Origin of the sequence: Scytonema hofmannii PCC 7110 (genome assembly GCF_000346485.2) — a bacterium.
GTDB classification, from domain to species: domain Bacteria; phylum Cyanobacteriota; class Cyanobacteriia; order Cyanobacteriales; family Nostocaceae; genus Scytonema; species Scytonema hofmannii.
On record NZ_KQ976354.1, the window covers coordinates 5,788,350 to 5,903,692 of the forward strand.

The 115,343-nt window shown below is 42.4% G+C and carries 112 protein-coding genes, 8 pseudogenes, 1 CRISPR repeat array and 1 other annotated feature (2 of these 122 cut by a window edge); of the genes and pseudogenes, 81 read left to right on the plus strand and 39 right to left on the minus strand.

The genetic code is table 11. The features are described from left to right. Positions 1-837: the end of a GmrSD restriction endonuclease domain-containing protein gene (locus WA1_RS24040; protein WP_272819211.1), read on the plus strand. It extends 1,008 nt beyond the left edge of the window; 837 of the gene's 1,845 nt are visible here — the last part of the coding sequence; the start codon falls outside the window, past its left edge; its stop codon occupies positions 835-837. Between the two features lie 57 nt (positions 838-894). Here WA1_RS24040 and WA1_RS24045 read toward each other — a convergent pair whose 3' ends face one another. Both WA1_RS24045 and WA1_RS24050 read right to left on the minus strand, forming a co-directional pair. Further along, complete coding sequence (locus WA1_RS24045; RefSeq protein ID WP_419183594.1) at positions 895-1,287, minus strand: hypothetical protein; 393 nt, start codon at positions 1,285-1,287, stop codon at positions 895-897. 77 nt (positions 1,288-1,364) lie between these two features. After that, positions 1,365-1,673 carry a hypothetical protein gene (locus WA1_RS24050; protein ID WP_017739989.1) on the minus strand — a complete coding sequence of 103 codons (309 nt, stop codon included), beginning with the start codon at positions 1,671-1,673 and terminating at the stop codon, positions 1,365-1,367. Positions 1,674-1,718: 45 nt separating this feature from the next. Between WA1_RS24050 and WA1_RS55280 the strand changes: the two genes are divergently transcribed. The 4 genes from WA1_RS55280 (at position 1,719) to WA1_RS24065 (ending at position 5,533) form a co-directional block, all read left to right on the plus strand. Further along, the gene (locus tag WA1_RS55280; RefSeq protein WP_148662753.1) at positions 1,719-1,898 is read left to right on the plus strand and encodes a hypothetical protein; all 180 of its coding nucleotides are present in this window, start codon (positions 1,719-1,721) and stop codon (positions 1,896-1,898) included. Between the two features lie 328 nt (positions 1,899-2,226). Further along, positions 2,227-2,667, plus strand: coding sequence for a hypothetical protein (locus WA1_RS24055; protein WP_017739988.1), 441 nt, complete (start codon positions 2,227-2,229; stop codon positions 2,665-2,667). Further along, positions 2,668-5,244, plus strand: a complete 2,577-nt coding sequence (locus WA1_RS24060; RefSeq protein ID WP_017739987.1) for a tetratricopeptide repeat protein — start codon at positions 2,668-2,670, stop codon at positions 5,242-5,244. 55 nt (positions 5,245-5,299) lie between these two features. Beyond that, entirely contained in the window at positions 5,300-5,533 is a 234-nt protein-coding gene (locus WA1_RS24065; RefSeq protein WP_017739986.1) for an NACHT C-terminal helical domain 2-containing protein, read from the plus strand. Between the two features lie 27 nt (positions 5,534-5,560). Here WA1_RS24065 and WA1_RS24070 read toward each other — a convergent pair whose 3' ends face one another. The 3 genes from WA1_RS24070 to WA1_RS24080 form a co-directional block, all read right to left on the minus strand. Continuing rightward, a complete protein-coding gene (locus tag WA1_RS24070) occupies positions 5,561-6,403 on the minus strand; it encodes a hypothetical protein (protein ID WP_148662754.1) in 843 nt (280 codons plus the stop codon). Positions 6,404-6,844: 441 nt separating this feature from the next. Continuing rightward, complete coding sequence (locus WA1_RS24075) at positions 6,845-7,060, minus strand: hypothetical protein (RefSeq protein WP_017739984.1); 216 nt, start codon at positions 7,058-7,060, stop codon at positions 6,845-6,847. Positions 7,061-7,243: 183 nt separating this feature from the next. Further along, positions 7,244-7,501, minus strand: a complete 258-nt coding sequence (locus WA1_RS24080) for a hypothetical protein (RefSeq protein ID WP_017739983.1) — start codon at positions 7,499-7,501, stop codon at positions 7,244-7,246. A gap of 208 nt (positions 7,502-7,709) precedes the next feature. On the opposite strand from WA1_RS24080, the gene WA1_RS24085 reads away from it, so the two are divergent. Together WA1_RS24085 and WA1_RS24090 are read left to right on the plus strand one after the other, a co-directional pair. After that, the gene (locus WA1_RS24085; RefSeq protein ID WP_017739982.1) at positions 7,710-9,086 is read left to right on the plus strand and encodes a hypothetical protein; all 1,377 of its coding nucleotides are present in this window, start codon (positions 7,710-7,712) and stop codon (positions 9,084-9,086) included. 76 nt (positions 9,087-9,162) lie between these two features. After that, positions 9,163-9,420 carry a hypothetical protein gene (locus WA1_RS24090; protein WP_017739981.1) on the plus strand — a complete coding sequence of 86 codons (258 nt, stop codon included), beginning with the start codon at positions 9,163-9,165 and terminating at the stop codon, positions 9,418-9,420. Positions 9,421-9,574: 154 nt separating this feature from the next. Here the strand turns inward: WA1_RS24090 and WA1_RS58195 are convergent, their stop codons facing one another. After that, positions 9,575-9,748, minus strand: coding sequence for a hypothetical protein (locus WA1_RS58195; protein ID WP_017739980.1), 174 nt, complete (start codon positions 9,746-9,748; stop codon positions 9,575-9,577). A 216-nt stretch (positions 9,749-9,964) separates the two neighbouring features. On the opposite strand from WA1_RS58195, the gene cas12k reads away from it, so the two are divergent. Next, the gene (gene cas12k / locus WA1_RS24095) at positions 9,965-11,902 is read left to right on the plus strand and encodes a type V CRISPR-associated protein Cas12k (RefSeq protein ID WP_017739979.1); all 1,938 of its coding nucleotides are present in this window, start codon (positions 9,965-9,967) and stop codon (positions 11,900-11,902) included. 671 nt (positions 11,903-12,573) lie between these two features. Then, positions 12,574-13,708: a CRISPR direct-repeat array (repeat unit 37 nt; unit sequence GTTTCAACAACCATCCCGGCTAGGGGTGGGTTGAAAG). 1,251 nt (positions 13,709-14,959) lie between these two features. Here cas12k and WA1_RS24105 read toward each other — a convergent pair. The 10 genes from WA1_RS24105 to WA1_RS24150 form a co-directional block, all read right to left on the minus strand. Then, on the minus strand, positions 14,960-15,814 hold the full coding sequence (locus WA1_RS24105; protein ID WP_017739977.1) for a DUF4007 family protein: 855 nt from the start codon (positions 15,812-15,814) through the stop codon (positions 14,960-14,962). 124 nt (positions 15,815-15,938) lie between these two features. Beyond that, complete coding sequence (locus tag WA1_RS24110) at positions 15,939-16,139, minus strand: type II toxin-antitoxin system VapB family antitoxin (RefSeq protein ID WP_017739976.1); 201 nt, start codon at positions 16,137-16,139, stop codon at positions 15,939-15,941. Positions 16,140-16,194: 55 nt separating this feature from the next. Beyond that, complete coding sequence (locus WA1_RS24115) at positions 16,195-17,361, minus strand: cysteine desulfurase family protein (protein WP_201789117.1); 1,167 nt, start codon at positions 17,359-17,361, stop codon at positions 16,195-16,197. Positions 17,362-17,592: 231 nt separating this feature from the next. After that, positions 17,593-19,857 (minus strand): DUF262 domain-containing protein, encoded by a 2,265-nt coding sequence (locus tag WA1_RS24120; RefSeq protein ID WP_017739974.1) that lies wholly within the window; start codon positions 19,855-19,857, stop codon positions 17,593-17,595. Between the two features lie 281 nt (positions 19,858-20,138). Continuing rightward, a complete protein-coding gene (locus tag WA1_RS24125) occupies positions 20,139-22,442 on the minus strand; it encodes a ParB N-terminal domain-containing protein (RefSeq protein WP_017739973.1) in 2,304 nt (767 codons plus the stop codon). Positions 22,443-22,445: 3 nt separating this feature from the next. Next, entirely contained in the window at positions 22,446-23,129 is a 684-nt protein-coding gene (locus WA1_RS24130) for a hypothetical protein (protein ID WP_017739972.1), read from the minus strand. A 112-nt stretch (positions 23,130-23,241) separates the two neighbouring features. Continuing rightward, positions 23,242-24,039, minus strand: a complete 798-nt coding sequence (locus tag WA1_RS24135) for a phosphoadenosine phosphosulfate reductase family protein (protein ID WP_017739971.1) — start codon at positions 24,037-24,039, stop codon at positions 23,242-23,244. A gap of 22 nt (positions 24,040-24,061) precedes the next feature. After that, positions 24,062-27,574, minus strand: coding sequence for a hypothetical protein (locus WA1_RS24140; RefSeq protein ID WP_017739970.1), 3,513 nt, complete (start codon positions 27,572-27,574; stop codon positions 24,062-24,064). A 16-nt stretch (positions 27,575-27,590) separates the two neighbouring features. Then, positions 27,591-28,514, minus strand: a complete 924-nt coding sequence (locus tag WA1_RS24145; RefSeq protein WP_017739969.1) for a DUF4007 family protein — start codon at positions 28,512-28,514, stop codon at positions 27,591-27,593. 588 nt (positions 28,515-29,102) lie between these two features. Continuing rightward, positions 29,103-29,672, minus strand: coding sequence for a Uma2 family endonuclease (locus WA1_RS24150; protein ID WP_017739967.1), 570 nt, complete (start codon positions 29,670-29,672; stop codon positions 29,103-29,105). Between the two features lie 131 nt (positions 29,673-29,803). Between WA1_RS24150 and WA1_RS24155 the strand changes: the two genes are divergently transcribed. The 3 genes from WA1_RS24155 to WA1_RS24165 all read left to right on the plus strand — a co-directional run bounded on the left by WA1_RS24155 (position 29,804) and on the right by WA1_RS24165 (position 33,561). Continuing rightward, positions 29,804-31,984 carry a DNA phosphorothioation-associated putative methyltransferase gene (locus WA1_RS24155; RefSeq protein ID WP_017739966.1) on the plus strand — a complete coding sequence of 727 codons (2,181 nt, stop codon included), beginning with the start codon at positions 29,804-29,806 and terminating at the stop codon, positions 31,982-31,984. 157 nt (positions 31,985-32,141) lie between these two features. Next, positions 32,142-32,777 carry a Uma2 family endonuclease gene (locus WA1_RS24160; RefSeq protein ID WP_017739965.1) on the plus strand — a complete coding sequence of 212 codons (636 nt, stop codon included), beginning with the start codon at positions 32,142-32,144 and terminating at the stop codon, positions 32,775-32,777. A gap of 580 nt (positions 32,778-33,357) precedes the next feature. Next, positions 33,358-33,561 (plus strand): hypothetical protein, encoded by a 204-nt coding sequence (locus WA1_RS24165; RefSeq protein ID WP_017739964.1) that lies wholly within the window; start codon positions 33,358-33,360, stop codon positions 33,559-33,561. A 16-nt stretch (positions 33,562-33,577) separates the two neighbouring features. On the opposite strand, the gene WA1_RS24170 is transcribed toward WA1_RS24165, so the two are convergent. Then, entirely contained in the window at positions 33,578-34,153 is a 576-nt protein-coding gene (locus tag WA1_RS24170; protein ID WP_017739963.1) for a Uma2 family endonuclease, read from the minus strand. A gap of 236 nt (positions 34,154-34,389) precedes the next feature. Here WA1_RS24170 and WA1_RS24175 point away from each other — a divergent pair, with 236 nt between their 5' ends. Both WA1_RS24175 and WA1_RS24180 read left to right on the plus strand, forming a co-directional pair. Then, positions 34,390-34,707 (plus strand): hypothetical protein, encoded by a 318-nt coding sequence (locus WA1_RS24175; protein ID WP_017739962.1) that lies wholly within the window; start codon positions 34,390-34,392, stop codon positions 34,705-34,707. Then, positions 34,704-35,072 (plus strand): annotated as a pseudogene (locus tag WA1_RS24180) (aspartyl protease). Before WA1_RS24175 ends, WA1_RS24180 begins: the two are co-directional and overlap by 4 nt. A gap of 231 nt (positions 35,073-35,303) precedes the next feature. On the opposite strand, the gene WA1_RS24185 reads toward WA1_RS24180, so the two are convergent. Together WA1_RS24185 and WA1_RS24190 are read right to left on the minus strand one after the other, a co-directional pair. Then, on the minus strand, positions 35,304-36,074 hold the full coding sequence (locus tag WA1_RS24185) for an SDR family oxidoreductase (RefSeq protein WP_017739960.1): 771 nt from the start codon (positions 36,072-36,074) through the stop codon (positions 35,304-35,306). Positions 36,075-36,131: 57 nt separating this feature from the next. Continuing rightward, a pseudogene (locus tag WA1_RS24190) lies at positions 36,132-36,845 on the minus strand (enoyl-CoA hydratase/isomerase family protein). A 131-nt stretch (positions 36,846-36,976) separates the two neighbouring features. Between WA1_RS24190 and WA1_RS53155 the strand changes: the two are divergent. The 6 genes and pseudogenes from WA1_RS53155 to WA1_RS24210 form a co-directional block, all read left to right on the plus strand. Further along, positions 36,977-37,066, plus strand: a pseudogene (locus WA1_RS53155) (leucine-rich repeat domain-containing protein); the annotation flags it as partial. Positions 37,067-37,440: 374 nt separating this feature from the next. Further along, the gene (locus WA1_RS24195; RefSeq protein ID WP_017739957.1) at positions 37,441-40,338 is read left to right on the plus strand and encodes a COR domain-containing protein; all 2,898 of its coding nucleotides are present in this window, start codon (positions 37,441-37,443) and stop codon (positions 40,336-40,338) included. Between the two features lie 51 nt (positions 40,339-40,389). Continuing rightward, positions 40,390-40,686 (plus strand): GNAT family N-acetyltransferase, encoded by a 297-nt coding sequence (locus tag WA1_RS60155; protein ID WP_272819212.1) that lies wholly within the window; start codon positions 40,390-40,392, stop codon positions 40,684-40,686. An 89-nt stretch (positions 40,687-40,775) separates the two neighbouring features. Next, positions 40,776-41,030 (plus strand): hypothetical protein, encoded by a 255-nt coding sequence (locus WA1_RS24200; RefSeq protein WP_017739956.1) that lies wholly within the window; start codon positions 40,776-40,778, stop codon positions 41,028-41,030. A gap of 24 nt (positions 41,031-41,054) precedes the next feature. Continuing rightward, on the plus strand, positions 41,055-41,327 hold the full coding sequence (locus tag WA1_RS24205) for a hypothetical protein (RefSeq protein ID WP_017739955.1): 273 nt from the start codon (positions 41,055-41,057) through the stop codon (positions 41,325-41,327). Next, on the plus strand, positions 41,324-41,746 hold the full coding sequence (locus tag WA1_RS24210; RefSeq protein WP_017739954.1) for a type II toxin-antitoxin system VapC family toxin: 423 nt from the start codon (positions 41,324-41,326) through the stop codon (positions 41,744-41,746). Before WA1_RS24205 ends, WA1_RS24210 begins: the two co-directional genes overlap by 4 nt. A 77-nt stretch (positions 41,747-41,823) precedes the next feature. Here WA1_RS24210 and WA1_RS24215 read toward each other — a convergent pair whose 3' ends face one another. Further along, positions 41,824-42,201, minus strand: coding sequence for a nuclear transport factor 2 family protein (locus tag WA1_RS24215; RefSeq protein ID WP_017739953.1), 378 nt, complete (start codon positions 42,199-42,201; stop codon positions 41,824-41,826). A 798-nt stretch (positions 42,202-42,999) separates the two neighbouring features. Between WA1_RS24215 and WA1_RS24220 the strand changes: the two genes are divergently transcribed. From WA1_RS24220 to WA1_RS24245, 7 genes and pseudogenes are all read left to right on the plus strand, one after another. Next, entirely contained in the window at positions 43,000-44,052 is a 1,053-nt protein-coding gene (locus tag WA1_RS24220) for an IS701 family transposase (RefSeq protein ID WP_066613377.1), read from the plus strand. A 278-nt stretch (positions 44,053-44,330) separates the two neighbouring features. Next, positions 44,331-44,771: a hypothetical protein gene (locus WA1_RS24225; RefSeq protein ID WP_017739952.1), complete on the plus strand. Its 441-nt coding sequence runs from the start codon at positions 44,331-44,333 to the stop codon at positions 44,769-44,771. 35 nt (positions 44,772-44,806) lie between these two features. Then, on the plus strand, positions 44,807-46,117 hold the full coding sequence (locus WA1_RS24230) for a hypothetical protein (protein WP_017739951.1): 1,311 nt from the start codon (positions 44,807-44,809) through the stop codon (positions 46,115-46,117). 46 nt (positions 46,118-46,163) lie between these two features. Beyond that, positions 46,164-47,600 carry a Dyp-type peroxidase gene (locus WA1_RS24235; protein ID WP_017739950.1) on the plus strand — a complete coding sequence of 479 codons (1,437 nt, stop codon included), beginning with the start codon at positions 46,164-46,166 and terminating at the stop codon, positions 47,598-47,600. A 40-nt stretch (positions 47,601-47,640) separates the two neighbouring features. Then, on the plus strand, positions 47,641-48,834 hold the full coding sequence (locus tag WA1_RS24240) for a catalase family protein (protein ID WP_017739949.1): 1,194 nt from the start codon (positions 47,641-47,643) through the stop codon (positions 48,832-48,834). Further along, positions 48,831-48,983 (plus strand): ATP-binding protein, encoded by a 153-nt coding sequence (locus WA1_RS60160; protein ID WP_017739948.1) that lies wholly within the window; start codon positions 48,831-48,833, stop codon positions 48,981-48,983. The genes WA1_RS24240 and WA1_RS60160 overlap by 4 nt, the downstream gene beginning before the upstream one ends. 11 nt (positions 48,984-48,994) lie before the next feature. Then, positions 48,995-49,174: pseudogene (locus tag WA1_RS24245) on the plus strand (response regulator transcription factor); the annotation flags it as partial. Between the two features lie 87 nt (positions 49,175-49,261). Here WA1_RS24245 and WA1_RS57220 read toward each other — a convergent pair. Next, on the minus strand, positions 49,262-49,408 hold the full coding sequence (locus WA1_RS57220) for a hypothetical protein (RefSeq protein WP_158516684.1): 147 nt from the start codon (positions 49,406-49,408) through the stop codon (positions 49,262-49,264). A gap of 467 nt (positions 49,409-49,875) precedes the next feature. On the opposite strand from WA1_RS57220, the gene WA1_RS57225 reads away from it, so the two are divergent. Beyond that, on the plus strand, positions 49,876-50,025 hold the full coding sequence (locus WA1_RS57225) for a hypothetical protein (protein WP_017739946.1): 150 nt from the start codon (positions 49,876-49,878) through the stop codon (positions 50,023-50,025). A 553-nt stretch (positions 50,026-50,578) separates the two neighbouring features. Here WA1_RS57225 and WA1_RS60165 read toward each other — a convergent pair. Beyond that, positions 50,579-50,707, minus strand: coding sequence for a hypothetical protein (locus WA1_RS60165; protein WP_272819213.1), 129 nt, complete (start codon positions 50,705-50,707; stop codon positions 50,579-50,581). 123 nt (positions 50,708-50,830) lie between these two features. Here WA1_RS60165 and WA1_RS24250 point away from each other — a divergent pair, with 123 nt between their 5' ends. The 5 genes from WA1_RS24250 (at position 50,831) to WA1_RS24270 (ending at position 55,048) form a co-directional block, all read left to right on the plus strand. Further along, positions 50,831-51,295, plus strand: coding sequence for a cupin domain-containing protein (locus WA1_RS24250; protein WP_017739945.1), 465 nt, complete (start codon positions 50,831-50,833; stop codon positions 51,293-51,295). 47 nt (positions 51,296-51,342) lie between these two features. After that, positions 51,343-52,497 (plus strand): FAD-dependent oxidoreductase, encoded by a 1,155-nt coding sequence (locus tag WA1_RS24255; protein WP_017739944.1) that lies wholly within the window; start codon positions 51,343-51,345, stop codon positions 52,495-52,497. A 163-nt stretch (positions 52,498-52,660) separates the two neighbouring features. Beyond that, the gene (locus WA1_RS24260) at positions 52,661-52,882 is read left to right on the plus strand and encodes a hypothetical protein (protein WP_017739943.1); all 222 of its coding nucleotides are present in this window, start codon (positions 52,661-52,663) and stop codon (positions 52,880-52,882) included. Then, on the plus strand, positions 52,872-54,230 hold the full coding sequence (locus WA1_RS24265) for a ScyD/ScyE family protein (protein ID WP_017739942.1): 1,359 nt from the start codon (positions 52,872-52,874) through the stop codon (positions 54,228-54,230). Before WA1_RS24260 ends, WA1_RS24265 begins: the two co-directional genes overlap by 11 nt. A gap of 146 nt (positions 54,231-54,376) precedes the next feature. After that, complete coding sequence (locus WA1_RS24270) at positions 54,377-55,048, plus strand: glutathione S-transferase (protein ID WP_017739941.1); 672 nt, start codon at positions 54,377-54,379, stop codon at positions 55,046-55,048. A 103-nt stretch (positions 55,049-55,151) separates the two neighbouring features. On the opposite strand, the gene WA1_RS24275 is transcribed toward WA1_RS24270, so the two are convergent. After that, positions 55,152-55,286 (minus strand): hypothetical protein, encoded by a 135-nt coding sequence (locus WA1_RS24275; RefSeq protein WP_017739940.1) that lies wholly within the window; start codon positions 55,284-55,286, stop codon positions 55,152-55,154. A gap of 61 nt (positions 55,287-55,347) precedes the next feature. On the opposite strand from WA1_RS24275, the gene WA1_RS24280 reads away from it, so the two are divergent. From WA1_RS24280 to WA1_RS24360, 19 genes and pseudogenes are all read left to right on the plus strand, one after another. After that, the gene (locus tag WA1_RS24280) at positions 55,348-56,670 is read left to right on the plus strand and encodes a hypothetical protein (RefSeq protein WP_017739939.1); all 1,323 of its coding nucleotides are present in this window, start codon (positions 55,348-55,350) and stop codon (positions 56,668-56,670) included. After that, the gene (locus WA1_RS24285) at positions 56,555-57,049 is read left to right on the plus strand and encodes a DUF5915 domain-containing protein (protein WP_272819215.1); all 495 of its coding nucleotides are present in this window, start codon (positions 56,555-56,557) and stop codon (positions 57,047-57,049) included. Before WA1_RS24280 ends, WA1_RS24285 begins: the two co-directional genes overlap by 116 nt. A 200-nt stretch (positions 57,050-57,249) precedes the next feature. Beyond that, positions 57,250-63,960, plus strand: coding sequence for a PAS domain S-box protein (locus WA1_RS24290; protein WP_066613004.1), 6,711 nt, complete (start codon positions 57,250-57,252; stop codon positions 63,958-63,960). A gap of 8 nt (positions 63,961-63,968) precedes the next feature. Beyond that, positions 63,969-64,626, plus strand: a pseudogene (locus WA1_RS24295) (response regulator). 223 nt (positions 64,627-64,849) lie between these two features. Beyond that, on the plus strand, positions 64,850-65,407 hold the full coding sequence (locus tag WA1_RS24300) for a DsbA family protein (protein WP_017739935.1): 558 nt from the start codon (positions 64,850-64,852) through the stop codon (positions 65,405-65,407). A gap of 35 nt (positions 65,408-65,442) precedes the next feature. Further along, positions 65,443-66,213, plus strand: coding sequence for a nuclear transport factor 2 family protein (locus WA1_RS24305; protein ID WP_017739934.1), 771 nt, complete (start codon positions 65,443-65,445; stop codon positions 66,211-66,213). Between the two features lie 183 nt (positions 66,214-66,396). Next, on the plus strand, positions 66,397-66,852 hold the full coding sequence (locus tag WA1_RS24310; RefSeq protein ID WP_017739932.1) for a nuclear transport factor 2 family protein: 456 nt from the start codon (positions 66,397-66,399) through the stop codon (positions 66,850-66,852). Positions 66,853-66,871: 19 nt separating this feature from the next. Continuing rightward, positions 66,872-67,756, plus strand: coding sequence for an NmrA family NAD(P)-binding protein (locus tag WA1_RS24315; RefSeq protein WP_033334475.1), 885 nt, complete (start codon positions 66,872-66,874; stop codon positions 67,754-67,756). Positions 67,757-67,792: 36 nt separating this feature from the next. Continuing rightward, positions 67,793-68,062 carry a hypothetical protein gene (locus tag WA1_RS55300; RefSeq protein WP_148662755.1) on the plus strand — a complete coding sequence of 90 codons (270 nt, stop codon included), beginning with the start codon at positions 67,793-67,795 and terminating at the stop codon, positions 68,060-68,062. A 41-nt stretch (positions 68,063-68,103) separates the two neighbouring features. Further along, positions 68,104-68,529 carry a dioxygenase gene (locus WA1_RS24320; protein WP_081403141.1) on the plus strand — a complete coding sequence of 142 codons (426 nt, stop codon included), beginning with the start codon at positions 68,104-68,106 and terminating at the stop codon, positions 68,527-68,529. Next, positions 68,516-68,704, plus strand: a complete 189-nt coding sequence (locus WA1_RS60170) for a hypothetical protein (protein ID WP_272819216.1) — start codon at positions 68,516-68,518, stop codon at positions 68,702-68,704. Before WA1_RS24320 ends, WA1_RS60170 begins: the two co-directional genes overlap by 14 nt. After that, on the plus strand, positions 68,658-69,197 hold the full coding sequence (locus tag WA1_RS24325) for an SDR family oxidoreductase (protein WP_272819217.1): 540 nt from the start codon (positions 68,658-68,660) through the stop codon (positions 69,195-69,197). Before WA1_RS60170 ends, WA1_RS24325 begins: the two co-directional genes overlap by 47 nt. Before the next feature lie 59 nt (positions 69,198-69,256). Further along, complete coding sequence (locus WA1_RS24330) at positions 69,257-70,273, plus strand: NADP-dependent oxidoreductase (protein ID WP_017739928.1); 1,017 nt, start codon at positions 69,257-69,259, stop codon at positions 70,271-70,273. 84 nt (positions 70,274-70,357) lie between these two features. Continuing rightward, complete coding sequence (locus tag WA1_RS24335; RefSeq protein ID WP_017739927.1) at positions 70,358-70,951, plus strand: ester cyclase; 594 nt, start codon at positions 70,358-70,360, stop codon at positions 70,949-70,951. A 239-nt stretch (positions 70,952-71,190) separates the two neighbouring features. Continuing rightward, positions 71,191-71,574 carry an SDR family NAD(P)-dependent oxidoreductase gene (locus WA1_RS24340; protein ID WP_066613006.1) on the plus strand — a complete coding sequence of 128 codons (384 nt, stop codon included), beginning with the start codon at positions 71,191-71,193 and terminating at the stop codon, positions 71,572-71,574. A 170-nt stretch (positions 71,575-71,744) separates the two neighbouring features. Continuing rightward, a complete protein-coding gene (locus tag WA1_RS24345; protein ID WP_017739925.1) occupies positions 71,745-72,470 on the plus strand; it encodes an alpha/beta fold hydrolase in 726 nt (241 codons plus the stop codon). A gap of 108 nt (positions 72,471-72,578) precedes the next feature. After that, a pseudogene (locus WA1_RS53165) lies at positions 72,579-74,942 on the plus strand (AAA family ATPase); the annotation flags it as partial. Positions 74,943-75,367: 425 nt separating this feature from the next. Further along, positions 75,368-75,829, plus strand: coding sequence for a cupin domain-containing protein (locus WA1_RS24355; RefSeq protein ID WP_017739923.1), 462 nt, complete (start codon positions 75,368-75,370; stop codon positions 75,827-75,829). A gap of 256 nt (positions 75,830-76,085) precedes the next feature. Beyond that, complete coding sequence (locus tag WA1_RS24360) at positions 76,086-76,871, plus strand: DUF3598 family protein (protein WP_017739922.1); 786 nt, start codon at positions 76,086-76,088, stop codon at positions 76,869-76,871. 151 nt (positions 76,872-77,022) lie between these two features. On the opposite strand, the pseudogene WA1_RS24365 reads toward WA1_RS24360, so the two are convergent. Further along, positions 77,023-77,283 (minus strand): annotated as a pseudogene (locus WA1_RS24365) (2Fe-2S iron-sulfur cluster-binding protein). Between the two features lie 445 nt (positions 77,284-77,728). Between WA1_RS24365 and WA1_RS60180 the strand changes: the two are divergent. The 3 genes from WA1_RS60180 (at position 77,729) to WA1_RS24375 (ending at position 82,150) form a co-directional block, all read left to right on the plus strand. Next, entirely contained in the window at positions 77,729-77,860 is a 132-nt protein-coding gene (locus WA1_RS60180) for a hypothetical protein (protein ID WP_017739921.1), read from the plus strand. A 79-nt stretch (positions 77,861-77,939) separates the two neighbouring features. After that, positions 77,940-78,239 (plus strand) — a binding site (T-box leader). Between the two features lie 95 nt (positions 78,240-78,334). Next, the gene (gene ileS / locus WA1_RS24370) at positions 78,335-81,715 is read left to right on the plus strand and encodes an isoleucine--tRNA ligase (RefSeq protein WP_017739920.1); all 3,381 of its coding nucleotides are present in this window, start codon (positions 78,335-78,337) and stop codon (positions 81,713-81,715) included. 39 nt (positions 81,716-81,754) lie between these two features. After that, positions 81,755-82,150 (plus strand): VOC family protein, encoded by a 396-nt coding sequence (locus WA1_RS24375; protein ID WP_017739919.1) that lies wholly within the window; start codon positions 81,755-81,757, stop codon positions 82,148-82,150. A gap of 338 nt (positions 82,151-82,488) precedes the next feature. On the opposite strand, the gene WA1_RS24380 is transcribed toward WA1_RS24375, so the two are convergent. The 3 genes from WA1_RS24380 to WA1_RS24390 form a co-directional block, all read right to left on the minus strand. After that, positions 82,489-82,872 (minus strand): hypothetical protein, encoded by a 384-nt coding sequence (locus WA1_RS24380; protein ID WP_017739918.1) that lies wholly within the window; start codon positions 82,870-82,872, stop codon positions 82,489-82,491. Between the two features lie 206 nt (positions 82,873-83,078). Next, the gene (locus tag WA1_RS24385; protein ID WP_017739917.1) at positions 83,079-83,702 is read right to left on the minus strand and encodes an HPF/RaiA family ribosome-associated protein; all 624 of its coding nucleotides are present in this window, start codon (positions 83,700-83,702) and stop codon (positions 83,079-83,081) included. A gap of 24 nt (positions 83,703-83,726) precedes the next feature. Continuing rightward, entirely contained in the window at positions 83,727-84,389 is a 663-nt protein-coding gene (locus WA1_RS24390; RefSeq protein WP_017739916.1) for a phosphoribosyltransferase, read from the minus strand. A 386-nt stretch (positions 84,390-84,775) separates the two neighbouring features. On the opposite strand from WA1_RS24390, the gene WA1_RS24395 reads away from it, so the two are divergent. Beyond that, on the plus strand, positions 84,776-86,044 hold the full coding sequence (locus tag WA1_RS24395) for a flavin monoamine oxidase family protein (protein WP_017739915.1): 1,269 nt from the start codon (positions 84,776-84,778) through the stop codon (positions 86,042-86,044). Between the two features lie 102 nt (positions 86,045-86,146). On the opposite strand, the gene recR is transcribed toward WA1_RS24395, so the two are convergent. Both recR and WA1_RS24405 read right to left on the minus strand, forming a co-directional pair. Continuing rightward, a complete protein-coding gene (gene recR / locus WA1_RS24400; RefSeq protein WP_081402932.1) occupies positions 86,147-86,758 on the minus strand; it encodes a recombination mediator RecR in 612 nt (203 codons plus the stop codon). Between the two features lie 104 nt (positions 86,759-86,862). Then, positions 86,863-87,213, minus strand: coding sequence for a histidine triad nucleotide-binding protein (locus WA1_RS24405; RefSeq protein ID WP_017739913.1), 351 nt, complete (start codon positions 87,211-87,213; stop codon positions 86,863-86,865). A gap of 76 nt (positions 87,214-87,289) precedes the next feature. Here WA1_RS24405 and WA1_RS24410 point away from each other — a divergent pair, with 76 nt between their 5' ends. Further along, positions 87,290-87,736, plus strand: coding sequence for an isochorismatase family protein (locus tag WA1_RS24410; RefSeq protein WP_017739912.1), 447 nt, complete (start codon positions 87,290-87,292; stop codon positions 87,734-87,736). Positions 87,737-88,154: 418 nt separating this feature from the next. On the opposite strand, the gene WA1_RS24420 is transcribed toward WA1_RS24410, so the two are convergent. Next, positions 88,155-88,367: a hypothetical protein gene (locus WA1_RS24420; protein WP_017739910.1), complete on the minus strand. Its 213-nt coding sequence runs from the start codon at positions 88,365-88,367 to the stop codon at positions 88,155-88,157. 291 nt (positions 88,368-88,658) lie between these two features. Here WA1_RS24420 and WA1_RS24425 point away from each other — a divergent pair, with 291 nt between their 5' ends. From WA1_RS24425 to WA1_RS24435, 4 genes and pseudogenes are all read left to right on the plus strand, one after another. After that, a complete protein-coding gene (locus WA1_RS24425; protein ID WP_033334412.1) occupies positions 88,659-89,741 on the plus strand; it encodes a hypothetical protein in 1,083 nt (360 codons plus the stop codon). Positions 89,742-89,791: 50 nt separating this feature from the next. Then, positions 89,792-89,983, plus strand: coding sequence for a hypothetical protein (locus tag WA1_RS55305; protein WP_148662756.1), 192 nt, complete (start codon positions 89,792-89,794; stop codon positions 89,981-89,983). A 4-nt stretch (positions 89,984-89,987) separates the two neighbouring features. Then, positions 89,988-90,194 (plus strand): annotated as a pseudogene (locus WA1_RS24430) (serine protease); the annotation flags it as partial. A 61-nt stretch (positions 90,195-90,255) separates the two neighbouring features. Beyond that, a complete protein-coding gene (locus WA1_RS24435; protein WP_017739907.1) occupies positions 90,256-91,782 on the plus strand; it encodes a tetratricopeptide repeat-containing S1 family peptidase in 1,527 nt (508 codons plus the stop codon). Between the two features lie 66 nt (positions 91,783-91,848). On the opposite strand, the gene WA1_RS24440 is transcribed toward WA1_RS24435, so the two are convergent. Beyond that, complete coding sequence (locus WA1_RS24440; protein WP_017739906.1) at positions 91,849-92,613, minus strand: hypothetical protein; 765 nt, start codon at positions 92,611-92,613, stop codon at positions 91,849-91,851. A 314-nt stretch (positions 92,614-92,927) separates the two neighbouring features. Here WA1_RS24440 and WA1_RS24445 point away from each other — a divergent pair, with 314 nt between their 5' ends. Continuing rightward, positions 92,928-93,236, plus strand: coding sequence for a DUF433 domain-containing protein (locus WA1_RS24445; RefSeq protein ID WP_017739905.1), 309 nt, complete (start codon positions 92,928-92,930; stop codon positions 93,234-93,236). Positions 93,237-93,435: 199 nt separating this feature from the next. Next, complete coding sequence (locus tag WA1_RS24450; protein ID WP_017739904.1) at positions 93,436-93,678, plus strand: hypothetical protein; 243 nt, start codon at positions 93,436-93,438, stop codon at positions 93,676-93,678. 107 nt (positions 93,679-93,785) lie between these two features. On the opposite strand, the gene WA1_RS55310 is transcribed toward WA1_RS24450, so the two are convergent. After that, entirely contained in the window at positions 93,786-94,118 is a 333-nt protein-coding gene (locus WA1_RS55310; RefSeq protein WP_148662758.1) for a hypothetical protein, read from the minus strand. Between the two features lie 87 nt (positions 94,119-94,205). Between WA1_RS55310 and WA1_RS24455 the strand changes: the two genes are divergently transcribed. Both WA1_RS24455 and WA1_RS24460 read left to right on the plus strand, forming a co-directional pair. Continuing rightward, positions 94,206-94,475: a type II toxin-antitoxin system ParD family antitoxin gene (locus WA1_RS24455; RefSeq protein WP_017739902.1), complete on the plus strand. Its 270-nt coding sequence runs from the start codon at positions 94,206-94,208 to the stop codon at positions 94,473-94,475. Continuing rightward, positions 94,450-94,740: a type II toxin-antitoxin system RelE/ParE family toxin gene (locus tag WA1_RS24460; RefSeq protein ID WP_017739901.1), complete on the plus strand. Its 291-nt coding sequence runs from the start codon at positions 94,450-94,452 to the stop codon at positions 94,738-94,740. The genes WA1_RS24455 and WA1_RS24460 overlap by 26 nt, the downstream gene beginning before the upstream one ends. Before the next feature lie 611 nt (positions 94,741-95,351). Here WA1_RS24460 and WA1_RS53170 read toward each other — a convergent pair. Next, positions 95,352-95,486, minus strand: a complete 135-nt coding sequence (locus tag WA1_RS53170) for an FHA domain-containing protein (RefSeq protein WP_419183595.1) — start codon at positions 95,484-95,486, stop codon at positions 95,352-95,354. Positions 95,487-95,611: 125 nt separating this feature from the next. On the opposite strand from WA1_RS53170, the gene WA1_RS24465 reads away from it, so the two are divergent. The 3 genes from WA1_RS24465 to WA1_RS24475 all read left to right on the plus strand — a co-directional run bounded on the left by WA1_RS24465 (position 95,612) and on the right by WA1_RS24475 (position 97,001). Continuing rightward, a complete protein-coding gene (locus WA1_RS24465; RefSeq protein WP_017739900.1) occupies positions 95,612-95,806 on the plus strand; it encodes a hypothetical protein in 195 nt (64 codons plus the stop codon). An 85-nt stretch (positions 95,807-95,891) separates the two neighbouring features. Beyond that, entirely contained in the window at positions 95,892-96,509 is a 618-nt protein-coding gene (locus tag WA1_RS24470) for a site-2 protease family protein (protein WP_017739899.1), read from the plus strand. A gap of 3 nt (positions 96,510-96,512) precedes the next feature. Further along, positions 96,513-97,001, plus strand: coding sequence for a glycine-rich domain-containing protein (locus tag WA1_RS24475; RefSeq protein WP_017739898.1), 489 nt, complete (start codon positions 96,513-96,515; stop codon positions 96,999-97,001). A 309-nt stretch (positions 97,002-97,310) separates the two neighbouring features. Here the strand turns inward: WA1_RS24475 and WA1_RS24480 are convergent, their stop codons facing one another. Next, a complete protein-coding gene (locus WA1_RS24480; RefSeq protein WP_017739897.1) occupies positions 97,311-99,110 on the minus strand; it encodes an ATP-binding protein in 1,800 nt (599 codons plus the stop codon). 806 nt (positions 99,111-99,916) lie between these two features. On the opposite strand from WA1_RS24480, the gene WA1_RS24485 reads away from it, so the two are divergent. The 10 genes from WA1_RS24485 to WA1_RS24525 all read left to right on the plus strand — a co-directional run bounded on the left by WA1_RS24485 (position 99,917) and on the right by WA1_RS24525 (position 109,393). Continuing rightward, a complete protein-coding gene (locus tag WA1_RS24485; RefSeq protein ID WP_017739896.1) occupies positions 99,917-100,234 on the plus strand; it encodes a hypothetical protein in 318 nt (105 codons plus the stop codon). A 223-nt stretch (positions 100,235-100,457) separates the two neighbouring features. Beyond that, positions 100,458-100,685 carry a hypothetical protein gene (locus WA1_RS24490; protein ID WP_017739895.1) on the plus strand — a complete coding sequence of 76 codons (228 nt, stop codon included), beginning with the start codon at positions 100,458-100,460 and terminating at the stop codon, positions 100,683-100,685. 102 nt (positions 100,686-100,787) lie between these two features. Continuing rightward, complete coding sequence (locus WA1_RS61795; RefSeq protein WP_419183621.1) at positions 100,788-100,946, plus strand: type II toxin-antitoxin system RelE family toxin; 159 nt, start codon at positions 100,788-100,790, stop codon at positions 100,944-100,946. A 116-nt stretch (positions 100,947-101,062) separates the two neighbouring features. Next, positions 101,063-101,494, plus strand: coding sequence for a hypothetical protein (locus WA1_RS24495; RefSeq protein WP_158516686.1), 432 nt, complete (start codon positions 101,063-101,065; stop codon positions 101,492-101,494). A 158-nt stretch (positions 101,495-101,652) separates the two neighbouring features. Then, positions 101,653-102,045 carry a hypothetical protein gene (locus WA1_RS24500; protein WP_017739893.1) on the plus strand — a complete coding sequence of 131 codons (393 nt, stop codon included), beginning with the start codon at positions 101,653-101,655 and terminating at the stop codon, positions 102,043-102,045. A gap of 210 nt (positions 102,046-102,255) precedes the next feature. After that, positions 102,256-103,785, plus strand: coding sequence for a YifB family Mg chelatase-like AAA ATPase (locus WA1_RS24505; protein ID WP_026134308.1), 1,530 nt, complete (start codon positions 102,256-102,258; stop codon positions 103,783-103,785). Between the two features lie 313 nt (positions 103,786-104,098). Continuing rightward, on the plus strand, positions 104,099-107,596 hold the full coding sequence (locus WA1_RS24510; RefSeq protein WP_017739891.1) for a DUF7379 domain-containing protein: 3,498 nt from the start codon (positions 104,099-104,101) through the stop codon (positions 107,594-107,596). Positions 107,597-107,828: 232 nt separating this feature from the next. Continuing rightward, positions 107,829-108,593 carry a Uma2 family endonuclease gene (locus WA1_RS24515; RefSeq protein WP_017739890.1) on the plus strand — a complete coding sequence of 255 codons (765 nt, stop codon included), beginning with the start codon at positions 107,829-107,831 and terminating at the stop codon, positions 108,591-108,593. Positions 108,594-108,840: 247 nt separating this feature from the next. Further along, entirely contained in the window at positions 108,841-109,095 is a 255-nt protein-coding gene (locus tag WA1_RS24520; protein WP_017739889.1) for a MoaD/ThiS family protein, read from the plus strand. 25 nt (positions 109,096-109,120) lie between these two features. Continuing rightward, on the plus strand, positions 109,121-109,393 hold the full coding sequence (locus WA1_RS24525; RefSeq protein ID WP_017739888.1) for a hypothetical protein: 273 nt from the start codon (positions 109,121-109,123) through the stop codon (positions 109,391-109,393). A gap of 69 nt (positions 109,394-109,462) precedes the next feature. Here WA1_RS24525 and WA1_RS24530 read toward each other — a convergent pair whose 3' ends face one another. Both WA1_RS24530 and WA1_RS24535 read right to left on the minus strand, forming a co-directional pair. Then, the gene (locus tag WA1_RS24530) at positions 109,463-109,837 is read right to left on the minus strand and encodes a type II toxin-antitoxin system RelE/ParE family toxin (protein WP_017739887.1); all 375 of its coding nucleotides are present in this window, start codon (positions 109,835-109,837) and stop codon (positions 109,463-109,465) included. After that, complete coding sequence (locus tag WA1_RS24535; RefSeq protein ID WP_017739886.1) at positions 109,830-110,084, minus strand: hypothetical protein; 255 nt, start codon at positions 110,082-110,084, stop codon at positions 109,830-109,832. Before WA1_RS24535 ends, WA1_RS24530 begins: the two co-directional genes overlap by 8 nt. Positions 110,085-110,215: 131 nt before the next feature. Between WA1_RS24535 and WA1_RS24540 the strand changes: the two genes are divergently transcribed. The 3 genes from WA1_RS24540 (at position 110,216) to WA1_RS24550 (ending at position 113,197) form a co-directional block, all read left to right on the plus strand. Beyond that, a complete protein-coding gene (locus WA1_RS24540) occupies positions 110,216-110,344 on the plus strand; it encodes a hypothetical protein (protein ID WP_017739885.1) in 129 nt (42 codons plus the stop codon). An 88-nt stretch (positions 110,345-110,432) separates the two neighbouring features. Beyond that, a complete protein-coding gene (locus WA1_RS24545) occupies positions 110,433-111,485 on the plus strand; it encodes a hypothetical protein (protein ID WP_017739884.1) in 1,053 nt (350 codons plus the stop codon). Next, entirely contained in the window at positions 111,482-113,197 is a 1,716-nt protein-coding gene (locus WA1_RS24550; protein WP_017739883.1) for an ATP-binding protein, read from the plus strand. The genes WA1_RS24545 and WA1_RS24550 overlap by 4 nt, the downstream gene beginning before the upstream one ends. Positions 113,198-113,404: 207 nt before the next feature. Here the strand turns inward: WA1_RS24550 and WA1_RS24555 are convergent, their stop codons facing one another. The 3 genes from WA1_RS24555 to WA1_RS24565 all read right to left on the minus strand — a co-directional run bounded on the left by WA1_RS24555 (position 113,405) and on the right by WA1_RS24565 (position 114,871). Next, complete coding sequence (locus WA1_RS24555) at positions 113,405-113,851, minus strand: type II toxin-antitoxin system VapC family toxin (RefSeq protein ID WP_017739882.1); 447 nt, start codon at positions 113,849-113,851, stop codon at positions 113,405-113,407. Beyond that, the gene (locus WA1_RS24560) at positions 113,839-114,090 is read right to left on the minus strand and encodes a hypothetical protein (protein WP_017739881.1); all 252 of its coding nucleotides are present in this window, start codon (positions 114,088-114,090) and stop codon (positions 113,839-113,841) included. The genes WA1_RS24555 and WA1_RS24560 overlap by 13 nt, the downstream gene beginning before the upstream one ends. A 505-nt stretch (positions 114,091-114,595) precedes the next feature. Further along, positions 114,596-114,871, minus strand: a complete 276-nt coding sequence (locus WA1_RS24565) for a hypothetical protein (RefSeq protein WP_017739880.1) — start codon at positions 114,869-114,871, stop codon at positions 114,596-114,598. 118 nt (positions 114,872-114,989) lie between these two features. Here WA1_RS24565 and WA1_RS24570 point away from each other — a divergent pair, with 118 nt between their 5' ends. Next, positions 114,990-115,343: the 5' portion of a GNAT family N-acetyltransferase gene (locus WA1_RS24570; RefSeq protein ID WP_017739879.1), read on the plus strand. The gene runs 222 nt beyond the window's last position; 354 of the gene's 576 nt are visible here — the first part of the coding sequence; its start codon is at positions 114,990-114,992; its stop codon lies beyond the right edge, outside the window.

Sequence of the window (115,343 nt, forward strand, 5' to 3'; positions counted from 1 at the left end):
GCTGACCCCATTAGCAAAGGCTTTGAGGAAGCGTCGCGTTTTTTACACGGGCAAAAAATTTTTGATGCTGACGATCTGGCTTACCCCATCCAACTGGTGGCTTTGAGTGCCATTTTTACAGTATTGAGGGAGCGTTCCCATTCTTCGGAAATGCGCTCCATACTCGAACGTTGGTTGTGGTCGGGAATGCTTGGTGAAATTTATACCCGTTGGCACGAAATGCAGGCAGGGCGAGATGTCATAGAAGTGCCGGATTGGCTGGGGGGCGGTTCTCTACCTTCTACCATTACTCAAGCCAGTTTTTCTGTCGAACGGCTTCTGGGTGCGAGGAAGCGATACGGGGCATTTTACCAGGGTTTATCGGCTTTATTGCGGCGGGAGGGGGCAATTGATTGGAGTACTGGCGAGGCCATCAATGATGTGGTTTATTTTGAAGAACAAATTGATTCCCATCACATATTTCCCGTTGCGTGGTGTAAAAAGCAAGGTATCGATCCCAAAAAGTATAACTGCTTGGTCAACCACACCCCTTTAAGTGCAAAAACGAATAAGAAGATTGGCTCTAAAGCACCTTCAGAGTATCTCAAGCAGTTTGAATTAGGAGGAACATCAGCAGCGAAACTCGATGAAATGCTGCGCTCGCATTTAATTGAACCAGCCACTTTACGGCGAAATGACTTTGAAGGATTTTTCCAAGCGCGGACAAAGGCGTTGCTGGAGTTGATTGGAAAAGCCATGGGTAAGCCTGTCAGCTTGGAATTGTTTGGGGAATTGACCGGGAATGAGGTCAACGGCAATTTGAACGGCAGATTGCATCCAGATATTGTAACCGGGTGAGCGGTTGACTTTAATTCTCACTTTGCAGTTTGGGCATTAAACAGCAGTTGCTATCAATTACTCACAAGGAAAGTCGGGCGGTAAGGTAATGATTCCATTAACAACGAGTTGTTTGAATTGATTGATCAAGTCAGCTTGACGCAGCATACGGGTAACGTATTTTGGTCGTCGATGAAAGTTTGTCCCCCAGTCTTTAATGGTTTTCGGGCTGATACCCGTAACTTCTGCCAAAGCATTGATACAAACTTTGCGATAGTTCTTACCTGGTTGTGGAATCACCCAACGACGGCAGTACTCCATTGGTTCTAGGGGTAACTGGCGAATGGCGTCAAGTCGATGATTGTTTATTTGGGAATGGCTCCCGGCGTGCATCCTTAGCGATCGTGAGTTGTGACAGACAGCAGCAGGAAGTCTCAAAAGATTGCGAACACCTCCAGTTGTACTTCCCAATTAGTGCCCGGTTTAGAAACCAAGTTAAAAAATTTTGGTCTTTAGTACAAGAGTTTTAGTCACAAATCGCGACTAAATTATTTTTGAGGAAAGTCAGGAGGTAAGACAATTTGTCGGATTTGGTTGAGCATATCGGCCATGCGTAGTATGTGGGCTACGTAGTCGGGTCTCCTCTCAAAATTCTGTCCCCAATTGCCAATAGTTCTGGGGCTAAGCCCTGTTGCCTCAGCTAAGGCAGCAATGCAAGCTTTTCTGTAGCCCCGTTCGTCAGGGGACATATCAATCCATTTTCTGCAATATTCCAATGGCTCCAAGGGCAGCTTACCGAGCGCGTCGATTCTATATTGAGTTGTCTGGGGACTCGTGTCCATCACCCCATCTGTCATTTCTCCTAGCTTTAGTCACGCTTCGTGACTTTTGATAAGACGTGAATGATGAGCGTTTGTGCGATCGCATGGGGTGTTCTGCCCCCGGTGCGCTACCGCTCATCGGGCAAGTTTCTCTGGAAGCTACGGGCGATCGCGTTCCTTAACTCCTTTTTCGCTGAAGATCGACACCGCCACTCCCTATCCTTAAGTTCGGGTAAAGAACTAGCCATTCGATTGACTTGAAACTGACTGTAAGACTAGTACAATTCGTTAGAAGTACGGAGGCAGAGGCAGAAGGCGCAAATGCTTTTATTGTAAGCTTTTTGTCTGTTAAGAATAGTTGCCTTATTTTTGACTCAAAGTTGGTAAAATACTCCTAGTTGGTGAAGCCACTCCACGAGAAATTAAGACTCTTCGCCATGTATTCCACCTAAATGCCCTTTCGTGTAATGCTGCATTACTTATCAGTCGAAACTTAAGCTATAAGTTTTTACCTCAATTACGGAATTGAGAACTAAAATCATGTGGTAGTAAGTAAAGTAAATAAGATGCCATTTTTATGAGGTAGCACATGGAACCACTAACTGCTGGGGCGATCGCTGTTGGTACTATAGTTGCCACTAAAGTTTTAGAAAAAACAACAGAAAAGGGAACAGAAATCTTATTGGACAAAGCTGGTAAGTTCTTAGTTACCCTGAAGAAACACTCTCCCAATACTGTAGTTGCGATAGAGAAAGCACCCTCTCAACCACTCGATTACGGCAAAGCGCTACTGGAAGTAGAATCTGCGGCTAAGGCTAATCCTGAAGTGGCTGAAGCTGCACGGGAATTAGCAACAGCAGCAGAAATTAATCCACCATCAAACCTGGCTGAAATTCTAAGGCAGATAAAAGAAGCTGTGTCCAAGTCTCAAAAATCATATCCTTCAAGTTTTATTCAAAACATCGAAAAAGCTATTAATGCGGCTCAAAACCAAACCATTGACCAAAGCGGCAGTACTTTCAATATTTGAGTGGAGTCGCCTGAATGGGAACGGGTAAAGTTAAATCCCCCAAATAATCTTCAGTTTTCAGGAACAGCCAACTTTGTAGGGCGAGCACATGAACTGACTATCTTGCATGAAAAGTTTCAAAGAACGGGTGCTGTAGCTATTTCATCTGTTGCTGGTATGGGCGGAGTTGGTAAAACTGAACTGGCGGTTCAATATATAAAACAGCATGAAGCCGACTATGCTGGTGGTATTTGCTGGTTATCAGCTAGAGAATCAGATGTAGCAGCGAGTATTGTGCAGTTCGCACAGCTACATATGAAATTGGAAGTCCCACAGCAGGATTTTCGTGGAAAGGTGCTGAGTCTGACTGAACAAGTAGAATGGTGCTGGCAGCATTGGCAACCACCAGAGGGAATCGCATTAATCATATTAGATGATGTTACTTCTGTGGGTAATTATCGGCATCTACTACCAAAAAGTAACCGTTTCCGTATATTAATGACAACACGGGTGCGAAATTTAGACCCGAATATTGACGAGATTTCCTTGGATATGCTGTCTCCACAAGAGGCGTTGCAATTATTGATAGCAATCTTTGGAAATAAGCGGGTAGAAAAGGCAATTGATGTAGCACAACAACTGTGTGAATGGTTGGGATACTTGCCCTTGGGTTTGGAATTGGTAGGAAGGTATGTGGCGAAAAAACCGCCTAACTGGACTTTAGCAAAAATGTTGCAACAGTTGAAACAGCAGTCGCTCACTAATACTGCCATAAATCAGGAGTTGCAACGAACTTTGAGTACAGCACAGCGTAGTGTGTTAGCCGCTTTTGAATTAAGCTGGCAGGAACTTTCACTTCCAACACAGCTTTTAGCTGCATTATTAAGCTTGTATGCACCAAATATCATTGCCTGGGAATGGGTGGAGTCTACAGGTGAATTGCTCAATTGGAGTTCGACTGATATCGAAACAGCAAACGAGCAACTGTATACACTTCATTTGATTCAATCAGTAGAGGATACATCTGGTGAGTATAAAATTAGACTTCATTCCTTAATTCGCGAGTTCCTGAAACTGAAGCTAGCAGCATCACAACAAGCTGATGATTTAAAACGGGGTTTTGTAGAGGCAATGGTGGCGATCGCTCAAGAAATTCCCGATTATCCAACTAAGGAGTTCATTAAGTCGGTGAAAGATGCTATCCCACATTTAGCAGAGGTAGCACAAAATCTGAGTGATATAGTCAGTGATGAAAATTTAATTTCAGTTTTTAATGGATTGGGTAGATTTTATGAAGGACAGGGTTTATATGTGCTGGCTCAACCATGGTTAGAGCAATTTGTATCAGTAGTCCAATCCCGTTTGGGAGAGGAGCATTCGGATGTCGCTACCAGTTTCAACAACCTAGCTCATCTTTACTCAGACCAAGGAAGGTACGCAGAAGCTGAACCACTCTACATCAAAGCTTTGAAACTATGGCAACGCCTGTTGGGAGAGGAGCATCCCGATGTCGCCAGCGGTTTCAACAACCTGGCTTCTATCTACGAATCCCAAGGAAGGTACACAGAAGCCGAACCACTCTACGTCAAAGCTTTGGAACTAAGGCAACGCCTGCTGGGAGAGGAGCATTCCGATGTCGCCCAAAGTTTCAACAACTTGGCTTCTATCTACGAATCCCAAGGAAGGTACACAGAAGCCGAACCGCTCTACATCAAAGCTTTGGAACTAAGGCAACGCCTGCTGGGAGAGGAGCATCCTCTTGTCGCCACCAGTTTCAACAACCTAGCTAATCTCTACGCAACCCAAGGAAGGTACGCAGAAGCCGAACGACTCTACATCAAAGCTTTGGAACTAAGGCAACGCCTGCTGGGAGAGGAGCATCCTTTTGTCGCCCAAAGTTTCAACAACCTGGCTTTACTCTACTCAGACCTTGGAAAGTACACAGAAGCTGAACCACTCTACATCAAAGCTTTGGAACTGTTGCAACGCTTGCTGGGAGAGGAGCATCCTCTTGTCGCCAAAAGTTCCAACGACCTGGCTTTACTCTACTCAGACCTTGGAAAGTACACAGAAGCCGAATCACTCTTCACGAAAGCTTTGGAACTAAGGCAACGCCTGCTGGGAGAGAAGCATCCCGATGTCGCCCAAAGTTTCAACAACCTGGCTTATCTCTACAATTTCCAAGGAAAGTACACAGAAGCCGAATCACTCTTCACGAAAGCTTTGGAACTCAGGCAACGCTTGCTGGGAGAGGAGCATCTAGATGTCTCCATCAGTTTCAATAACCTGGCTTCTCTCTACTCATCTCAAGGAAGGTACACGGAAGCCGAACCACTCTACATCAAAGCTTTGGAACTGTTGCAACGCTTGCTGGGAGAGGAGCATCCTCTTGTCGCTCAAAGTTTCAACAACCTGGCAGGACTATACAAATCCACTGGACGTTACACTGAAGCAGAACTGTTGCACAGTAAAGCATTGAAAATTTGTGAGCAACAGTTAGGTGTGGGTAGTTCAATAACAATAGCAGTCAGAAAAAATTATGCAGTTTTTTTGCATGAGTATGCAGAGTTTTTGAGAAACAAACTAAGTGCCAGTTGAGTATTCCACGAAGGAGCCAAAAGGTAGAATAAGTGGCTCAAAGTATTAATTTCTCGTGAAGTGGCGTCATCAATATGGAGCATATTACCATGGAAATAATCGTGAATTGGAGCGCTCGCTACGACCACTTCAAAACCAACTTCCCGATCCCAAAAATCAAAAAGCTTACAAACAATGGTGGCTCTCAAACGGTCAAGCTTGGACTGAGCAACCTAGGAGTGTGACGATCTCTCATCGCAACATCGGTCACGATTGGCAGTTTACCGACTCTCAGAAAGATCGCTCTTAGCCTCAACTTCCCACAAGCCTACCGCAATCAAGGTCTCGTGTGTTGCTTGCACAAATGCTCCATCTCAAGAGCAATCGCATCCCACGGAGCAAAACGGCTGCGTACCAGCAACCAAACGTCCTCATCAAAGCACCTTTCATAAGAGCGCGATCGCCTGTTCCACCCGATGCGTCCAAAAAACTTAACGTCGTAGGGCTGTGGTTTCCACAGTCCTTTGTAACGGTTCCAAGTTGTTTCCAGGCAAGTTGGCTGCAGCACGCTTGAAACTTGTTCAAAGTCTTTTCTCCTGAATGCTGCAACACCCTTAAATGCATGGTTAAACAACAGCACCATATTCAATCCCAAATGCTTGGGCAAACACTGTTCTAACTCCTCTCTAGAGTGAGGCTCGCGACCGTCGGGCAAATACATCCTGTTGCACAGTTCGCTCTCAACCGCTTCATAGGCGAGCAGCATCCTTGGAAAGTCAATCGCTCTCAGTTCTGGGGGTTGAGTCGTAGTCCCTTCTATCTGTGGCACAAAATTAAACAACCGCAAGGTATCGCGCATAAATTCCCGACATCGGCGGATGGAACGAGGGCTGAAATAAGCTCCTTGCCAGTGCGTTTGGAGGTAGTCTGACAAATACAATACCGCGCCCGTAATCGTTAGCTCTCCGGCGGCTGAGAGTGCTACTAAATTCTCAAATTTGGCAGCGTCTATAACTAACTTACCGTCTACTTTGTCAGCCGCTGCATAATGTCTAACAATGCAGTAGGCATAGAAATTTAACATCCCTGCTAGCTGCAAAAGTTTGGGGGTTGAAAGGGCAAAAATTGCGTTTCCTACCTCGATCCGAATGTCCTGAATCTCTTGTGGTAATAACATCATGATTGCTTGATTAAATGATGTGACCCACAAAAGACAACTTTCATATCTACTCCCACGAGTGAATAAATTTTGGTTGTTGGTTCTCTTTTTTTAAAAAATTCTTGACTGGAAATTATTTAAGAGAGAGATAGTTAAGAATTGTCTTTTGTGGATCTGTCCGGTTTGATACAGAAAAATCTCAAAAATCAAAATTGACAAACTTTTATTAAAATTGAGGAATTACGTCGTTTGTATTGACGAACAAAATCGAACCCCATGCACAGCAAGCGGAGATTTGAGCTTTTTAACGCGATCGTATGAGTTTGAAGTGAATAACTAGCCCCCACTGAAGCTTGAGATACTATAGCAGTGGGGGTTTTGATTGACTGCTCTCTGTTTTCTAGGCGCTCTAAACGCTCTAGAATGCGTCGGTTTTGCTGGGAATACAGAGCGCGATTGCTCTTACCTAAGATTTTTTAGTTCGTAGGTGCGAGTTTGGCATGCCAACACCGAATCGCGCCAAGGTTTTAGATTGATTGCTTGCCTGATGTACAAAATTTTTCCTTCTTTGGAAATGGAAAAGTACACGACTGGTATGTCTGATAACTTACCCCTGCTTGCCAGTGGGAGTGATGGCAAGTCCAAGAGGTTGATTTGTTCGATTGCGATCGCGTTCATCTGATAAACTCAACTTGTCTTGTATTGATATTACAATACTTTTTCAATACAAGCGAATTTTCACTAAAAACAGTTAACCCGCCGAATCACTGGCGGGTTTTTCTTGGTTAAGCAGTTTTAACAACTGAGCGTGAACTTGCCTGAGAGATTCAATTTCTTGCTTAAGCTCCAAATTTTCTTCTCTCAGGCTGACGTTTCCCCCACTAGTCGAGCATTCTCAATACCTACCTTTCTTTCCACTATCTCCAATCGCTTAATCACTTCTCCCAAATCCCATTTTTTGACCTCCTCTGTCTCAGCTTTCAAGTAATCGTCAATGAATTGCTTAAGAACTGCTGTTACTGTTTTTCCTTCTCGTTCCAGTTTCTCACTGAACGCTGTTTTCGTTTCAGGGTCAATCTCAATCGATATAAAAGTTCTTTGCCTCTTAGTCTTTGTCATGCATTTTCCTCAAGTGCTATCCCCAATCTAGTCTTTGCCAAACGTGTATTGCAAGGTATTGAAACTTTGTATCGTTATGTATTGACTATGTATCGTAATATAGGGATAATGGACATACAAAACAAAAGGCGCTGCCCCCGTCCTGGAAAAACGAAGCAACGCCTCTTGTGAAATCCTAAATCCCAAATAAGGACTCAGTAAATTAATTATGACTCACCCAATTTATAACGAACAACAACTTTCTGTTAAGTGCCTTTCCGAACTAAGAGATCTCTATACCGAACTCGGTTGCACTCGCGCTGTAGAGGACAAGAGAGCCAAGCAGTCTTGGGCTACAGCCATCCTCTGCTTTCAGGAAGAACGAGTCGCTAAACTCGAGCTTCAACTGGAAGAAAAAACTTGTGCAACTTGCTCAAAATTCGATGCAGTTCGCGGTTGCTGCAAGTTGTTCGAGATGGCTGCCAAGCCCCACTGGGCAATGACTTCCGACTGCGTAAACGCGATTTCAACCGAGCAAATAGAGGTGGCTGAAACTCTTCCCCAACCCTCTGTACAACCAACCGAAGTGAGGGAAGTTGAGGCAGTTGAAAGCGTTCTTGAAGTCCCATCCACTGAAGTTCAAACTGAACCCGCACCCGGTTACAAATTTGCACTTGGCAATGGCTTCACCTTCTACCAAAAGCAGTGCGATGTTCCGTGTTGGATTGCTTGCAAAAACAGCTACCGTACCATCGCTTACCCAGAATTGGCTGATGCCGTTTGTGAAGCGTTGCGGCGGTTGGTGAAAGAGGGTATTGTTGGCGCTGGTGAACTTTTGCAAATCCATACCGAAGCGAAGAAAATCAAAACACAACTTACCTCAGTTTCATCTGGTGACTTGACCTTCAAACAAATTTCTTCTTTCACCTATCAAGTCTTTAACGGGTTACTGGATATTGGCTTAATTCATTTCACAAACAATAGGCGCTGGATGACTGACCTCGTTTGCGATCGCACCGAATACAGTACGCCCTACGAAGCGGCAGCAGCACTCGCACAATCCGGATTGGGGTTAGTTGAAGAAGGCAGGAGGCAGAGGCTTGATGGCAGAAGGTTCTTAAAGGCTGCGGATTCAACTCTATCTGAATTAAGCAACGCCAAAGTCGTTGGGATATTGGATTCTTGTTCGCTTGAGCCACGGGTTTCAGGCAAAGATATCCCTTCTGCCTTCTGCCATCAAGCCTCTGCCTTGTTTAATAACGATTTGCTAGATAAACCATTTACCGAACTCACGACCGTTGAATGGGATTCCATAAAGCAAAGGGTTTCGGCTGAAGTCTCTGAACGGATAGAAGAACTGTTGGAGTTGGTTGAGATAGAAGGAGATCCCGATGAAGACTTTGGCACTCTCTATAAGCTGTGGCACGGGATGAAATTGCTGGGCACTTTTTACCGGACTGTTTTTAGTGGTAAGTGGGTCGCCCGACCAGCGCAGACTAACGACGTTTTCCTTGACTGCAAAAGCGATGAAGATGCGAAGTACTGGATTCTTTATCACGAAGTGACTGGCTCGCTCGGCAGTGACGTAGTTATTGCTGCCAAATAAATAATTCCCACTAACACATGGGATGCGGACTATCCGCATCTCTCTCGATCCCCAAACAAATAACTTCAGGTGAACTATGTTGACCCAAAATTTTGTCTCCAGTAACGACGATCCAAATACAGCCGAATCGGCATCTCAAGTCACTACCGAAATAGCTTCAAATCGAGAACCCATAAAACACATGCTCATTGGTTCTCCCAAGACTGTCACCAGCACAATTCACGCCTTACAAGTCCTTGGCTATGCCGAAGTTGGGGCGTGGAGTCCTTTGCTACCAACGACCAACCCCGGTGAGGTGATGAGTCTTTTAATTCGTTATATTTTGGTGCAGTAGTTTTTTTGACTGTAACACATCAGTCACTTATACCCCCAAAACCATTGGGGGTTATTTTTCTACGTCCTCTTAAAGAAAAGACCGTGGTGCGATCGCGACAATTCTTCGTCCCAAACCAAGACGGGGAATCTCCTTGCAATGTCAAAACCCATCCTCAATCTTCCAAATACTTTTCACCAGTCTCAGACTCTTTTTTTTTCAACCAGTCTCTAATTGCCTCCTCTAAAGCCGCTGTTTGGGTGACTTCCAAACGAGCACAAGCCACTTCAAAGACAATTTTTAAATTTTTGGGTATTCTGCCGCGAACTTCTCTTGTCTCTTCTGCCATTTAAACACGAAACCTTATTTCGGGCTTAATTGTTGCACAGTATATGAACAAAAATTAAGTTGCGCTAAAAAGCTCTTGCGCTATTGCGCGTTTGCGCTCATAATAAAAGCGATAGTTAAAATCATCTGTTTGTAGAGTCTGCTTCGTCACTACAAAAAATTTTCCTACTCAGACATTTAAATTTCGTGCCCGTTCAATTGGTGCTAAATAACCCTTATGAGCACAATCACGATTCAATGCCGCCTAGTTGCAGAAGAAGCGACCCTGCGCTACTTTTGGGAACTTATGGCTGAGAAGAATACGCCACTCATTAATGAATTGTTGGAGCAGTTAGGACAACATCCAGATTTTGATACTTGGGTACAAGCAGGCAAGATGCCTGAAAAGACAGTTGAGAACTTGTGCAAGTCCCTAGAAGATCGAGAACCTTTTGCAAATCAGCCCGGTCGTTTTCGTACTTCGGCAGTTGCTCTGGTAAAGTACATTTACAAATCCTGGTTTGCGTTACAAAAACGACGGGCGGACAGACTAGAAGGTAAAGAGCGCTGGTTAAAGATGCTCAAAAGTGATGTGGAACTGGAACGAGAAAGCAATTGTAGTTTGGATATTATTCGAGCTAAAGCTGGGGAAATTCTTGCTAAAGTTACTGAGGGGTGCGCTCCGAGCAATCAAACATCCTCTAAGAGAAAAAAGAAGAAGACTAAAAAAAGCCAAGCGACAAAAGATCTCCCTACGCTTTTCGAGATTATATTAAAAGCTTACGAACAAGCTGAAGAAAGCCTGACACGAGCTGCCCTTGCTTATCTCCTTAAAAATGACTGTGAAGTCAGTGAAGTTGATGAAGATTCAGAGAAATTTAAAAAGCGACGGCGAAAAAAGGAAATAGAAATTGAACGTTTAAGAAATCAACTGAAAAGTCGGATACCTAAAGGTCGCGATTTAACCGGAGATAAGTGGTTGAAAACGCTAGAAGAAGCCACCCGAAATGTTCCTGAAAATGAGGATGAGGCAAAAGCTTGGCAAGCCCAACTCTTAAGAGAAGCTAGTTCTGTTCCTTTTCCTGTAGCTTATGAAACTAGTGAAGATATGACTTGGTTTACCAACGAGCAAGGTCGAATCTTTGTTTACTTTAATGGTTCAGCCAAACATAAATTTCAAGTTTATTGCGATCGCCGTCAACTTCATTGGTTTCAACGTTTTGTAGAAGACTTTCAAATCAAGAAAAATGGTGATAAAAAAGGTAGCGAAAAGGAGTACCCTGCTGGGTTATTGACGCTTTGTTCCACTCGTCTGAGATGGAAAGAAAGCGCGGAAAAAGGAGATCCTTGGAATGTTCATCGCCTAATTCTTTCTTGCACTATCGATACACGCTTATGGACACTTGAAGGAACGGAACAGGTGCGAGCTGAAAAGATCGCTCAGGTTGAAAAAACTATTAGCAAGCGGGAGCAAGAAGTTAATCTGAGTAAGACTCAACTTGAGCGTTTACAAGCCAAGCACAGTGAGAGGGAGAGATTGAACAATATTTTTCCCAACCGCCCTAGCAAGCCCAGTTACCGGGGTAAATCTCATATTGCGATCGGTGTAAGCTTCAGTTTGGAAAACCCAGCCACTGTTGCCGTCGTAGATGTTGCAACCAAGAAAGTCCTTACTTACCGCAGTTTCAAACAATTACTCGGAGATAACTACAACCTTGCAAACCGGCTGCGGCAACAAAAGCAACGTCTTTCTCACGAACGTCACAAAGCTCAGAAACAAGGCGCACCAAATTCATTTGGAGACTCAGAGTTAGGGCAGTATGTAGACAGATTGCTAGCAAAATCGATTGTCGCGATCGCAAAAACTTATCAAGCTAGTAGTATTGTCTTGCCTAAACTTCGCTATATGAGGGAAATCATACATAATGAAGTTCAAGCTAAAGCCGAAAAAAAGATTCCAGGATATAAAGAAGGTCAAAAACAATATGCCAAACAGTATCGGATAAGCGTTCATCAATGGAGTTATAATAGATTATCACAGATTCTTGAAAGCCAAGCTACAAAAGCTGGAATTTCAATTGAACGTGGATCGCAAGTAATCCAAGGTAGCTCCCAAGAACAAGCACGAGATTTAGCTTTATTTGCCTATAACGAACGCCAACTTAGTCTGGGTTAGTTATTAAAATACCGTACCTTGAAAATATCATAAGCTAATAAAGAATCAATACTTTACTACATTGTTTGACAGGCTCCCAAATCCCCAAATTCTTATAAGTTGTTGGGGATTTGGTCAACCTCACCTAATATGGTAGAGTACTAATAGCGCCGCAGTTCATGCTCTTTAAGAGTCTCTGTACTGTGGAAAATCTGGGTTAGTTTGACGGTTGGAAAACCGTTTTGCTTTCTGACCCTGGTAGCTGCCCGCTTCTCATGCTCTGACTTTTCACGTTATGTGGAAAAAGTAACGTAATTTCGTTAGTTAAGACTTACCGTAAAAAGTCAGTTCTGATGCTGCTGTCGCAAGACAGGATAGGTGCGCTCCCAGCAAAAGGAGTATGTCTTGAAAAAGACTAGCCGTTCTAGTAACGGTGCGGATTACCGCAGTGGTGGCTACTGAATCACCCCCTTCGTCGGGGGAACCCTCCCAAATATTTTTTTGGCAAAGCCAAGCGGGGGCAAAAACCCTGAGGTCCTGCCAAAACACGGAAGCCCTTGTTATATCTTGATTTCAAAATCTAGGTTGTTAATTAATTTAGTTTTTTGGTTTTAAGATAGAGCTACTTTTACGCAGCCTTGCCAAATATGCTTGTGTAACGCTCTAAATAATAAGGGTTTTAGACGGGTAGAGTTTCAACAACCATCCCGGCTAGGGGTGGGTTGAAAGTTGTTCCTATGGATCTAGAGTCAAACACGACTTACGCGTTTCAACAACCATCCCGGCTAGGGGTGGGTTGAAAGGTAAAAATTGAGTCTCTTGAAAGCCATCAAGCGCGTTTCAACAACCATCCCGGCTAGGGGTGGGTTGAAAGAGTGCGGGTGTAAAGATCGTGACGTGCAGAGGCGAGCGAGTTTCAACAACCATCCCGGCTAGGGGTGGGTTGAAAGTTCCACGGTGAAAATTTTTCGCTTACAACCCGCACCAGTTTCAACAACCATCCCGGCTAGGGGTGGGTTGAAAGCAAATGGCACCGAGTCAAGCGCATGGGGAGATTTGTGTTTCAACAACCATCCCGGCTAGGGGTGGGTTGAAAGGCTAATAACTGTGCTAGAGCAAAAAATAAGTAACATGTTTCAACAACCATCCCGGCTAGGGGTGGGTTGAAAGCGAAATGAGCTTGGTAGATTTTTTAGCAAAATGGGACGTTTCAACAACCATCCCGGCTAGGGGTGGGTTGAAAGAGGCAATTGCCCTCAGCTGCACAAATTGCCCAAGGGTTTCAACAACCATCCCGGCTAGGGGTGGGTTGAAAGATTCATTTGGATCGCAATCCCCTCAACTTCAAAAAGTTTCAACAACCATCCCGGCTAGGGGTGGGTTGAAAGAAGTCGGTTTCTTCCGCCGCCTTGCGTGGGAGTTTCAACAACCATCCCGGCTAGGGGTGGGTTGAAAGCGGAGGATGCGAGTTATCGCCTGATGCGATCGCACGTTTCAACAACTATCCCGGCTAGGGGTGGGTTGAAAGCCGATCCTTTGGAGTGGGCAGAAGATCTGAGAGTGCGAGTTTTAACAAGTATCCCGGCTAGAGGTGGGTTGAAAGAATTAACTCCTCCTAATGCGTATCTTCTGGCGTTTTTGGTTTCAACAACCATTCCGGCTAGGGGTAAGTTGAAAGGAGTGCCACTGTTGGTGGAATCCTGGTTGCGGCTGGAGTTTTAACAAGTATCCCGGCTAGAGGTGGGTTGAAAGATTGATGATGTACCGGGGTAGACCAATCCCTCCGGAATGTTTCAACAACCATCCGTACTAAAGATGGATTGAAAGATTTGGTGCAAAATAGGGTCAAGTTATTTTTCAAAAATTTCAACAATTATCTGGCTATAGAATCAGTTCAGTAGAAGATAGTAACAAAAAATTCACTTGTGTGAAGGCTAAAGAGAGGAGAACACGATATCAGGAGTGCGATTGAAATGCGTCCGTTAGTCACTGAATTCTCCTGCCGAACTATCAACTAAAGAGCAAAAAGTTGCATATAGCAATCCTACCTGATTTGTGAAAAAATCTCAGTACTGTAGGGTGGGCTATGCCGCACACATGATATTACTGGTGGACAATGCCCACTCTACCTGTATTTCAAAAATCAAATAGGAGTCCTATATACACTATATACACTTACGCAAAGCTAAACTATTCGTATTTTTGAAGCAGATACGTCAGGAATTATTTGACTGTGAATTTCAAACAGAACTAGCAACAGTTTTCAAGGATAGTAGCGTCAGGTTGTGTCCAATACCACTTTGGCTTAGGAAAGAGTAATCACACACAACTAAAATACAAAAGTAAGCCTAAAATAGAGGTAAGTCTGGGGTGTTGACTCTGTGCCTTTTTTGGAGTGTTGTTCATGCAAAATTTGAGAATCTTGACTAGAACTGAAACTCTTGCTAAGTAACGCTTTCAACGAAAATAAAGCCATATAGTACAAATTTACTAAAAATCAACAAAATCAACACCCTAGGGTAAGTCTGTCAATTAGTCCAGTAGCAAGACATTATGTTAGACGACATTAATTTGTTAACGTTAGTTGGAACTAATTCGACGACATTAATTCGTTAACAGCGACATTAATTTGTTAATCGACACTAAATGGAGAAACAGGACGACATTAATTTGCGAAAAGTTCCTATAATTGAATTGATGAGACAAACTATTCTAAACGACATTAATTTGCGAAAAACGACACAAATTTGCGAATTACGACATTTAATTTGCGAATGTACATTTGCGGTTCATTTAAGTAGGTAGTCTTTGGGCGGGAAAGGAGTAGAAAACACTATAAACTACTTAAAAGAACATAATTTAAACCGCAGCAACTGATATGCTAGGGAGATTATAGCGCTCGCTTTCCAACCCCACAAAACGAGGGATATTAGTTTTGCCAATTGTGATTTTTTCTGAGTTCTAATTTGAAAGGACAGGTTTTGCAATATTTTTAAAATCAGATTGTGGTTGCTAGCGATAAGCCGGGTACGGCTTGCGCTTCGCGAACGCACTGATTATACCTCACACAATTTTCAATCAGCCATCAGCATATGCTTTTTCCAACAAAGCTAAGGGGTCAGTCCAACGGCGAATTATCTGGGCTGGGGAGACAGTACGCCTCTGTTCGATGATTGCCAAGGTTTCTAACTGATTGAGACACTCCTGTAATGCTTCTGTTTCTATACCAAGAATAGGCGCTAATCCCATTTTCTGCTGTAGGAGATCGTCGGTTAAAACAGAGGTTGTATCGCCAAAATCCCGTTCCCACAATTTGGCTAGAAAGTATCCAATTAGATAAGGATTGGGTAAAGTAGCATTTCTAGTAGTATATGTATCTTCGTCTAATGTAAGAAATTGGCAATACTTTAGAGGAGATTCTTCCTTGGTATTTTTATTAGGTGACAACGCATATGCTTTCAAAACAATCGTAAAGTTTTCCATGAGTCTCTTTTCAGAGTCCTGCTCAAAAATAACAGCGCTACATTGTACTAACTCATTTAGTGTGAAAGTAGGGAGTTCGGGTAAAAAACTATAAACGAAGTAAGACCAACCACCCCAATCAGAAGGGTTGTCGGGTGGTTTTGCTAGTCCTTTGTCACCAAAGCTGAGGTAGAAGTGCATCAACCAGTCCGTGATGGTTGATTTTAGATAAGGGTCTTTTTCAAGAACAATCTTTCCTTCCGGGCTAAGGTAGTTGTCACGAACTAATCCTGCCCTCATCGCCCAACTTTTCATCGGAGCAACTTTCTTATTTCCTAAACTTGTTCTCTCCATTAAGTTTTCTATAGTATCTTTTAAACCTTGTTCCTCAGCAGCTGTGCAAAGGATTTTAAGCAGGTCTTCTTTCTTAAGAGCAAATGTAGTGTGAAAACTAAGTTGTAACCTAGGCATGAATGTTTTGTGGTAGAGAATAAAAATAGTATCTAGAGTTAATTAAGCCCTTACTTAGGATGCCCAAAAAATTCCAAAGTGATACATCAAGACAGATTAAGTTTTTGATGTTCAACTCCAACTCTCATGGCTCCCGTCTCGGCGGTTTGTAGTTGTAATCTTCGTAGTAGTCAATTGTCCCAAACAACTCCAACACCTTAGACTGTTTGCGACGTTGTACATATTTGCCCAAGGCAACTTTGACCACATCACGCTCCGTTTGTTGATTGCCAAGGGCTAGGGCGTCTTGGATGAATGCTTTTTCTATTTGAATATTGATTGCCATCCACTTACTTTTTGGGCAAACTACTATGTAATTAAGATTTTACATAAACCTTGCTTTAAAAACACATAGCTTGACGGATTAGATGAACGGCAGACGACAGAATTTCAGCCGCCTGTTCGATTTCTGCACTCGTTGTAAATTTGCCAATCCCAATCCTTAGCGCTCCTTCAATTAAGTTGGAGGGTAAGCCCAAGGCTTGCAGAACATGAGAAGGTGTTTCTACACCTGATGAGCAAGCAGCACCTGTAGAAATAGCTAGCTGATGCCGAACTCTGGCTATAACTGCACTATTGGGAACATCAGGTATGGAAATATGGAGATTTCCTGATAAACGAGAGGATAAATCGCCGTTGACCGCTAAATCGGGAATTTTCTTTAGCAGTAATTTTTGTAATCTATCTCTTTTGATAGCGATCGCTTGTTCATCTTCTGCCATTTCCAACTGACGCAGGCGACAAGCTTCTCCCAAGCCAACAATACCGGGAACATTGAGAGTTCCAGAACGCAAGCCCTTCTGATGACCACCACCGAATAATATTGGCTTTAAATGATACCCTTTACGGATAACTAAAGCACCAGACCCTTTGGGACCGTAGAGTTTGTGAGCGGAGATTGCTAGATAAGTAATTCCCCACTCTTCAAAATTGATAGGAATTTTGCCTACAGCCTGGGAAGCATCGCATAGAAAAGGGACACCATACTTTTGAGCAATTTGCCCAACAGCTTGAATGGGGTAAACGTTCCCAATTTCGTTATTAGCTGCCATAACGCAAAGTAAAGATAGCCCTGATGCACAAACTTGCTCAAGATATTCCAAGTCAAGCCTCCCTTCGGAATCAACTTTCAAGTAAACAATCTCAGCAAGTCCCCGTTTAGCTAAAGCGTGGCAAGTGTCTAAAACTGCTTTGTGTTCAACAGGTAGAACAGCAATTCGGTGCTTTTTGTTCGCTTGAGAAAGCAGACTGCCTTGAATAACTATATTTATGCTTTCAGTTGCACCAGAAGTAAAAATGACTTGCTTTGGCGATACGCTTACTAGTTTACCAACGTGAGAAGCTGATTTTGAAACGGCTTGTTCTGCCTCATTCCCATATTCATGATCTATGCTGCTTGCATTACCAAATGCTGTGGTCATGTAATGCAGTATCAATGGTGCGACTCTGAGGTCTACAGGAGTCGTCGCATGATAGTCTAAGTAGATGATGTTACCTTTTCTAGTCACTGGATATTAATATAAATTTCTCTACCGGATTTTTGGAATTCATCCATTTTTATCAGAAATTTTGACCTATATATCTATGTGCTTTCTGCTTGATTGCTTCAATAACTGCATAACGCCCTGCACTGCTATTGATGTCTTCTTTCTAAAAGAGCTTTTAAGAAAATTCCTCTTAATTTTGTTGACCGATACTGATTGGGAAATGATTGCTAGAGCAGCAAATTCAACATCTGATTAAGTGAGCCAATCATACATACGATCCCAAAGAATATCACATATACGCTCTGTTCTTTTTTCTACAAAAGCTTTATCCCATTTACCAGATGCTCCTAACTGCACAATAGGCACAATATGATGCTTGTGGGATGTCTTTTGCAGTAATTTGATTGTATCTTCGCATAGATTTACTCCATGCTTTTCCGCTTCTTTCTTTAATTTTTTTAAAATATCAGGATCTGTTTCTGCTAAATGTCGATAGTAAATCCATTTTTCAATCCAACCTTTATTACTAGCAGAACTGTTAATTTCTTTAGGAAGAAGAGTCAAATTTCCAATTTGTTCATAATCATCATTTTCATATAACGCTTTATCCCAAATACTATTTCTTGTTTGAGATTTAGGCGCTACGTGCTCTATATGCTTAAAATTTTCATCATCCCATTTACTTGGTTCTAAGTACGGGGAAGAGTGTAACATCCCATTTTTCATTAACCCTAAAGCACTTGGATCTGGAATAGTATCATGTGATGTCACAAAAAGTACAAATCGACAAACTTGTTTAGCATTATCATATCTCAAATATTGAACTGCTTTTTTCTTCCAGTCATCTTTATTTCCTATTCCTTTATCATCTAGCTTCTTCCTAAAATATTTCCGCAAATTTTCCACCGTTAACTCAGCATTACCTTTTTTCCATGACATTTTTTCGTGAAGCAAGTCTCGATATACATCATCAAGACCCGTATTTGGTAATGCTGACCTCCAAATAGTAAAAAAAGCTGCAACTGTTTTACAAGTGAAAACAAATTCTCGTTCTGAATTGGGTTCGTTGCGTAAAATAAGAGCATAGAAGCGACTCAGAATTGTATTTGCCATCTTATGTCCTGCATCCTGAAGGTAAAGTAGACAAAGAATAGCTTCCTTTCTCTCTGGTTCTGCTACATTCTGTATTTCAGTTAAAGCACTATAAAGGTTTTTCTTATTGGAGGAATAAATTAACTTACTACAGTAGTTAGCAGTATCACTCATCCGGCGGACAAATTCTTCTCTAAAGCTGATTTTGTCTTCTTTAATATATTCATCTATTAACCAATTTCTCTGGGCGCTAAACTGCTTTGATAACTTTTTTCCATCATATGCTAGTGCAAAAAGGTTGAGATATTCATTTGTTCGTTTGTTTTTACTAGAAGCACTTCGCAAGGTACTCATTAGTTTTTCTACTTGTGTGAAGTATTCTTCTGATTTTGAACCCTGAAATCCATTCCCCTTTGAGTCAACATAATTAACAACCAATGGTTTGAAGGTTTCTAGAGCTGTAAGGGGAGTCCCCGTTGCATTTAGGGACTGAAACATATCAAATGCCCGAACTTGGGACACTGGTTGGATTAAGGTGAGGCAGCATCGTTCAAGTAAGAAATAACAAAAGGCAAAAAGCTGTACAAGTGAGCAGACTTTTTCTTGTTCATCAGTCATTGGAGTGTTACGATGCTGAATTAAATTAACTAGATCTGGTCGCTGATAACTCCATAAGTCTACTTGATTTACCTTTTCCAGTATGTCCCAAGCTGGAGGAAAGTCTTCTGTACTTAATTTATGTGCGTTTTCAATTTTATCGAGCCAGAATTTCATGGCTTTCAAATTATCCGCAACGAGCGAGTTTTTTCTCGGATCCGGATATTGATTTGGATTAAGATAAATAGCACATATAAAGCTTGCTAGAAATGAAGAAACATCGGATTTATAGTGCTTATTATCATCTCCACTTAATGTCCATCCATCAATTGAACCTCTAATAAGAATTGGCTTACGATTAGGTTTACCACGCATAAGGTCAACAGAAAATACATCTAAGAGAGTATTTAAATAAGTATTACTTGCTTCCTGTAATTCTTCCATTTCATCTCTTTCTGGCAATTGTTTTGTAATTTCGCATATTCTTCTGTATAAACAGCAGGCAAGTAAAGTAATAGTTGATAGCCGTTGTTGTCCATCGATAACATTATCTATACGAGTAGGAAGAGCACGAGGATCTTGTGGCTTTACATTGTTTTCAACATCATTTTCGGTCACTAGAATGATAGTTCCCATAAAGTGAAGCGTATCCGCAGAGTCAAGTAGGTCTTTAACACCCGAACAGATATCATCCATCAATTGTTCAATGTTTTCTTCATCCCAGCTATATTCTCGTTGGTATAGAGGAATATAATATCCAATTCCTGGTCTTCTAAAAAAATATGATACTGATTCACTAACCGTGCTAAACGCTCTTGATATTTCCATTACACCCTCCTATTAAAGAAATGTCTAATTCATATTTAATGATGTCAATTTGTTAATTATTTATTAGATGAATAACAAGTTATTGAAAATAATAGGCTAAACAACACAAACTCAGATTTGAGTGAGTTATCAATTCAGTTAAAAATCGATTAGACATAAAATTATTTTCCTTGAGTTTTCTTAAATTCCCCATAATTAATTCATGTGTCAAATTTTAATTTCTAACTTTTCCTTTCTGTATTCATACGTTCTACTTGAAGTCATTTTTCTTATAATAAACCCTACGTTTCTTCAACCGTAATACTTAGCAAACGATTCACGATTTTCTCCGCTTTTGCGAATTCTCCTAAACTCGCATAAATATTTTGCTTGCTCTTTTCGCGTACCTCTGACTCTACAATATCTTGTCTTTGCTGAACAGTTTTCTCAATTTCATTTGCGTCTTTACCTTCACCAGTTAACCTAGCATACAGCATTTGAATTTCTTGTTTATATTCATTTGAGTTCAGAGTTTTTTTGACAGCGGCCTCTATATAATCTGCTCGCAATTTTAAAATGCTATCTATTATATTTGGTAAAGAATTTTTATAGGCTTCTGCTAGCGAAGGAGCGCTATCTGTGTTTAATTGATTTAATACTGTCTTATAAGCATATTTTGAGTGAATTATTTCTAAAATTGCATATCGGAAGAATATCCATTGTTCTTCATTAAGTTCTGATATGCTTTGTGAAAGAAGTCCTCGAAGACTCAAGTGATTAGGATCGAATATTCTAGTTCTATCTTCATTTACAAAACCTGTTAAAGTACGATGCTCAACATCGGAATTAGAAGAAAAATAGGTATTGAGTGCAGCAATATATAGATTAGTTATAAATTCAATAACTTGGAATCGTCTGTTGTAAGATATTCCCGGTTCTATTAACAATTCAACAATTGAATGAACAGCCATTAAAAATCCTAGCTGGAAAGCTTGGGTAGACACTGTATCAAAAATCCACTTAGCACGGATAAGCAACTCTTTTTGATCAGATTCGCTACCTTCTATCGAAAAAAACTTGTCATAATCAATACTAAAAAGCCTTGCTGCTCTTCGACGTTTTATCTCTTCTTGCCTCATAGTAAGAGCAGAAGCCGTTGAGAGAGCATCATCCAGTTGATTGGTGATGTAATCATTACCAGCGCTTTCCTCATTCTGTTGCCTTTCTCGTAGACGCTTGATATGCTCATCAAAAACGTTTCTTACATTACTGCCTTCAAACAATAAGCTGTAGCATTTGTGTTGAATAGGATTTCCTTTCAATGCTGGGTCTGATAAACGAGTGCGTAAAGCTCTCATTTCATAGTTATGTACAGCGAAGGGATGGAATTTGTCAAAAAGTGGAAGTATGACGGCATCTGTTACATCTGCCAAAAGCTTAACAGCTTCTTGAACTTCATCAGGAGAGTGATATTTACCAGAACGACGAGAAAGTGAAGACCATTTTTGAAGTGTTGTTCCTATTAGAATAGAGGCTGAACGTTCTGAGTTTTGTGTCTTTCTACCATCCGTAATATCTTGTGTCTGCTCTAAATTAAAAGCTGCAGGCATACCGAAAGATGCTGCTGCATGCATTTTATGTAGAGCCACAGCAGATGTGTATTCAAGCTGACCTACAACAACTTCGGTTTTCCTATGTTGTGCTTCTGAGACTGCATCACCAAATGCAAAAGAATAGATTCGGGCAATTGATGCTTCTGACTCGCCACGACCTTTAAGCTTTGACAATGTTTCTCGCATCATCCTTGCTGCCAAGTCTTCGTCATCTAATAAAAGTTCTCGTGATTTACTAACTGGCTTAGCATTTTTGTTAACAACTAAAAATATTTCTCGACATATTGTTTTTAAATCAATACCCTTATGTTTATATTTCTCGTTATTTTCATATAAATCGGGGAAGAAAACTATGCATATTGGTAGTTCTATATTTCTGATTTGAGCTTCTTTTAATGAAAGATGATTGTAAAAAGCAGCATAACTATTTCCTGCCCAGCTATCATTAATCTGACGGTGCAAGGCTAAAACTGCCATAGCCCGATGTTGTCCATCCACAATAATGAAAGCTGTTTGCTGTCTGTTATATCTAATTACACCAAGAGGACTAATTTGTTCTCCAATTTTTGCTATTTCAAAATCAAATAAATCACCAAAGCTAATTGAAACTTCACTTTGATTAGGTGGATTAGGATAATAAGATTTAATGCCAGTTTTATCGGTTCTTTTAGGAACTAAAACTGCTAGAATTGGTGGAAAAAATCTAGCAAATGCACCTGAAGCTCCTAGTAAGTAAGGTATGAGGTCGTGAGCAACACGAGAGTCATCAAGATCGCGTTGTAGAAGTTCATCAAAGGTTAATTCCTCAATATTGAACACTTCACGCCAAGGAACCATCTGAGAGGCTAAAGCATTCTCCCAGCTACCTTCAGAACCAGGTTTCATCTTTGTTAATAAAAATTGAGCACGTACCTTATTATCATCAGAGCCAATAGTAAATTCACCGTAAGTTCCGTAAATTGGATCTTTCTGGACTCCAAAACTGAATGACATAAATTAGCGCCTCCCGCATATTGGATCTGAGACAAGTTGTAAAAGCTTTTCTAAAGCACGTCTAGAAGTAGTATCAAATTCGGTATCATCATTATCTTCACCAATTTCAGCCGGAAGAGAATTAGTAGGAAATATATGTACCATTAAGTCTCTTGGAGCTATTCTTCTAACTCTTGCTTCAAGAGGAAATGAATGAGGTATATTTAGCTGCTTCATAGTGGATTTAACACTTGCATTAGGAAAGATATTCAGGTGTTTACTGATTGAGGAAGTATCATTCCACATCTCATCTAAAGATATATAGTGTTGTAAATAAGCTCTTCGATATAAATTCTTTGCTATACCTATATAAATGGGTCTAGTAAAAAAATACAAGGCATTAGATTTAAACAAGTCAATTAGAAAATTTTCAGCGCAAGCTACAACTTCATCAAGTACTTCTGACGCTATCTGTCTTTGAGATCCATACACAAATTTCAAGGTAGATTTTGATACTAAATGTACACCATAACGCATTTCGATCTCTGTCAGCATTTCACTTGGAGTTTCAAGAAAAGATGCAATAGTCTGACTGACAACAAGAGTATCTACCACAAGTGGTCTATAATACCAAGCGTATAAACCTGATACAGGAGGAATTCGTGCAATCTGCACTCCACCTTGGAACTGCCTTTGCTCTTTTTGCATCTATTCACCTAAATAATCTCGTAAAATGATTTGATTTTTTATATTTTGGTTCTTCAGTACTTGTTATGCTAAATTAACAGATACTGAAGAGCCTATATTTTTAGCGTTTAATTCATAAATGACAAGCAAAGCAAGGCTGTTCATCATCTTCCTCCTCTAGTATAGAATTTAGCGCTTCTGCTAACGATCTACCGGGAGCAAGTATTTTCTCCCTAGCCATTGCTTTCTCATGCTCAATAATAATTTCTTCTTTTCTTTCGAGAAGTTCTAATAACGTTTCTCCTTCAGTCCATGTGTAACTCCTACCGTCTTTATGTTCCTGTTCGTATTTTACAGCTTCAGCGAATAAGTCTGGATGCTCCTCTGCCAACTTTACCCATTCATACTTCCGTTGGAAAAAGCAGAAGAAACAACCAGATCGACTGCGCCAACGATAGTAATCTGGCATCCCAATTCCGCTTTCTTCAAGCAAACGAATAATATCTGCCTTTACGAGTCCTCGTTCTTTAAAGGGAAAGATAGGTTTGATATTAGGTTTGGTGGAGATATAACCCTCTCGATTTTCGTCAGCCCGAATGCCAATGTAACTTTTAGCCTCATCATCACCTACAAACTTTTCTAGCGGCTCTATTTTCATTTTTTTGGTACACCATCGCATTTTAGGAGAGGGCAAAAATCCACCATAAATGTCAAGCCAGTGGTCAAATCCACGCTCAGCGCTGAGGTATTCAATTTTTATTCCCAGCCTAGCTTTGATACGGTCTAGATACTCGTAGGTTTCCTCTAGTTCCTTGTGCGTGTCGCAGAAGAAATATTCCATGTCCGGAATTTCCTTGTGTAGCAAAACAGCCAAGGCCGTGCTATCTTTGCCTCCGGATAAACCTAAAATATGTCTTTCTTTCTTACCCATACTCTTCTTGCTTTTGCCCTGGTCAATGATCGCTGTTTACTTTTAATTGGTCACTATTAAGTTTATCTCTCCTTGGAGAAAGGTTATCGATTCTTGTTGAGCCTAACACACGTTCAGTCAATTTGGCTACAACAGCTTGGTGAAATTGCGGGTTGTCAAATTTATTGATAATATCCCACAATTTATCTACCACATCATCAATTTGCGCTTGGTTTTCGTGGTCAAACCAAACCAAAGAGTGAGTTTCTTGCCCGTCTGGGCGAGTTACTGTAATTTTACGTGCTTCAAATCCCTCATTGCTACGAGTTTGAGCATCTTTCTGTAATGCCTCAAGGTTTTTGAACCGTCTTGCAATGTCTGACAGCTTAATTTCAAAATTTGTTACATCTTCATCTGTCCAAGAAGTAGCGGGTTTATCAGCAATAATCATCACTATTGACTCTAGCCATTCGGAGTCCGTTGCTGTTTCATCAGCAGCCGCCGCAGCGAAACTCTTTAATCGGCGTTCTATCACGTGACCTGTTAAGTAACTTGCTCTTACCCGCAAATCTTCCCTCAGTTTCTCCTCATTGCTCCGCACGGAAAAAGCGCTGTAAAGAAGGGCATGACAATCACTGAGTAAGCAATCGTATGTAGTTTGAATTTCATGCAGTGCTGAAACAAGTTTTTTTCGCAATGTTTTTGCTACTGTGCCATCATCTTCTTGACTCGCAACAATGGGACGTAAGCCACAAGCTTGTGGTAAAGCAGTGAATAGCAGTACATCAGGTTCCTGTGCCTGCTGTAACGTTTGCAACACAGCTAGTCCTTCTTTACTTAAACGCTTGGTTTTGAGGGTGTAGACTGGTAATTTCTTAACAAATTGAAATAAAGGCTTCACCACCATTAATAAGGTAGTGTTTCTTATTTTGGGGGAAACTGCTGCATCTTTTTTACGTAAAATCGCCTCGAGTTCTTTGAAGACTTGCGATCGCAATCCCACCACTTCAAAGTACTTCACAGAGAACCGAGAAGGATCTTTCACAAGTAACTCAAAATGCTCTCCTCCCAAAACAGGAATAAATGTACCATCTTTATAAACACCGACATCATCTACGTGGTACAACAAAACTGCTGCAAGTAATACCGGAATAACACCACCTTTAACACCATAAGGAGGTGCTTCAAAGAGTTTATAGAGATTATCCAACGTCTCTGATTTATCCGTAGCTTGCAAACAAAAATCATCTATTGCCTCCCAAACTGTCCAAACACCTGACTGTTTGTTTGGTGGGTTGAATCCCCATTCACCGTTTTCCTGACGATGGATTTCTGTTTCAGCAAGTACAGAATAATACATACTGACTTCTGGTCCATACCCTTGCAACCCTAGCCTTTCCTGTTCCGAACGTTCAAGCATCGCCTCAATTAATTCCCGCCTTGCCTTTGCGCCTTGGGAAGTGACTTCACGGCGATTAATCAGTTCGTTCCAAAGAATAAGACCCCGATCGTATACTTTATCGCAGACATCCGAAAGTTTAGCATTGAAATCTGTAATGTGACCGATCGCTTCTTGTTTGCCCTGAATCCAACACAGGTTGTGATTTTCCCTAATATCAAATGCTTGGGAAAGGGTTTCATCCAACAATTGTTCAGCTTGTACCAAACGATAGCGAACTTCTAATCTCGCTACGCCATCAGTTTGCAACTCAGGAGCATTTGTTTGAATCTTCTTCAATGCAGCAAATTCTCTCGCTCGAATTCGCAATATATCTAACTTAGCTGCACACAGTATAATTAGAGGCTTACCATCAGCTGTCGTCACAGGTACATGAGTTGGTTCAGAGTCATCCATCCAGTAACCAACCAAACCATCACAATTATTGCTTGAACATTCCAATTCCTTGAAATCCTCTAAACTATCTATGTAGCGACGTTCAAAGTACCGGATTGTACCTGTTTTATAGCTATGACGCTGAGCAACTACTGGTGAAAGGGGACGGATGTTAGAAAGAAGATCAACTAAAGACGAGCGATCGCTATTTATAGTAGTGGTGAGTTCCGTATCAACATTAAAGTCAGACCCCTGCCAAATTCTCAGTTCATCTATTTGCCGACGATAAGTAATAATACCTCTTTGCTGAAGATTCTCAATCACTTTTTCCCAATAGTTTTTGGCACTATCAGAAGGAGCGTCACACATTGCTAATGTAACTAGACTACGAGTTGCCCTCATAGGACTTGTAGTCGTCACGAGATTCAGAATGCCAATCGTCTTCAAAACCCGTAAACTATCATCAGAATCGGAACGTTTACTAACATCAGCAATCAAATTCTGAATTTCCACCCAACGCTGAAGATTTGGTCGAGAAGCAAAACCCGTACCAACTGCTTCCATAAAATAATCGTAGAGTTGATCCAGCTTTAGTGTTGGTAAAACATGACCCTCAACTTTTGTTTCCTTAAGAAAATTTTTAAAAGAATATGGTTCAGCACTCGTGAGAAATGTAAATAATGAGCGATCGTGTTGAGCATATCGAGTGCATAACGTAGGTAACACTACTGCTGTGATGGGATGCAAAGGATAAGTATCAAATAGCAATGCTGGTGTGTAGTCAGCTTTTATATCGCTAGGCAAACTATCAAACCATTCAACTGCTCGATTTTGAACTGCACGCCGCAGCCCTTCTGCACCCGAACGGTCAATTGCTTGACAAATTAACCGCATCATTTGTGCTGGCGAATCTTGAAAAGGAATGTCTTCAAATCTGCCCTGAATCTTCGCCCATTCATTACGCTGTACAGTCGCTAACCTTTCGCTATAATCTGCAAAGGCTTGGTGCAGCACACCTACTACATATACTTTCTTATCATTTGAAAGTTCAGCTAGTTGCTGTAGCAGATATAAATCTTCAGCACCTTGGTTTTGGACAGCAAATTCTAAATTTTTACCTAATTCATCAATTACCAGCAAAATATCTGTTTCAGCAGCCAAAGCTACTTCCTTTACCAGAATCGGAATTTCCCGACTGTCTATCTTTTCTCCCTCTATAACTTGTGTGCTCAGGTCTACCAGTTTTCGAGCTACGCTAAGTTTACCCCGTTTTTGAGGTGACCAAAAAGCTTCGGCTCCTCGTTCTAATGCACGAACAATTGTATTGCTTATTGGTTCTCTTTGTGCTGTAGCCACAGCCCGGAACAAACCCTGTTTGGGTATACTTTCTGTAAGAACTTCGTATTCAGAACTACGAGAACCGAATGTTAAGGATGCCAGTTCTAAAGCCGCACCACGTACTTCATTTGTTTCTGGAGCGCATAGAGATGCGAAAAAATGAGCAAAGGCAGATTTACCTGTACCATATACGCTCGTCAGCGTCCAAGCACGATGGTTAGAGGTTCCAGTCAATCCCGCTAATATACGTCTTGTTGCATCAACCGTTCTTTCAGTAGGTATATAGCCCACCAAAGTATCAAGGTTATCAAAATCCCGCTCAATGTTGATGGAACGAGAATAACGCCGCCGAAGGTCGAAATATTCAGATAAGAATTTGTTCATTTTTTGTCTCACCAACCTAACCTCTGTAGTATTCGTCTAAAATCTTTTCTGCAAGCACATCTGGCTTTTCTTTGTATGAAAATTGAATTAAGCCCGCAGATTCAGAAAGTGCAATTGAGTTGAAATTTCTTGCTACCTCTTCGATAGCATCACATACTGCACTTTCCGAAAGCTTAAACGCCATTCCAGGGCTACCAATTTCGTACATTAGACGGGATATAGAGATAGTTCTTTGTTCTCGTCCCACCCAACTCGCGTATTCCAAACAAGCGGAAACGATTATTTCAGCAGGTAAATTCCCTTTTCCACCTATTCGGAAAGTATAGTGTCTGGAATCTCCTGCTGTATGAACAATTCCCAGTTCCGTGAAGGGACAATCCAAGCTATCTTCACTAACACCAGTTTTAGAGGTTCCTTGTTCTACATACATTCTTAAAATACAGCTAACATCCTTTTTTAATGAAGATTCAACAATGCGAGATGCAACATTATCTCTGTAGCTACACAATCCATTCAGTAATTCGTCTTGTGAAAATTCTGTGCTTCGGAAAAGGTTAAACGCAAAATACCATGCAGCTGCATTACATGGTGGCTTGAGTAAATTCCAATGCAAAAGCCATAACGATGCTGGATCTTCAAGGAACGGGTCCCAACCATCATCGCTGAGAAGGCGATCGCCAAAATTAGATGGGCGATCTTCTTCCAGCACTTTAAACCCATTACACCAGTAACGAATAGAACTCACCATGTTTTTTCCTACGCCCAGCCGCACGGGAGCATCTTCCCGCAAAAAGATACTTGAATCCTTTACAGCAGCATCAAAACCCTTTTTTATCCAACCAAACCGAGGGTGAAAGGTTTCATGGCGAGCAAAAACGGGATTAACGTCAACAACTGGTTGAATATCAACATCTAAGTCAAGGTTAATTTGTGTTCCCATGAGTTCATATAAATTAACAAATTATAGGGCAAAATTATGAAAATCCTAATTTTGGCGCACTGTTCGGGTTACAGTCAGGCGTTAAGCAATTTGGCTGACAGCAGTTCTCAATCAACCAGCAATTTTAGCTTTTGACGACAACAGCGTAAACCAACTTAAAGCAACCCAGCTTAAATAATAAGTCTAAGCTCCTTAGTATAACTGAACTAATGACGATTGAAGCACCCAACTTAACTGAACGCGATCATTTGGAAAACAGTGTCGTTAGTCGCGATAAGCCAGGTACGGCTTGCGCCAAGGGCGATCGCATTCAACCTTTAATCATGTAGAGTCGTTGGCAAGCTTCTATCACAAGTTCTTGACTTTCTCGTTTTGGCACTACATACCATTAACCTTTACTTTCAGTAACAGGAAAACTGTAGCAGAGAAACCATGTTTCGGGTAAAGGGATGCTTAGGTTGTAAGTTAAAAGCTCGACTATTTCTGATAAATGACTGCACTCAGCATAGCACTACAATTGTTTCTTTTGCAACATAAATCTAACTGGTGAATTTACGTAAAACAGGGATCGGTCGTGATTTGCCTTCCTTATCTCGAAGTTAGAATTTGTTCAGCCGTCACCACCAATTCAGGAAAGATCTGAGAGACAATCTGCTGTGTTCCGATAAAAACGGTTGACTCATAACCACCATTGATTAAGAGACATACCGTCACTTGGTTTTTCATGGGGTCAACAATCCAGTACTCAGGGATACCCTTGTTAGCGTATTCGGGGGGTTTTTCCTCGTAATCCCGTTTTATAGAACTAGGACTAACTATCTCAACAGCTAGTCGTGCGGGAACGCGAAAAACAGCAGTTCGATCCATTAGCTCTGATACTTGCTCTTCTGTTACCACACAAACATCGGGTAATCTGGAGCTATCAACCTCAGTTTGTACCCCCGCTTCTCTTAAAGCGACCAATGCTAATTTCAATCGATTGATTTCAGCATCTAAAATCCGTTCAATAAACTTGGCAATTAACAGGTGTCTAACAGTAGGAGGCGTCATTAAAAGCAGTCTCCCACGAACCAACTCATAGCGGTCATTAGTTCCGTCATCGTAAGCTAAGTACTCCTCAAATTTCAAAAGACGTTCTACGGGTGATGCAATAGTCATATTACTCCTTTGTTTGATTGTGGTGAAAAACTTGGAAAAAGTGATTCAAATACGATTGATTGTGCGAAGATTAACATTACAGTCAGGCATTCAGCGATTTTGCTAGTAGCAGTTCTCCACAAGTAAGCCCAATGGCTCTAGATAATGATAGCTTGAACAAATTTGAGGCAACTAGCTTAACTGAGAAATCTCAGGTTAGAGCGGAACTGGGTGTGGAGTCATTACGGGCGATCGCATCCTGCTGTCAGCGAAGTCAAGTTGGTAAGCTATTGCCAGAAGCTCTTTACGTCCACACAACAGCACTATCCGCCCTTGACCCCTTACTCCAGCAATATGAAAGCCGTACCAGAAGTGTAGTTCCCCAAGCCCAGGAAGCAACGCTTGTAAAATTTAGCACCCGCAAGCCAAAAATTTCCTACCTATTCTATCCAGATTTTGATACAGACCCCCATCCAGCCCTAAAAGCAAGTATCCAGGTTGATACCGAAACTCTAGAAACAATTTACCGGGACTACAGTACCTCAGAAAATCCTCCCATTCTCCATCGCAAAGAAACCTTTGTCACACCAGACTATCCCCTATACCAACAGTTTGCTGAACTGACGATCGCTCAAGAAACATTAGGTTTACTGAACGATTCTAGAAACATTGGTACGCGAGAAGGATGGCAAAGGCGCTTGCAAGCCTTTGGGGTAGAAATTCAGGGACATCATCTCATACAACATCAAACTCCCAGTACATCACAGCAACAAGCAAAACCTGCTAGTGAATCATCTGTACCTCGGATAGATCGTCATAAAGCGGCAATTTACCGCAACGATTTGTCCCGTCCCGTGCGCCTAGCAATGGATGCCAACTTATTTACTTCAGAAACCACCTTTTTTGACTATGGTTGCGGACATGGCGGCGATCTTCGTCGAATTGCCCAAAAAGGTTATAACAGTATGGGCTGGGACCCTTACTACTCACCAGAGACGCCCCAAACTTCTGCCGATATCGTCAATCTTGGGTACGTCATAAACGTTATAGAAACTCCAAGCGAACGGCGAGAGGCGCTGCTTCTAGCTTGGGAACTCACCCGTAAAGTTCTGCTTGTCTCAGCCCAAGTTTTGATAGCTGACTCCACCAGGGGTGTTGTTGCTTATGAAGATGGAGTCATCACAACCCGCAATACTTTTCAGAAGTACTACGAGCAAGAAGAACTCAAACGTTACATTGACCAAGTTCTTGGTGTTGATGCCATTCCCGTTGCTTTAGGCGTTTATTTTGTTTTCCGCGATGAAGCTCAAGCACAGTTGTTTCGAGCTTCTCGCTACCGTTCTCGCGCCACAACCCCCAGAGTTCGTTCTCGCATTAAACGATTTGAAGATTATCAAGAACTGCTTGCACCCCTGATGGCTTTTTTTACAGAACGGGGTCGCTTTCCTAGTAAAGGTGAACTGCCACAAGAAGATAATATCAATTCAGAATTTGGTACCCTGCGACGTGCTTTTCAAGTCATTTTGCAAGCAACCAACCTGGAAGAATGGGAGGAAATTTCTGAAAAACGCCGTCAAGACTTGATGGTTTATTTCGCTTTGAGCCAGTTCAGCCATCGCCCAAAACTGAGAGATTTAGCCCCCGAAGTTCAGGAAGACATTAAAGGCTTATTTGGCACTTACAAGCAAGCCTGTGTCAATGCTGATATAATGCTGCTCAGTGTAGGAAATCTAGAAATTATTCAGGAATGTTGTCAGAACAGCCCTGTGGGGAAAAAACTGCCAAATTCTCTATGGGTTCATATCTCAGCCCTACAATCGCTCGATTCCCTATTGCGCCTTTATGAAGGTTGTGCAAGTCGTACTATTGGTCGTTTGGAAGAAGCAAATGTTATTAAATTTCACACCAAAAGTGCCAAAATTTCTTATCTCTACTACCCCAACTTTGATACAGACCCCCATCCGACACTCAAGACTTGTATGATTATTAACTTACAAGACTTGCACGTCAGCTATCGAGATTATGATACAGATGATAATCCGCCCGTGCTTCATTATAAAGAGGCTTTAGTAACACCGGATTATCCACTTTACGAGAAATTTGCCAAACTAACCCGCCAAGAAGAAGACTGGGGACTATTGGATGATTGGCGCAGTATCAGTCATCGTTCCGGTTGGCTTAAATGTTTGGCAGAGCACTGTGCTACTCTCAACGGATATCAATTGCTCTGGCGCAAAGATGCTGACCCTTATAAACTCAAGGTACTGCGTTCTGCAGTTCGCAACCGTCAGGAGAAAAGGCGGAATCAGGGAACAGTGACCAGTGACCAGTGACCGGAGTGCAATTTCGCTCGGTTAAGCGTAAAAATACGAAAATACGTAGGTTGGGTTGAGGAACGAAACCCAACATTTACAGGCATTTGTTGAGTTTCTCAACACCATACTCGTGTTGAGAAATGATAAAGTTGAATATATGTGGAGGTAGTCACTGATGACCAAAGCCCAAGCACAAACCGAAGCAAAATTATATACTTTTGATGAATTTATCGAATGGTATCCAGAAAACTCAGAAGTCCGGTACGAATTGCATGATGGAGTCATTATAGAGATGCCTAAGCCTAGAGGGAAGCATTCAAATTTAACAGGCTCTCTCGCTGGAAGGTTGATAACAACAATTGATAATATGGGTAAAATCGACATTTGGACAATCCCCAGAGAATCGATTGTCAAACCGTACCGTGATAAATCCGGCTACGAACCGGACATCATTGTTTTGAATCAAGAAACTATCGGTACTGAGACTCGATGGGAAAGTGAATCAATTATTCAAAATGCTACTTCCGTTAAACTGATAGTAGAAGTTGTCAGTACCAACTGGCAGGACGATTACTACGATAAACGTCGCGATTATGAAGCTATGGGCATTCCCGAATACTGGATTGTAGATTATGCTGCCTTGGGAGGACGTGAATTTATCGGCTATCCCAAGCAACCCACTATCTTTGTCTACGAGCTAATTGACGGGGAATATGTAAAAACTACCTTTAGAGGCAGTGATACGATCGCTTCTCCTACTTTCCCACAATTTAACCTCACCGCACAACAAATTTTTAATTTGGCTTTGTAAATGAGGAAAATCTGATGCAAGCCCACAAACTTAAGGAGGAAATAGACAACACAGGTAACAACCGCGATTACTGAAACGGTGACTCAAGGTATTGATTCTAAGGTAAGCGAAAATAATGACACGATAGATTGGCTAACAGGCAAACGTATTGGATTAGAATGACAAAGTTAAATGAATCCTTCCCAACAAGAACCATATCCTATTTCTGAACCTAGCCCTGAAGGTATCACTTAGTTAGGCTGGAGACAAGGTTGTACACTACCAGCGAACATGGTTGGGAGTTTACAAGAGCGTAGCGAGCAAAAAATTTTTAAAAAAAAGCCCAAAATTCCATACGCGATAAGCTCAAAAAGAAGAGTCAAGATATCACAGCTATATATATTGCTGTTTCTGATGAAGAGCTTCCATCTAAGAGGATGTTTGAAAAGTCTCAATTCCTACTTGCTTTTCATGCACGCTACGCGAACGTGGGTTTCAAAACCTTGATTTTTCATGAGTCCGCGTAGGCGGACTTCGTTTGTATAGTAGCGAATTCTATTCGCCCAAGACTTTTAAAACTGCTAATAAGTTTAATAAAGATATGCAACAAGTTTTTGGTGTAGTTACTACAGCAACACAGTGGACTTTTTTGAGTCTAAGAAATAATGCAGTAACCATTGACCCTACCATATATTTGTTTCCACCTGTAGATAAAATTTTAGGGATCTTGGTGGCAATGGTAACTAGTACAAATGATGAAGCTTATAAAAACGATTTACCCTTATGTACATTGTCAAAACTATAGCTCATCTTAATTCCATTTACAGAATACCACGCAAATCTAAAACAAAACCAGGCAACACATCTTCACCAGATAAAGTTGTAGGAGATTTTATAACTTCCACCTCTCGTCCTTGGCGATAAATTTCCACCTGCTTGTTCTGTGGATCGATCAGCCAACCCAAACGAACTCCATTGTCCATGTACTCTTGCATCTTAGCCTGCAAAGTCTTCAAATCATCAGTTGCAGAACGCAACTCAACCACAAAATCTGGAGCAATTGGTGGAAATTTTTGTCGTTGCTCGAAACTTAGAGATTCCCACCTTTCTAACTTAATCCAAGTGATATCTGGAGAGCGATTTGCTCCATTGGGGAGTTTGAAACACGTTGATGAATCAAACGCTTTCCCTAAATTTTGCTGACGGTTCCAAATCCCTAATTCAAGATAAAGCTCAAAATTTTGATTTCCTGTTTCCCCACCTGTTGGCGACACGATGACTAGTTCTCCAGATGCTGTACATTCAAACTTCATTTCTGGATTCGCTTTCACCAATTCGTAGAAAGCATCCTCCGTTAAGTCCCCAACAGGAGATAAATCTAGTGTCAAGATACTCACGCCGAAGCTCCATAAACGCGATCGCTCTAGTTATATCCCATTCTACATAAAAACTTTCTTCGTGCTATTCCATCGATCGCTCATATGAGGCAGAAGATCGAGAAACGCAAACATTGCCGGAGTTCGCAATGCTTTTTCTGAAGCCGCCACCCCAATGACTCGTTCTAGTAAGATCGTTTAAAACCTTTGCAAATTATCATGAAATATGGATAATAAATTTTAATGAGGTCAAAAATATGACACACTCTTCACCCGAAAGAATTGTCAGACGTGGGAGAGTATTTCCGGAAATTCAATGGACTCCAGCACAAAAAGCTCAAGAAAAAGCCAGAAGACAAGAATTTTATGAGCGTTGTTGGGTGATTTTTGAGCGTTTAAAACCAGAAATACTAGATAAATACTATGGTTGGTATATTGCCATTGAACCTGATAGTGGTGATTATTTTATCGATCGGGATCAAGAGGTAGCAAGTAAAATGGCCAGAGAAAAATATCCTAATGTGATTCATCATATTTTTGGCATTAATGAAACAGGAGTTAGTGGCAGAATATGATTGAGGGGAGATTTGGAGATGAAGGTCAAGTTTACTTTGAAATTGATTTAATTGGAGGGGATAACTTCAGCTTTCCTGTAGAAACAATGTTAGATACAGGATTTACTGAATTTTTAGCTATGAACAAACAAGATGTACAAAGTCTTGATTGGTCTTTTTTGCGCCAAAATAAATTAAGAACTGCTCAAGGAGAAACTGAATTTGATGTTTATAGTGGTAGGGTAATAATAGATAGTCAAGAGTGGGAAATTCCTGTCTTTGCTGGAGATGAAATCTAGGAAGTTTTACTAGGTTCTCAATGGCTGAAATTATTTATATTAGTCGTTAATTATAGTCAAAATATAGTAACTTTAGAGTTAATTTAATCAATTTATTCTCGAACTATGTCACTCATCGCACTACCACTATTTATAGCGTTTTCTGGGCTGCTGAGGTACAAATTTATCTGCGTCCGTCTGCTACAGGCTGCGGTTAATTATTTCTTCGGTGTACCTCACGAGTGTGGGAATCGCTATAAACAATCTACCGTTTTACAGATACCAGCATCCTCACGAAAAACAATACCTGCCTTCTGACTCTTCTTCGTGCCATTCAGTCTAAAACCCGAAGGCGGTAAAACCACCATCGACGGCAATGCATTGTCCAGTGATGTAAGCTGCTCCTGGCATACATAAAAATGCAACCAATCCAGCGATATCTTCAGGTTTGCCAATACGACTCATAGGAGTTTTTGCTAACACGGATTTCAAAAAGGTCGGATCGCTTAGCAAAGTCTCTGTTAAAGGAGTTTGGATAAACCAAGGCGCAACGGTGTTAACCCGAATTCCATCACCTGCCCATTCCACTGCTAATGAACGAGTCAGTTGCACGAGGGCGGCTTTTGTCATAGCGTAAGGAGCACCTGTACGAATAGCAGTTAATCCGGCGACAGAGCCAACATTGACAATGCTACTATCCTTGCTGGCTTTCAGCAACGGATAAGTGAGTTGACAAAGTTCAAAGACCGATTCGAGATTGGTTTGGAAGATCGATGCATATTCTTGTGATGAATAATCCACTGCTTTCTTCCGAATGTTAGTGCCAACGTTATTGACGAGAATATCGAGTTCTTCGCCAAACGCAGATTTAATGTGGCTGAGAACGGTTTGGCGACCTTCTGTAGTAGCTACATCTGCTGCAATGCCGCTTGCTTTCCAATTGTGCGATCGCCAAGATTCTAATACCTGCTCCATTGTTACTCCATTGCGGGCTACAATCGTTACCTCAGCACCCAAAGCTAGGAACTCTTCGGCAATCGCTCGCCCAATTCCTTTTGTTGCTCCTGTAATTAGAGCTTTCTTTCCAGTCAGTGTCCAGCGATCGCTCATGGTTTTCTTCTTCCTATATAAACAGATTGTACAATTTTCTCAAACTGTTGAATAATTCTACGAACCAGCATTACGGAGATCCGTGGCAGTAATGCCCTCTAGCGCCAACCCATAACCGATTCCCTCACTGACCAATCGCTTAAGTCGTTGGGTCAGAGCAACGCGAGTGTAGCGTAAGTTGAGAGTAGGTGGTTTAGCAAGCTGTTTTGCCTGTTCCCAAGCCCGTTCCAAGAGTCGAGCTGAGGGCAACACTTCGTTCACAACACCCAGTTCGTCGGCTTGTTGGGCGGTTAGCATCTCTTGAGTCAACAGGAAATAACGTCCGCGAGATGGTCCTAGTACCAAAGGTCACAGGATATGCACGCTATCGCCCGGTACAATACCTGCATTCAGGTGAGGCATATCCTGGAATACTGCATTCTCAGAAGCCAGAACGATGTCAGTCGTGAGGATATATTCGGTGTGCAGCAAGGCAGAACCGTTGACGGCACTGATGACAGGCACTTCAATATCCAGCAGGTTTTGCAAAACTTTTTTGCCTTCCCAATACGTTTTGTCCCATTCACGGGGATTAGTGACATCACCCAAACTTTGAAAGTCAATTTGTGCCATCCAGGAGTCGCCTGTGCCTGTTAAAATCACCACTCGATTATCGCGATCGCCCTTGGCGCAAGCCGTACCCGGCTTATCGCGACTAATATCGTAGAAGGCATCAGGAAATTCCCGGTGGGTTTTACCTGTGAATACCAAAGGTCCTCCATTAGTGTGCATCCGTACTTCCAAAATCCCGTTTTCGTCTCGGTAGAAGTGCAAGTTTTCATACCGATTGAAGTAAGCTGGTTGTTCTTTGAGGCGAATAACTCAACAGCTGTGCGTAAGGTAGTTTTGTCACGCTCGACCTCAGCTATAATCACCTGAGTGCGCTGCCACCAAAAATTCGACAACTGCCAAACTTGAAAGAACTAGATCTGAGTGGAAACCCAGTCAAATAAAATAAACTAGATTTATTTTGCATAAGTATACTTCTCAGTTACCTATTCAATAAGGAAGGTCTTTTGCTAACTTTCTGGTAGTTTCATATTGTATCTACTATGTCATATCAAGTTCAGGTGATTACTTATAATAAAATTTATCAACGCTGGTTGGGCATATCATGGAGAAACCCAACATAAGCTAAGAATTGATGTTGGGTTTCGTTCCTCAAACGCCACTGCACTCAACTGGTGGACACATGAGCACTTTTTGTGACTCCCCAACCTACATATATTATGAGTGCTTCACCGAACCTGATATCAGTGGGTAAATCATCAAACTAGCAGTTACCACCAAAAACCCAAAGTCACTAAATTGAGTAGAGAGCGTGTTTATGACTGAGGCAGAACTACTAGAGGTAATAGAACAAGCCGCAACAGAAGGAGTGACAGAACTCGACCTCTGTGGCAAAGGGTTAACGGTTCTACCACCTGAGATAGGAAAACTGACTCAACTCAAAAAACTGATTCTCGGCAAATATCGGTATAGAGAAGAGGGTGGGCAAGTCGGTATCATTAGTAACAATTTATGTGCTTTACCTGGGGAAATTGGACAGCTTTGTCAACTTGAAGAACTTCAGATAGTTGGTAATCGTCTCGAAAGTTTGCCACCAGAATTCGGACAACTCACTAGCCTGCGATCGCTCAATCTCGAAGGTAATCAACTGAGGGAACTGCCACCAGAAATAGTCCAACTCACCAACTTGCAATCGCTAGACCTTTGGAACAATCAACTGAGCGGGCTACCACCAGAAACAGTCCAACTTACCAACTTGCAATCGCTATACCTTGGTGGTAATCAACTGAGTGGGCTACCACTAGAAATAATCCAACTCACCAACTTGCAATCGCTATACCTCGGTGGTAATCAACTGAGCGAGCTGCCACCAGAATTCGGATGCCTCACCAACTTACGATCGCTAGACCTTAGTTTTAACAGACTGAGAACGCTACCACCAGAATTCGGATGCCTCACCAACTTGCAATCCCTAGATCTCAGTACCAATCAAATGAGCGAACTGCCACCAGAATTCGGACGTCTCGCCAATTTGCAATCGCTCAACCTCTATAATAATCAACTGAGTGCGTTACCATTAGAATTCGGACGCCTCACCAACTTGCGATCGCTAAATCTTTGGAGCAATCAACTGAGTGCGCTGCCATCAGAATTCGGACATCTCACCAACTTGCGATCGCTATACCTCTGTTATAATCAACTAAGTGCGCTGCCACCAGAATTCGGACGCCTCACCAACTTGCAATTGCTAGACCTCATTTCTAATCAACTGAGTGCGCTGCCACCAGAAATTCGACAACTGCCAAACCTAGAAAAACTCGATCTCCGTGGGAACCCACTTCCGATCCCCCCTGAGATTTTGGGGCGAAAGGAAAGCTGGGAAGAACCTGGTGATGTCGATGAAATTCTTAATTTCTATTTCCGCGTACAAGAAAATCCCAACGAAACCGAACCCCTTTATGAAGCCAAATTCTTAATTGTTGGTGAAGGCGGTGCTGGCAAAACCTCCCTCGCTAAAAAAATTGAAGACGAAAACTATCAACTCCAATCCGATGAAAAATCAACCGAAGGTATTGACGTAATTCAGTGGCGTTTTAAACATAACGGTCACGATTTTCGCGTTAATATTTGGGACTTTGGCGGTCAAGAAATTTACCACCAAACCCACCAGTTTTTCCTCACCAAACGTTCTCTCTATGCCTTAGTTGCTGATACTCGCAAAGAAAACACTGACTTTTACTGGTGGCTGAAAATTGTTGAACTCTTGAGCGACAACAGCCCCATTCTGATTATCAAAAATGAAAAACAAGACCGTCAGTGTGAAGTTAACGAGCGCTCTTTGCGAGGAGAATTTACCAATCTCAAAGAGGTTTTGGCAACTAACTTAGCTGATAATCGCGGTTTAACAGAGATCAAAGATGCCATTGAGCAATACATCAGCAGGCTACCTCATGTTGGTACACCTTTGCCTAAACTTTGGGTGAGAGTCCGTTCTGCTTTAGAAAACTATTCCCGCAACTACATTAGTTTTGAAGAATATCGACAACTTTGCCGACTTAATAACTTAACTGACCGTGAAGAGATGCTACAGCTGAGTCGGTATCTACACGATCTAGGTGTATTCCTGCACTTTCAAGACGATCCTACACTGAAACACTATGTCATTCTTAAACCAGAATGGGGTACAACTGCCGTCTACAAAGTATTAGATAATGAAACCGTCAAGAAAAATTTGGGGTGTTTTACACAGGAGGATCTCGAACATATCTGGGAAGATCCAGGATACACCGATATGCTCCATGAACTGCTCCATCTCATGATGCGGTTCAAACTGTGCTACCCAATTGCCCATCTTCCCGACAACTATATTGCACCGCAATTACTCGATATCAACCAACCCGATTACACCTGGGACGATACCAACAATCTAATTTTACGCTACGAATACGAGTTCATGCCTAAGGGGATGCTGACCCGCTTCATTGTGGAGATACACCCTTGGATTGAAGAACAAAAACTTGTTTGGAGAAGCGGCGTTATTCTCAATAAAGACCAAACACGTGCCGAAATTATTGAAAACTACAATCAAAAAGAAATAAAAATCCGTGTCACAGGAAATCGCAAGAAAGAATTGCTGGCTGTTGTCACTCACGAATTCGACAAAATTCATCAATCTTTTGAACGTTTGCAGTATGACACTCTTGTTCCTTGCAACTGCGTGGAATGTCAAGGAAGCCAACAACCTCATTCCTACCCTCTAGATAACTTGCACAAACGCTTGAAAGCTAATCGGTATCAAATTGAGTGCGAGAAGAGCTATGAAATGGTTGATATTCGCAGGCTAATTGATGATGTCAATCTGCAACAACTGGGATCGGAACAGGAACTTAATGACAAATCTGTACAATTACAACAGGAATTGTCTCAGGAAAGAGATAAATCCTTTCAAAATCAAGACGTGATTCGCCAACAACGCAAAAAATTACATTCTGCTTTCATCAGTGCTTTTCCAGAACAGTCATTGCTCGAACAATTGTTATATTACGATCTAGATAAAAACTTAAATGAAATCACTCAAGAGAGTAATCTCAATACAATCATTTTTAAATTAATACAAACAGCCGAATCTCAGGGATGGCTTTTAGACCTAGTTCGGGTTGCGTATGAATCAAATCCTGGAAACTCAGAGTTAAAAGCTATTGCTCAAGAATTGTGAAAAGACATAGGAGTAAAAAACAATGTAAAGACAACACAAGGTCATCAGAACGTGCTCAGAAGCGCCAGTTTTAGCCCAGATGGAAAGAAAGCGCATCGTGACCGCATCACAGGACAAGACTGCGAAAATTTGGGATTTGAAAGGACAAGCGATCGCCACCCTCTCTGGTCAATTAACGAGATAGAAATATTATTACTTGATGTGGTTACAAATAACCTCTCAGCAAAACAACTTTATCTATCACTTGGGTTTCAAATATGTCGAATAGAGAAAATGGCATATAAGTTCAATCATCAATATTGTGATGTGGAAATTATGTCTTTACAGATTAAATCGCTTCATTCGTAACAATAGGCACAAAGTAGGAATGCAATACGGCTTCAGCCGTTAGATGTTCGTGTTAAAATTATACATGAAAAACGTTGGGAGTAGTCAAAGTGAAATTCAACCAAAAACTAGCAATTGCCGCTCTTGGTATTACCTTAATATTTGCTAGCATAGAAGCCAACCGCAACTCAGTTGCATCGGGAACTGACCAAACCAGGACTCAGCAGTGTTCGGTGTGTTCTTTGGGTGGATTGGGAGTGCTGTGCTTGTCTTCTCTATTCCTAAAAAGTCGGAGAAATAAGAAACTGCCCCAACTGAATGTGAAGGATAAGTCTCTACAACTTGGGCAGCACGAGATAGGCTAGAAACAGAGTCATGAGGAAAATCTGATGCAAGCCTACAAACTCAAGGGAAAAATTGACAATACAGGTAACTTAGTGATTACCGAAACAGTGAAAATACCACCTGGTGAGGTGGAAGTGATTGTATTACAGGTGGCAACTTCGATAGAAAAAGCCGCCCAGTCAGAATCACAAATATCCAAAAGACCCACCAAAATCAAAGCTCTACAAAGTTGGTTTGAAAAGACACAACCAGCTACGCCTGATTTTGACCCAGATGAAGCAAGATGGGAAGCTTTAAAGGAGAAACATAACCTGTGAAAGTTCTCCTTGACACTAACATTATTGTAGATGTTGCTCTTGAGCAAGAACCTTTTTTTACCAATAGCGAGACAGTTTTATCACTTGTTGAGCAAAGGCAAATCCAAGGTTACATTTCAGCATCTTCGTTTGGTGACCTTTTCTACATTATCCGCAAACAAAAGGGTCGAGATTTAGCCATTGAGTTCTTGAGAGAAATCATCACCTTTTGTCAAATCGCCACAGTAGAGAGTACCACAATCAATATGGCACTAACTGTTAATTTCAGAGATTTTGAAGACGCTATTCAATACAGCACTGCAGTCCTTAATCACTTAGATGCAATTATCACTCGCAACCCGTCTGATTTTCCGGTAACTGTTCCACGAATAATTACCCCCGAACAATTAATCCACGAATTCAGCAATCCTGATTCCTAAAAAGTCGGAAAAAGTAAGAATCTGCCTCTGTAGCAATTCCTTTGTTAGAGGACGAGTGTTGGTAGTTCACTGCTTTGTTAAGCAACCATACCTATATGGGCTGCGACGATATGCCAAGTTCCGCTAGGAGAGACAGCCCAAACCCGCGTGAAACGAAAGTCACCATTTGCAGGGCTGCCATTATAACTACCAGACAATTGCATGCGGACTGATACGATCGCTACCTCTCCATGAAGTTGAATATGCTGCTCAGAAGGTGTCAGTTCGTGAATCTTAATCAAACCAGATTCGTGAGCAGCGAGATCGTCTTGTTTCCCCAATAATTCCCCCAGATGACTTGTGATGATAATTTCGGGGGCTAGTAGTTCATTCAAGGCGCTTACATCAGAAGCAAGCATCGCCAGTCTGAGCTGTTCTTCGGCGTTGATAATCTGAGTTTCAACTGTTTTATTCATATATTCCTAAATATCAACAAACTTGCCAAGCGACCTCACCGCTACAGAAATGTCGCAGCTATCCCAGCATATATTCAGTAGACCGAAAACTTTGATATATGATGAAAAATTCATGCCGAATAAAAACAACTATAGGACTCCTATTTGATTTTTGAAATACACGTAGGTAGGGCTAAAGCCCACCACGTAAGCTTTTGTGCGGCATAGCCCTACCTACGGACTGGTATGTAGCGATTGAACCTGACAGTGGTGATTATTTTCTTGATGCTAATAAAGAAGTTGCCCAAAATCAGGCTCGCTCCAAACATCCATCCAGGTTAATTTATACTTTTCAGTTAAATAATTAGGATACTCCCCAATACTGCTCCGATAAGCGAAAATTAGAACCCCGGTTTCGCACTTATTTACCGGGGTTCTGGCACCTTGACTATCGTTAACCGAGTAGTATTGGGATACTCCCTTACTCCCTTGCTCTTTGCGTCTTTGCGGTTAATAATTTTTACAATAGAGACTAAGCATGGCTAGTTTCCACAAAGAAACCAAGTTTTTGAGATTAATGTACTGGCGCTCTAGCAGTATATAAATACTTAATAAAACATTACCCCGTGGGGTACTTTCAGAGCCTAAAAGACTTTTCTATAATAGAATCAGGACTTACGCATTGACAAATGAGACAATAAATGCAGTAATAAAAAACCGAAAAACATCGGCGATGCCTACGGCGAGCTACGCCTACGCTAGTCCGTAGGAGACTGGAAAGATGGATAATTTATCTTGTCTCGATTGAGGGTATGGGCAATTAGAGTAACTACCAAGCCATCCACGGCCAAATGCGATTTAAACACTTACACTCTGTTTTTACTGGCGGAATCGAAATATCCAGGCTGCACACGTTTAGCAGAAATCATGGAAGATTTGTCTCATGATAGTGTCAACAGATTTTTGTTACGTGAGCAGTATGAACCATTAGATTTGTTTAATGAAGTTAAGCCGCATATCAATTTGGTAGGTGGCACATTAAGTGGAGACGATACGGTAATTGACAAGGCTCATAGTGAAAAATTAACAGAGTTAATTGGTTATTTTTATTCGGGACGGCATCATCGTACAGTCAAAGGAATTCAGCTAATTACCTTGTATTACACCGATGTGTCGGGTAAGTCTGTACCAGTAAATTATCGCATTTATAACAAACAAGATGGTAAAACAAAAAATGACTACTTACGAGAAATGATTACTGAGGTTTTGGAGTGGGGATTGGAGCCAAAGATAGTGACTACTGATGCTTGGTATTCCAGTCAGAAAAACTTGAAGTTCCTAAAAAACCAGGAATTAGGGTTTTTAACTGGGATAGCTAAAAATCGTTCCTGTTCAGTCGATGGTAAAAATTTTATCCAAGTCCAAAATCTAGAAATTCCCGAAACTGGTTTAATAGTGTATCTGAAAAAGTTTGGGCAAGTGAAAGTATTTCGGAGAGATTTCAAAAACGAAGCTCACAGATATTACATCATGTATGTACCTGACCTCGATGCACTTTTTTCAATATCTATGGCAGAGTTTAAAGAATTACATTCAATTCATTGGGGAATTGAATGCTACCATCGAGCTATTAAACAAGTGTGTGGAATTGAGCGATTTATGGTGAGGACATCTGCGGCAATTAGAACTCACTTTTTTAGTGCTATCCGCGCCTTTACCCAATTAGAATTAATGAGAATAGAAGAGTTAATTGAAAACTGGTACGAAGTCCAGAGAAATTTGTCTCTTCACGTAGCTCGTGACTTCATTCTAGAACACCTTAAACAACAGGTAGGCTTGAATGCACATAGTCAATTTTCTGTCAATGCGTAAGTCCTGAGAATATAGACAATTGCAACTTTATAGAGATTTTTCCTCATCCGCCTAAATTTTACTTAACAGTTTTTCATACCCAAATTCACATTTTTTTGATAATATGCTTGCATTAGATAGCAAAGAAGGAGTTAGTTAAATGTTGTCTAGTGACAACATTTAATTAGAGAAATTTGAAAAAAGAATGTGAAAATAAGGCTAGGTAAGGCTTTCTCAATTCAAAATCTAAAATGGTGTTGGATGTAAATCAAACTAAATAAAAATTGAGGTAATGAAACATGACCCTCCAAGCGCTGAAAACAACAGATTTGATGCATATGTCCCAAGCCGAACTGGACGAATTGTACAAGAACAGTTCTATAGGAACAATACCTGAAGGTAACGGCAAGGGTACAGTAATCACCATCGGTGGATTCGGATTAGGACCAGTTCTTTCATTGCTGATTAGGTTAATTGCTTGGCAAGGAAAAGTCTTTTATGGCGATCGCGAGTCTTTGCTAAATAAGCTTACCCCCTTTAGAATCAGGTTAGTCAAAGCAGAAGTCTACAAAGGTGAAAGCTGGCTTTGCGATGGAGAATCTATTATCTTGGACTACTCCAAAACCTCCTTTGTTGCCCAAAAAATTAGAGACGAAATCCGAGAGGTAGCACCTGGCATTTATTTAGGTAATGCCTACTGGGGAAAAACACGGCTATTAAACTTCATCCTTGAATTCTAGAAACACTTCATATCAGAACCAAGCTGAGCGAACTTATGACACATCAAGTTGCGCTGACAATAATCGCAAAAATTAAGCAGGAAAAAATGGAAGACCTCAAGCAATTGCTGGGGTCAATTAACAAAGATATTCAAGGAAATAAAATAATTCCCTTCCTACAGTTTGACACGATTCACTTTGCACGGTTCGTCATTTTGGAAGAGTCAAAAGACCTTGATGGCAATACACTCCAACCAAGTTTGATATTTTCCAGCTGCATTGATGCACCATTGGACAAGCATTTCAACCAACTTGTTGATGTCGCAGGGGATGGGCTGGATCAAATCTACGATCGCTGTGAAGGATATCCGGCTGTGGGCGATCGCACTCACCAAAGCCGTCTCAATTTTCTCCAGGCTCATCAAGTAAAAGTCCAAGCCTTCTACGTCAATACTATTGGTCGAACTTTACAGCAAATTAAGCAAGAAGCCGAACTCCGGGACAAAATTGAAGATTTTCTAGATCGACAACAAGCAAAAAGCTTCTCGGACTGGGATGCTAAAGAAGTCCATAGAGCAATCCAGGAATTTGTCAAAGGGGAAAGCTCACTCAGTTGGGCGCAGTTCCTAGCAGCACGACCCAATTTATTATGGCAGGTGAAAGAAACGCTCCATTTTATCTTCGGTCTTCTGCTAATCCTCACCCTATCTCTTTTGTTCCTACCGTTCTCTCCTATATTCTTTATAATTCTGCGCTACAAGGAAGAACAGGATGCACAGCAGGATAATCTAAAACTCAATACAGGTAAGCCAAGAAGCGAACTTGCTATTCGTGAAGACCATGTTGTGCAAAACCAATTCAGCGCTGTTGGTTATATCAAACCAGGGCTGTTCCGACAAATTACGGTCAGGGTACTTCTATGGCTTGTCAATTTTGCTTCCCGTCATATCTTCAACAATGGCAATCTTGCTGGTGTTGATGCACTTAATTTAGATGGCGTAGACACCATCCACTTTGCCCGATGGATCGTTATTGACGAGGGACGGCGCGTGTTATTTATGAGCAACTATGATGGCAGCTTGGAAAGCTACATGGATGACTTTATTAACAAAGTTGCTTGGGGTTTAAATGCCGTATTTAGCAATGGAGTCGGGTATCCCAAAACTCGTTGGCTCATTTTAGATGGTGCTAAGGATGAACAAGCGTTTAAAGCATTTATACGCCAGCACCAAGTTGTGACACAGGTTTGGTATCCCGCCTACTCCCAACTCACAGCCGTCAACCTGAGTAATAACGCGCAGATTCGTGCAGGGCTTTTTAAGAATTTGAACCAACAACAAAGGTTGGAGTGGCTGCGTCGATTGTAAGCCAAATCTTAGCTCAGCAAACTTATTTTTAAGGACTATTTACACTATGCACCCCCTCAAACTTAAGGATATTCAAGGAATTATTATACGGGGTTACTCTAATTTAAGAGCCGCTTGTTTTGTATTGCTTGAGATTCAAAATGCTAAAGCTACAAAACAGTGGCTGCTGACATTGAGCAATAGTCTTCAGAATGGTGAAGAACGACCATCGAAGACTTGCTTGAATATTGCCTTCACCTATGAAGGACTAAAAGCGTTGGGTGTCGATAAACACACACTTAGTACATTCTCTAATGAGTTTAAAGAAGGTATGGTCACTTCCCATCGCAGTCGTTTTCTTGGCGATCGCGAAGAAAGTGCGCCTGAATTGTGGGAATGGGGCGGTCCAAATACAGCAACAGTACACATCCTTCTTATGCTGTATGCAAGTGATGAAGCGGCTCTTTTGGAGTTGTACGAATTTCATGCCAAAAACTTTGCAGGCGGTGCTGTGCAAATGAATAAGCTAGAAACTTTTTTCCCTAAGGATGAAGAGGATGTACGTCGAGAACATTTTGGCTTCCGAGACGGTATCTCGCAACCAATCATTGAAGGGCTGAGCAGAGTTGGCTCGCCAGAGAACACGATCAAAGCAGGAGAATTTATTCTCGGCTACCCCAATGAGTATGGGTTGTATACAGAAAGACCGATGGTGAAAGCCCAACAAGATCCGCAGGGTATCTTACCTAACGATATCGAAGGTTCTGGAGACCGCGATTTGGGTCAAAATGGTAGTTACCTCGTTTTTCGACAACTGAGTCAGAGGGTTCAGGAATTCTGGCGTTTTCTGGATGACGCAACTAAAGAAAGTAATGGTCAGAGTAACCCCAATGCTCAGATCGAGCTGGCGTCGAAAATGGTCGGACGTTGGCCTGACGGCGCACCTTTGGTGAAAACACCAGATCGGGATGAACCAGCACTGGCCAATGATAACGACTTTGATTACCATCACACAGATCCTCACGGTTTTAAGTGTCCTTTGAGCGCACACATTCGCCGCTCCAATCCCCGTGATTCGCTAGACCCTGCTCCAGGTACAGAAAAGTCAATTGCTATCAATAAGAGACACCGGATTCTACGTAGAGGTCGCAGCTATGGGATGCCAATTGCTGCATCTATGAATCCGCGAGATATTTTAAACGCCGAAGTCTCTGGAGAACGAGGTATGCATTTTATCTGTATAAACGCTAACATTGGTCGGCAGTTTGAGTTCGTTCAGCAGACCTGGATCAACAATCCAAAATTCAGTGGATTGTACAGCGATACCGATGCTTTAATTGGCGATCGCAACCTTGAAGGAATCGAAGCAACAGTCACCTTTACAGAACAGTCTATGCCAGTTAGAAAGCGCATAATTGGTCTCCCCAGATTTGTTGTGGTTCGGGGAGGTGCCTACTTTTTCTTACCAAGCATCAGTGCGTTTCGGTACTTAGCATCTATGTAAATAGCTTGGCAAAAATTTCAAACAAAAATTATATAAAATTATGAATATTCCTAAAATTATTAATACTTTAATTGAAGCTTTCATCAAATTTACACGACGACTTAACCCTAAGTTGAGAGACGGATTTGATTGGTTATTTCAAAAGCCAATTGAAGCCATAACACAGTTTTTTATAAATTTAGGAAGAAAAAAGGAAAACCTGAATATTGCTGAGGAAAAAATTCTTCCTAATGAAGAAGAAATCCAGAATCAAATTGCTAAACAAATGACCGATTTTTTGGTCAAGCACTATACTGGAAAAACTGCAGAAAGAGCAGGCAATACAAAAACCTACGGCATTGTTAAAGGTAGTTTTGAAATTTTACGCGATTTACCTAATGAGCTAAGACAAGGTATATTTAATGAATCTAGAATCTATCCAGCTTGGATCAGGTTTGCAGGACCTGGACCATTTGTAACGCACGATCTTGATGATAATGGCATCCTTAGTATCGGTGTGAAATTGATGGGCGTAGAGGGAGAAAAATTAATTGATGATGAGAAAATGACCCAAGATTTTACGGGTATAAGTGCTCCTACCTTTACCACCCCAAATATTGTCGAGAATCTCAAACTTCAACAACAAGTTTATAATGATACTCCCGCATGGTATTTCTTGAATCCTTTTGATTCACACCTGCTCGATGCTATGATGCAGGGACTGTATGCAAAAGCACATACTAGCCCACTAGAGGTTACATATTTTAGTTGTGTACCATATCTTTATGGTGAAGGAAAAGCCATTAAGTATTCGATAAAACCATGCATAGGTGAGACAACGGAAATACCTAAAAATCCATCCTACGATTACCTTAGAGAAGCAATGGTGAAGGTACTGGATAAGCGAGAAGTTTGTTTTGATTTTATGGTGCAATTGCAAACAGACCCTTACAAAATGCCGATCGAGAACACTTCTGTTATCTGGTCTGAAAAACTCTCTCCATGGATTAAAGTAGCCACAATCCACATTCCCTCTCAAAAATTTGATTCTCCCGATCAACTCAAATTTGCCCGAAACTTATCTTTCAACCCCTGGCATAGTATAGCTGCTCATCGCCCCTTAGGGAATCAGAACAGAGCCAGAAAGTATATTTATTTGGCAACATCCAAGTTTCGACAGCAGATGAATCAAGATCAAAGAATTGAGCCAAACGGGGATGAGGTTTTTAACGAATCAGTACAGGAAGTCCTTTGAGATTGGGAAGACAATTCAATGTAGAGAAAACCTATACTGGTTTTGGTTTGCAGGGAATGCAAGAACGAGTTCAGTTGTTAGGAGGTCAATTTCAAATTCATAGTACACCTGGTCAAGGAACTTGCATTCAAATCATGATTCCTCGGTAGAAAAATTTCCTATGATTCGATTATTACTGGTAGACGATCAATCCCTATTTCGGCAAGGTTTAGCTTTTCTCCTTTCCCTAGAGGAAGATTTGGACATCATTGGACAAGCTGATCAAGGGCAGGAAGCGATCGCTCTCACCCACCAACTTCAACCGGATGTGATTCTGATGGATGTGCGGATGCCGATTTGTTCAATTAGCTTGTGTTGCTTTTTGTTTGTTCCCTTTGTTTCAAATTAACGAAATAGAACCTGATTGGATGCCACAAGTTTCGGCTTCCTATTCCCTTTTCAGTTTCTCCCGTCTTCGCCCTTGGACTGCAGCACGAGCGCGATCGCCCGTTGGTTGTGAGGTAAACCATTGCTTAACCTTCTTACCGTGAGATCTTCCAATGGACTCCTCAATCAGTGCCAACGGATTGGACACAAGTACGAAACCAATGGGAATACTCGCACGTAGCCCGTTTTGTCCTGCATTTGATGGGGTTGGGTGCGCTCTTGATGTCTGTTTTGGTTGAGATTCCGATAACTTCGCTTTCGCTCCGTTCAGTCATTCCCGAAGTTGCCAAACTTACCAACCGTTAAAGGCAGGGCTGAAAACTATGACACGCTTACAAATGTGGCGATTCATCACCATTTGTTCATCATATTACGGTACCGACAGTAAGCTTACTAAAACTACCTTACTATCACACCGGTCATTAGCTTTATTATCTTTGTGTGCCATACTCTCAAGAAGCTTTGAAACATTTCTGTCTTTAGATGAGTAAACTGACTATGTTAATTAGTCTTTTGGCAGAGAATTTAGCTAAGCGATCGCGTTAGCCTGCACATAAGAAAAGTTGTTAATACGTTCCAAGTAGAAAAGGTTAGTTTTTTGTGGAAGGTATAAAAATGATGGAAGTTTCAAACGCATTGATGAATAGAATTTTAAGCTATTTGCTGCAACAAGCAGATGAGGGGGATACGGAGGCAGAAGAACTACTCGATGAGTTGAATGAGTTAGTCAACCTGCAACGAAATTTCCCAAGCAAAACTTCTTAACCAATCTGCTGCCATTTCTTACCGTGCAAGATTAACTTATACCAAGGCTGCGGTGTATACACAAGTAGGTGCAAAATGGGACACGATGCAAATTTTTGTTAAGATGTTTGCAATAATTCTATTGATATAGGCTTATGCGCTGATGAAGGCAGCATATGATCCCTCGATCGCGGTTGAATAAAACGCTGATGTTCTCCAGTCGGCAGACAAACTGGAATGGCGTTTTGCTTGAGCAGTGTCAAAGTCGTGTTTCGTCTTTTGAATGGGAACTCCCTGCCCTATCGGATCACTTGCTCTACTTACACACCGGAAAGCATTGTTTGTGAAATCCACCTGCTTGAAGAAAACAATCAGGGATGCGATCGCTACAATTGCGTTGATTAGGTTTCTGATTTAACTGCGTTTGTTCAAGAGTTTGACAATTCCTCGCTTAATTTAACGGTAAAATAACCCTGTTTCTATCGCATTCGCCTGACTGCCACAGGCGAGGGATGGAATAATTAAACACCTGATATTCACTTACATTTCTGTCGGGCAATTGAGGAGAAGCCGTTCACTCCTCAAGGGGGTTGGGTAAAATGTTAGTCCAACTTGCAGAACCCCCAATCCGTTCGTGTAGCGATCGCAACAGTACAACCCATTGAGGTAAAGATAGGGCTAACGGCTCTGTTGTATTTCTCACCTACCTACTTAGTCGTGTTGAGTATAGCTATAAATTTTTCTAACTTTGGATAGTTTTAATTGAAAGCCAGAGATGTTGAAATTATATTTTAGTATTCTCTCACTCTCAAATGGAGGAATACAAATGAATGCTGCTACAAATACAAAAAAGTGTGTGATTCCGGTGTTCAAATCGCCAAACGATTATCAGGCTTATCGTATTAGTCCGGAGTCTACGAATCGGTTGGCGCTCGTGTTTGATCCGATGAGTACGAGTACTTCTTTGACGTATTGTGTTGAAATTTTTGATGTCGGTGGGAAAAGGCCACCCAATCGGCATCAAATGGCGGTGGAAATGTTTTTTGTCCTCAAAGGAGAGGGCGTAGCAATGTGTGACGGCAAAGCCGTAAATATTCGCGCCGGAGACAGCGTTCTAGTGCCGCCAACCGGAATTCATGTGATTGAAAACACGGGGATGGGTCGCCTCTATACGCTTAGCATTATGGTTCCCAACGAGGATTTTGCTGAACCGATCCGCACCGGCATACCGGTTGAACTGGATGAAGAGGATATGGCAGTGTTGCAGCGATCGGACGCGCTGCTCCTGTAAGATTAACCACCCGCACTACTGAAAGCACATATCAAGGAAGGAGTCTAATGGACATTGCGATTATTGGCGGGGGAATTGGCGGGTTGGCAACTGCAAATGCACTGCTCAAAAAAGGATTCAACGTGCAGGTTTATGAGCGAGCACAAGCTTTGCGACCAATTGGTGCAGGTTTGTCTTTGACGCCCAACGGATTGAATAGCCTCAATACAGTTCAACCAGGGATAGCTGAGATATTGATCGGCGCAGGCAGCCCAATGAATACGCTGACGCTCAAACGTAGCACTGGAGAGATGATCGCCACAAAAGCAATGACGCTGATGCAGCAATACGGTCAGCCCATGCTCAGCATTCAGTGGTCAAAGCTGCAAGCCATCCTCGCATCAGTACTACCACCCGAAATTGTTCATCTCCACCATCGCTGTGTTGGTTTTGAGCAGCAGGACAACAGCGTTAAAGTCCGTTTTGAAGATGGAAAAACCGTCCAGGCTGACTTGCTGATTGGGGCAGACGGCATTAATTCTGCGGTCAGGCAGGAACTCATTGGAGACGGTACTCCTACCTATGCAGGACGAATGTCCTGGCGTGCTGTTATTCCATATTCCCATAAGCAACTACCTCCCGACGCAGCTACCTTAATCACGGCACTCCATGACAAAAATATTTTGCTGATCGATGTCGGCGAGGGTTATATCTTTTGGAGTGCAGGGGCGCTATCAACAGACGATTCTGTTTGTCAACGGGCAAGTGACGCGAAGGCACGAGTTCTAGATCTGTTCGCAGGGTGGGCAGAGCCTGTGGAGGCAATCATTGAAGCAACACCTGCGGAGGATATTGTAGAGCGACCGATTTTGGATCGACCGCCCCTAAACAACTGGAGCAAAGGCAGAGTAACGCTTTTGGGGGATGCGGCTCATCCCGTTGTTCCCTCGCTCGGACAAGGCGCAAACATGGCGTTTGAAGATGCCTATGAACTGGCGGAGTGTTTTGCTAATGCACCAAATATAGAAACAGCACTGCACGCCTATGAAACCAGTCGGATTCCTCGAACAACCGCGATTTACGATCGCAGTGCTACCCAGGGTCGTGACTCTTATCAACCAGAGAGTGAAACTTTGTTCAATAAAATGATGCAGCCTTCCCAGATGAGTCAGGATAACTTTGAAGCATGGCTCTACAGCTATAACTCTGCTACACCTCATTGACAGACAAAGCAGTTAAGCACCAGCCAACGTCATTGTTCATCAGCGAAAGTTAGAGAAATGTTCTCCAATTCGTTGAGGTGAAATCAAGACCTATTTCAGAAGTTAGTTTTAGCTTGAGTTTCTAGAGTCAGAAAAGTGTTTGAACGAGTAGGAGAATTCAATCATGGTCAAACAGCAAACAAGAGACGAATCAGTAAATGTGCAGGTAACCCCTAACCTGACACCCACCCAGCAGGTCTTGCAAGACCTCTGGGAAGCGCATTTGCAGTCTGAGATTGCCACTCACCAAAGCAGGACATCTGCTACTGATGGAGGATGCAGCGGAGGCAGTTGCGGAGTATACTGGCTTTTTGCAAACTATCAGCAGTCCGTAGTTGGATCGTAAATTGGGCAATCGCGATAAGCCGGGTACGGCTTGCGCCAAAGGCGATAAGCTGGGTACAGCTTGCGCTTCGCGATCGTGTCAACTTAATCAAGAAAGGAAAAAAATTATGGCTGAAACAGTTGCTTCAAGAATTCTAGGTACGTTGGATAATGACGTTCTTTTTGGTACGCCCGGAGATGATGTGATTGATACATTGGCTGGTAATGCTCAACCCGGAGAACCGCCACAGAAACCGCAAATTGAGGTGCTGGCATCTGGTCTAGATGGTCCCCGTAAGCTGAGCTTTGGTTCGGATGGGGCGCTGTATGTTGCAGAAGCCGGACGCGGAGGACCTGGAGCAAGTATTCCGTCTCCCAGTCAACCGGGTGCAGTTTTATCCTATGGCGCAACGGGTGCGATTACCCGAATCCAAGACGGCACTGTGGAACGAGTTGTGACCGGACTGCCCTCGCTGGCATTGCCCGATGGCGGAGATGCATCTGGTGTCCATGACATTGAGTTTGATGCGTATGGCAACGCCTATGCGATCGTCGGGTTTGCCAGCAATCCCGCCAATCGAGACAGCATTATTCAGGTGCCTGATTTTAGTCACTTGATTGCGATCGATAACTTTGACGGGGGTAGTTCGTGGACAAGACTGATCGATTTTGGCGCGTATGAACTCAACAATAATCCCGATGGGCAAGATGTTAATACTAACCTCTATGACTTACTGATTGAGGACAATACTGTTTATGTTCTGGATACAGGGGGCAATGATTTACTCAGTCAAAGAGCCTTTGGCGGTGAAATAACGCTAGAAACAGTCTTTCCGTCTCGTACTGCGACCGATCCAATTACAGGACAATCAGTGGAACAGCAGTCTGTGCCCACCGCAGTTACCGTAGGTGCAGATGGCGCATTCTATGTCAGCGAACTGACCGGGTATCCGTTCCCAGCAGGAGCCGCTCAAATTTATCGCCTCGCGGCTGACGGTCAACCGGAAGTCTATGCAGACGGGTTTACGAATATCGTCGATCTCGCCTCTGATAAGTCTGGCGGTTTGTATGTTCTGGAATACGATGCGGATGGCATCTTGACGGGTAGTGATGCAGGTGCCCTGATCTATTTGTCCCCAGATGGTAAAACTCGCACCACAATCACGGATGAACTAGTTTCTCCAACAGGTCTAACAATCGGTGCGGATGGCGACCTTTACATTTCTAACAAAGGCTTTATTGCCGGACAGGGAGAGGTGCTCCGGTTGAGTTTAGAGCAGAATACACCCTTCTCCAATCGATCGCCGCTCGATCAAGCTACGACAACTGGTGCGACCGGACTGTGGATTGTCGCAAGCGAATCTGCTTAACGACACAGGCGCATTTAATTACGCCTACAATCTAGGCAGTGATCTTGATCCAATAGTATAAAATCATCTACACCATTGAAAAGGTCACGGTGGTTGTGGCGCTATTTTTCATGAGAGATACCGCGATACATCAAAGGAGTTGAATGATGATTATCGTTCACCACTTAAATAATTCTCGTTCCCAGCGTGTCTTGTGGCTGCTAGAAGAACTTGGACTGGAGTATGACATCAAGTATTACCAACGCGATCCCAAAACCCTGCTAGCACCAGCCTCCCTGCGTCAGGTTCATCCACTCGGCAAATCGCCAGTCATTACTGACGGGACACTCACTTTAGCGGAGTCTGGAGCCATCCTTGAGTACCTGATTGAGCATTATGGCGAAGGACGACTGGCACCACTGCCTGGTACGCCAGAGAGATTGCGCTATACTTATTGGCTGCATTATGCTGAAGGTTCCGCCATGCCGCCCTTATTGTTGAAACTGGTTTTTGACCGCATTGAGCAGCAACCCCTACCGTTTTTCGTCAAGCCGATCGCACGACAGATCGCGAGCCGCACCAAGCAGACTTTGATTGAACCTCAGCTTAGGCAACATCTCGATTACTTGGAGGCAGAACTTGAAAAAAGTCTTTGGTTTGCAGGTGATGAGTTCACAGCCGCCGATATTCAGATGAGCTTCCCAATCGAAGCAGCCGCTGCACGTGCCGGTTTAGATGCCAGCCGTCCGAAGCTGATGAAATTTCTTGATCGCATCCACGCCCGTCCGGCTTATCAGCGGGCGTTAGAACGAGGTGGTGCTTACAAACTTGCAAGTTAAATCAGATACGACAGTCGTAACACCAGATAACTAAAAATTGGAGTCAAACGTAGTCAAACGTTGTCTATCTGTCTAATAATGCGCTCTAGGCACTCACTTACACTCAGATCGGCTCAATGGCGATCGCTTGAAGTTTTCTCCATGCCGTAGGGGTCAATCCCACCATATGCTTTTCTTTCTTTTCGTCGTAAAAAACTGGTTGATTTTTTACTCTTTTTTTTCCTTTACCTAATTGCATAATTTAGAATTTATAGCTAGACTAATAAACATATCAAAAAAACTTTGGAGGTAATTAATTAGTGCTTAAGAAGAAGAAAGGTTTCAACATTGCAACTAAAAGCGTCAAGTGTAAATTAGAGCGCAATGGATTTGATTTGATCGAAACCAAGACAGCTTTTAACGAAGTTGTAAGTTTCTACTTTGCACTAGTTAATACACATCCGGAAGGTATTGACCTGCCAAGAGAGGAAGATGGAGGATGGCGCTTTTATGAAAAGCTGACGCTCGGGGAGAAAGCTGTTTATCCACTTCCTTTTGACGGGTATCCCGTGCAATTTCGTCGTGCTGCTATAAGAATTGCTATTGGTGTTTGGGAGTCCTGGAATAGCAACTATCAAAGGTGGTTAAACCGTCCCAAAAAACAAAAACAACATAGACCACCAGTGCAGCCACGCTCATTCAACTTCGCTCCCAGTTTTGATGCCGGGGTATGGAAGGATGATGACGGGCAGTCAATTCTACTCAAAATACTAGTCAATGGTCAGTGGAAGTGGGTTAAATTCCAATACCTTGCACCCCTAGTAGATGCTGAGTGGGTAAAAGGTTCTCCATCAGTAGTAGTAAAAGGAAATGCGGCATACATCGTTTTTCCACTACAAAAGTATGTTCCGGCAACGGGAGGAATCAAAACAATTATGGCCCAAGACTCCTACCGAGTTTTGGGCATAGATATGGACTTAGATCGTCATATTGCTATATGTTCTGTCTTAGAAGTTGACGCTAAGGGCGAAGTGTTTGAGGTTGCACGCCACTTCATAAAACAAACAAGCCACACAAAGCGTAGGAAGAAACAACTAGGAAGAATAGCCCAAAAGATGCAGCAGACAGGTACTGTTGAGAAAGGTTTTGGTTCAAAGATGTGGGAAAACTTGCACAACCGGGAAGTTGAGGTAAGTAGAGCATATGCAAGACTTATTGTTGAGTTGGCAAAAACTTGGGATGCGGGCGTGATTGCGTTTGAGCATCTGGGCAATTTAAAACCTGTTCGTGGTAAATACTCTCGTCGTTCAAACCAAAAACGAGCCTATTGGCTCAAGTCAAAAGTTTATCAGCTTGTCAGCCGGATTGCCTATCAAGATTACAGCATCCTCACAACAAGGGTTAACCCTCGTAATACATCAAGATTTGACCTTTGGGGTAATCCGGTTTGGCGTAGTAACGAATTCCCAAAGACGTTATTTGATTTCCAGTCCTATGAACCTGGAGCTAATTTTGTGGGAACGGTTAATGGCTCCTTTCATCAGCGAGTTCATTTATCAAAACTTAGTACTCAGTATTTTTTCAAACGAAGTAGAAACCGTACATTTAGCAACTTGGCCTCAGTGGGACTCTGCCCTAATTGATGATTCCCTAATGCGTGACATGAATGCACTTGTACGAATTGTTGAGTTAGGACGGGCTGGTCGTGCTACAGCCGGAGTCAAGACACGTCAACCCTTTGCTGAAGTTTTGGTAAGGGTTCAAAACGAAGCAGAGCTTATAGGGTTGAAAAATTTAGAAGATTTGCTACAAGAAGAACTCAATGTCAAATCAGTGACATACTTAGACGTAATGGCAGATTTTGTAGATTATACCGTGAAACCTAATTTGCTACTTTTGGGCAAGCGGCTCGGTCATTTGCTACCTACGTTTAAGAAAGTGCTGGAAACTCTTGACAATCGCCAAATTGTCCTGTGGATAGAGCGAGCATTTGAGCGTTTATTTTTGTTCCAGAATGCTTGAAATCAAGATTTTTGGTAAAAGTCCTACGCTGTAAGCATCCCAGATTATTCTCTTCCAAAAGTGATAAAAGAGGGTTAAGCATATTCCCCTCCGTTTTTCACACCTGGAGGGGATATTATTGTACAAAGCGCTCGCTTGAATGAATAACTAGCAACTTGGGTTATTAGAGTTGTTAATAACACTCATTGGGAGAGAGTTGAATGATTACCTTACCAGGAGCTGCCATCTTAAGCAAAATCTATGAAAGTTCGGCAACTCTTGTGTATCGGGGTATGAGAGAGCAAGATAACTGTGCAGTGGTCGCTAAAGTCCTCAAGCAAGATTATCCCTCTCCTGGGGAATTAACTCGCTACAGGCAGGAATATGAAATTACCCATTCCCTCAACATCGAAGGCGTAGTTAAGGCATACAGCCAGCAGGACTATCAGCGCACGCTCGTCATCCTTTTAGAAGACTTTGGCGGCGAGTCTTTAGAACGCTTGCAGCAGCGCTCCGACTTTTACCCCATGCCCTTAGCGAATTTTCTTGGGCTGGCGATCGCCATTACAGAGATTCTGGGCAGAATCCATGCTGCTAATATCATTCATAAAGATATCAATCCTAGCAACATCGTCCTGAATCCAAATACTGGCGTTGTCAAAATGATTGATTTTGGTATTGCCACTCGATTCAGCCGCACCAATCCAACATTTAAAAGTCTTCATCTTCTAGAAGGAACCCTTGCCTACTTATCTCCAGAGCAAACTGGGCGTATGAACCGGATGCTCGACTACCGCAGCGATTTTTACTCGCTGGGTGCAACATTCTACGAACTTTTGACCGGACAGTTGCCGTTTCCCACCAGCGACATCCTAGAACTAGTTCATTGCCAGATTGCCAAACCGCCCGTTTCCCCGCACGAACTGAATTCAAAGATTCCCAAACCTGTTTCCGAGATCATTTTGAAACTGATGGCGAAAAATGCCGAGGATCGCTATCAGAGTGCTTGGGGTATCAAAGCCGATTTAGAACGCTGCGCCCAGCAACTAGCAGAAATTGGTCAAATCGATGGCATCCAATTAGGTCTTCAAGATATTTCCCAGCAATTTCAAATTCCCCAAAAACTGTACGGACGAGAAACAGAAATTGGCGCATTATTAGCGGCATTTGACAGAGTAGCCGCAAGGGGAGAGCGAGAAAATGCTCAATTCAACGTCGAAATGATGTTGGTTTCTGGTGACGCTGGCATTGGCAAATCAGCATTGGTGCAAGAACTCTATAAACCCATCACGGCAAAGCACGGCTATTTTATTTGGGGTAAGTTTGACCAATTTGGGCGTAATATTCCCTACAGCGCCATCGCCGATGCTCTAAAAAAATTGGTACAACAACTACTAGGGGAACCAGACGAGCAAGTGCAAAAGTGGCGCAATCGTCTGCTGACGGCATTGGGAAACAACGGACAAATCATCATTGATGCGATCCCAGAAGTTGAGCTAATTATTGGCAAACAGCCACCCGTACCCTCTGTTGGAGCAACCCAATCTCAAAATCGCTTCAATTCAGTCTTTCAAAATTTTGTGCGGGTGTTTTGTTCAAAAGAACATCCCCTGGTCATCTTCTTAGACGATTTACAGTGGATCGACTCCGCAACGCTGAAGTTAATCGAGTTAATATTACTCGACGAGCAAACCCAATATCTATTTTTGATCGGAGCCTACCGAGATAATGAAGTAACTCTCACGCATCCATTGGCATTGACGCTGGAGAAACTCAGAAAACAAGGAGCAGTGCTTCAGGAGATTATTTTAGCACCCTTAACGCCCGAACCGTTGAGTCAATTGATTGCCGAGACGCTACATTGCAAGATTGACACCGTTCGTTCCCTAACCCAATTAGTATTACGTAAAACCGAGGGTAATCCCTTCTTTGTCAATGAATTTTTGAGAATGCTGTATGGCGAAAATCTGTTGGCATTTGACCCCCCTCAATCCCCCCTTAGTAAGGGGGGAAGTAAAGGGGGGTGGCAGTGGGACATTGCCCAGATTGAAGCCCAAGATATTGCTGATAATGTGGTAGAGTTGCTGCTACTCAAGCTGAAGAAACTGCCAGAAGAGATACGGCAAATTCTTCGCTTAGCTGCTTGTGTTGGCTCTGAATTTAATTTAGAAACTTTAGCGATAGTTTGTGAAAAAACACAGAAAGAGATTTTCCAGGATTTACTAGCAGCTATCCAAGTTGGATTAATTCAACCTTTATCTGAATTAGATGAAAACTTGTTAGTTCAAGAGTATAAATTTTTGCACGATCGCGTACAGCAAGCTGCTTATGCCTTAATTGACGAGTCACAGAAACAAGCCGTTCATCTCCAAATTGGTCGCAATTTACTTGAAAAAAATTCACCAGAACAACGATTGGAGCGACTGTTTGAAATTGTAGATCACCTCGATCGGGGAATTGAGCTTGTCACTGCTCAACCAGAACGAATTGAAATTTCCAAGTTGAATTTAATTGCAGGTCAGAAAGCAAAGACAGCAACGGCTTATGAAGCAGCTCTTCAGTATTTCAATACAGGGCTTAAATTCCTTGATTCAGAAAGTTGGCAAAGCGAGTATGACCTCACCTTGGCGCTGTACTCAGAAGCAGCAGGAGCAGCGTATCTTCATGGTTGCTTTGATGAGATGGAACAATTCGTAGAAGTGGTACTTAACAACGCTAAAATAGCGATCGATAAAGTGCAGGTTTACGATAGCAGAATTCAAAGATATTTGTCACAGGGCGACCTGAAATCAGCACTTAAAATTGGATTGGAAGTGTTGAAGCTTCTGGAAGTAAACTTAATAGAAACTCCAAGTCAGTTAGATGTTGAAAGAGAATTGGAGAAAACATCTGCAATACTCGCTGGACGAGAAATTGAAGACTTAATTAATCTGCCAAAGATGACTGCTCCAGAACCGCTAGCAGCAATTTATATCCTGGCGAATATATCGGGTGCTGCATTTATAGTGTCACCAGCACTGCTGATACTGATTGTGTGTAAAAGGGTAAATTTGTCGATCAACTACGGTAACGCTACTTGGTCACCAATGAGTTATGCCAACTACGGATTTGTTCTATGTGGAGTCGTTCAAGACATTGAACTCGGTTATAAGTTTGGCAAATTAGCTCTTAGCTTGGCAGAACGATTGAATACCAAAAAGGGGAATGCTAAAGCATTAATGGTATCGAGTACCCACGTTATGCACTGGAAGGTACATTTTAGAAAAACAATACCAAAGCTGGTTGATGCTTATCAAAACGGAGTGGAAACCGGAGACTTTGAATTCGCTGGCTATGCTGCATATTATGTATGTTGTCGCTCGTTTTTTGTCGGTGAAGAACTCACCCAACTAGAACAAAATACGGCAGCATACAGCAAAGCGATCGGTCAAATCAGACGGGAAAGCCCCTCGAATTGGATTGCAATGTTGTGGCAGACAATCCTTAATCTGTTAGGTAGGTCTGAGAATCCCAGCCGTTTAATTGGTAATGTATATCATGAAGAGCAGGCGTTACCACATGCTAATGCAGTTAAAGATGGAACTGCAATTCAAATGTTTTATTTATACAAAATTATATTGTGTTATCTATTTGGAGAATATCATCAAGCTGCACAAACTGCTGTTTCGGCAAGGCAACATTTTGAAGAGGTAACAGCAATAACGGTTTTCCCTTTATTCAGTTTCTACCATTCTCTGGGACTTTTGAGCCTATTGCTCGATGCTTCAAACTCCCAAAAAGTAGCTTGGCTGGGTCATGTTAACACCAACCAAGAAAAGATGCAAAAATGGGCAAAGCACGCCCCGATGAATTATTTGCACAAATACCATTTAGTTGAAGCAGAGAAAGCGCGAGTTTTAGGGCGATTTTTTGAGGCTGAAGAGTTTTATGAACGAGCTATAGCGGGTGCTTCTGAGCATGAGTTTATTCAAGAAGAAGCATTAGCTTATGAATTGGCGGCTAAACATTACCTAGCGCGAGGTCGGGAAAAGTTTGCTCAAACTTACATGAAAGAAGCCCACTACTGCTACGAACGCTGGGGCGCAACGGCAAAGGTCAAAGATTTAGAAACTCGCTATGGGCAATTTTTTGCTCAGTCGTCTAGGGTAGCTTCCACCTCAACTCATACTACTGCTAGAAATTCTTCTGATCGCTCGGATATCGCTTTAGATCTTGCGGCGGTGATGAAAGCATCCCAGGCGATTTCTCGTGAAATTGAACTAGAGCAGTTGCTTCGTTCCTTAATGCAGGTTTTAATTCAAAATGCTGGCGCACAAACCGGATATCTAATTCTGGAAAACGCAGAAGAATGGGCAATCGAGGCTTCTTTTGAACTGGATGATGGTGAAAATGTTTGTGCTACAAAAGTGCTGCAATCGCTCCCAATAGCAAATCGCTTACCTAAAACAATTATTAATTATGTTATCCGCACTCATGAATCTGTCATTTTAAATAATGCGACTCGTGAAGGAAATTTTATTCACGAACCATACATTCAACAGCACCAAACCAAATCTATTTTCTGTTTGCCATTGCTCAGTCAAGCGAAGCTGGTTGGCGTGTTGTATCTGGAAAATCAACTAGCAGTTGGAGCATTTACACTAGAGCGAATGCAGGTCTTGAATCTCTTATCAACCCAGGCAGCAATCGCGATCGAAAATGCCAGACTTTACTCCAAGCTGCGGGCGAACGAAAGCAAGTTGACTCAGTTTCTCGAAGCAATTCCGGTGGGAATTGCGATCATAGATGCAGAGGGTCGCCCTTACTATGCCAATCAATGTGGCAATCAGCTCATCGGGAAAGAAATCGATCCTTCCCTAGCACCAGAGCAAATTACAGAGGCTTATCAGTTCTATGCCGCAGGAGGGGAGCAACTCTATCCCACAGAGAGATTGCCAGCGGTTCGGGCTTTGAGGGGTGAGCGCACTCGAAATGACGATATGGAAATTCGCCAAAATAATGTCACAATTCCAGTTGAGGCGTGGGGAACGCCAGTCTATGACGAACAGGGTAATATCATTTATGCGATCGTCGCTTTTCAAGATATTACCGAGCGCAAACAAACCGAGAAACTGCTAGCCGATTACAACCGGACTTTAGAGCAACAGGTCGCCCAACAAACGGCAGCGTTACGGAAAAGTGAAGCAAATTATCGCGATTTAATACAAACCGCGAATTCAATCATCATCCGCTCTGATATGCAAGGACGGATTCAATACTTGAATGATTACGGGCTAAGATTTTTTGGCTATGAGGAACATGAGATTTTAGGGCGTACCTTACTCGAAACGATCGTTCCAGAAATCGATAGCTGTGGGCGCGATCTCAAACAATTCGTCCACAACTTGTTTCACGACCCTGAATCTTACCTGCAATCTTATTTGCAAACCGAGAATGAAAACCTGTGTCGAGATGGCAGGCGAGTTTGGGTTGCCTGGTCAAATCAAGCAATTTTGGATGAACAGGGACAGGTAGTGGAAATTTTATCGGTTGGCAATGACATCACCCAGCGCAAACAAGCCGAGTCAGCCCTACAGCGTAGTGAAGCCAAGTTCCGCAATATTTTTGAAAACTCACAGGTCGGCATCTTTCGCACACGCCTCTCGGATGGATTAATTCTCGATGCCAATCAACGCCTTGCAGATCTATTTGGCTATGATTCACCCGATGAAATGATTGGGAAGAAACAGACTACAGACTGTTATGTAAATTCCAGCGATCGCCAAAAAGCCGTTGAATTGCTAAAGTGGAATGATGAACTGCGAAACTTTGAAGTGCAGTTGCGAAAACGGGATGGTACGCTGTTTTGGGGACTTTACTCCTCCCGTCTGAATACAGCCGATGGATGCATGGAAGGAGTGATTGCGGATATTAGCGAACAGCAAGCTGCGCTACACGAACGCAAATCAGCAGAAGCTGCCCTAAAAGCCTCAGAGACAAAGCTACGAACTTTAATTGCGGCAATTCCCGATCCACTGTTTGTACTGACTGCTGAAGGGCAAATCGTTGAAGCCATCGCAGTGGAACCGCATCTGCAATGTCAACCCGTCGAGGAGATGATTGGCAAAACCCTGCATCAGCTCGGTAAGGAACAAGCCGACGAATGGCTAAGTTATATTCAGCAGGCGCTGAGAACCCAACAAATCCTCACAGTCGAGTACAGTATGTTTCTCAATGGACGAGAAACCTGGTTTTCGACTCGCATTGCCCCGATCCGCCACGAGCAGGTGATTTGGCTGTCGCGAGATATTACGGCTCTTAAGCAAGCAGAAGCCACTTCAATTCTAGAAGAACGCAACCGCATGGCACGCGAAATTCACGATTCCCTCGCCCAAGCATTTACAGGCATTCTGGCTCAGGTAGGAGCTGCAAACCAGGTGCTAACGGATGATTTAGAAGCAACTCAGGCACATCTCGACCTGATCAAAGAATTGGCAAGAACCGGACTGAGTGAAGCGCGGCGATCAGTAATAGCGCTCCGTCCTCAGCTTTTGGAGGAGGGCAGTTTACAGAGCGCTCTCCATCGTCTCGTGACTCAAACTAGAGCTGCCGCAACTGATACAACTTTATATTATGAGATCGAGGGTGCAGTATATTCTCTACCGACTGAAGTAGAGAGTAACCTACTGCGGATTGGGCAGGAAGCATTAACCAATGCTATCAGACACGCCAACGCTGACGAAATTCGGGTGGAGCTAGTATACGATCGTGATCGGTTTTGCTTGCGCGTGAAAGACAATGGGCAGGGCTTTGGAGTTGGGAGCGTTCCATCCTCTGAGGGTTTTGGCTTATTAGGCATGAGCGAACGGGCAGAGCGCATCGGCGCACAACTGATGATTGGGAGTCAACCCGGGCGAGGAACAGAGATTATTGTCACCGTCAATCGGGAGTGAGTCACACGATGAGCCAAGCCACGACAATTCGGGTTCTGATTGCGGACGATCATGCCATTTTTCGGCAAGGATTAGCCACGATTATTAGCCGTGACCCAGATATGAGGGTGATTGCTCAAGCCGAAAATGGTGAACAGGCGATCGCCTTATTTCGAGAACACCAACCAGATGTAACGCTGATGGATTTGCGAATGCCGGAAGTTGAAGGAGTTGCCGCCATTGGTGCAATTCGCGCTACCGCTAAATCTGCTCGGATTATTGTACTGACAACGTATGATAGTGACGAAGATATTTATCGGGGATTGCAGGCAGGTGCAAAAGGATACCTGTTGAAAGAAACTGAACCTGACGAGTTGCTGAGTGCCATTCGTACCGTTCATCGGGGTCAGCAGTATATTCCGCCTGATGTGGGAGCAAAATTGGTACAGCGCCTTAGCAATCCAGAACTGAGTGAAAGAGAACTGGCAGTACTCCGTTCAATGGCGCAGGGGATGAGTAATGCCGATATTGCGGCTGCTTTGAGTATCGGTGAAGGCACTGTTAAATCTCATGTGAATCGGATTTTGAATAAGTTAGATGTGAGCGATAAGCTGGGTACAGCTTGCGCTTCGCGAACGCACCCAAGCTGTGATTGTTGCGATTAAACGCGGCATTGTCAGTTTATAGGGTGTACTTGCGATTGAATTCGGATTCTAACTTGAGTTAGAGCTAACCTTCTATTTCGGGATAGAACGGTTGCTCCATCGATTTATAGTGTAAAAAATTTAACTGATTGTAGACGACAAGTTAAAGTTAATTGCATATATTGAACTTATGTAAATCGCGATGGAGTAAATTGACTGAGCAACTTAATTGCAAGGTTCCTGTTTGCTTGTACAAACGTAGAAAGATGAGCGACGATCGTAGCCACAGTTCCTTACTTGTGCCAGCTTCAACCCAAGATCGTATTCAAGGTGTGCTAAGTGCTGCCGTGGTGCTGGTGATGTATGGGGACTATCAATGTTCTAAAAGTGCGGATGTTTACAGGCTGATTAAAGCCATCCAGCGAGAGCTTCATGTTTCTTTTGGAGAGGACTATTTATGTTTCATCTTCCGTCATTTTCCACAGATCCAGATTCATGCTCAGGCTCAACGTGCGGCTCAAGCAGCACAAGCCGCCGCCGCTCAAGGTCAGTTTTGGCAGATGCACGATACTTTGTTCGACCATCAACCAGCGTTGGGAAACGGCTATCTTGTCGAGTATGCCGATCGTCTCGGACTGGATATTTCCCAATTTTTGCAACATCTGTCTAAACAAACGCATGTCGATCGCATCAATGAAGATATCGAGAGTGGATTACGCAGTGGAGTAACTATTGCTCCAGCCCTGTTTATCAATAGAATTCGCTATACCGGACGCTGGAACAAGGCGCAATTGATGGCAGCCATTGTTGCTGCAAGTCATTAAGTCTCCTACTCCTCGATTTTTACAAAAAACAGATAATGGAACTCTCAAAAAAAGCTCGTAGTACCATGATTCAGAAAAGCCTCGAAACACGAGAAAAGTTTCCGATCTCATACTTCGATTCACGAAAGTATATTCAGCACAACGTCGGTCTGGAAGATGGACTTGGCCCGATTCTTCAGTTTATGGACGATCTGCCCGCCGATTGTACTAAAGTAACCGTTTGTCGTGCGATCGAGGATGGTGATTACAGCGTACTTCATGCCGATTATATTCTCGGTGATTGGGGTTCGATGGTCGGCTTTGAAATTCATCGTTGGGAAGATGACCGCATTGTAGAACACTGGGATAATCTTTGCCCTACTCCTACTGAAAAGAATGTGAGCGGACGCTCGATGACTGATGGTGCAACCGAGGTTTTCGATTTGGAGCGCACCCAAAGCAACAAAGCTCTGGTCTACGAATTTACCAAGAAGATTCTTATTGACGGAGAACTTTCCTCACTCTCCAACTATTTCGCGGATGGTGCATTAGTTCAACACAGCCCATATTATGGCGACGGTGTGCAGTCCTTCGAGGCGATGGTGAAAGCTTGGCAAGCTGACGGCGAAACGGCTTACCAGCGTATGCATTTGCTACTGGGTGAGGGCAATATGGTGCTGGTCATTAGTGAGGGCATTTTCAAGAACAAACCTGCTGCTTTTTACGATCTATATCGTCTTGCAAACGATAAAATCGCTGAACATTGGGAGGTTTTTGAAACAATACCCCCTTGCGATACATGGAAGAACTCTAATGGCAAATTCTAGGGCGTGTAGTCTGAGTGATTGTGTCAAATAGTGATATCATTTCAGGAGAAGAAAATGAAAAAGATTGAAGCTTCGCTGATTGCAGACATTGCCTTACAAGTAGGTTTTTCCAGTCAAAGTCATTTGACGCGAATTACGAATTGGTATTAGTATACTCCAAACAGATAGAACAAGGAGAATCCAATGCAACCAATACTAGATCGAGAGCAACAGACGACAGAAGCTTTTGCCGCTCATTTGGCACTTGTGGGCAAGGATATTCCAGCTTGGGTAGATTTGTTTGCTGAAGATGCAGTCGTTGAATTTCCCTATGCTTCCACGACACCAGGACGATTAGAAGGCAAACAAGCTATTTACAACTACATGAAAGACGTGCCAGCACAGATGCAAGACTTGGTATTTAGCAACGTTCAAATTTATCCAACGTCAAATTCCAATGTTTTATTTGCTGAGGTTCATGGAGAAGCCGTTATTGTTTCTACAGGTCGTCATTATCAACAAGATTATGTAATTCGGCTGGAAACAAAGGAAGGCAAGATCATTCACTACCGCGAATACTGGAATCCTGTTGCCGCTCTTGAAGCATGGGGTGGCACACAAAATTTGCGTCAATCTTTCAATGCAGATAGCCCGGAGTAAAGCGAGGATGCAAAAAAGCATGAAAATTGTAATTGCTGCTGCCTCCGGCAATATTGGACGACGCACCGCAGAAAAGGTGGTTCAGGCTGGAGTCGAGACTATTCTTCTGACACGACAGCCAGAGAAGCTAGCTGCACAAGTGGCTCAAGGTGCCACAGTAAAGCCAATCAGCAGTGATGATACAAGCGGATTAATCGAGGCAACACAAAATGCAGAGGCTTTGTTTTGGCTAACTCCACCAAAACTGAATGCACCCAGCTTACGCGACTGGTATATCCAAACGGCAATGGCTGGAGCTAGCGCAGTGCGTGAAAACAAGATTAAAAGAGTGGTCAACATTTCTGGACTCGGTGCAGGTGCAGGGCCAGATTTGGGTACAGTCACATTTGTTGGAAACGTTGAATCGATCTTCAACCAAACTGGCTCGAATGTGCTGCATCTGCGTCCTGGCTATTTCATGGAGAATTTTCTAGAGCAAGTCAAGTTTATTCAGCAAGACAGCGCCGTTTATTTTCCCTATGCCAGCAATCATGATATTCCCTGGATCAGTACCGATGACATTGGGGATGAAACTGCAAAATATTTACTTGATGACTGCTGGTCAGGACAATGGACTCGGAATCTCATGGGGCCAGAAAATCTAACGCTCTCTGAAGTCACTGCCATTCTTTCGCAAGTTCTGAATCGTTCAATTGACTATGTGCAGGTAACGGTTGAATCAGTTCAACAGCAACTTGCACTACTCGGAGCAACCCCGAATGTCCAACAAGAGTTAGGAAATTTGTTTCGTGCCCTTGGCGATCCGGATGGTATCTATGCGACTGCACGAACACCTGAAGCAATTACAACAACAACATTTGAGCAGTTTGTAACCCATAAACTTCTCAAACACACTCTGACTTAACATTCTACTGACGCTGAAACAAATTCGCAAACACCATTGAAATCCGATCGAGCAGTAGTTCTGCGATCGCTCAATGACAACACACGTCTGGAAATCAATAATTGGAGTTGTGCTATGGATGTTCAACGAATGGGATGCTTATACAATCTCTACTGCATCGGCTGGAAAAATGGTTCCTTGAAGCATCTCTCTCCCCTGCAACACGGGTTGTTCAGCATTTTACTGTATTACCGGAGAGGCTACACCGAAGGTTCTCAATGGAGACAGGATTGCTTGAGAAATCCCAGCAGTTCGCGCTTCTTGTGACCAATTTGCTATTCACATCAACTGGAAAAAAGAATTCAATTATGCAAACCATTACAATCGACAATATCACGCAAGCCGTTATTGACCACGGAGACGGCGGTAAAACTCATCCGCGCCTGTACGAAATTTACACAAGTCTGGTGAAGCATCTCCATGCTTTTGTCCGCGAAGTAAATTTGACTGAGCCAGAGTTGCAGCAGGGGCGTGATTTCCTCAATCGCGTCAGCCGACACACGCAAGTCATCCCAGACGGGGAGATTCAGGTACTCACTGATTTGCTGGGCATTTCGATGCTGGTGGAATTGCTGCAAGACTCCAACGATAGTGTGACAGAAGCCAATTTGCAAGGACCTCTCTACGTACCTAATGCCCCTCAGCGCAAGTTGGGCGATCGCATTGGCATCGATCCAGAAGGTGAAGCCCTGCTTCTTTCAGGTCGAGTGTTAGATGTGAATGGGCAGACGTGAAGCAGAAGGTGAAGAAACTGCGGCGCTAATTCGCTCTGGCGGAGCAGAGTGCTTGTTTGTGCGATCGGATGTATCCAGTGAAGCAGAGGTTCAAGCTTTGGTAGAGAAAACGATAAGCTGGGTACAGCTTGCGCTTCGCGAACGCGACTTATGGCAGACTCGATTGTGCCTTTAACAATGCTGCGATCGATACTTCTGGCAAACCCCTTCACGAACAATCCATTGAGAATTTTGACACACTAATGTCGATTAATGTGCGAGGGCTGTTCTTGTGCATGAAATATGAAATCCAACAAATGCTGAACCAAGGAGCAAGTGCGATCGTAAATACTTCGTCAGTGGCTGGTTTAATTGGATATCCAGGAGCATCTCCTTACATTGCCAGCAAACATGCGGTGGTGGGGCTGACTCGCGCTGCTGCTCTTGACTATGCCAAACAGGGAATTCGGATTAATGTCGTCAATCCTGGTCCTATTGCGACTGAGATGATGTATCGTAGCATTGACAAACTGGGTATCGCGGCTGATGATCTCACAGCTATGGTTCCAATGGGACGCATCGGTCAGGTAGAAGAAATTGCTCAAGCGGTGGTTTTTCTCTGTTCTGATGCTGCCAGCTATATTACCGGACAACCTTTGGCGATCGATGGTGGAGTCACAGTGGGCTAAAAGGAAAAATCATCATGTTCAGAGTTTTAGCAATTATGGAAATGCAGGAGGAATTTTAAATGACAACAAAGGTAAATCGGCAATGGTGTCTCGCTACGCGACCTGTAGGTGCGATCGCCGAATCGAATTTTGAATGGAAACAGGAACTTGTACCCTCTTTAGAAGAAGGACAAATCCTCGTTCGCAACATTTATCTGTCTCTCGATCCAACAAACCGAGGATGGTTAAACGAGGGAGAAAATTACCTACCACCTGTAGCCATTGGTGAAGTGATGCGGGGTTTCGGTATCGGTATCGTCGAGCAATCTCGCAACACCAACTTTCCAGAGGGAACTTTGGTTCAGGGGTTTCTGGGGTGGCAGGACTATGCGATCGCAGACGGCACTGACCTAAATCAGTTCCAAAAAGACCCGTTTGTCCCACTGACAGCATACTTGGGACTTTTTGGCTTTATTGGTATGACGGCATACTTCGGTCTTTTAGATATAGGAAAGCCCAAAGCAGGTGAAATGCTTGTAGTTTCTGGAGCAGCAGGAGCCGTTGGCTCTCTCGTGGGGCAAATCGGAAAAATCAAGGGGTGTCGCGTCATTGGAATTGCGGGTAGCGAAGAAAAATGTCACTGGCTTAAAGACGAGCTTGGCTTCGATGCAGCTATAAACTATAAAACTGAATCTGTCCTCGAAAGCTTGCAGCAGCATTGCCCGAACGGGATCGATATTTACTTCGAGAATGTAGGCGGTGAAATTCTCGATGCAGTCTTAAGCCTCATCAACCTCCGAGCGCGGATTGTCCTTTGTGGTCTAATCTCTCAGTACAATGCTACCGAGCCAGTGCCAGGTCCATACAATTTTATTAACATCGTGACTCAGCGTGCAAAGCTCGAAGGATTTATTGTTCTCGACTATTTCGATCGCGCCCAGGAAGCTCTAGCAGATTTAGGTGAGTGGTACGCTCAAGGCAAGATTCAATATCGTGTCGATGTGATCGATGGTCTTGAAAATGCTCCCAGTGCGATTAACAAGCTCTTTGACGGTACGAATCAGGGCAAACTCATCATTAAAGTTTCAGAAGAGTAGGGACTCAGAAAACCATAAGAATCTGGAAGAAATCAAGCATTAGAACACAACACACTTTAGATACATAGAACCAGGAGAATTAACATGACCAAAGAGCAAACAGTAGACAAACAAGCAAATTTACAGGCAATCCCCAACCTGACACCCGCTCAGGAAGCCTTACAAGCACTCTGGGATGAGCATCTGCGGCTTGAGTTTGACACTCACAACACCGAAGACACTCTCGCCACGATGGTTGAGGATGCTTACGTTAACGACATTCCGGTAATGACTGGGGGAGTAGGGAAATCGGCACTGCGTGAGTTTTATTCCAAGTACTTCATTCCACGGATGCCGCCGGACATGGAGCTGACTCCGGTCTCGCGCACGATCGGGACCAATCAACTCGTTGATGAAATGCTGGTTAAGTTCACTCATAGCATCCAGATGGACTGGATGCTACCTGGCATTGCTCCGACAGGGAAACGAGTTGAAGTGGCAGTGGTAGCGATTGTCCAGTTCCGTGATGGCAAGCTAGCCCATGAACACATCTATTGGGATCAGGCGAGTGTATTGGTTCAACTCGGCATGCTCGATCCGGGTACGCTGCCCGTTGTAGGAGTTGACAGTGCGCGCAAGGTACTCAATCCGAGCTTGCCCTCAAACGCACTGATCGATCGTGCTGGAGATCGCCACTAAATGCCTGTCTGAAAACTCGCTAGAGTTGTTAAAATTCAAAACCCCAGACGGGTTTTTAGATAGGTTCTAATTGTAGGAGCCAGCAACCATCAATGCCCAAATCCGCCATTTTGCAACCAGGACGTTACTCATCCTGGTTGTATATTAAGGCGCTTCTTATTGCTGGCTCTTACAAGTATTGCTGCTTATTGAGTTTTTGCTATAAGTGACATAACCGTTCACAGCAAGAGGTAATTATCATGATGTTGAAAGATAAGGTGGCTTTAGTGACGGGAGGAACATCGGGTATTGGTCGAGCTACCGCGATCGCATTCGGTGCTGCGGGTGCAAAAGTAGTCTTCTCCGGCAGACGTGAAGCAAAAGGTGAAGAAACATTTATTAAAGGGCTGGCTGCAGACAAGAAGGTGCTATTTATCACCGCACGAGGAGTTACTTACGAGACAGGTTCGCTTTATGAAGGATGGGATTGTCAAGAACCTGCTTTGCGTTACGCTTTTCAATATATAGGAGTGACAGACATCCAATTTATCCATGCAAATGGGCTGGATTTGGGAGACGAGGCACGACAACAAGGATTAAGTGAAGCTGAATCTAAAATTCAAGATTTGGTTAACCACTGGTAATGACAGCAGTTCACCCTGTGGTGTAGTGGATAGCCACAGAGTTTGAATTTTGGGTTTAATGCTTCTATCTGGCAATGATGTGAGGGGACAATCCATTTACGACGCTCTACGCTCAGTTCAACAAAGAACAGACGGACTTGATTTTCATACCCATCTCAAGGAGCAATTCTATGTCAACTTTTGTCTTGGTTCACGGCTCATGGCACGATGGCTCTGCTTGGAACGCGGTTATTCAACATTTAGAAGCAAAAGGGCATCAGGCTTTTGCACCCACGATCGCGGGTCATGGTAAAGGCGTGAATAAAAACGTCAACCATGCTCAATGTACACAGTCGATTGTCGATTACATTGTTGATAAAGACTTAATCGATATTGTTTTACTAGGGCATAGTTTCGGCGGCACAATTACTATGAAAGTTGCTAAAGCAATTAGCACTCGAATTCAACGGCTAATCTTCTTGAATGCCTTTGTCCTGAATGATGGTGAGAGCCTCAGAGATAACATCCCACCCGACTCTCAAGCGTTATTCGACAGGCTAGCGAGAGAATCGGACGATAATACGATAACGATGCCTTTTGAGATTTGGCGAGAAACATTCCTCAACGATGCTGACCTCGACCTAGCGAAATTGAGTTATACACAATTGTCACCTGAACCGTATCAACCGTTTATTGACAAATTAGATCTGAAGCAGTTTTACTCGCTGTCCATTCCCAAGAGTTACCTCTACTGTACTGAAGACACCGCATTGCCCCAAGGCGAGTGGGGTTGGCATCCCAAGATGTCTAGCCGCTTGGGACTATTTCGGTTGGTGCAAATGCCGGGTGGTCATGAGGTGATGTTTTCTAATCCAGTCGGTCTAGCAGAAAAGATTATTGTCGCAGGGCGCGACTAGCTGCGAAACTTCATCACAGATATCTGACAAATCATCGTAAGAATCTGAAAGCAATCAGGTACTTCGACTCACTACACTTTAGATACATCGAACAGCAATCAGCAAAGACTCAATCCTAGCAACATCGTCCTGAATCCAAAGACTGGCGTTGTCAAAATGATTGATTTTGGGATTGCCACTCGATTCAGTGGCACCAATCCAACATTTAAAAGTCTTCATCTTCTAGAAGGAACCCTTGCCTACTTATCTCCAGAGCAAACTGGGCGGATGAACCGGATGCTCGACTACCGCAGCGATTTTTACTCGCTGGGTGCAACATTCTACGAACTTTTGACCGGACAGTTGCCGTTTCCCACCAGCGACATCCTAGAACTAGTTCATTGCCAGATTGCCAAACCGCCCGTTTCCCCGCACGAACTGAATTCAAAGATTCCCAAACCTGTTTCCGAGATCATTTTGAAACTGATGGCGAAAAATGCCGAGGAGCGCTATCAGAGTGCCTGGGGGATCAAAGCCGATTTAGAACGCTGCGCCCAGCAACTAGCAGAAATTGGTCAAATCGATGGCATCCAATTAGGTCTTCAAGATATTTCCCAGCAATTTCAAATTCCCCAAAAACTGTACGGACGAGAAACAGAAATTGGCGCATTATTAGCGGCATTTGACAGAGTAGCCGCCAGGGGAGAGCGAGAAAATGCTCAATTCAACGTCGAAATGATGTTGGTTTCTGGTGACGCGGGAATGGGCAAATCAGCATTGGTGCAAGAACTTTATCAACCCATCACGGCAAAGCACGGCTATTTTATTTGGGGTAAGTTTGACCAATTTGGGCGTAATATTCCCTACAGCGCCATCGCCGATGCTCTAAAAAAATTGGTACAACAACTACTAGGGGAACCAGACGAGCAAGTGCAAAAGTGGCGCAATCGTCTGCTGACGGCATTGGGAAGCAACGGACAAATCATCATTGATGCGATCCCAGAAGTTGAGCTAATTATTGGCAAGCAGCCACCCGTACCCTCTGTTGGAGCAACCCAAGCTCAAAATCGCTTCAATTCAGTCTTTCAAAATTTTGTGCGGGTGTTTTGTTCAAAAGAACATCCCCTGGTCATCTTCTTAGACGATTTACAGTGGATCGACTCCGCAACGCTGAAGTTAATCGAGTTAATATTACTCGACGAGCAAACCCAATATCTATTTTTGATGGGAGCCTACCGAGATAATGAAGTAACTCTCACGCATCCATTGGCATTGACGGTGGAGAAACTCAGAAAACAAGGAGCAGTGCTTCAGGAGCTTATTTTAGCACCCTTAACACCCGAACCGTTGAGCCAATTGATTGCCGAGACGCTACATTGCAAGATTGACACCGTTCGTTCCCTCACCCAATTAGTCTTACGTAAAACCGAGGGTAATCCCTTCTTTGTCAATGAATTTTTGCGAATGCTCCATAGCGAAAATCTGTTTTCTTTTGATGGGGAACACTTATGCTGGCAGTGGGACATAGCCCAGATTGAAGCCCAAGATATTGCTGATAATGTGGTAGAGTTGCTGCTACTCAAGCTGAAGAAACTGCCAGAAGAAATCCGGCAAATTCTTTGCTTAGCCGCTTGTGTTGGCTCTGAATTTAATTTAGAAACTGTAAATTTATCGATCAATTACGGCAATGATACCTGGACACCGCACAGTTATGCTTCCTACGGAGTTGTTCTATGTGGAATTGTTCAAGATATTGAACTTGGCTATAAATTTGGCAAATTGGCTCTGGGCTTGGCAGAACAATTGAATACCAAAAAAGGGAATGCTGAAGCACAGGCGGTATTTGGTATCAACATCATGTACTGGAAGGTACATTTTAGGGAGACGATACCAATTCTAGTTGATGCTTATCAAAGAGGTGTGGAAACCGGAGAATTTGAATATGCTAGCTATGCTGCATATATTGCATGTTATCACTCGTTTTTCGTCGGTGAACGTCCTCAGGTACCGAGTAATGAAAAAGGACGTAGAAATAAACTAAACGGAATGATTGCAGTAGATGCTGTAACAGGTGAAGAATACTTAGAATTAACAGAAAAATCCAAAACAGAGGATGTATCTATTAAATGTGCTTTACTTACTAACGACTGTGTTAAACAAGGAGTCAAAAAACTCAGTGTCATTTTGGATAATAATTCTACCCATAAACAAAAAATGAAAAATCAACTCCAATTGCATCTAATAAATTTAAAGATTCATGACCAAATTACTGTAGAGTTTATTCATACTCCTGCCTATTCTCCAAATTTTAAATTAGCAGAATATATTATTCATCTAGTTAGACTTAAACTTTTACATCATCTGCCAATTGGCTTAAATATTCAACAAGTACGAGAGAAATTAGAAACCTATTTTCATAATTTCCAGATTCAAACGCCACACCAAATTCAAAACATTATTCAGCACAATTACTCAAAGGTTGAAACAACTTAATTTTTCCTTGAGTAATTTTGGTTCTTCAATACCTATTTACTAAATTAATTCTTGAAATCATCCAGAAAGTGGTTAGCGAGCGCACGAGTCGCGCTCCGCGCTATTGTCTTTCTGACCCAACATTTTTTCCAAAACAGCAAATAGATGTATTGTTGACGCACAGAAAACTAAATGTCCTAGCCAATTACTATGCTCAATTCTCTGGAATCATTATGGTATAGGCATTTGATGATGTATGTGAGTGAAGTCCTCTAATTGAATATCTAAATTATCGAGAATTGAAAGTAACTGTTAGTTAGGATTAAGATATCTATTTTCTATTTAATTAAGTGCATAATTTGATTTGACTTACACCTACATAAAAATGATGAGGATGGTTTGTCCTCAAGTAGTTTTTGCAGCCATTCTCAAATGGAGGAATACAAATGAACGCGGCTACAAATAAAAAAAAGTGTGTGATTCCGGTGTTCAAGTCGCCAAATGATTATCAGGCGTATCGTATTAGCCCGGAGTCTACGAATCGGTTAGCGCTCGTGTTCGATCCGATGAGTACGAGTACTTCTTTGACGTATTGTGTTGAAATTTTTGATGTCGGTGGGAAAACGCCACCCAATCGGCATCAAATGGCGGCGGAAATGTTTTTTGTCCTCAAAGGAGAGGGCGTAGCAATGTGTGACGGCAAAGCCGTAGATATTCGCGCTGGAGATAGCGTTATGGTGCCGCCAACTGGAATTCATGCGATTGAAAACAAGGGGACGGGTCGCCTCTATACGCTTAGCATTATGGTTCCCAACGAGGATTTTGCTGAACTGATCCGCAGTGGCATACCTGTTGAACTGGATGAAGAGGATATGGCAGTGTTGCAGCGATCGGAGGCTCAAGGATAATGACTACGCGGGCATCATGATTTTTGGTTTTGAATAACAACTCAACGTCGATTTGATGGGTGAGTTAGTCAACGTTTGGTATGGGTCTAGAAACTGGAATCCGCCTCAATGAGTCGCAAAAGCTGACTTACGCATTTACAACACCTGATTTGAGGAGTGGGAACGGTCAGCAAAACAGTTGGAGGATAGATATGGACATCAAGACCGAATGCGAAACAATATATTCTAGAGCTTGCAAGCGAGGAGACTTAGGACAATGGCACCTCACTCCATCGATAATGTTGCTGAAAGGGAGAACCAACTCCAAAACTGGGATAGGTTTTGTCAATACCATTTAGGCGACTGGCATGGTATCTGGACTAAATATTCACCAGAAGGACACTCAATTAATTCCTTCAAATGTGTTCGCTCCTTCTACCTCAGTGAAGATGGTAGCCAGATCGTTCAACAAAATCGCTCTACTTCTCCTGATGGAAAGACCGATCTCCATACCTTTGCTTATGTCAAACCCAGCACTGAACTCTCCTTTATGGGGCATCACTTTGCCGTCTTGTTTCTCGACAACAGCTTTTCCTGGGGATCTATAAAGTTCACAGATGCGGATGCTCAATTCTTCTTTGAAACAGGTTTCACGCATGAAAACAGGAGAACGAGCCTCACTGCTGTTTACAAACAAAGCGGTGAGTTGCAGCACATGACAGCGATCTCTGAGCAATTAGACAGTTTTTCAGAAGCGCTTCCAGCCCCTAGTGTGATTCAACCTGACGACGTTTGGCAAGGAACTGTCAAAAAGATAACCCCCGATCTCGTAACATCAGCTTCAGAGGAAATTGGATGGCAACTCTTGGAAAGCTTGGGTGGCAATCACCAGATATTTCACTTGCCTGGAGGCTCTATTAGTTGTCCCTTCAAAATTGAAAGCTACAGAGTCATGAATCTGATTGTCGATTGGCAAGCGGCTCCCAACAAGTTGTTCCGTGGAATTCGCCGCTTTGACAATTCTGAGTTTAGTCACTTTTTGCTTCAAGTCTACGAATCCTAATCAGAATCATGCTATACCACTTGAACAAGTAGTTTAAAACACATTACACAATATTTGGAGGCAATCGTTTCGAGAATACAGTCAGTGCTGCCTCAAGCTGCACAGTTAAGACCCACTCTGTTCCCGTTGGCAATGGTACTTTGCTCTACAATCAAGTGGGTACTGGACTGCAAATTAGCACATAGCCTTCAGCAATCTGAGCTTCATCTAAATAAGACTATTCTGACTGGTCAACTGAACCCTCAACCAACTTCCCAGTGCAAGTCGAACAAACTGCTTGACGACAGGAAGAGGGCCACTCCATCCCTGCGTTTTCAGCAGTTTCAAGAATGTATTCATCTTCAGGAACATTTACTGTTTTATTAATTCCCTCTTCTTCATTCATCAATTGAATTTCGTATGTCGTTGTCATAATTTCAGACCTCGTTATGAAAGCAATACTATTTAATACTCAACTGAATCAACCACGATATTAAAACGATTGCACGCTAACGGCTTCTGCATATAAGTCTAGTTCGATCGCTCTGACTTATTCTCTACCAGAAGAGCGGTAAATACTGCTAATTCATTCTTCTTGAAGAGAGATTTTCTTTAAATACCAATTGAAGCTAAATGTGGAATTGTGTAGAAGATTAAAAGATGACGGAGGGAATTTTATCAAAATAATCACAATCATCTTTGTATGCCATACTCTTAAGAAGCTTTGAGACATTTCTATCTTCAGATGAGTAAACTGACTGTGTTGATTAGTCTTTTGGTAGAGAATTCATCTAAGCGATCGCGTTAACCTGCAAATAAGAAAAATCGTTAATACATTTCAAGTAGAGAAGGTCATTTTTTTGTGGAAGGCATGAATAATGGAAGTTTCAAACGCGTTGATGAATAGAATTTTAAGCTACTTGCTGCAACAAGCAGATACAGGGGATACAGAGGCGGAAGAACTGCTTGATGAGTTGAATGAGTTGGTCAACCTGCAACGAAAACAGTAAAATGTCTATTGCGGCAAGATCTCTGGTGAGCAGGTCATGCCCAAATTGGCGTTGTTATGCTATCATGTAAAAGCTATAACTAAAAGCAATGAAGGGAACGAGTAATTTCTAAGTCGGTGCTGAGCGAGTCAGGGATGGTGCGAGCCTGAACACACGGTAGAAATGAAAATCCTCCCCGAGCTGCTCTCCGAAAAAAGCATTTCCACAGGAAGCTTGAAACATCAGTTTTAGTCTCCCTTAGTGGAAGCTTTGAGTAGATAGAGCCGTGTTCTGCACGTTACAGCAGAGCGCTCTTCCCGTCAGGGAGTAGCGATAAAGTCCAGAATTGCGAGATTCTGGGAAAGTTGGGTGGTACCGCGCTCACCTAAGCGTCCCAATGTAGAGAAATGAGGTATTTCTGTTGTTTTACCTCATTGAAAGGGATACAAATGTCAAACGTTTAGTTTGTCAAGTGAAGAGTGAGTGCGGTTAAATATGTTTAAAGAAGTTCAACAATCAGTTTGCTTCCCAGATCTGGAGCGAGAAATTCTTGACTTTTGGAAAACGCGCAACATATTTCGGAAGTCAGTCAATGAAAATTCTCCAAAGGGGAATTTTGTCTTTTATGAAGGTCCTCCAACTGCCAATGGTAAGCCTGGAGTGCATCATGTCATCTCCCGTGCTTATAAGGACTTAGTCCCCCGCTATAAAACTATGCAAGGGTATAAAGTCCAACGTAAAGGAGGATGGGATACCCATGGTTTACCTGTCGAGCTTGGTGTTGAAAAGAAGTTAGGCTTTACCAAAAAGTCGGACATCGAAGCGTTTGGGATCGCTAATTTCAATCAACTCTGCAAGCAATCAGTTTTTGAGTACATCCAGGATTGGAATGCCATGAGCGATCGCATTGGCTACTGGCTGGACTTAGACAATGCTTACATCACCTATGAAAACAGCTACATTGAATCTTGCTGGTGGTTGATGAAATCCCTGTGGGAACGAGGTCTTCTCTTTGAAGATTATCGCGCAACTTGGCACTGTCCGCGCAACAACACCAGCCTCTCAGACCATGAGGTGGCGCAAGGATATCAAGAGAATGTGGAAGACCCCTCCGTATATCCCAAATTTCCAGCACATCTGACTCAACTTATAGAAAGTAACATTGTTGAATCTGGAGAACGCCCCGTCTATATCTTGGCTTGGACGACAACTCCGTGGACGCTGGCTGCAAATGTTGCCCTTGCAGTCAGAGGTGATGCTACCTATGGTTTGTTTGAAGCAGCAACTAGCGATAAGCCGGGTACGGCTTGCGCTAAGAGCGATAAGCTGGGTACAGCTTGCGCTAAGAGCGAACGCAATCCAGACCAAAAAGACCTCTACATTCTGGCTTGCGATCGCGCCAATGATGTCTTTGGTGAAAATAATTACCAAACGCTAAAAACTTTCTCAGGCAAGGAACTCGTTAACCTACAATACAGCCCGATCTTACGCGGTCGTGTTCCAGAAGGGGAAAACCTCTCTCAAGGTTTCCGCGTGATTTTAGATGAACAAGTGACCATTGACGATGGAACAGGAGTCCTCCATGTTGCCACTGCATACGGCGACCTCGATCTTGGACGCAAGCACAACCTCCCCATGCTCTTCTCTGTAGATCTGCTGGGTAAAGTGTACCCCGATGTGAAATTGCTTGATGCGCCCGTAGGTGAAAGTCCTTATACGGGAACATTTTTTAAAGATGCAGATGAGCAAATTGCTAGAGATTTGTTAGAAAAGGGCTTACTCTACCGCAAAACCACCATCCGACATACTTATCCTTTCAATTACCGGGATGGAACACCACTCATCAACTACGCTAAAAAAAGCTGGTATATTCGCACGACAGCAGTCAAAGACAAGCTCATTGAGAACAATGAAAAAATTGCATGGCATCCAGAATATATCCGAGATGGTCGATTTGGGGATTGGTTGAGAAACAACGTTGACTGGGCGGTTTCTCGCGAACGGTATTGGGGTGCGCCTTTGCCCATCTGGGTGAGTGAAGATGAAAGCGAATCTCTCTGTATTGGAAGCTTGAAAGAACTTGAAGATCTAACAGGGCGGGATTTGTCTGGGTTAGATTTGCATCGTCCTTACATTGACGACATCACTTTTGAGAAGAACGGCAAGTGCTTCAAACGCGTTCCCTATACTGTCGATGTTTGGTTTGAGTCAGGTGCAATGCCCTACGCACAGTGGCATTACCCCTTTGAAAATCAAAACATCCTGCAAGAGAATTTTCCTGCAGACTATATTTGTGAAGCAATTGACCAGACTCGCGGCTGGTTTTACAGTTTACACGCTCTGGCAACATTGCTTACAGATACTGGTAGTCCAGACCGACAAGCAGGTGTTTTGTCCGGCATCAAACAGGATTGCCCTGCCTTTAAAAACGTGATCGTGCTGGGACACATTGTTGATGAGAAGGGCGAGAAAATGTCTAAGTCGAAGGGCAATGTGGTCGATCCTTGGACTGTATTAAACGTTCAAGGAGCAGACGCACTCCGGTGGTATCTTTATAGCTCAAGCCCAAGCGACAGTACCAAACGCTTTTCCCAAGCATTGGTTGAGGACACGTTGCGCGACTTCTTTATGACGCTTTGGAACACCTACAGTTTCTTAGTTCTCTATGCCAATCTCGATCAACCCGATTTGACTTGCGCGATTCCGGTGACAGAACGTCCTGCTATCGATCGCTGGTTAGTATCTAAAACTAATGCACTCGTGCGGGATGTTACAGATAAACTCGACGCTTACGATCCAACAACTGCCAGTCGGATAATCCGCGACTTTGTAGTGAACGATCTCTCAAACTGGTATGTTCGTCGCAACCGTCGCCGATTTTGGAAATCGACTAGCGATAAGCTGGGTACAGCTTGCGCTAAGAGCGAACGCGATAAACTCTCGGCGTATAAAACCCTCTATGACACCCTCGCGATCGTCGCTAAGTTAATGGCTCCTATGGCACCCTTTATCAGCGAACACATTTATCAAAATTTAGTGCTGAGTATCTTACCAGACGAAGCAGAGTCCGTACATTTAGCAAGCTGGCCTCAGTGGGATGCTACCTTAATTGACGATTCCCTAATGCGTGACATGAATACACTTATGCGAATTGTCGAGCTAGGACGAGCTGCCCGTGCCACAGCAGGAGTCAAAACACGTCAACCTCTACCTGAACTTCTGGTACGAGTTCAAAGCGAGGCAGAGCTTGCAGGGTTGAAGAATTTAGAAGACTTGCTAAAAGAAGAACTCAATGTCAAATCAGTGACATACTTAGACGTAACAGCAGATTTTGTAGATTATATCGTGAAACCGAATTTGCCACTTTTGGGCAAGCGGCTTGGTCATTTGCTACCTGCGTTTAAGAAAGTGCTCGAAACCTTTGACAACCGCAAAATTGTCCATAACATCCGTGAAGGGAAGGAGACTGTTATTGAACTGGATGGAAAACTTTATCACTTTGAACCTGAAGCATTTCTCATTCAAGCTCAAAGTCCAGCCAATTATGTAGCGCTTGAAGAATATGGTTATTTAGCAGCAATCAACACTCAACTTACACCAGAATTAATTCAAGAAGGACTGATTCGAGATACCATCCGCCTGCTGCAAAATGCACGAAAACAGGCAAAGCTTGAAGTTTCCGCGAAAATTGACTTGGGGATCAAAACATCTGGAGTGGTTTTAGAGGCGCTGAAAGTACATCTTGAATTAGTTAAGAATGAAGTGCTTGCTAAAAACATTGACTTTGAAGAGCTTGAGAATGCTGACTATTGCGAGCAGGTAGATATTTTTGGTACACCATTAATTATCAGCTTAAAGCTAAGCAAAACTTCTTAACTAATCTGCGTCCAATCCTTACGATGCAAGAGGTTTTTTATGATGCAAGGAAAAACTTTGCGTGTTGCTCGCCCAACCGATAACCTTGAACTAGTACTGAAATTTTATACAGATGGTTTGGGATTAGAAATTCTATACTCCTTTAAAAACCATGATGAATTCGATGGTGTCATGCTTGGAATCCCAGGGGCAGCATATCACTTTGAGTTTACCCATCATCACGGACACTCTGTTGGTCGTGCTCCTACTGAAGATAATTTAATTGTTTTTTACTTTCAAGATCGACAAGAATGGCAGCAAGCGATTGAGAGAATGAAGATCAATGGATATGAACCTGTAAAATCCTATAACCCATACTGGGATAGGAACGGAGCGACATTTGAAGATCCTGATGGTTACCGCGTGGTTTTACAAAATGATTCTTGGGATCTGTAAAGCAGCTTTAGAAATTTCCAAGGAACTGGACTTTAAACTACTCCTATCCCGTTTGAAAATTACTTAATTAGATGAACCGCAAAGACGCAAAGATCACGAAGGAAGAAGAAAAAGAAGATAGGTAATCTTATACCGGAAAGGGAGTAGTACTTGACCGCGTTGATTTTGAGGAGTTGCCAGACCCCGACTTCTTATAAAAAGTCGGGGATCTAAACTAACTTCTCCCATCAGAATTAATGTGACCGCTCGCTACTAATCTAATGACTCATTAGTTTCTTCCTACTTTGGAAAGTTGTTTGCATCAATTAATTTGCTCCAGAGTATGCAAGTGTCACTGGTCACTGGTTATTTGCGTCAATTAATTTGCTCCAGAGTATGCGGTCTATATCTTTCTTAGCCACATAGCGATTATTTGGTCCGGCTTTCATATCTTCCCCCGCAGTAAATTCCTTGCGCTCGGAGTTCATTAAGTCAACATATTTAGTTCCATGTTCTAAAGGTGTGCCTGTTGGTAGCACGGTAATCTGTTTCATTTCGTCGCTGGAAAAACCTTTGAGTTGAATATACAACTCCTTTATCTCGTAGGCGTTGAGGGGAGATTCTCCAGTTGAAGCTCCCTGAATACCGAAATTTTTACCAGGCATTGGCTGGGATTTTAGGTCTTGCTGCCACTCATCTGGTTTTCGATCTGTTGGTTGTCCTTGTTTTTGAGTCTCAGCCATTAAACATTACTCCATCGACGTTCAGGACTACTCGGATCAGAATTTTTGTGGGTTGGACTCACGGTGGAGAAACTCAACAAATGCCTATAAATGTTGGGTTTCGTTCCTCAACCCTACCTACGTATTTTCTGTTGGTTGTCCTTGTTTTTGAGTCTCAGCCATTGAACATTACGCCATCGACTGTTAAGTTGAATACACAAATTGCGTTAATAGCCTAATGGCGGCTCAATTAGGGCTTGATCTGACTTGCCAGCATTCGCTCCAGGCTTGTCCACAATCTGCATTGTAGAGGCTTGGGGCCCCTCTTCACCCATAACCATAGAGAAACGAACACCCGTACCTATTTCTATACGGTCAAAGTCATCATTGAGAACACTGTTGCGATGGAAGTAAATTTCTTGACCATCTAAGGCTCTAATAAAGCCGTACCCATCCTCACGAAATAATTTGGTCACAAGTGCTGTTGTTTCCTCCGCATCTGTGTGAGTTTGAGATTTATCACTCTCTTGCTGCCGTTCGTTGAGTTTTTTCAACTGAGTGACAGCCGCTTTAAAAGCATCTCGAATTACCGCCTCTACAGGCGCGTATTGGTTGTCATCTGTGGGATTACTTTCTGCCACAAGTTCATGACCGGGTGGTACGGTCATATCGATTCGCACTCGGAAAGGAGAACCACTACGAGGGCGATCGTGAATCTTTTCAATTGCGATATGGCAGCTACTAATGTAACTGCAAACCTGCTCCAACTTGCCAACTTTTTCGTTGACTAAATTGTCAAGAGCATTTGTTTTATCGACATTGCGATAAGTAATCTCTGGTGCTACTTTCATATTTTAGTTATTATTTCTCATCTATTAGCCATTAGCCATTAGCAATTCTCTGTTTGCAGCCCGATCTAAGAGGTTACGAACTTCTTCATCCGTTGTTTGCGGAAAATCCTCGTACCACAAACCAACACTGTAGAAGGGGCTTGGAGTTAATCCACAGATTATTTCATCTACTTTGGCTGCAAACTCGTCGCGAGTTTCAAGGGCGGATACAGGTACAGCAATAACTGTTTTGGCAGGCTTGTATTTTTGCAATGCTACAACAGATGCACGCATTGTAGCACCTGTCGCTAAACCATCATCCACCAAGATCACAGTCTGTTCGTGCAGTTGTGGAAAAGGACGATCGCCTCGATAAAGGTGTTCGCGTCGCTCTAGTTCTTGCTGTTCTTTTTCTGTGACTTGGTCTATTTCTACTTCGGATATGTGTAGCGATCGCACAATATCTTCATTTAAGACCCGTACCCCACCAGAAGCGATTGCTCCCATTGCCAGTTCTCTTTGGTCTGGTACACCCAGTTTGCGTACTACAAAAATATCTAGGGGAGTGTTTAAGGTTTTGGCTATTTCAAAAGCGACAGGTACACCTCCACGCGGAATCCCTAACACCAAGGTATCTGGACGGTTAGCATAAGCGGCCAATTCTTTCGCCAAAAATTGACCTGCTTGTGTTCTGTCTTTAAATCGCATGGTGTTACGCTCCTTTGTCCGAATTAATGGGTCTTAGGTTTTCACTCGCATCTTACCTTGACAGCTAAATTCGTCGTGTTGCACTTGCCCTCCTATCGATCGTAAGCCACCACTTGCTAAGCGGTCAGTTTCTCTCATGCTTTGTTTATATTTTTAATGTTCTAGACCGATCTTAGAAATCTCACAATACTCTTTCCTCTGACTAACGGAAGGTTGTGCCTTTTTTATCAATATGCTAAACGAATGAATTAGTGGTTGACGATTAGGGATTAAGGACGTTAGAAAGATTTCCCGATCGCGAGTTCCAAGCTCCTGCTACCATTAAAAATATCATTATCAGCCGTTCGCGATCGCTTTCTCGTCAAAAAACGTCACAGGGTTTAAGCATGGTACTTCAAACCATTGTCGTTGGTGCAGGTTTAGCAGGGCTGAGTGCAGCCTATGAGTTGGTACGTGCTGGTCAGGAAGTTCAAGTTTTTGAAGCACGAGAGCGTCTGGGGGGTCGAGTCCACACAGTACAACTTAATGCCGGACAGTATGGTGATTTAGGTGCTGAGTTTGTCGATGATAACCATACTGCTTTAATAAATTATGCTACAGAGTTCGAGATCAAACTCGATCCAGCCTGCCAATTTCCCGATGACTTGTACTGGTATGTTGATGGAATGCTCAGAAATCGGGAGTCTTTTAGTGCAGAAAAACAAACTGCTTTAGAAAATTTATTTGAAAAGCTTCAACTTCTAATTGAAAAGCAACACGATCCACAGCAAACTCTTGATGAGTGGTTGGAGACAAACCAACAACCGCCCTTTGCCAAATGGATTGCTCGTTTATCGGCGCGATCGCTTTTTGCCACTGACCCAGAGTTGATTGGTGTTGGATTTTTTGCCTACTTTAACACGCTTGGTGGCAGTGGTAGCAATATGCGCCTTCGTGGGGGGAGTTCGCGCTTAGTTGATGCTTTAGCTAAAGTTTTGGGCGAGCGAGTGCATACAAGGACTCCCGTGCGTCGCATTCAACAGACAGAGAATAATCTCGTGAGTGTCAGTATTGAGACAGCAAACGGTTTAGTTGAGGCGAAAGCGAGTACTGTTATAGTAGCGATTCCTTGGAGTGTACTGCGTCATATCCCAATAGTTGCTCCATTTACAGACTCTCAGCAAGACGCCATTTTTCATTTGCCCTACGGTAGTTTGGTGAAGACACTCCTGCAATATCCGTATCGCTTTTGGTCTAAACCTAACTTTGGGATAACATTGCTGGATGCTGAATATCAAGTTGTGTGGGAACCTAGCTTTGCACAAATGGGGACAGAAAGAATTCTTTCCTGTTTCAGTGGAGGTAGTCGAAGTGTAGAGTTATCTGAAAACGCTGTTGACCGTGCGATCGCTACTGTACGTACTGTGTATCCTGAAGCACCTGAAATTGTGACATCTCGTTCCTATGATTGGAGTGCCGATGAATGGTCAAAAGGTGCTTACTGCTACTTTAGACCCGGTGATTTAGATCGCTTTAACCCACACCTGATGCAAAGAGCAGGTCACATTTTCTTTGCAGGAGAGCATACTGCTCCTGTAGAGTATCGCGGTTATATGGAGGGTGCTATCCGCAGCGGTCAACGTGCTGCTCAACAGGTTCTTGAATCTGTGAGATAACCCAGGGTCTTGGTAAAGCCAGATACCTAAACCCAGAAAATAAAGTTCAATTAACAAACTCAACCTCTGGCTTCCAAATGACAAATGACTAATAACAAATAACTAATCTAACTCTCGGCGTCCTTCCAAGGCTCTTGCCAAAGTTACCTCGTCAGCGTATTCCAAATCTCCACCCACAGGTAACCCAAAAGCAATTCGCGTAACTTTAGTAAATGGTTTTATGAGATGACCGATATACAATGTCGTTGTCTCACCTTCGACACTAGGACTGATAGCTAAAATGACCTCATGAGGTTTTTGCTGGCTCACCCGTCGCACTAAAGGTTGGATAGTCAACTGTTCCGGACCAATGCCATCGATTGGGGAAATGACTCCACCCAAAACATGATACTTACCTTTGTACTCACGGGTTTTTTCTAAGGCAATCACATCGCGAGAGTCAGCCACGACACAGATAGTGGTATTATCGCGGTTTGCGTTGCGACAGATTTCACAAACAGGTTCAGAAGATAGATGAAAGCAAACAGAACACAAGCCCACCTGCTTTTTTGCTTCTATGAGAGCATGTGCCAAAGCTTCAACTTCTGCCTCTGGTCTTTTTATGATATGCAATGCTAACCGTTGGGCAGTTTTTGGACCCACTCCGGGTAAGCGTTGCAATTGCTCAATTAATCGTGCTAGGGGGCGTGCGTAAACCGTAGTTTTATCTCCAATTTTTTACTATACTATAGCAATCCTATGTGATTTGTAAGAATTGAAAGGCTCAGATCCCCGACTTCTTTGAGAAGTCGGGGATCTAGTTGTAGTCATAGGCTTAATTAACCGGGAGGCCATGTCAACTGTCGTCCACCTAGGATATGTAAATGTAGGTGGTAAACGGTTTGACCGCCATCAGCATCCGTATTTATAACAACACGGTATCCATTAGTAAGCCCAGCTTCTTCAGCAACACGTTTAGCAGTTAATAATAGATGTCCTAGAAGGACAGCATCTTCAGAACCCGCATCAGATAATTTGGGTATTGGTTTTTTAGGAATGATGATAATATGAACGGGGGCTTGGGGGCTAATATCTTTGAAGGCAAGCGCCAATTCATCTTCATAAACTATATTGGCTGGAATTTCCCGCCTAATGATTTTGCTGAAAATTGTCTCTGTGGTTTCACTCATGGCAATTGACTAGTTCTTCTGCTAGAGATTTTATAATGTTCTCTCATCAATATTCCGTACTGCGAAGGAAACAGGTATGCCACTTGTTTTAACTAGCAGTATGGAAACCGAGTTTCAAGGTTTATTGCTTGAAGATTTACAAACCATTGCGCCGGAGGAATACGCGCAGAGAGTCAAACGTCCTGGTATCGTGGATTGTTGGGAATATGAAGAATACAAACAAGCGGTTGAGGAGACGGGTAAGAAGAAGTTGATTATGGCAGGGTTAACCAATGACGTTTGCATCGTATATCCAGCAATCAGTGCCGTTGAAGATGGGTACGAAGTTCAAGTTGTAGTTGACGCAGGTGGATCGCCGACGACGCTTGCCGATGAAACTGCTTTGCGGAGAATGTCGAGTCATGGTGTCACTCTCACTACAACAAATCAAGTTATGGCAGAGCTAGCAGTATCGTGGTCACATGATTTTGGGAAAACGATCCAGACAATTATGTACCAAGAAATTCTTTCAAAATTGATATGATATCGATTCTATAGCGATTTACCAGAAGAAAGGCAGAGGACTGATGGCAGATGGCAGAGGGGGTTGAAAGTAAAAAAGGTAACAATATAAATCCTCTGCACTCTGCCAAGTAGATTCAACAAATTCTGTTTCCATCCGATGTTTGGGTACTAATGGAGGTAATTTCAGGTACTTAAACGGTAAAACAGGAAATGGTTTTGTTAACTTGGTTACAGATGATAAGTTGTCAGGTACTAGATGGATTATGATTCCAAGAGGTAGTGGTTTCCAGTTTTTCTGTAATGGTGATGGTTCTGAGAATCTTACATGGTTAGATGGTATAACAGAACACTGCAAAGTGGGTCTAGCCAATAGTCGTGAACTTTCAGGGACTTTTTGGCACGTAGTGAGTCAATAAACTCTAGACATCTCCAAGAATTTATGAAGATTGAGTACTAAATCTTGCTATTAATTCCTCTCTAGATAGTTGTATAAGTAAGAGTGTAAATTCTTTTACTGGTAAAGCTGATATTGCTGATACGAGAGTTATCAGTTCGCTATCTAATGAGCCAAAGCGAACTTCAAGCATATTTTCAAGAATTTGTCGTCTTTCTTCAAGCTTAGCAATTTGTTTGATTGAAGGAAAAAACAAAACATCTGTTTCTTATACTTCTCCAGTAACAGGACGAGATGGGCTAACATCCCCGTAATAATTTAATAATTCTTCGAGATAATCTTTCGCAAATTGGTCATGAATTAAAGCGAGTCAAATTTTAAAAATGTCAAGCTCAAAGTGTAACACGTGGCTTTCCCCAAACTGGGTACACTAAAGCAATGTGAGCGTTGAAGCAACAGTTGTGCTAGTGAATAAACTGATAAAAGCAAATTAATAAGAAAACAGAGGAGTTTTGATGCCTAATAAAAAGCATTTAGGGAGAAATTGATGAAAACATTCTTCATGCTTCGAGGTCGCCGCAAGTTTATTATAGCAGGACTGACCGGATTCCTGACTACGTTTTTGATTCATCCAGTTGCTTCAGTGCTCGCTGTGGATAAGCAAATTGATCGAAGAACATATTCTGATACAATAGAGAACCAGTACTACCTAGTTTTTTGTGCCAGAGGTGGTTCACCAACAGGTCATGCTTTTATCATTTGGGGTGTGGAAGATAACAATAAACTTATTTCTGCACCTAATTCTCTAGATTTAAATCAGGAAAACCTTGCTTTTTGTTCGGAGATCCGAGATGAGAGACTGCGAGATATTGCTCGGGAGGAATCAACTAAAAAGCAGGCAACTAGAGGAGGAGTGTCAATAACAAATCTTAGCGGCAAAGGCAGCCACAGCTATGAAAGAAGTTCGGGTTCTTATAATGAACATAGAATGAGCGAATATTACTCAAAAAACTGTGACAAATTACTTGAAGCTCACAGTCAGATATCGATTGCACAGATTAATGCTAACAAAGAAGTAGCGATCGCTGAGATACAAAGCAACCGTGACAAGTATACAGCACGGCTACAAAGTGAAGATTTTAGATACGGACAAAATACACAACGCAGAATTGAAGAAGGTAAGAACAGAGCTAATGTTACTACTAGTATCGCAGGTACAGCTAGCAATCTCATAAGTAATGTGGTTAGTGCTAACGTTGAAAGAAAAAAACTCGCTCTTGAAAGAAAAAGACTTGATGTTGAGCTTGAAATAGCAAGACTTAACGCCGATCCCAATCTAGCTCTGCTTCAAAATTGGGGATTGAAAAGGACTTCTTGTAATGGTTCGGTGGTATCAATCCTAATTGATGGTAAAGAATACTGTGCCAAGCCTGTCAAGGGGCTGAGTGTAGGAAATTATGCATACATTCGCGCTGAAGATAGACTCGAACCAATATCTGAGTCACCAAATCCGCTTAACGCTAACAATTCAAATCCACAACCTAGCCCAGAACAGGTACCCCAGTCGCCAAATCTTGTCAACACAAATACAAACTCAAATCCGCAACCCACCCCTGAGACGGGTTTATAGATTGCTCTGAAATATAGGTAACTGATTCAATTTTAATCGAGGAGTTCGCAATGAAACTTAAGTTTTTCACTCAATTTTTGCTGATGTCTTTTGTTCTATCAAACTCGTTTGTCTTGAAAACAGAAGCGCAAACCCTTCCTAGAGTTGGTTCGGGAAGTGGAAACAATCTAACTCCTAAGGTTACACCAGGAATATGCAGAGCGATCGCTACAAGGAGGATATCAACTCGGCTACACCAATGATGTCGTACAAGGAATGAGTGGTGGTCCTCTTTTGAATCGCAATGGCGAACTGATTGGCATTAATGGCAAATCGAAATATCCTCTGGGTGGTATTGAGGCATTCATCTTTACCAATGGCATGATGCCATCCGAGCAGCAATTCCTACAAATGGAAGCCCTGAGTTGGGCAATCCCTATTACCAATTTTCAGCAAAGGTTTGGACGTATGTAGGGGCGCAAGGCATTGCGCCCCTACAAGAAATTACAAACGCAAGATTTAAAAGGAGTATGTGATGAGTTTAAATTCTTATAGATTTAACAACCTTCCCAAATTTTTGGCAGGTACGGGAGTAGTTGCAGCAATTGCGATCGGCCAACCTAGTGTTGTCTTTGCCAAAAGTGCTCCAGAAATTAACCAAATTGCTGAACGGACAGCAGTGCAAATTAACAACAACCAAGGTTCTACAGGTGGAACGGGAGTTATTATTGCCAAACAAGGTAATACTTACACTGTTTTAACTGCTAATCATGTAGTCTGCGATGCAATTCCAGATCGGAATCCCGTTATTTGCCGAGATGATGTGACTTACACTATTCGCACGAGTACGGGAAAAGAATATCCTTTAAAGCGGGCGCAACGTTTACAGAAAAATAACAGTGACGCAGATTTAGCAGTCATTACTTTTGAGAGCGATCGCGCTTACCCAGTTGCTACCATTGGTGATTCCGAGCAAGCAGTGACAGGTTCACAAATTTACGTTTTTGGCTATCCCGCCTCTGATGGACGTTCGGGTGCTCAAAGAGAATCGGAGTTTTCACCAGGTTTTGTGACAAGTCGTCCCGATAGTCGTCCCCAGGGCTACTCCTTGCGCTATAATGCTGTAACGCAAAGGGGCATGAGTGGTGGTCCTGTATTTGATAGCGAGGGGAGAGTTGTTGGTATTCACGGTCAGGGCGGTAAGGATGGTGAGCTTGAAAGTCGCGATGGAACTACGGTATCGATAAAATCAGGATGGAATGCAGCTATTCCGATTAATATGTTTATGGCTCAGAAGTCTCAAGTGGGACTGAGTGGCTCAAGTTTGACGGTAGATAATCGTCCTACAGAGGAGAAGCCAGCACAAATCAAAAATCCTAGCAATGCTAGAGACTACTACGCACTGGGGTCTGTTCGTGACGAGCAGGGAGACTCTAGGGGAGCACTTGAAGCTTACACCCAAGCAGTACGACGCAATCCTGAGAAGAGCGAAGCTTTTTTAGCTTACTTTAACCAAGGCAATATCCGCTTTCAACAGGGAGACTATCAGGGAGCGCTAGAAGATTACACTGCAGCGATTCAGAAAAAACCTGATGCAGCGATCGCCTACAACAATCGGGCTGTTGCTCGCATTAAGCAAGGAAATTACCAAGGAGCGGTGGAAGATTGGACTCAAGCCTCACAACGTGGTGCTGGCGATGCCAGTCTATACTATAATCGGGGTGTTGCTTACTCTAGAATTGGCAATCAACAGGCTGCGATCACGGATTACAATAAGGCGTTGCAAATCGACCGTAAATATGCTCTTGCTTACAACTCTAGAGGAAATATTCTTGCTGACACGGGAGATAAAGTCAAAGCTCTTGAGGATTACAATCAAGCTATTAAAGTCAATCCTGGTTTTGCCGATGCTTATAATAACAGAGCTATTCTTCGCGCTGCTTCTGGAGATAGAACTGGAGCGATTGAGGACTTGCAAAAAGCTGCACAACTGTTAATGGAGCAGGGGAAAACGGCTCAGTACCAGCAAGTCATGGAAAACCTCAAACGGCTTCAACGTTAAGCTACAATGAAACGAAACAACGATTGGTTAACAAATATCCGTTTTTCATCTATATTCTCCAAGAATTTATGAAGATTGAGTACCAAATCTTGCTATTAATTCTTCTCTAGAGAGTTGCATAAGTAAGGGGGTAAATTCCTTTGCTGGTAAAGCTGATATTGCTGATACGAGAGTTATCAGTTCGCTATCTAGTGAGCCAAAGCGAACTTCAAGCATATTTTCAAGAATTTGTCGTCTTTCTTCAAGCTTAGCAAGCTCTCGATCTTGTTGATAAAGTGGTTCTAACCGCATAATTAACTCCCTATCATCTGCTTCCAAAGGTTGACTAACTCTTAAATTCTTCTGCAAATTGTAAACTAATTCTAGCGTAGCTTGACGGAACGGATGCTCTGCTGATAGTGATTGTAATTCTAATATTGCTTTTTCTTGTATGCTTCCTCGTCCAAGAATCCTTAGCCATAAAGTTTCTGAGGTATCAGGAAGTTGATGAATCGCAACAATTGCTGTTCGTAAAGCATTGACGGTAAAATGTACCCCAGGTAACCAACCTTTTTTTTGAGTAGCACCAAAGCTAGATAATATTTTTGAAGACGCAGTTGGAGTGAGTACCCACAATTTTGGTAGATCTGACTCCTGACGAGAAGTGTTATCTCGTTTAGCCTCTCGTCGTAGTTCAGCCTTTATCTGCCACAATTTAAAAATGCAATCTCCGATTTCATCTTCAGATGCTGCGTTCCGAAAAGGTTCAAAGATAGCGGGGTATTCTGCAAATCTTCCAAGTAATCCCAAAACTTTTAGATTAGGATTTTGTTTGATTGAAGGAAAAAACAAAACATCTATTTCTTGTACTTCTCCAGTAACAGGACGAGATGGGCTAACATGCCCGTAAGAATTTAATAATTCTTCAAGATAATCTTTCGCAAATTGGTCATGGCTAAGCCTAAGAGGTAGGACTAAAGGCGGTTATACTGAAACTTAGCTCTTTTAGGGTAAGTTCTAATCTCAAAACCTTTTGTAGAACTTCCTAATAGAGCGGGGGAAAATGGCTCAGTACGAGTAAGTCATGGAAAACCTCAAACGACTTCAACGTTAAGCTACAATGAAACGACAAGCCGAATGCTACGAAGAATGTGAATAGCTGTAAGATGGATATTCAATCGCATTTACGTGACCGACAAATTATTCACTCCGATCTTGAGATTATGAGTGGAACTCCAGTCTTTGTTGGAACGCGAGTTCCATTACAAACTTTTTTTGATTATCTTGAAGGTGAAGCAGGCTTAGCCGAATTTTTAGAAGATTTCCCACATTTGCAGACTCAGGTATTGATAGTATTGGAAGCGATCGCAATCATCAATGCTGGATCGGGAGCGAACTGCACGTGCTCATTCTATGCCAAGGACAATCTGTTGAGCAAGAAACTTTCAATTGAGTGCAATACATTAAAGAGTTAAGGAACCGCAGATGAACGCGGATGTACGCAGATGAACTTGTACTTCATCCGGATGAGAATCTTTATATAATACATGATTTATCCGCCGCAAGAAGGAACGACGAAGCAACCGCAAAGATGTGAGATTGCTTGTTCCTTGTGGCGGATATTTTACGTATTATGATATTCTGAAATGTAAGAAAATCTTCCTAGATATAAAAATGAATATTCTCATAATCCAAGAAAATAATATCAATAAAAGAGAATATATATTTACAGAACATTCAGTATTGCAAGTTATTTTAGATAAAAATCTTGCAAGAGAATCCGTATTTTGCCAAAATAATACAGTTTATGTGTTTGATGAATTCAGCGGTAATCTTCCTATAGAAACTTATGAAGCTTTTAAAAAATTTTTACAGGGTTCCACCATCACATTGAGCTTGGCGAAAGAAACAGACTAGAGTAACAGTTTACGACTCTAAAACAACAAATAAATTAATTGATTAACTACAAAAAAAAGAGAAACACGGGGGCATAACCGTTAACCCCCCGTGTTTCTCCTGCTTGCTTAGTCCAGCAGGGACATTAAGATTTCAGCTTGGCACTTTTCCTGAGTGCCTGTGAATATCGCTCCTTCTATTTCCCCTTCCACAATTTCAGGGATTTCATCTTCTGTTAAAACGATAGAATACACGTTTTCTACGGCTTCAGAATCAAAGGGTTGCATACATACTCCAGAGTATTTCTCGTAAAGCGGCTTGCTGGGAAAGCAAATTCCGCCAGGAACGGAGAAATATCTAGAGGGGTAATGCTTAGCCGTAAAACGGTTTTTAGGGAAGTAACTGTTTGGTATAGATGTTTGCGATTTATGGCACTGTTGCTTTGCTGGGGCGTTTTGCAAGCATTTCGCTTTCTTTATGGTTTGGCTTATGGTATGATAATAATCACACTATAAGCATATTATGGTCAAGCCAAAGGAGTAACGGTAATGTCTATGATGCGTAAAACCATTACTATCCCTGATGTAATGGAGGAATGGGTGAAGGCGCAAATTGCGAGCGGACGCTATGGCAATGATAGTGAGTATTTTCGTGATTTAATTCGCCGCGATCAGGATAGGCGACAGGCGGAACAGGATTTGTTTGCCCTTATTCAGGAAGGGTTAGACAGTGGTGTCAGTACCTCTACGGTAAAAGATATTATGAAACGGGTAGAAGACAGGCTTAAGCACAATGGCAACCTATCAACTCACGAATAAAGCGGAGCGTGATATTGAGAATATTTACGAATATTCCATTCTGAACTTTGGCTTACGCATCGCGCAAGAGTATGTTTCAGGGATGCATGATTGTTTTGCGTTATTGGCAGAATATCAAAGCTGGGGGAGCAACTATAGCTTTATTGCGCCAGGATTACAGCGTTACGAATACCGCTCCCACGCCATCTATTATCAGCCAGAGGAAGAAGGCATTTTAATTGTGCGGGTGCTTGGAGGCAAACAAGACCCTATGCTTCATATGTAACGCAGGTTTGGAAGTGTAACATTATCTTCCCCGCAAGCGGTTGCGCTCTACGGCGTTTGCCGCACTGCGGGCGGTTATGTCCGCGTATCTTTGGGTATTGCGGTGACGTTTCTGTCGTCGGTGCGCTCTTTGAGGAGCTGGGCGGCGGTTTCCTCCACGCTCCAGCCCCAGTCAATCGCAATCAGGCACCAGGTATAATCCGCCCTGCTGGTATCCGGCCCATCTCCTTTTGTATTGGTGGGGGCGTTTTGCAGGCAGCGGTCATAGTCGGGGAAACGCTTAGGCTTTTTTTCGGTTCAAACCATAAGGCTGCCCGATATCCGATTCGGTAATGACAAATATTTTGTCCACCCTTTGCTTAAATCTATTCTGATAAGCGAGCGATTACGGCTATACTGCCGTATCGGGAAATGCGTCTCACGCTTGACACAAGGACTCAGAAAAATAAATATGCTAATTATATATATCCTCATAAAGAATTGGCATAAGTGAATAAAACTTAAAAAGTAAATCTACTAGAAAGTAGAAGGGTTCATATACTTCAAGGAAACATCAGAGTTTATATTCCTAAAAAGTGAAATGCCTCCAACTAGACACGCTCTCAATCCAGTTTAGGATTTCTTCAGTTTGAAGGGGAAAGTAACGGCGATCGCTTGAGTGCAAAATCTGGCATCCTGTAATCGTACTCCATTAATGTAAGTACCATTGGAGTCGTTTGAATCGCAGACTTGCCACTGGGTTTGCAAACCAATTTCGATAGGTTTGATATTTGCATGATGCCAGGAAACTTGAGTTTCATTTGCTTTACTTAACCTGACTTTCAGTAGAACACTACAAAAATTCCCCCAGTCATTGTAATAGGAGTCTTTTTATGTCTAAGATTCAGCATAAGCATTCTCGAAACATTTGGCGACCACTTAATCGGAAATCACAAATACTAGTAACGATCGCAGCACTGGCGGTTGCTGTATTTCAGATTTACTTTTGGCATAGTCGCTTAACCCATCAACAACCACCTTCTCACAACAAAACTTCCTCTCATTTATCTAACGAGCGGGGTAAGTAAACTATATCCGTCTAATCTTGTTCTGAATAACTAGAAGTAAATAATGGCGTTGAATTACATATAATTTTGCTCTGAGCTAAAACCTATGCTTGTTCAAATGTTGACGACTGGAAAGTCAATTGAGTACCTTCGGATTGTTGCGATCGTCATCATCTCCGTTACGCTGCATGAACTTGCTCATGGCTTGGCTGCTTTAAGCCAGGGAGATGATACTCCACGAAAAACTGGTCATCTAACTCTCAATCCCTTAGTTCATATGGGCTGGGAATCGATTATTTTCCTTTGTGTTGCTGGAATAGCTTGGGGACAAATGCCTGTTAACTCATCTAAATTTCGCTCAGCAAAGCTCGGCAACATTTTGGTATCAGCAGCAGGACCAATGATGAATTTGGCATTAGGTATTTTGTGTATTACGCTAATTAACTTGTTTTTTGTTGCTGATGCTACAGGAATTTTTAGTGTTCAATTCCTCTATTTGGCAGCCCAAATAAATCTCATGTTGTTTTTGTTTAATCTCCTACCGATTCCACCCCTTGATGGTTTTCATATCTTTAAGGAATTTTTTCCCTTTCTCAAGCCATTGGATGATGGTCACTCTGGACTATTTGGTTTGATGATTCTCCTGCTAATTCCTGATTTTAATACAGGATTAGCTGCGATCGCTGCTCTGATGATTGAGACAACGACTGGAGTAAAACTATAAATTATGAGTTTCAATTTGACAGCTGCTACTTCGGTTAAAAACAAGACTTTCCAAGAAAATCTAGAATCTTTAGACTTGGAACCAATCGCCCAAAGATTGATGTATCCTGAAAACGGTCGAGGATGGAGTCGCGAACAAATAGAATCGGCGATCGCTCGTTACAAAATGTTTCTGCATTTAATCTACCTCTATCCCAATAGCGCACTTGTCCCAACCTACGAAATCGATATTGTTTGGCATCACCACATTTTGGACACTCGCAAATATGCTTGTGATTGTGAGCGGTTATTTGGTTACTTTGTGCATCACAATCCCAACTTAAATTCTAGGAGTGAAACAAACCAATTATCCTTAGAAAAGGCATTTTATGACACCAAAACATTGTTTGCAGAACATTTTGGCGTACTCTTAATTAAGGAAATCCAAACATCTCAAAGTATTATCCTATGTAAGGATAGACTACAGCAAGCAAGTGCTTGTGCAGACCTGTAACCAACCATGCTTAAGAACTAATAGTTCCTTGACGGTGCAAACTTCTGGATTTACCCGTGCAATAAACCCAAAATTCACGCATCAAACAAGTAAACTATACCATATCCGGTAGCATAACCATGCGGAAAAGTCTCTTAATTTCTTAGCGCCTTAGCGCCTTTGCGTGAGCTTTATTCAGGGTATGTAAGCGGACATGATATCACTCACCCCTCGTATTCTGGATGAAAGTTCTCATTTCCCTTGCTTCCGGTATCATTTTTAAACTCTCAAAACGAAGAGCTGCTTCTTGCGCCCAGTATCGAGCTTGTTTCAAATTTCCTTGTCGCTGTGATAAGTAAGCAAAAGTACGCTGGCTTCTTCCAGATATTCAGGCTGTCTTGTGAGGGTAAGTGTCCAACCTTTATCATACAAAACCTCTACCAGTGTTGAGCGATCGCCCCGTTCTTGAGCAGCTCCTAGCAACCAATCCGTCCACACCAAGCGTTCATCCCAATACCCACGCACGTGAGTGTATCCTTTGATTTGTCTCCAAAAACTGAGGAGGTCGTCATATTTTCTCTTTTCCCTGCACCATTTCATCACATCCAGAAGATTCTCCCATTCCAGATCTAGGAAGCTGTATTCGGAATACCATTTTTTTTCATCGATACTACCGTATTCCTGCGAGAATTTTAAATACCACTTCACCCACTGCGATCGCACTAACTGTTCAAATTCAGGATGCGCTGTGAGTTCGGCTGCTGCATACTCGCGAGTCAGAGGGTGTAAGCTATAACGTGCATCCTGCTGGCGGACTAGCGAAAGTTGTTGGAGTTGAGCTAATCCATCACCCGTATTCATCGAATCTTCCATAGCAATTGCGCTAATGGTTTCTCTCTCAACGGCTCTAGCAAAAAGCGATAGTGTCATGAGTATTCGGTGGGGCGGTTGTCCTCGCAAACGCTCCACAGAAGTCTTGAAACAGAAGCGAGCCACATCACCTGTCGCGCTTTTTAATTTTGTCAGTACAGCATCCAGCGGATACCCTGCTGCTAGCTGACCAACAGTATAAACTATTGCTGCTGGGATACCGTGGGTGTTTTGGTAAAGGACTCGATCTGCTGGAGGGTGTAGCTCTACCCCTTTTTCTTTTGCTTGATGATGGATTAAGCTCAGCCCATCTTCTTCGGGTAGAGATTCCAACCGAATTGGGACAAACAGAGCTTGTTCCCGAGTCGTCAGGATAACTTTAACTGTACGGGGTAAGTCGTACACAAAACTTAATAATTCCTGTTTATCTTCGATAGTTTCCAAATTATCCACAATCAGCAAAGTTCGCTGCTGCTTCAAGCTATCTCGAATCAAGTCAAGCTGATCGTCCGGCGATCTGTAGCTAATTTCAGGACGTTCTAGGGTATGAGCGATCGTTCGGTAAATATCTCGTAGATTGCGTTCGCGTTTGAGGCGAGGTAAAATCTGCAAAGCTTTCAGATACTGCTGCTTAGCTGATGTAAAAATAATTGCCTCAAAGGTCGGTACGGTCATTCCTTCAAAGGTTAGCACGACTGAACCAGGTATACTAGCTTGGAGGCAAAGATGAGCAGTTTCCAAGACGAGTGTTGTCTTTCCGACACCCCCAACACCATCAACACTAATCAAATGAGCCGGATGCTCGAAGGAAAGCAGCTCTAACAAGCGAGCTAATTCTTGACGGCGACCAATAAAACGAGTACATTCTCGCTTGGGTAAGTTTTCGTAGATGGGCGGTGAAGCGGTTCCACTTTGCGTAAGAGCGATTGCAATTTCTGGAGGAACTACAGTCATAACATACGGTTCTTGAGGAGTTTCTGTAAAAGCAGTTGATTCTACAGACGGTTGTGTTACACCTTGTAATTGCTCAGTGAGAAAAATTCGGAGTCGGTTCTCCTTACCCCGACTGCTACCACTGACTTTAAACTTGTTGTACACCTGTCCCATTCGTTTCAAGCAGGCTCCCTCAGAAGTGTTTAACTTCTTAGCAATGTCGTGATAATTCAGTTCCTCCCCATAGCGAAGCAGAAAAACTTCCTCCTGCTCTTTGGATAGTTCATAGTTACGAGCCATTTGCGCCAGAAAGTCGCGTGGGAACATCCGCCCTTCCTCTTATCATCGGTATACTCAGTTTACTTGGTCAATCGGAGTTTTGCGGAGTTATACAGATTGTCATTATAAATTATTATGATTCAGGTGCTTGCTACAAGAGAGTTTTTAGTGCAGCCTCTTAAATTAAATGTTTCAGAGGTCAAAAGCATAAATTCAGAGGTTTTCTACACTCAGAAGAAAATTTCCAGTAACGGCAACGGTGACCAGTCCATATTTTGGAGGACATAATGAAAAGATTCTTGTCAATCGTACTAGGTTTCGTCACGTTTATTGCATGTACATTGAGGCGAATAGAATTCGCGGCTACACAAACAAAGTCCGCCTACGCGGACTAACGTGAAAACAGGATTTCAAATTTTCTTTGACGAAATTAACGCTCGTAAGAAGGAAGAGGGAAGACCGAAGTTGTATCCCCATCAATAAATTGAGGGGATTTGAAATGGCAAGAACAAAATCTTACTTTTCCATCAATAAATTGAGGGGCTTCTACCTTAGGAAGGAAGAAGAGAGAAAGAGCAGACGGAAAATTCTTTCCAACTTCGGCCTTTCTTCTTCCTCCTTCCTTATTTTCGGTGATGAAAGAGGGCGAGCGCCTAAAGCATCTATAAACTCATCAGCGTCCATCAGCTACAGGGTGCGGTTAATTACTTTTAGTTCAATCTAAAGTCTGCTAATAAGTTTGTAGCATTTCATGACACCAAATCTATGAATATCAAACTTTTCGTGTCGTTAGCACTTGGTAGTGCGATCGCGTTTGCTGGAGGAAATTATCGAGTAATTTGTAGCAACCTATAATGATAATTGTTAAGGATATTGTGCTGGAGGCGGACATGGAAACGATGAAGTTACGAGCGCATATTGGGGAAGATGGTATATTGCAAATCCAAACGCCCACTGATTTAAAAGATACTTTTGTTGAAGTGGTGGTGGTTGTGCAACCGTTACCTGATGCAGAAGTTGCAGTATCAAAAGAACCCCAAGCACGTTATAACGCTTGGGGAAAGCCCACAACTAAAGAATCAATAAGTAATGCTATTACTTCTATGCAACAACTGCAACGAGAAGTTGCGTTGGATAAAACGTTAATCCACTCAATGATAGAAGAGGGGTGAAGATTTTAATGCAATTTGTTTTGGATTATTCTGTAGCAAAGCGCTCGCGCAGTAATATACGGTCAATAGGAGCGCCTGCTTGAGAAATTATCACTTCTTCTGTTGGACAACACTCGACAGAGCAATTGGGCAAGGTTAGCCTGTAATTCAAGAACTTCTGCATTACACATTCACAGTCGTTCTATATTGTATAATCATTGTAGTAATTAAACGAGGTGTAAAAATGAAAACAAAACGTGATAGAGAAGAGATAATTAAGGATATCAACGTACTGTTGCATAGCGCTTACGACAGTACTTTAGATGAAATTCTCGCATTATTAAAGAAAATTGATGATGAAGAGGATGAAGAAGACATTAGAGACGCTCGTGCTGAATTAGAAGACCTCAAAATGAATGGTGGTATACCGTGGGCAGAAATTAAAAGAGATCTGAAAAAGGACGTGGCGTGAATTATCAAGTTATATTTTCAAAAGGTGCATTAAAACAGTTCAAAAAACTCTCTCTCATTAGACCTTCAAGAACGCATACAAACCCATATTGATGAATTAGCAATAGAACCTCGCCCAAACGGGGTTAAAAAGTTAGAGAATGATTTGTATCGTATTCGAGTAGGAGATTATCGAGTTATTTATCAGATACAAGACAATATTTTATTAGTAAATATTGTCAAAGTTAGTCATCGTAGTAAAGCGTATCGTGATGAAAGTTGATTATGCTGCATTAGGCGGTAGGGAAAGTAAGTGAATAAAACTTAAAAAGCAAATCTACTAGAAAGTAGAAGGGTTCATATACTTCAAGGAAATATCAGATCTGACATTTCCGAAAAGTGAGATGCACTCAACCAGATATGCTCTCAATCCCGTTGAGGAGTTTTTCAGTTTCAAGGTTACAAGGTGGAATTGAACTGCTGAATGGAGCTTTAATTGCAGCAGACAGCGGTGGGTCTGGAAATGCTGGAGATTTAGAAATTAATGCATCTGAAATAAATATAAGCAATTACTCGCGGATTGGGTCAGCAACTTATACTCAGGGAAAAGGTGGTAATATTACTTTAAATGTAGCAAATTCAATTATATTCCGTAACAATAGTGAAATTACTTCTGAAGCTTTTAATACTGCTGATGGTGGCAATATCACCATAGAAGCAGGTGAACTCATTTCGTTAGTATACACTGACTGGCAAGGAATTACTTCTAGGACTTACGCACGCTCTACGAATTCTTGGCGTCTTGGCGGTTCGATAAATCAAGGTTTCTAGCAATTTTTGCGTAAGTCCTGACTTCTTGTCACCGTCACCTAATGAAGTGCGATTGAAGTGGATGTGTCAGGAGGGTTATCGGGAATTGTCGTTTTGGGGCTGCCAGATCCCGTCATTTTGGTAAACTAGTAAGCAGAAGTCGATAATATTTTGCGTGCATGAATAACCCAGTAGAACTCCCAAGCGGTAAAATTTTGAATATAGTTCGTTTTGTTGCACTAATTCCAACTAATACCAATAACCAGGGTTATGACCTCATTTTAGAGGGGTATTCTAGCCCCATTTATTTAGAACCATCAGATGCTAGTGCTTTGAAGCAAATTTTGCAATTAGATATCGACAGAAAAATTACTGACACATATTCATCTTGGGATAAAGACGAGCAGTTACGGAAAAATCAAAAAGCGATCGCTCTTTTAGCTAAACGTATAGAACGCCATCAAAATATGTCTGAAGAAGAATCCAAGGAGCGAGAAGAATTATTTGAGGAATTCAAGCAAAGAATTGATGCTTTAAGGCTTCCCGGTCAGAAGTTATATTCACAATCATGATAGTTTTTATAGACTCTGGGGTATTAGGAATCCTTGCCAAACACCTAAGTCGTTTTGCCTCTGCCAAAGCATGGAGAGAGGTTTGACCCGGATACAGTTTGAGTTCACTCTTGGAGAACGATCGCCTCTGTAGTTTCACTCATGCCAATTTACCTGTTTATCTGTTACAGATTCTATAGGTTTAATATTCTTAAATAAACATTTGGATTCATGCTAGCTAGAGTCTGGAGCGCGTCAATTGTCGGCATCGACGCCGTTAAAGTGGGCGTTGAAGTGGATGTGTCAGGAGGGTTGCCGGGAATTGTCGTTTTGGGGCTGCCAGATCCCGCCATTCAAGAAGCGAAAGAAAGGGTTAAGGCAACTCTCAAGAATGCTGGTTTTGCTTTTCCCATACGAAAAATTGTGATTAATCTTACACCTGCGGATTTACGAAAGGAAGGTCCGTGTTTTGATTTGCCAATGAGCGTAGGAATTTTAGCTGCTTCCCAACAAGTGAGTGCTGAGTTATTGGGTGACTACCTTTTTTTAGGCGAGTTGTCTTTGGATGGCAGCTTGCTTTCGGTTGCTGGTGTTTTGCCGATCGCATCGGCTGCTCAAAAACTGGGAATTGCAGGTTTAGTTGTTCCTGCTGATAATGCACAAGAAGCTGCTTTAGTTGAAGGATTGCCAGTTTACGGCTTTAAAAATTTGTCTGAGGTGATTCATTTTTTAAACAATCCCAGGCGACACAAAGCGGTGCAGTTAGATAATTCTGTAGAGGTATTGCATGAAACGTCAGGACAAGCAGATTTGAAAGATGTGAAAGGGCAAGCTCATGCCCGCCGTGCGTTGGAAATTGCTGCTGCGGGTGGACATAATTTAGTGTTTGTAGGTCCCCCAGGTAGCGGTAAGACCATGTTAGCACGTCGTTTGCCTGGAATTCTACCAGCAATGCAATTGAAGGAAGCCCTGGAGGTGACTCGCATTTATTCCGTCGCAGGTTTGTTAAAAAATCGCGGCTCGTTGATTCGCGATCGCCCCTTCCGCAGTCCTCACCATTCTGCTTCTGGTCCTTCTTTGGTAGGTGGTGGTGGTTTCCCGCGTCCTGGAGAAATTTCTCTAGCACATAAGGGCATCCTTTTTCTGGATGAGTTAACAGAATTTAAAAGAGATGTCTTGGAATTTCTGCGTCAACCTCTAGAAGATGGCTATGTCACAATTTCCCGTGCCAGACAATCAGTCATGTTTCCCGCTCAGTTTACACTCGTTGGCAGTACAAATCCATGCCCTTGCGGATATTACGGAGATATTATTCAAAACTGTACCTGTACGCCCAGACAGAGAGAGCAATACTGGGCTAAGCTTTCCGGTCCTTTAATGGATAGAATTGATTTGCAAGTTGCCGTAAACCGTTTAAAACCAGAAGAGATTACCCAACAACCAACAGGAGAATCCTCTGAAATTGTGAGAGACAGGGTGCAACAGGCACGAGATCTTGCGTATCATAGATTCAAAAATGAAGATCATTTATCTTGCAATGCACAAATGCAGAGCCGCCATCTTCAAAAATGGTGCAATTTAGATGATAGCAGCCGCAATTTATTGGAAGGGGCAATTAGAAAATTGGGTTTATCGGCAAGAGCTAGCGATCGTATTCTCAAAGTAGCACGGACGATTGCAGATTTGGCAGGGGATGAGAACTTAAAACCTCAGTATGTTGCTGAAGCCATTCAATATCGGACGATTGATAGAATGCAGTAAATATTCATTAGAATTTTATCTTTCCTCTTGTTATATATATCGTGGCTAACGGGAGCATCCCAATTTGGCACAAGCCTGCAAGAATAGAATTCTCTTGCTATACAAACAAAGTCCACCTACGTGGACTTAATATAGAAGTCCGCGCAGGCGGACTTGGTCTGTATAGGCGTGATTTCAATCACAAGCGTGTTTTTTCCAAATTGGGATGCTCCCTAAACATATGCATAAGTTAATTTTACTGACACCTATATAGAAAGGATTGATATTCTGAATCAAGAAGCTAAAATCGAACAGCTTTACGAGGTCAATATTTATGGCTCAAAAAATTTACGCCCTACTTGCTGGTATTGATAAATACCACCCAGAATCCAGAGTCAATAATTTAAGTGGTTGTGTTAACGATATTGAAGCAATAGAAGAATATTTACAGAAACGAATTGCTACTGAGAAAAAGTGGGAATTAGTTGAAAACTCAGAGGTTCCTTGGAAACTGACGAATGAATTGGCAACACGTCAGGCGATCATAGATGGCTTTCAAAAACACTTGTCCCAAGCAACCAGTGAAGACGTAGTCTTATTTTACTATGCAGGACATGGTTCCTTTGAACCAGCACCAGAGGCGTTTCGGATTAAAGATTCAGATCGTCAAATTGAAACTTTAGTTTGTTATGATAGCCGGACGACACAAGGTCGAGACTTAGCAGATAAGGAATTAAGCTACCTCATTGAGCAGGTGGCAAAGAACAATCCACATATCTTGATTGTTCTGGATTGCTGTCACTCCGGTACAGCAACGCGAGATCCAAAAGTGGTGGAACGTCAAACCTCTGCAGATGGACGAGTCAGAGATTTAAAAGAGTTTATTTTTACTGAGGAATGGCTGAAACGGCGTTTGAGTGAGAACTACGAGCCACCAAGACATGTTGCGATCGCGGCTTGTCGTTCCCATCAAACAGCAAAAGAGCATAGAGGTGAAGATGGTAAACGACGCGGTGCTTTTTCTTACTTTTTCACCCAAGCATTGCAACGCACTCACGGTAGTTTATCCTATGCAGATTTATTGCAAGATATCAACGCTTTGATCCTCAGTAAAGTCAACGATCAATCACCCCAGATAGAAGCACTTGCAGAAGATTTAGGACAAACCTTCTTAGGAGGTGCAGTAGGCGATCGTTTGAATTACTTTACCCTGACCTATAACACGCAAGTTTACAGTAATTGGGTCATTAATGGAGGTGCTTTACACGGAATTCGTCCAGTTACGGAAGGAGAGACTGTATTAGCAATTTTCCCCCAAGAAACCCCACTAGAACAGTTGAGCGATATTTCCCTTTCCATTGGTCAAGCTGTAGTTACCGAAGTACTTACAGAAGTTAGCAAAATTGAATTCAATAGTATTACGGAAATAGATCCAGAAGCACCTTACAGGGCGGTTGTCATCAGCGTACCCGTTCCTCAATTGAAAGTGAATTTTGTAGGGGACGCTCAAGGTATAGAACTGGCTCGAAGATCTCTAACAACAGTTAATGAGGGTGAACCATCTTTGTTTATTAAAGAAGCAGAACAATCTGAAGATGCCAATTACGAGCTAGAAGCACATCAAGGTCAATACTGGATTAAACAAGCAAGCGATCGAAAGTCAATAGTCGCACCGATTCCACTCGTACCAGATACCCAAGGATATACTTTGCAACGTGCAGTGCAAATCATCAAACGTTTAGAACACGTTGCACGTTGGACGAATGTTTTAGAATTGAAAACGCCACCCACCAGTCAAATCCAACCAGAAGATGTGGATTTGGAAGCGATCGTCATCTCTGATGGTCAGGAGTATTCCTCAAAACAGGCAATTTCCGATTTACGTGGAGAATACAGTTTCAACAATAATCAGCCAACACCGCCAAAGGTAAAAATCACTGTAACGAATCACAGTGACCAAGATATTTACTTTCAAATAGTAGACTTAGCAGGTGATTATTCAATAAGTATCCCACCATTTTTCCCAGAGACAAGTAGTCTCCGTTTATCAAAAAAATCGAGTGATGACTCACTTTTGCCAAGCAAAACGAGTAAGATATTAGACTTAGCGATTCCCAGAGCATATATAAATAGTGGAGTGACAGAATACAATGATATTTTCAAGTTAATTGTCAGCACTAGAGATTTCAACGCGAGTTTGCTCGCACAAAAAGGACTTGATACTCCTCCTCCCACTCGTTCTACTCGTTCTACAGGATTATCCGGCGCTCTTAACCGTTTAATGGACAACATTTCTTCTCGTAATGCAGTGGAACCGGGTTCTGACAATCTTGATAACTGGATGACCAAGGAAGTTAAACTGACGATTGTAAAACCACCAAGTGGAGTAGAGATTAAACAATCTGAACCAACAACTCTACAACCAGGTGTTGTACTGCACAACAATTCCAGTTTTCAAGGCAAAGTTGAGATCAACTCCTTACCACCAAACAGCCGGGATGTTAACAGTAATTTACTTCCACCCATTCTCATAGAAGCTCCAAATCTGTTTCAACCCTTTGAATTTAACACCACTCGTAGCGGTCTCTCTAAATTAAGTGTTTTGGAAATCACTGGCGTACAGAATCACGAAAGCGTCACACCAGAAAATCCTATAAAGATAGTTGTTGACAAACCATTGTCATCCAACGAATATGTTTTGCCACTTGCTTATGATGGAGAATTTTTCTTACCTTTAGGGACAGCTAAGGCAGCAAATGGCAAGACAGAAATTACTTTAGAACGCTTACCTGAACCAATAGCTAATAGCCGCAGTCTACAAGGTTCCATCAAGATTCTCTTCCAAAAACTGCTGACTCAACCTTTTGGACAAAAATTTTCTTATCCCTTGTTAAGACTTTCTGAAATCTTACCAGACGGGCGTGTATCTTATCAAGCTGATAAGGAAATTATTACAGCAAAAGTGACTCAAGCCAAGAAGATATTACTTTATATTCACGGTATCATGGGCGATACAGAAACGTCTGTAGCAAGCGCTCAACAAGCAAAATTGACAGAAAACGGACAACAGAAAACTTTGCGAGATAAATATGACTTAATTCTCGCCTTTGATTACGAAAATCTCAATACGACCATCGAAGAAAATGCCAAACTTCTGAAACAAAGACTAGAAGAAGTTGGGTTAACAGCCAACCATGGCAAACAATTAGATATTGTTGCTCATTCAATGGGCGGCTTAATATCTCGTACCTTTATTGAAAAAGAAGGTGGAAATAAAATTGTTCAACACTTAGTGATGCTGGGTACACCTAATGGTGGTTCTCCTTGGTCTACGGTTCAAGATTGGGCTTTTGCTGCTCTGGGAATTGGGTTAAACCAACTTTCCTCAGTAGCTTGGCCTGCAGTCGTTATTGCTGGAATCTTAAAACTTGTGGATGCCAACATTAAGACTGTAGAGCAGATGAGCCCAAGCAGCAATTTTATCCAAAGCATTGCTACCAATCCAGATCCTAACGTGCGGTATACCATTATTGCAGGCGATCGCTCAATTCGTCCTGAAGCATTACAAACCGATTCTGGAAAACAGTCGAGTGCTATCAAGCGACTGATGGAGAAATTATTTGGCTCGGCTCAAGAGCGCGTAGTCAACTTAGTTTTCTTCCAGCAACCAAACGACATAGCGGTGACACTCGAAAGCATTAAAAGCGTGAGTGAAAACCGCATTCCCAAGCCGAGAATTATAGCTCCAGATGCAACTTGCGATCATGTAACTTACTTCACCACTCAATCTGGTTTAGACGCATTGGTCAAAGCACTCTGTGAAGAGGTATAAATCTCAGTGTTGAATTTTCTTCAATAAAAGGCTTCAAAGATGAATTCACCAAAAATTTAAGAGGATTTTGTAAAGTCTACCGTTGTGACAATATCTCCCCTAGCCCCTCACAAGGGTAGATTTTTTACAAATCGAGTTAGGGCGGGCCTAAGGGGGGAGGACAGGAACTGCTGCTTTTAAAGCATACAACTGCTAAAATACATCCATAACTAATTGATGCCGTATCCATTCTATGACCATAGCTCAAGAATTAGATGCTCTTGATGGCATCTTCCCAGATGTTATATTTCCCCCTGGCGATTTATATAGTGATGAGCCTCCCTTGGAAACAGAACTGCACTTACGACAAATAATTTTACTTTTGATATGTCTAGAATGGCTGTGGCGAGATAGAAATGATTTCTATGCGGCTGGAAACCTGACTATCTACTATAGTCCACGCCAACTTAAATCAGAAGATTTCCGAGGTCCAGATTTTTTTGTAGTGCTGGGAACCCAACGTAAAACCCGCAAAAGTTGGGTAGTCTGGGAAGAAGATGGCAAATATCCAAATGTCATTCTAGAAATTTTGTCGGACTCAACAGCCAAGACAGACAAAGGTTTAAAAAAAGAAATTTATCAAGATACTTTCCGCACACCGGATTATTTTTGGTTCGACCCGTATACATTAGAATTTGCGGGATTTCATTTAGTAGATGGAGAATATCAACCTCTACAACCAACAGAAAAAGGATATTTGTGGAGTCAACAATTAGGGTTATATTTGGGAATGTATCAGGGTTTATTGCGGTTTTTTACAGCAGATGAGCAACTAGTACCAACACCTGAAGAAACAGCACAACAGACAGAACAAAAATTAGAACAGGTAGAACAAAAGGCACAACAGACAGAACAAAAACTAGAACAGGTAGAACAAAAGGCACAACAGGAAGCTGAAAAAGCAAAACGTTTGGCAGCAAAATTACGGGAGTTAAATATAGACCCAGATACAATTTAGACGCGAAGCATCCCAATTTGGAAAAAACACGCTTGTGATTGAAATCACAGCTATACAAACGCTCGTCCGCAAGACAAGGACTTAATATTGAAGTCCACGTAGGTGGACTTTGTTGTATAGCAAGAGAATTCTATTCTGAGGGCTTTTGCCAAAACGGGATGCTCCCTTTAGAATTGATTTCCTCAAGTTTTTATCTACCTTGATAGATTTGGCATGGCATACTACAAGAATCCATGTTCATCATCTTATGTCTACAATTACAATTACCGTTAAACTCTTTGCTGCTTACCAAGAAGCATACGGTGTACCAGAATTGTTGTTAGAATTTCCAGAAAGTACACCCGTTGCTGCAGTTCGCGATCGCCTGATTGCGGAACACCCTCAACTTTCTCAATTGCGGGATATCACCCGATTTGGGGTTAACCTCCAATTTGTAGAACCGGAAACTATCTTGAACAATGGTGACGAAGTGGTGTTAATTCCTCCTGTAAGCGGCGGTTGAATCAGTGACCAGTGACCAGTGACCAGTGACCAATAACAAAAACGAATTTTGGCAGAAAAATAACTTTAGGCTTGAGCTTTGGGCTAACAACTACGACTCCTCAATAGATATAGAAGAACTGGCGTTATCTGAAAGTGAGGTCGATCCAACTGTAGAAACAGCAGATTGGACAAAGTTTTCTAGAGTGCGTTCGCCAAGCGGTGGCTTTGCAGCATCGCAACCTAAGTTACCCGAACGACTTATATTTATAGATGGTCGCCGTCGTATTGTTGAGCGATCTCCATCTCCGCCTCACTGACAACCATAGCACTCTAGAAATCGTGGCTCCTTCTCCACCACACGAAGGGAAAGAAGTTCTCAGGTCGCTTTATTCTTCTGTTTGTTCTGCATTACTTTGCTTCTCAAACTCAACCAAAATTCGCTGAATTTCTGTGACTTCTATATCCTTCTGTTCAGATTTTGAAGAAATATCTAGTAATACGATAGTATTCGATGAACGAATCCAATAAATGAGTCGATATCCAGCGCTTTTACCTTTCTTGATGACCCTATTCTTAACCCGTACCTTGAAGATTTCATAACCTATACTAGAAAGGCGATCGCCTAGGAAATTTCCAGCTTGCAATTGTTCTAAAATTTCTTCTAGATCCCGTTGGATCTGGCGATACTTCTTGGACAGTGTACGAACCTTCCGTTGAAATTCAACCGTTAGTCTAATTTCAATGGGAGATGATTCAGTCAACTTCAATACCCTCCCACAACTGGGAAAGAGAAAGTGTTTGTCCGGTTATTGCTTCGTGCCACGATTGACGAAAGCTTTCTGCTGAAAATTCCAAAGCATTGTCATCGGCTTCTTCCCCCTCAACTGGTTCGTTGATTAACACAATCACTCGTACAACTCGATCGCTGGGAAAACTGTCCAAAAGTTCTTCAGGAACTTCTAGCGTTCCTTCAGGTGTGATTTTTGCCGGAAATTCGTATGCTTTCATTTTGAGTGTCCTCTGTCAGCCTAGAATTATAGTGTAGTAAACTTTAATTGGCACGGAAGAACTTGAGGGGGTCATTTTTTTTTGCACGTCTAAAACATTCGATAACTGGGAGTAATGTGGCATATTCATTTATGTATGTTAGTCATCTGCGACAAGTCATTGAAGCAATGGGAGGAGAATTAAAGATAACGGCAAAGTTTCCAGATGTTGAAGTTACAATTACTAATTTTGAATATTTGAAAATGGAGATTGAGGATTAGGAATTGAGGTAGATACAAATATATGATTTTTTATCTAAAATTGTATCATTAATTTGTACTATGACTAGTAACCAGTGACCAGTGACCAGTGACCAATAACAAAAACGAATTTTGGCAGAAAAATAACTTTAGGCTTGAGCCTTGGGCTAACAACTACGACTCCTCAATAGATATAGAAGAACTGGCGTTATCTGAAAGTGAGGTCGATCCCACTGTAGAAACAGCAGATTGGACAAAGTTTTCCAGAGAGCGATCGCGAAGCGGCTGCTTTGCAACATCGCAATCTACTTTACCCGAACGACTTATATTTATAGATGGTCGCCGTCGTATTGATGCGACTTTAATAGGTGGTAGCAGGAATACCATTGCCTATGGAGCTTTTGGAACGATCGCAGTGGGTGCTGTCCTTGTAGATAGAACAACCAGTACAGCCACCTGTTCTCAGTTTAATATCCGCCGTATAATTGGATTTGGAGGAAACCAACAAGCACCAGAAACCATAATTCCCTGTCCCTTGGGAACTAAAGCGCAGTTAATCTACGAACCAGTCGATCCCTATGTAGAGAACAATCCCAACGTTCCTAAAAATCTGGTTCAAAATACTATGCTCAAGACAGAAGCACTTCTAGCAGCCCAACAGTTTGCCCTAGATCCAGACACTTTAATCATTCGTGACGGACGATTACCTTATAACTCCGTGAATTTCACAGTGGGCTATGTTAAAACAATGCATAAAAATTATCTCAGTGAAAAATATGCAGCCCTGTTGTGGGAATTGAAACCAGGAGAACGTACCCCCATTTTCTTAATTAAAGAACAAAACCGTCCCCACTGGAGTTGGTATCTTAAATCCGGTCATGCTCAAACCTCTTGCGATCGTTTTGGTTACCACAATTTACACGGTATCGTTAGATTGGAATTGTCTAGCGATATTCCTTTGACAACAGCCCAAACAATCGCCGATCAAACCGCCTATCTCATTCCTGAATATGCATCCCATCCTTACAAAGACCCCCGCGCCCCACAAAATCTCACTCCAGTTGGCGCACTCGAACGAGAACTAGGGCGACGCATGGGTGATGCTATTCTCATCAAACGACGCGTACAAAACTTTTTAGCGTCTGTAGGGGTTTTGTCATGACAACTCCCGTCGGTTTTATCCTCGGTACTCAAGAAGCAACCCCCTTGGAATTTTGGGTTGCAGTGTCACCCGGTCAAGTTTTGCGCCTTGATGATGTGGTGGAAGTGCAAACTCACCGTCCTGATGGGAGTGGTATTGTGAAATTTTATGGTGTGGTTGATTATGTCCGCACCTTACATGAAGGAACTCAGTTTGATACAGATACTTTCTTGGCAAAAAGTGGTAGTTTGCCTGTGAATGTCTCCTATGCTGCTCATATTCAAGTAACACGCATTGAACCCGAAGAATATTTGCCACCGCAACCGGGCGATACAGTCATGTTAGCTGTGGATGAAGAATTAAAACGTGCTTTGCATTTTGATGGCATGGAAAAACGCATCCCCGCAGGTACAATGCGTAACAGTAGCCCAGCTTATTTTAACTATGAATTTATTGATGGCACAAAAGGCGCACATATTAATATTTCGGGTGTATCTGGGGTAGCGACAAAAACATCTTATGCTTTATTTTTACTCCACGGAATTTTTCACTCTGCTGCATTAGGTTACCATCGTGCTAATACTAAAGCTTTGATTTTTAACGTTAAAGGTGAAGATTTGTTTTTTATAGATAAGCAGAATGCTAAACTTAAAGAACAGGATTTAGCACAATATAAAATCTTGGGAATACCCGCAGAACCATTTAAAGATGTGCGTTTTTGTGCTGCACCAAGAAAAGGCAGTCATGATGTAGACCCGCATTTAGAACAACGGGCTGATAATATTTCAGTTTACTTGTGGAGCTTGAGGGAATTGTGTCGCGATCGCCTCTTCAGTTTCCTATTTGCTGGAGAGGATTTAGAAAGAGGAAATTTAGGATTTTTAGTTTCTATTGTAGAGGAAAAATTAGCACGCATTGCTGAAGATAATGATAAAACAGATAAAAAAAATAACAGAAAGCCTGGAGTGCATCTAGATGTAGAACCTTATGGAGCACCAGAGAAGAAAAAAGTCACAACGTTTAGAGAACTAATTGAATTTTTAGAAGATAAGTTAGTTGAAAATGAAGATAACAGTTGGTTGGGGCGAAATACCAACGCCACTGCTGAGGCTTTGATACGTCGCATATGGGGAATACGCGAGGAAATAGGGCATTTGATTCGTGGAGATTTGCCTCCCGAACAAATAGCAAAATATCAACTCGATCCTCTATCGCCTTCGCATCAAATAACGATTGTTGATATTAATAAGATAGGAGGAAAAGCGCAAAAGTTTGTTGTGGGAATACTTTTACAACGACTGTTTGCAGAAAAGGAAAAGCGGGGACAATACCCGGTTGTTTTTATAGTTCTTGACGAATTGAATAAATACGCTCCCCGTGAAGGGCGGAGTCCAATAAAAAATTTGTTGGTGGAAATTGCAGAACGGGGTCGTTCTTTGGGCATCATCTTGATAGGCGCACAACAAACAGCTTCAGAAGTGGAACGCCGTGTTGTAGGACAAGCTGCAATTCGCGTCGTCGGTAGACTCGATTCTGCAGAGGCTGAAAGTGCAGAATATAACTTTCTCTCAGGAGGATGTCGCAAGCGATCGCTCCTCCTAAAATCAGGTACTATGTTTGTTCACCAGCCTGAAGTTCCATCCCCGATTCTAATTAATTTTCCCTTTCCTCCCTATGCAACCCGCTATAGTGAAGTAGCAACTAATGATGAGGATGATGATATTGAATTTTAGTAGGGGCGCAATGCCTTGCGCCCGTACAGTGGTTAGTGGTTATTGTTTTTTTGCCTTGGCGATTAGAAATCGCGGCTATACAACCAAAGTCCACCTGCGCGGACTAAATTATCTAGTATCATAAATTTCTTGTGGTGCGGGCGAGGACGCCCGCCACGAATACAGGACAGGCGTCCTCGCCCATCCCATAATATGTGATAATCTATGTTATGATGTCAGAACTTCATCTAGAACCACCACAGGCAAACTGGGCAATGTTCGCAGTCTCTGATCGTTGGTGAGAAACTGGGTACATCCTGAAATTATTGCTGTTGCAGCATGAATAGCATCTGGTGTTCTTAATGAAGCGGTTGTTGCTCGTAGTCTTGCTGCCTCCCTCAGAATAATTTGATTAATTGGAATTAATTGAATAACTGATGATAAAAGTAAGTGCTCATAAGTATCAATCAGGTTAGTATTTAATTGCCGAAACGGTATTACCAAGGATTCCAGAAGAGTAAGTTCACTAGTGATTAGCTCGATTTGTCCTACCTGAAACTTCTGCCATAGCGGTTGGAGCAATTGCCAGTAATTTGGATGAACCTCGATTGTGTAGATTACTATCGAGGTATCAATGTAAATCTTGGCAGAATCTGGCAAATTTAACTGTCCCATGAATCTCTTTCAACCTGGAGATCGTAGTTAATTTCTTCAGCTGTTCTAAAAGGATGGTTGCTCCGAACCTGTTCAATCCATTCCAGAATGTTCTGACGACTCAGTTTGGGCTTCTCTGGAAGAATAATAATGACTTCAACAGTTTGTCCTACTGAATCAGAAACAGTTTCTGATGGCAAATTGATTTCTATTTTATTGCCAGGTAAAACTTTGGTTTCAATACGTAAAGCCGATTGCATTGAGTCTTTTCCTTATTTGGTTATTTTTCGAGGATTTAGTACATTTTTCTCCAAGAGTAAGCGATCGCGCTTCCTTTTTCCTGATTTGCGGTTCTTGCCTATAAATAAAAACCACATACTAACTATCCTAGTATGTGGCTTTCCAGCAATGCATTTAAATTCTAAAAAAGAATACTACTTCAAAAAGTCTTGTCAAGTGACAATTATCGTTTGTTTTAAGAATTCCCCTGAAATAAATTCTCCTAGAGACATGAACGTAGCACTTAACAAGCAGTCAATCGGCTAGTGGTTGGCTGCAATGACTCCGCAGGAACAAATAGCGTATTGTGGTCAGCAAAAGCCGTCCAAGTTTGGTCAGATAACGGTTCCGAGGCAACAATAACTTGGGTTGGGTGATTCGCATCATTATGTATCTCTTAGATACCAATCATTGCAGTTACAATATTGATAACATCCCTAATTTTTAGACAGTGTACGAACCTTCCGTTGCAATTCAACTGTTAGTTTAATTTCTCAGGGAGATGATTCGGTCAACTTCAATATCCTCCCATAACTGGGAAAGAGAAAGTGTTTGTCCAGTTATTGCTTCGTGCCACGATTGACGAAAGCTTTCTGCTGAAAATGTCAAAGCATTATCATCGGCTTCTTCCACCTCAACTGATTCGTTAATTAACACAATCACTCTTACAGATCGATCGCTGGGAAAATTGTCCAACAGTTCTTCAGGAACTTCTAGCGTTCCTTCAGGTGTAATTTTTGCTGGAAATTCGTATGCTTTCATTTTGATTCTCTTTTGTTAGTCTATAATTATAGCGTAATAGATTTTAATAATGCTTAAGTAATAAAATTTAGCCTTCCATAATAATGGGACAATGCATTGAGGTTAGAGGTGGTTCAGTATGCTTACTCCAGAAAATCTCGATTATTTCAAGTGGCAAATTCCAGATGGCTCTCGCGTCCGCCTAACTTTACTTCAAGAAGACGATCTAGAGTTTTTGCACAAGTGGAAAAGCCAAGTTGATATTTCCTACCTAACTTCTCAACCAATAGAGCACATTTCTTTAAAAGAACGACAGCGACGGTTTCAGGAGAAAATTCCCTCTGTATTTGCAATTCGCCGAATTACAGATAATCAATTCCTTGGACAGATTAGCTTATATAACCTCAATCCTAAAAATCGGTCAGCAGGGATCGGTTACTTCACTGGTGCAGACTATAGACGGCTTGGTTACACCAAAGAGGGATTGCAACTC

What these genes read in the sequence shown, in the direction of transcription:
- WA1_RS24160 (WP_017739965.1), top strand. Translation starts at nt 32,142, where the DNA reads ATGACCAAAGCCCAAGCACAAACCGAAGCAAAATTATATACTTTTGAT.
- WA1_RS24110 (WP_017739976.1), bottom strand. Translation starts at nt 16,139, where the DNA reads ATGGCAATCAATATTCAAATAGAAAAAGCATTCATCCAAGACGCCCTA.
- WA1_RS24535 (WP_017739886.1), bottom strand. Translation starts at nt 110,084, where the DNA reads ATGAAAGCATACGAATTTCCGGCAAAAATCACACCTGAAGGAACGCTA.
- WA1_RS24380 (WP_017739918.1), bottom strand. Translation starts at nt 82,872, where the DNA reads ATGGCTGAGACTCAAAAACAAGGACAACCAACAGATCGAAAACCAGAT.
- WA1_RS24425 (WP_033334412.1), top strand. Translation starts at nt 88,659, where the DNA reads ATGAAAACATTCTTCATGCTTCGAGGTCGCCGCAAGTTTATTATAGCA.
- WA1_RS24505 (WP_026134308.1), top strand. Translation starts at nt 102,256, where the DNA reads ATGCTAGCTAGAGTCTGGAGCGCGTCAATTGTCGGCATCGACGCCGTT.
- WA1_RS24240 (WP_017739949.1), top strand. Translation starts at nt 47,641, where the DNA reads ATGAATATTCCTAAAATTATTAATACTTTAATTGAAGCTTTCATCAAA.
- WA1_RS24520 (WP_017739889.1), top strand. Translation starts at nt 108,841, where the DNA reads ATGTCTACAATTACAATTACCGTTAAACTCTTTGCTGCTTACCAAGAA.
- WA1_RS24080 (WP_017739983.1), bottom strand. Translation starts at nt 7,501, where the DNA reads ATGACAAAGACTAAGAGGCAAAGAACTTTTATATCGATTGAGATTGAC.
- WA1_RS24555 (WP_017739882.1), bottom strand. Translation starts at nt 113,851, where the DNA reads ATGGGACAGTTAAATTTGCCAGATTCTGCCAAGATTTACATTGATACC.
- WA1_RS24355 (WP_017739923.1), top strand. Translation starts at nt 75,368, where the DNA reads ATGAACGCGGCTACAAATAAAAAAAAGTGTGTGATTCCGGTGTTCAAG.
- WA1_RS24155 (WP_017739966.1), top strand. Translation starts at nt 29,804, where the DNA reads ATGGCTCTAGATAATGATAGCTTGAACAAATTTGAGGCAACTAGCTTA.
- WA1_RS24500 (WP_017739893.1), top strand. Translation starts at nt 101,653, where the DNA reads ATGAATAACCCAGTAGAACTCCCAAGCGGTAAAATTTTGAATATAGTT.
- WA1_RS24475 (WP_017739898.1), top strand. Translation starts at nt 96,513, where the DNA reads ATGAGTTTCAATTTGACAGCTGCTACTTCGGTTAAAAACAAGACTTTC.
- WA1_RS24055 (WP_017739988.1), top strand. Translation starts at nt 2,227, where the DNA reads ATGGAACCACTAACTGCTGGGGCGATCGCTGTTGGTACTATAGTTGCC.
- WA1_RS24270 (WP_017739941.1), top strand. Translation starts at nt 54,377, where the DNA reads ATGATTATCGTTCACCACTTAAATAATTCTCGTTCCCAGCGTGTCTTG.
- WA1_RS24130 (WP_017739972.1), bottom strand. Translation starts at nt 23,129, where the DNA reads ATGCAAAAAGAGCAAAGGCAGTTCCAAGGTGGAGTGCAGATTGCACGA.
- WA1_RS60170 (WP_272819216.1), top strand. Translation starts at nt 68,516, where the DNA reads ATGGGCAGACGTGAAGCAGAAGGTGAAGAAACTGCGGCGCTAATTCGC.
- WA1_RS24205 (WP_017739955.1), top strand. Translation starts at nt 41,055, where the DNA reads ATGCAAGCCTACAAACTCAAGGGAAAAATTGACAATACAGGTAACTTA.
- WA1_RS24490 (WP_017739895.1), top strand. Translation starts at nt 100,458, where the DNA reads ATGAAAACAAAACGTGATAGAGAAGAGATAATTAAGGATATCAACGTA.
- WA1_RS24195 (WP_017739957.1), top strand. Translation starts at nt 37,441, where the DNA reads ATGACTGAGGCAGAACTACTAGAGGTAATAGAACAAGCCGCAACAGAA.
- WA1_RS24175 (WP_017739962.1), top strand. Translation starts at nt 34,390, where the DNA reads ATGACACACTCTTCACCCGAAAGAATTGTCAGACGTGGGAGAGTATTT.
- WA1_RS24290 (WP_066613004.1), top strand. Translation starts at nt 57,250, where the DNA reads ATGATTACCTTACCAGGAGCTGCCATCTTAAGCAAAATCTATGAAAGT.
- WA1_RS24450 (WP_017739904.1), top strand. Translation starts at nt 93,436, where the DNA reads ATGAATATTCTCATAATCCAAGAAAATAATATCAATAAAAGAGAATAT.
- WA1_RS24105 (WP_017739977.1), bottom strand. Translation starts at nt 15,814, where the DNA reads ATGCCTAGGTTACAACTTAGTTTTCACACTACATTTGCTCTTAAGAAA.
- WA1_RS24225 (WP_017739952.1), top strand. Translation starts at nt 44,331, where the DNA reads ATGACCCTCCAAGCGCTGAAAACAACAGATTTGATGCATATGTCCCAA.
- WA1_RS57225 (WP_017739946.1), top strand. Translation starts at nt 49,876, where the DNA reads ATGATGGAAGTTTCAAACGCATTGATGAATAGAATTTTAAGCTATTTG.
- WA1_RS24330 (WP_017739928.1), top strand. Translation starts at nt 69,257, where the DNA reads ATGACAACAAAGGTAAATCGGCAATGGTGTCTCGCTACGCGACCTGTA.
- WA1_RS24230 (WP_017739951.1), top strand. Translation starts at nt 44,807, where the DNA reads ATGACACATCAAGTTGCGCTGACAATAATCGCAAAAATTAAGCAGGAA.
- WA1_RS24215 (WP_017739953.1), bottom strand. Translation starts at nt 42,201, where the DNA reads ATGAATAAAACAGTTGAAACTCAGATTATCAACGCCGAAGAACAGCTC.
- WA1_RS24255 (WP_017739944.1), top strand. Translation starts at nt 51,343, where the DNA reads ATGGACATTGCGATTATTGGCGGGGGAATTGGCGGGTTGGCAACTGCA.
- WA1_RS24185 (WP_017739960.1), bottom strand. Translation starts at nt 36,074, where the DNA reads ATGAGCGATCGCTGGACACTGACTGGAAAGAAAGCTCTAATTACAGGA.
- WA1_RS24395 (WP_017739915.1), top strand. Translation starts at nt 84,776, where the DNA reads ATGGTACTTCAAACCATTGTCGTTGGTGCAGGTTTAGCAGGGCTGAGT.
- WA1_RS24485 (WP_017739896.1), top strand. Translation starts at nt 99,917, where the DNA reads ATGATAATTGTTAAGGATATTGTGCTGGAGGCGGACATGGAAACGATG.
- WA1_RS24445 (WP_017739905.1), top strand. Translation starts at nt 92,928, where the DNA reads ATGGATATTCAATCGCATTTACGTGACCGACAAATTATTCACTCCGAT.
- WA1_RS24285 (WP_272819215.1), top strand. Translation starts at nt 56,555, where the DNA reads ATGGCTCCTTTCATCAGCGAGTTCATTTATCAAAACTTAGTACTCAGT.
- cas12k (WP_017739979.1), top strand. Translation starts at nt 9,965, where the DNA reads ATGAGCACAATCACGATTCAATGCCGCCTAGTTGCAGAAGAAGCGACC.
- ileS (WP_017739920.1), top strand. Translation starts at nt 78,335, where the DNA reads ATGTTTAAAGAAGTTCAACAATCAGTTTGCTTCCCAGATCTGGAGCGA.
- WA1_RS24125 (WP_017739973.1), bottom strand. Translation starts at nt 22,442, where the DNA reads ATGTCATTCAGTTTTGGAGTCCAGAAAGATCCAATTTACGGAACTTAC.
- WA1_RS24340 (WP_066613006.1), top strand. Translation starts at nt 71,191, where the DNA reads ATGATGTTGAAAGATAAGGTGGCTTTAGTGACGGGAGGAACATCGGGT.
- WA1_RS24455 (WP_017739902.1), top strand. Translation starts at nt 94,206, where the DNA reads ATGTCTATGATGCGTAAAACCATTACTATCCCTGATGTAATGGAGGAA.
- WA1_RS24550 (WP_017739883.1), top strand. Translation starts at nt 111,482, where the DNA reads ATGACAACTCCCGTCGGTTTTATCCTCGGTACTCAAGAAGCAACCCCC.
- WA1_RS24565 (WP_017739880.1), bottom strand. Translation starts at nt 114,871, where the DNA reads ATGAAAGCATACGAATTTCCAGCAAAAATTACACCTGAAGGAACGCTA.
- WA1_RS58195 (WP_017739980.1), bottom strand. Translation starts at nt 9,748, where the DNA reads ATGGCAGAAGAGACAAGAGAAGTTCGCGGCAGAATACCCAAAAATTTA.
- WA1_RS24070 (WP_148662754.1), bottom strand. Translation starts at nt 6,403, where the DNA reads ATGATGTTATTACCACAAGAGATTCAGGACATTCGGATCGAGGTAGGA.
- WA1_RS24145 (WP_017739969.1), bottom strand. Translation starts at nt 28,514, where the DNA reads ATGGGAACACAAATTAACCTTGACTTAGATGTTGATATTCAACCAGTT.
- WA1_RS24135 (WP_017739971.1), bottom strand. Translation starts at nt 24,039, where the DNA reads ATGGGTAAGAAAGAAAGACATATTTTAGGTTTATCCGGAGGCAAAGAT.
- WA1_RS24480 (WP_017739897.1), bottom strand. Translation starts at nt 99,110, where the DNA reads ATGTTCCCACGCGACTTTCTGGCGCAAATGGCTCGTAACTATGAACTA.
- WA1_RS24360 (WP_017739922.1), top strand. Translation starts at nt 76,086, where the DNA reads ATGGCACCTCACTCCATCGATAATGTTGCTGAAAGGGAGAACCAACTC.
- WA1_RS55305 (WP_148662756.1), top strand. Translation starts at nt 89,792, where the DNA reads ATGAAACTTAAGTTTTTCACTCAATTTTTGCTGATGTCTTTTGTTCTA.
- WA1_RS24250 (WP_017739945.1), top strand. Translation starts at nt 50,831, where the DNA reads ATGAATGCTGCTACAAATACAAAAAAGTGTGTGATTCCGGTGTTCAAA.
- WA1_RS24260 (WP_017739943.1), top strand. Translation starts at nt 52,661, where the DNA reads ATGGTCAAACAGCAAACAAGAGACGAATCAGTAAATGTGCAGGTAACC.
- WA1_RS55280 (WP_148662753.1), top strand. Translation starts at nt 1,719, where the DNA reads ATGATGAGCGTTTGTGCGATCGCATGGGGTGTTCTGCCCCCGGTGCGC.
- WA1_RS24510 (WP_017739891.1), top strand. Translation starts at nt 104,099, where the DNA reads ATGGCTCAAAAAATTTACGCCCTACTTGCTGGTATTGATAAATACCAC.
- WA1_RS24085 (WP_017739982.1), top strand. Translation starts at nt 7,710, where the DNA reads ATGACTCACCCAATTTATAACGAACAACAACTTTCTGTTAAGTGCCTT.
- WA1_RS24235 (WP_017739950.1), top strand. Translation starts at nt 46,164, where the DNA reads ATGCACCCCCTCAAACTTAAGGATATTCAAGGAATTATTATACGGGGT.
- WA1_RS24140 (WP_017739970.1), bottom strand. Translation starts at nt 27,574, where the DNA reads ATGAACAAATTCTTATCTGAATATTTCGACCTTCGGCGGCGTTATTCT.
- WA1_RS24410 (WP_017739912.1), top strand. Translation starts at nt 87,290, where the DNA reads ATGCCACTTGTTTTAACTAGCAGTATGGAAACCGAGTTTCAAGGTTTA.
- WA1_RS24315 (WP_033334475.1), top strand. Translation starts at nt 66,872, where the DNA reads ATGAAAATTGTAATTGCTGCTGCCTCCGGCAATATTGGACGACGCACC.
- WA1_RS24165 (WP_017739964.1), top strand. Translation starts at nt 33,358, where the DNA reads ATGCAACAAGTTTTTGGTGTAGTTACTACAGCAACACAGTGGACTTTT.
- WA1_RS24335 (WP_017739927.1), top strand. Translation starts at nt 70,358, where the DNA reads ATGACCAAAGAGCAAACAGTAGACAAACAAGCAAATTTACAGGCAATC.
- WA1_RS24540 (WP_017739885.1), top strand. Translation starts at nt 110,216, where the DNA reads ATGTATGTTAGTCATCTGCGACAAGTCATTGAAGCAATGGGAGGAGAA.
- WA1_RS24385 (WP_017739917.1), bottom strand. Translation starts at nt 83,702, where the DNA reads ATGAAAGTAGCACCAGAGATTACTTATCGCAATGTCGATAAAACAAAT.
- WA1_RS24075 (WP_017739984.1), bottom strand. Translation starts at nt 7,060, where the DNA reads ATGAACGCGATCGCAATCGAACAAATCAACCTCTTGGACTTGCCATCA.
- WA1_RS24405 (WP_017739913.1), bottom strand. Translation starts at nt 87,213, where the DNA reads ATGAGTGAAACCACAGAGACAATTTTCAGCAAAATCATTAGGCGGGAA.
- WA1_RS24470 (WP_017739899.1), top strand. Translation starts at nt 95,892, where the DNA reads ATGCTTGTTCAAATGTTGACGACTGGAAAGTCAATTGAGTACCTTCGG.
- WA1_RS24310 (WP_017739932.1), top strand. Translation starts at nt 66,397, where the DNA reads ATGCAACCAATACTAGATCGAGAGCAACAGACGACAGAAGCTTTTGCC.
- WA1_RS24320 (WP_081403141.1), top strand. Translation starts at nt 68,104, where the DNA reads ATGCAAACCATTACAATCGACAATATCACGCAAGCCGTTATTGACCAC.
- WA1_RS24275 (WP_017739940.1), bottom strand. Translation starts at nt 55,286, where the DNA reads ATGCAATTAGGTAAAGGAAAAAAAAGAGTAAAAAATCAACCAGTTTTT.
- WA1_RS24515 (WP_017739890.1), top strand. Translation starts at nt 107,829, where the DNA reads ATGACCATAGCTCAAGAATTAGATGCTCTTGATGGCATCTTCCCAGAT.
- WA1_RS24465 (WP_017739900.1), top strand. Translation starts at nt 95,612, where the DNA reads ATGTCTAAGATTCAGCATAAGCATTCTCGAAACATTTGGCGACCACTT.
- WA1_RS24390 (WP_017739916.1), bottom strand. Translation starts at nt 84,389, where the DNA reads ATGCGATTTAAAGACAGAACACAAGCAGGTCAATTTTTGGCGAAAGAA.
- WA1_RS24090 (WP_017739981.1), top strand. Translation starts at nt 9,163, where the DNA reads ATGTTGACCCAAAATTTTGTCTCCAGTAACGACGATCCAAATACAGCC.
- WA1_RS24300 (WP_017739935.1), top strand. Translation starts at nt 64,850, where the DNA reads ATGAGCGACGATCGTAGCCACAGTTCCTTACTTGTGCCAGCTTCAACC.
- WA1_RS24345 (WP_017739925.1), top strand. Translation starts at nt 71,745, where the DNA reads ATGTCAACTTTTGTCTTGGTTCACGGCTCATGGCACGATGGCTCTGCT.
- WA1_RS24460 (WP_017739901.1), top strand. Translation starts at nt 94,450, where the DNA reads ATGGCAACCTATCAACTCACGAATAAAGCGGAGCGTGATATTGAGAAT.
- WA1_RS24120 (WP_017739974.1), bottom strand. Translation starts at nt 19,857, where the DNA reads ATGGAAATATCAAGAGCGTTTAGCACGGTTAGTGAATCAGTATCATAT.
- WA1_RS24050 (WP_017739989.1), bottom strand. Translation starts at nt 1,673, where the DNA reads ATGACAGATGGGGTGATGGACACGAGTCCCCAGACAACTCAATATAGA.
- WA1_RS24375 (WP_017739919.1), top strand. Translation starts at nt 81,755, where the DNA reads ATGATGCAAGGAAAAACTTTGCGTGTTGCTCGCCCAACCGATAACCTT.
- WA1_RS24150 (WP_017739967.1), bottom strand. Translation starts at nt 29,672, where the DNA reads ATGACTATTGCATCACCCGTAGAACGTCTTTTGAAATTTGAGGAGTAC.
- WA1_RS60180 (WP_017739921.1), top strand. Translation starts at nt 77,729, where the DNA reads ATGGAAGTTTCAAACGCGTTGATGAATAGAATTTTAAGCTACTTGCTG.
- WA1_RS24305 (WP_017739934.1), top strand. Translation starts at nt 65,443, where the DNA reads ATGGAACTCTCAAAAAAAGCTCGTAGTACCATGATTCAGAAAAGCCTC.
- WA1_RS24560 (WP_017739881.1), bottom strand. Translation starts at nt 114,090, where the DNA reads ATGCAATCGGCTTTACGTATTGAAACCAAAGTTTTACCTGGCAATAAA.
- WA1_RS24435 (WP_017739907.1), top strand. Translation starts at nt 90,256, where the DNA reads ATGAGTTTAAATTCTTATAGATTTAACAACCTTCCCAAATTTTTGGCA.